Below are 115,343 nucleotides of genomic sequence, written 5' to 3'. Positions count from 1 at the left end.
GATGATCAGCTATACGGTCGGGGCTCTGGTCAGCATTCTGATGTTCTTCAGCATGGCCGAGCGCTTGCAGGCCTTCCTAAACTGGTCCTTCGGTGACTACGGCAACGTCAGTTGGTCGCAGATGCAGATATTTGCGCCCGTCATCCTCGCAGGCCTCGGGCTCTGCGCGATTCTGGTCAAACCACTGGACGCCCTCCTACTCGGAGAGCACTATGCCGCCAGCGTCGGCACGCGCACCAAGGAAGCCCGTTTTGCCATACTACTCGGCGCCTCGATTCTGGCTGGATCCGTCACCGGATTCTGCGGGCCGATCGGCTTTCTCGGGATTGCGGCACCGCACCTCAGCCGCTACCTCTTCCGCACCAGCAGCCACCGCGTGCTCATTCCCGCCTCGATCCTGATCGGGGCCCTCCTCTCCCTCGCTTCCGACTTTATCGCCAACGGCCCCGGACTGGACACGGTCTTGCCTCTCAATGCCATCACCGCACTGGTCGGGGCGCCGGTCATCATCGCGGCACTGATGCGACAACGTAACCTGAAACGACTTTTCGGCTAGATGCAGGAATCCACGGCACAACTCGTAGCGGAGGCACTGCAGATCGGCTACCACCACAAGGGAGAGGACCGCTGTGTCGCGAGGAATCTGCAGCTCTCGCTTCATGCCGGGGAATTTGTCTGCCTGCTGGGCCCGAACGGTGCCGGTAAGTCCACGCTCATCCGTACTCTCTCCGGCATGCAGGGTCCGCTCTCCGGCGACATCCGCTTGCAAGGGCAAAGCTACCGCAAAATCAGCCCGCGCGAGCGCGCGCGCCTGGTCAGCGTGGTGCTCACCGAAACGATTCCGGCCGGCCTCATGGATGCCTATTCGTTGGTCTCCCTTGGCCGGCACCCTTACTCCGGCTGGCTCGGCGGCCTCAATGCCGGCGACCGGGACAGTATCGACCGCGCCTTTGCCGCCGTCGGGGCTCAAGCTCTGGCGGGGCGCCAAGTCGCCGAACTCAGTGACGGCGAACGCCAGAAAATCTCGATCGCACGGGCACTCGCCCAAGAGGCCAAGGTCATGCTGTTGGATGAGCCCACCGCCTTTCTCGATCTACCACGCCGGGTCGAGCTGATGACCTTGCTTCGCGATCTGGCACACGCCCGTAAAATGGCACTCTTGCTTTCCACCCACGACCTTGAACTGGCCTTGCGCTTTGCCGACAAACTCTGGGTCCTCACTCCCGAAGGCGAATTGATTCAGGGCTATCCGGAAAGTATCGCCTTGAGTAAGGATTTTGCCCGTGTCTTTGCCAGTGAGCGTCTTGATTGGGACGCCGCCAGCGGCAGCTTTCGCGCACATCCGGTCCCCTGCCTGTTCGCGTCAGTCAACGGCGAGGGAATCGAAGCCAACTGGACCCGCCGGGCATTGGAACGACTGGGCTTCGGAATGACCGGGAAAGATACAAATGCCGCATTTTCAGTCCGGATCGAATGCGGAACAAACCAAGTGTGGAAGGTACGGCGAAACGGATCCGAACAAAGCTTTGAGCGTATCGACCGCTTCATCGACTGGGTCCGCAGCGAAAACTGGACCTAAGTCCGCTTCGAATAAAACCAAGCCGGTCTCAGGTACTATCCTTTCCGGACCTTGCCTTCGCAATCGGGGCAGGTCCCCGAATAAATCACTTCGCCACCGCTGATATGAAATCCTTTGGGTGCCCGGATTTGGGGAAGACGCATGCTGATCGGCAAGTCGTAGACCCGCTCGCAGACACGACAGATAAAGTGCGGGTGCTCCGACTCGGCCGGTAATTCATAACGGCGTGGCTGACCGGGAAAATGCACCCCGATCAGACGAAAATTATCGCCCAACTCACGAATGGTCCGGTCGACTGTGGCCGATCCCAGTCGGGGTAGCTTCAAGCGTCCCTCCGCGAGGATCTCTTCACGCGTCAAAGGCCGCCCCGCTTCGCGCAGGACGGCCAGAATGACATCACGTTGCTTGGTTTGAATCATTAAAACTGGAAGCGCGCGCCGACATAACCGGCCCGACCCAGCGCAGGATAACCGGCAGTGAGCTCATACTCCTTATCAAACAAATTTTCAGCGCGGGCAAAAAATGACACGGTTTCGTTGAGCTGCCAATTCGCAACCCAGTTCACCACGACAAAATCACTCAACTCTGCACCACCATAGCCGACTCGATCAAAGAAGCCGGTCGCATTGACGCCGGTTGATAAGGACTCGCTCAGCTGCAAGCGAGCGCCAAACTGAGCAGTATGACGGGGACGCTTCACCAGTCGTGTATCCTCACTTTGATCACGTGCATCAAGATAGGTGTAGGAAGCAGTCACGCTGAACTTCGGATTAAATTCATATTTCATGCCGAGTTCGACTCCTTGGGTGCGTGCCCGAGCCACGTTGTAAGTATCACCAGTCCATGCCCCCGGATAATCTTCAACCCACTCGATTAGATCTGTAATTTCGTTTCTGAATACGCTGGCGGTTAGCTCCAGCTTCTGTTCAAGCAAGAATTGACGTACCCCAACTTCATAGGAAGTACTCTCTTCAGGATTGATCTGGGTACCCGGATTGCTGTCGAATATGATATCCGTCATAGTCGGAGGAGCATAGGAAGTGGCGAGCTTGGCAAAGAGTGAGGTATCGCTCGGCTCAAACTTGTAGATCAACTCAAGACTCCCCGTAAACTTATTTTCGTAGTCCGAGAAGTCGTCAGTACGGACCCCTCCACGTAACTCCAACGCATCGGTAAGCTGCCAGAGACCTTGGGCATAGACCCCAATTTGATCAAATGATGGCTTAATTGAAGAGTCGTAGCTGCTATAGCCTTTGTCTCGGCGATATACCATACCTGTGGAGAGGAGTATGGTATCACTGATAGAATAGTCGACCTGCAGGCTGACTTCGTCGGAGTCGAACCAATAGTCATATTGAGTCAGATAAAGGTCTCCAAAATAAGCACTTAAACCATCTTCCTCATACTCACTACGGGCGTAGAATAAATGAATCGAGAGTTCATCGGTGGCATACCTTATCCCCGGAGAAAGCAACCAGCTCTCAACATCGCTAAATGCCAGTCGAGAAGGGTCACTCAAACTATTCGGAAGCTCTTTTTCAGAATCAGTACCAAGAGCCATCAATTCTAAAGTCCAGAGGTCCGAGAGCTTATAGTCGAAGCGAGCCGAACCTGAATTGCGCTCGTAGGCGTCATTTGCGCGCTCATTTTCGGTACTTAGCTTGGTGCCCGCGAAACTGATGGCCCAGTCCTCGCCAGATGCGACCCCCGAAAGAGTTCCGGAATAATAATTATTCGAGCCCATTTCTGCACTCAACTCCATTCGGTTCTCTAGCACATCAAAGCCTGAACGGACCTGTAGATCAACGACACCACCAATACCATTCGAGCCATAGTTGACTGACGAGGCCCCCTTCTGCAGTTGCACACTCGCCAAATTGTTCGTCGAGATGTGCTCCAGTCCATATTGGTTACTCAGTCCCGCATTCAAACGCCGACCATTCATAAAGAAGGAAGTATGGTCGCTATTGGTTCCACGAACGAACAGCGAGCCAAGAGAGCCAGTTCCACCGTTTGACGTGACGGTCACGCCTGCCTCCCGCGACAAGGCATCCACGAGACTGCGATCCTGCCAAAACGACATATCCGTGTCCGAAATGTAACTGACCGAGGGTGAGACCCGGTCCATGCCCAGGGGCGTGCGGGTCGAAACCACCACGTAGGGAACGAGCTCATTGGTGCTCGGCTCACCGATTTCTTCAGCCGCCAAAGGCAGCACGCCCGCCGTCAGCAGCACGCCTGCGGTCAAACTAGAGGTTAAGCGCGAATATTTTATATCCATGCAGCGAGGCTAAAGCCGCACTCAGATTAAAATTCAAGCCCAGTTGATCATTGCGAACTATTCTCAAGAGTTGAATCGTGCCTCCAAAGCCGTTATGACCTAGGCTGCGAGTAAGTTAAGTCACAGAATGACAAGGGCTTAAGCATTTCCACGCCCCACAACTGAGAACAGTTCTCAATAATCAAACAAAGCGAAGCCTAATGCGACACCGCAGGAATGATGATAATGACGCATACCGGGGCGCGATCGACGCGCCTCGGCTTAAGAATAGGTCTCTTCGGCCACGAGGACGTTATCCGCGCGCACCACCTTCGAATTGCGCTCCGCCAAAACGAGCACCTTCGGTTTCCATTCCTTGGCTTCCTCCGGAGTCAACTCGGCAAAGGACATGATAACCAACAAGTCACCCATTTCCCCCTTATGTGCCGCAGCACCGTTGAGCGAGATGGTGTGGGAACCGCGGGGAGCCTCGATCGCGTAGGTTTCAAAACGCTCGCCGTTGGCGATATTGGAAACCAAAATCTTCTCATATCGCATGAGACCGATTTGCTCCATCAAACCGGCATCGATTGCCAGGCTGCCTTCATAATGAAGGGCCCGGTCTGTCACTTCAGCCCGTAAGAGCTTGGATTTAAGCAGTGTTACTTGCACGATGTTAACCTATTCGAGAAAACCCAGAATTGTCAAAAAGCGGCGAAGGTTGGCGACTTCGGCCTGTTTTGACAAACGCAAAGTTTATACCATTCCGGGAGAAATTTATCCGGAAAAGAGGAAAAATCAGGACTCTTCCAAGCGCAAGCCGACCTCGAAGGCAAAAGTGCTCCCCCGGCCCACTTCACTGTCGACCATGATTTCGGCCCCCAATTGATCGGCGATCACCTTGCAGAGTGACAAGCCCAAGCCCAATCCGCCATGGCTGCGCTTGAGGGAGGAATCCGCCTGGGTAAAGGCATCAAAAATGCGGCCGTCCGCGAGATAATTCGGATTGATTCCCGGGCCGGTATCCTCCACCGAAAAACGGAACAGCAAATCGGTCGGATTGAGGAACTGGTGGGTCAGTCGCACCGTCACCTGGCCGGCAGCGGTAAATTTCAAGGCATTGCCCAGCAGTTTCCTCAAAATGATGCGTATCTCGTTCTCGGCCCCCGAGACAAAAGCCGGCAGGTCTTGCGGGATCACGGACTTCAGTTCGATGGAGGGCGGAACTTCGGCATCCGCGAGGAGGCGTAGGATAAGAGTCGCCGGATTGAAGGAACTCTCGACCGGCTTCGCGTCACTCATGCTCAGCTTGGCGAATGTCAGGATATCCTGGACATGTTCAAAATACTTCATGCTGCAGTCGCGAATGGTCGCCACACATTCCTGCTGCTCCTCGTCCAGCGGGCTGTCCTGCAGGAGGTCGATAAAGCCGATGATCCCGTTCATCGGCGTGTTCAGCTCGTGGCTGACGATTTCGAGAAAGTTGGTCTTGGCGGCATTCACGTCCTTCCGGACGACTTCGTCCTGAGAGGTCTGGAACAGGTAGTTGTCGTAGCAACGGTTGACCACCGTCTGGATATGGTCGAGGTCGAAGGGTTTCTTCAGGTATTCCGAAGCCCCCAAACTGATGGCCTGACGCGCCGTCTCCAGGGTTTCAAAAGCCGTCAGCACGATCACCTCGGTATATTTGTCGAGTTTCTTGACCTCGCGCAGCACATCAATGCCGCTCAATCCACGCATCCGGATATCGGTGATAACGAGATGGAAAGGCTCCTCGGAAGATAGGCGGACCGCTTCTTCCCCGGACGAAGCGACCGATACCTCGAAATCATCACTAAAGATCATGCTGAGGGACTGTCTCGGCCCGTCCTCGTCATCGACGACCAGCATGCGCTTCGGTTTTGTAGTCATTTCAGGCAATCTAGGATGTCAGTGGTTCAGGATAGAGCCCGTACGGCAGGATATATGGCCGACGGGGGGGGAATAGCTCAAGATAAATTAACGACAGGATGAAGGAGTCGCGCCAGACGCTCCGCTTCAAACGGCTTCTGCAGAATGCCAGGAGAAGGCGACAGACCCAATTCGCGGGACAACATGAGAGGCTGCCGGTAACTGAGGTAGACCTGCAAGGTCATGGTTCCGGAAGCGGACAGGGCTTGATGCATCGCGGCAAGCGTACCGGGGTCGACGGCATCGGCATCAAGGACACAGGCATCCACCCGCCCGGCATCCATCCAAGACTGGACCTCGTCAAGATCCGCAACCAACTCCACACGCGCGACGCCCGCAAGCAGCAGCTTGACCGACTCCACCACCCCCGTGTGCGGACAGAGCAGCAGGACGACAGGTTGAAGTGCAGTTTGTGCACGTCGCATGGTCGACTCGGCTTGGTCCAGCCAAGCCTTCCCCGGCGCCCCTCCATCGGGCTCAATCAGGGCAGGTTGTAGGCAGAGGCGGAGATCCGACAACAGATCGCCCTCCTCAAAAGACGCACGTAATTGCGTACGCAACACCTGTTCGCTCCGGTGCCGGAAGGCGCAAAGACAGGTATAGGCATCCACTGCCTGCAAATCCCGGGCCTCCAGCCCGAAGGCGTCCATCCGCGCTTTCATCCAACCGTAGATCAATCCCGGCTTTTTCGTGTGATTCAACAGCAGGAGCTTCAACTGTGTCCCCCTCGCTTCATCGAGGTAGAGTTCCCGCTCCAGACTGAGGTAAAGCCGTTCCCGCGAGCCCGTCAGATCATGCACCACAAATGCCATGACGAGCTCAACCTCCTCGATTCGGAGTTGGCGCCCTTCGGCATAGAGAAAATGACCATCTATTTCGAAATGCAGCTGGCAACGATCCGCCTCGGCAGGAAGATCCGACAAGTGCTCCGCCAGCGTCGCCCGCCCGGAATCGCCCAAGAGGCGTCCGGCCAGCTTGTTCTCGAGAATCAGCGAACCGTCCCTCTCGAAACAGAGCACCGCCAGCGGGAGTTGACCGATCAGGTAGCGCAAGACCTTGGCAGCTTGGCGGTTACGCTGATACTCACCGGCCTGAACCAATAAGGCCGACACGAAATCAGCCAGAGCCCCCATCAGATGGAGATCCTCCGCATCAAAGGCAGCGCCGTCCTGCCGGCCCCGATAGCTCAGGTAGCCCGCCTCGCCTTCCTTTCTGGAAACAGCCAGAATCGTCTCGCCCTCATCCAATGCCTCGTAATCAGGCTCGTGGAGCCGGCTCGGGGATTCCGACAAGTGTGCCAACCCCAGCAAATATCCGTCTTTCTCAATCAGGGCGGAAAGGCTTTGCACGAAGCCCTGGTATTCGCGAAACCCCTCCAAGGCCTGCTGGAAAGCACGCAGGTAATTGACGGCCAAGCTGGCCCGTCCACGCTCCAACGGCATCGCCTCACCGTTCAACTCAACTGTTCGGATGGTCCCCATTTTTTCCGCTAAAATTCATACATTTCAGTGAGAGCACAAACTCGGCCCCTCCGTCTTTTCGATTCGAAACGGCCAAGCCGCCACTGTGGTTTTCCACAATGCGTTTGGAAATCGCCAGCCCCAGCCCCATGCCTTTCTTATCTGAACGTAATCCCGTGTCTTTGGAGGTAATGAAGGGATCAAAGATCCGCTCCCGGATCGCCTCCGGCACCCCCGGACCGTTATCCGCAATCCGAACCTCCAGCCAGTTTTCCCGTGACCGCACCCGGATCTCGCGGACATCAATTTCAAGTCTGGGAGATTCCACGCCTTCGATCGCATGCAGGGCATTCTCCATCAGGTTGTTCAACACCTGTACCAGCTGGTCGAAATTGCCGTAAACATGCTGCCCCAGGTCGCCTTTCATCTCGACGGAGACACCCTTTGCCTGAATTCCTGCCTCGTTGATCTGAATGCTTTCGCGCAGGATCGCACCGATCTCAACCGGCTGCATCTGGCCGACCCTGTTTTCCGAGAACATGGCGACTCCCTCGACAATGCTCGAAATCCGCTTCACGTCGCGCAACACGACCGACTTGAAGGAATCGCCCATCTTTTCAAGCGGCCGCCCGCTGTCGAGCAGTCCGGCAAGCGTCTGTATCGAGACCAGCGGGTTACGGATTTCATGGGAAAGTCCGGCCGCCATGGTCCCCAGTGCCACCAACTTATCGACTTCGTTCGACTTGCGCTCCAGGTCACGCACACGAAAGTTCAATCCGAGCTGCGCACCAATCGAGTCGAGCAGAGCGAGATTCTCATCCGGCCATATAGCCGCCCCGGGCAGGGAGCCGAGCAGGATGGCACCGTAGACCGTGCTCCCGGAAAGAATCGGGATCAAGGCGGCCACATCAAAATGTTGTCGAAGGTGCACCATGGAAGACTCCACATCCTCCGGCACTTCTCCGTAGATCTGGTCAAAGACAAGACAGCCCTTCTGCCCCTCCAGAAAAGTAATCAGGGGGTCATCCAGACGAATCTCAATGGCATCCCCCACTTCAGCAAAGGTCCCGCAGCGGTAGCGGCAGCTGTAAAGGCTGTCAAAGCTTCCCCGGATGAGCACGACCGCGCCGGGCACCCCCAGCACACTGACCAGGGCATCCGCCGCCCGGCGGTACAGTTCTTCCTCATCCGTGATCTGGCTGAGCGAATGCGGCAGGTCCTTCAAACGGGAAACGGTCGAGAGGTGTTCCTTGCGCAGCAGGACATCCAGCATGTGCTCCGCCCAATTCCGGAATTTCGGGACCCCCCAGAGGAGCACCGCCGACACAAAGAAAGCAAGCAGGCCGTTGAGCCAGTAATTGCTGCCGCCGAAGCCAGACCCGGTGAACAAACCGTAAGCCACCATCAACAGCACATAGAACATGGCGAAGGATCCGGCCAGCAGGATGAACACCAGCGCCTTGAACACGTCGACACTGATCCCGGTGATACGCCGGTTATAAATTCCGTAGCCGACCATCAGGAGGTAGACGAAAACGACTACATTCCCGTAGGGCGGAATCTCGATCCCGTACCAAAGCGGAAAATTTGTCACCCCACCGATAAAACCGATACTGGCACTACCAAGGACGAAATTGATCTGCGAGGAGCGCATCCCCATGTGTTGCCGGGCCCCGTACAACAAGGTCATCGCACTGAGCGGCACATAGAGCCCGAAGCTGGCGATGACCAAAGACAAACCCAGGCCCGCTTGCGGCCAGTACCCGTAGCTCGGGAAATGCGCCACATTCTCAACCAGCCCATGAAACGGTGCCGTCGCGACGGAAGCCCCCGCCAGGCAATAGGACAAGGCGAGAAAGAAACCGGATTTCTTTTCCGCCAAGGTCAGCGCCAGGTGAAAGAAAGTCGCCGGAATAAACGCGGCAAAGCAGATCAGGATATTGGTGAATAACAGTGCCGATGCTTCCGTATTGGTGATCTGCCAGAGTGCATACCCCAGAGTCCAGCCAGTAATGGTCAGGAGAAACAGGATGAAGCGGTTGCGCACCGGTCCGCGGCCACTGGCCGAATAGACGAAAATCGTCAGAACCACCGCAGCGAAGAGGTTCAGGATAGAGGATATCAGCAGAAAGGCACTCACTTGAATAACCGGATGATATTCGCCTGCCCGCCCAGCGACCTGAAATGATCATACTGCTTGAAACCGGCGGCGAGAGCCAGTTCCGTGAGCTCGGCCTCGGAAAAGAAGCCGTAAATGCCCGATTGCTCCTTCAACTTGATCCGACCGGCAGCCCCCAGCAGCTCCTGGGCGGAATCCGCGTTGCCCTGCGAACCTTCGTCCAAGGTAATAAATTCGTGATACAGCACAGTCATATCACAATCCGGCTTCATGCTGGAGACCACGGCCACCCCCCCGGGAGCAAGCATTCGGTAAAACTCGCGAAGGAGCGTCACCGGGTCCTTGAGGTAGGAAATCACCAGACTACTGCATATCTTGGCCACACTCCCTGCGGCAAAGGGGAACCGCCCTCCCTCGCGTGCCGAAGCCGCCGCCCCATCCGTCAACTTGTCGAAATCCATCCGCTGATACGCCAGGGTAATCCCGGAATAAGCATCAAAGGACTGCCGGAGCGAGGCATGGCGCGAGCGTGACTGCCGGGTGTAGGCCATCTCGATGCCTCCGGGCGTCAAATCGATCCCGAAATAAGCGAAACATCGGGCAAAATCGCTTTTGCTTTCAATCGCCGACCGCACCGAATGCAGGAGGCACAGCCCGAAGAAACCGTTCCCGCAACCGGCGTCGAGCATCACATCGCCCTCGCGCACCGTCCCAAGCAAGGTCTGCACCTTCTCGAAATACTCGATATAGACGTTCGCCTGCTCGATCGTCCCAAACTTGCCGAGGTAACCGTCCCAAAATTCACCTTCCGTCTCCTTGACGACGTATATCTGGCGCAGGCGGTTCCGTTCCTTCTGATTCTGCTTCAGCAGGCGTCGCTTGCAGGGGATCCGCAGGGTTTGAGACTCCGCGGCCAGCCCCTGCAGGCAAAACCGGGTCACTTGCTCCATGGTAGTACGGGACGCTTCAGGATTTTCACCGATTTCGTGGTAGGCCCCGTCGACAAAAACCAATTCGCCTCCGGCAAGTGAAACGACCTGCTCCACCTCCACGAGGTCCACCCAGATATCCTTGGAAGCATGCAGGTGCAGGACCGGCTTTCCGATTCGGCGCGCATCCTCCAAAGTCCCTTCCAGATCGTGCATGTTTTCCTCGACCAACCGATTGATGAAGTTGGCTGAATCAATATCAAAGCCCAGAATATCAATCACCCCCCAGCGCTGGCCCTCGCAGTACGTCCCGATAATATCCTTCTGGTAGATATTCTGGATGGTCTTTCGCAGGTTCACCACCCCCACCACTGAAACGAGGCGGGAGATCCGGGCCTCCCTCGCCACCGCACGATAGCCGCAACGCGCCGACAGGCTGTTCGACACCAGGATGATCTCTTCCGGTTCGAAGTGGTTTTCCACATAATTCACCGCATCCACGATATCGTAGACCGCGCTGGGCAGTGAAAACAGGCTCATCTCCCCCTCGCTTTCCCCCACATGACGCGTATGGTCGAAACGCAGCACCTTGAAACCGTTGGCCACCAAAAAGTAGCTCAGCCGCAGATTGTTCTTCTTCGTTTCCCCGTACTTGGGCGTGAGTATGATAAAACGGCCATTCCAGACCGACTCCGCCCCCTCGTCGAGATATCCGACAATCAGGGCACCCTCACGGCCGGGAAATGACACGCGACGACTCTCTATATCTGAAACCTCCTTCTGTTCCGATTCGCGCAGCATCCGACTTCTTTGTGAAGAAAACACAGGCCATGGCAACTTAAACCTCGGCTTCTTTACACAAGGAATTGGCGAAAACGGTAAAATCGGCCCTGCCGACGGATTACAAACTTGATTGCATAGGTCTAAGGTGAATACTTGAGCAATACTAGGTGTGATTAACATTCTGCTCATCGTGCGCGACGATCAGATCCCGGAATGTCTCCGGGAGCCATTGGCGACCCCGGACATCAGGACAGTCACACGCCGTTCGCCCGACGAAGCCGCCACCGCCCTGGATCGCTCCGTATTCGATGCGGTGATCGTTTACGCCGACGCCGACTTGCCTGTATTGAAGGAGCAACTACAAGCGCTCCGTCAGTCAAGGGACATCTTCATACTTGTCGTGGCTCCGGAATATTCCCTGGAGATGGAGACTGCTGCCATCGAAACGGGCGCCGACCTGTATTTTGCCGAACCGCTTCCCCGCCACAGCGTTCAGCGTATCCTGCGGCAGAGCGGACAAAAGTCAGGTATGGAAATCACACCGGCCCGGCGGACTCCGGCTCCCCCACCGCAACAACAAGGCAGCCCCGCGGCCCACTCCACCCTGCAAATCCTGCGCGATTTCTCACACGTGCTGGGCTTCAGTCTGGACTACAAGGCCTTCACCCAGCATTTCATCCTCAAGCTGCGGGACCACATACGCTTCAGCCGTATCGGGATCTTCCTCGAGCCGATGTCCAAGCAGATGGTCGTACGCAAGGAATCCAGCCAGTATTTGGAGTGTGTGGCCTCCCTGGGTCTCCCCTCCGACCTCATCGACTGCTTCCAACTCAGCCGTGACATCGGGATTGGCCACACCTTGACCGAGCGCCCCCGGGTGCTCAATTTGTCGCGCATGGAACCGGAGCTCAGCGACTACGAGCACCGAACCATCACCAAGGAATTCAAAATCCTGGGGTGCGAACTCGCCATCCCCTTGAGCGACCGCGAAAAAGTGATCGGCGTGGCCCTGATCAATAAACCGGTCAGCAACCGCGACTATACGGAAGATGAAGTCGAGCTGCTCTACCTGCTCATGGAAGAGCTCGGGATTGCCATCCGCAACAGCCGGCTCCACCACGAACTGGCCAATCATGGACAGCTGATCGAGGATGTCCTGGGCTCCATGCTCAGCGGCGCCATCGTCGTCAGTGAGAACCTGCAGATCTTGTACGCCAACGCCGCGGCAGCTCAGTTCCTCGACCGGAGGCCCGGAGACGGCAGCCGGCATGCCCCGAATTTTGCCGACCTGCCCGCACGGCTTGCCGGCGCAGTACACAAGGCCGTGGAAAAAGGTGAAATCTGCGACCCCTTCTTTACGCAGGGCCCCTCGGAAGGCGAGGTCTACCGCGCCTCACTGGTCCCCTTTGCCCATAAAGGCGAACTCACCCTCCTGCCCCGGCCGATCATGGTCGTACTGGAGGACTTCACCAAAATCGAGGCGAACAAACAGTCCGCCCTGGCCGACTCGCGCAACGAGCTGATCAGCCTCATCGCCGAACGCTTTGCCCACGAGATCCGCAATTCGCTCGTGCCGCTGTCAACCCATGCCCAGTTGATCGATAAGCGCATTGAGGACCCCAAGTTCCAGAAGTCCCTCAAGTCCTCCCTGCTCAAGGAGAGTGCGCGAATCAAACGCTTCAGCGAGCAGATGCTCTATCTGGCACAGCATTCCGCCGGCGCCGACGCCGACCTCGACATTGCGGATCTGATCCAGTCGGCTTTCAAGAAGGCCAAACAACAGCTCGTCGCCCCCGGCGCCAAACTCGAGATCGACGAGAACGCGATGAATGGCCCGGTCCAGGGAAACCCGGAAGCCCTGGCCTACGCATTCGAGGAACTCTTTATCAATGCCATCCAGGCCCACCCGGAAAAACCGGTCGTGCATCTGGATATTCAGAAAAGCGAGGAAGGCATCTTCCGCATTCGAATGCGGGACGAAGGCACCGGCTTTTCCGACGAAACCCTCGACCATGCCACAGAGCCCTTCTTCACCACCCGCAATACCGGTGTCGGCCTCGGCCTCTCGGTCGCACAAAAGGTTTTCCGTGAACACCACGGCTTCCTCCGCCTCTTCAGACGCACGCCGGAACTGAATTGGGACCTGGAAATTGAACTACCTGAAATCCTATCAACCGCAAAGAATGAGACAAACGACCACTCTGATCTCCCTCGCATCTAGCTTCCTGGCTATCCAGGCAATGGAGGCCGCCGCCACCCGTATCGCATTTGTGGACTCCTTTGCCACCGCCCGTGGCAACGCCTTTACCGCCACCGCCGACAACCCATCCGCGGTCTTCTACAACGCGGCCGGCTTGACCCAGCTGGAAGGCACCGAACTCCAGGCACAGGCCTTTGCCATCTCGCTGGCCTACGAGTACGACGGCGCCTCCGGCAAAGAGAAGATGGATGACGAGTTTCAACCGGTCCCCAGTTTCTTTGTCGCCCATAAGTTTGAAGACCGCCCCTTGGCCATCGGCTTCGGCAGCTACGCGCCCTTTGCCCTCGGCTCTGACTGGGGCAGCGATGCCGCCTTTGCCAACCCGCTCCTCGGTGGCGGCGCGGTGCCCTACGAAGCCGAACTCACCTATGTCAAATACCACGCGGTCTTCGCCTGGCAGGTAAGCGACACACTCTCCGTCGCAGCCGGCGCCAGCTTTGATGACTCCGAGATTGATGTGAAGTCCTTCGGGCTGCGTTTCAACGGCGACGACCGTGCCGCAGGCTATTCCCTCTCGGTCCTGTGGAAGCCGAATGAACAGCATGCCTTCGGCCTAAACTACCAGGCCAAGACCGACATCAGCTACAGCGGCACGGCCAAGGTCTTCATCCAGAACGAACTCTTCGCCGGCTATGTGCCGGTCGACACGACCGCCGATCTGATTTTCCCCGAATCCATCGTATTCGGTTATGCCTACACGCCCAATGAGAAATGGAATTTCGAATTCAACCTCGATTGGACCAATTGGGACCGTGTCAACAAGCTCAAACTGGACGACATCCCCGGCGCGGCCTACAACCTCAACTGGGAGTCATCCTTCATCTGGGAATTGGGCGCCACCCGCTTCTTTGACAATGGCTGGCACCTGAGCGCGGGCTATACCTACGTGGAAAATGCCGTGCCCGACCAGGAGTTTCTCCCCATCGTGCCGGACTCCGACCGTCACTTCTTCGCCCTCGGTGTCGGAGGCGAGGTCGGCCAGTTCACCTGGCAACTGACTTATCAATATGCCATCGCCAGCGACCGCTCGGTGGACAACGCGGAAGTCCACCCCTTCGGAGCCGTGGATGGTGACTGGGACCTGGACAGCCAAGCCGTGGCCTTCTCGCTGAATTACAGCTTCTAGGACAGCGGGCAGACAGAAGACCTGAATGGCTACTGCGGCAGCCGTTCCCTCAACGCCGCCGGATCCAGCCCTTCGATTCGCAGGGTCTTGCTTTGGCTGGTCTGCCCACGAACCACCGACACCGAACGCTTGGGGAGCTTCAAGTGCTTCTCCAGCAGTGCGCAGATCGCCTTGTTGGCCTTGCCCGCTTCCGGCGGTGTCGCGGTCTTCAACTTCAAAGCCTCGCCGTACCAGCCCACGACTTCGTCACGGGAAGCATTCGGGATGACGCGGACATTCAGTTCGGCGAAACTAGACATACCGTCATTAGAGAAGCAACCGCCATTCTCCGTCAACCTTCCCCAGCCGGAAAGAGTTCAGGCTGAAACCGAGCTTCATTTCTCCATCGGGCACGCTTGAAGGTCCCGCCTCTTCACTCTCCGCAACCGTGAGCCATGCCTTGTTTGGGCCCGCTGCGGCAAGCAAGCGAATGGAAACTCAATGCTAATACCGCTTCATGCGTAGCTAAGGTGCACGAAAGCATGTGCCCGACAATACACAATTCGCCTAAAAACGAGGCCTACTCTTCGCGTGATACGTTCGGGTAACTGCCGAGCCACTTCACAAACGAGCAGTTCAACTCCAGCTCATTGAGGGCGTCCTGAACATGGGCATCCTCATAATGCCCGATAAAATCGATAAAGAAGAGGTAGTCCCATGCCTTTTTCCGGCTGGGCCGGGATTCGATCTTGCTCAAGTTGATTCCGCGATTGGCGAAAGCACGCAGCGCATTGACCAGCGCGCCCACCTCATCCTTGAGCGAGATCACCAAGCTGGTCTTGTCCAAACCATCACCCAGCGGCTTGGCCCGGGTCTTCCCCACCACCAGGAAACGGGTCACATTGTCATCACGGTCCTGTATACCATGGGCCTGCACCTTGACGCCGTAACGCTGGGCGGACAGCGCGCTCGCGATCGCGGCCACACCCTCGCAATCCCCGGCGGTACGCACCGCATCGGCCGTACTGACCACATCCACCTGCGGGACTCCATGCAAATGCTTCTGCAGCCACTCCCGGCACTGCCCCAAGGCCTGGTCTTTTGAGCGAACCTCTTTGATCTCATACAGGGGCGACTGCGAAATCAGGCAGTGCTCGATCGGCAAGTACACCTGCGAACAGATATGCAGGTCCGACTCCACCAGCATGTCCATGGAATGAAAAACCGCGCCTTCCGTGGAATTCTCGATCGGAATCACGCCATAGTCGGCCTTGCCATTCTCCACTTCGCTGAAAACGTCCGGGATGGTCTTCATCGCCCGGTAATCCAGGCTGACCCCGAAATTACGAATGGCAGCCTGATGGGTATAAGTGGCTTCCGGCCCCAAGTAGGCGATCACCAGTTTCTTTTCCAAGGCGATCGAACCGGAAATCACTTCTCGATAAACCGCCTTGAGCGTGGCATTCGCGATCGGCCCCCGGTTCAAGCCGGTCACTTTGGCCATGACCTGCGCTTCGCGGGTCGGATCGTAGTAATCGGCACCGTTGGCATGCTTGATCTTCCCGATCACACCCGCATGCGTCACCCGTTCGTTTAACAACTCGACAATCCGGCGATCCACCCCATCCACGTAGGCCGCATCCGTCGCTTTGGCGCCGGGGGCCAGACCCGCCAGCATCAGGGCCGAGTAAATCGCCTGCAGCGTCGCATCCGACAAGGGACCGGGATTGAAGGCCGCGACTTTCGCCAGGACCTGCGCCTCATCGTAGCCTCCGTCGATCTGCACGCGTTCGCTGAGCAACTCGACCACCTGGCGGTCGATGCGGTCGATCGCATCGCGGTTCAACTGGAGCTTGGTGTTGATGTTGTCGGCCATGAAAATCTACTTCTCCTCTTCCGGCGAAGCGTCGGCCAGGGCATCGCTTTCCACGTTTTCCTTTTGCCAATCCACCTCGCCAAACTCCTGGTCCAGCGGCAACTCGTCCGGATTCGGCTCTTTCGGCAAGCCCACATCCTCGTCCGAGACATCCTCTTCCGGCTCTTCGCTCCGGCGCATCCAGTCGTCGATCTGATGGTTGCTCAAGACGTCCGAAGCGGGCAACTCGTCGAGATCCTTGATCCCGGTGAATTCGAGGAATTTATCCGTCGTGCCATACTGAATGGGACGCCCCGGCAGCTCCGCCCGACCGGTCACCTGGATCAGTTCGAGCTCCAGCAGCTTGTTCAAGGCACTGTCCACCGAAACACCCCGGATCGCTTCCATCTCCGCCCGGGTCACCGGTTGGCGGTAGGCAATGATCGACATCGTTTCCATCGCCGCAGGGCTCAGCTTCATGGGACGCGGTTCCCCGCGCAGCAAACGGACGAATTCAGCGAATTGGGGCGCCGTCACGATCTGAAAGCCGTTCGGGCCTTCCACCACTCGGTAGACCTTGTTTTCCACCTCGGCCGCATCCATCAGCGCCGACAACGCATCACGGATCTGCGCCTGCGTGACCAGCCCGGGGCCTTCGATCACAGGCGTCTCCTCTTCGGACTCGCTCTCCCCCGCGGCGGCCGCTTCTTCGACCATCATTTCGTTGTAGCGGCTGAAGAGTTTCACGAGGTCCTTCAGCCCGATCGGCTCAGCGGTCGAAAGGAGCAGGGCTTCGAGGGTTTGTTTCAAATCAAATTCCATAGTGTCGATAAGCGGCTAGAAAATCGATGTTTGCGGGCTTGAACAGCAAAAAGGGTGTTGTCGTTGTTGCCCTAATGCATTGAATCCTGCGGTTTTCCGCAACGGAAAATCCATATCCTAGTCCTAAACTGCAGAAATTCCATGTCCGATAACAGCACACGCCCTTATTCTTCCGTGGTCGTCGACGGGAATGATCGCGCTGCTGCCCGCGCGATGCTTCGGGCCGTCGGCTTCCAAGACGAGGATTTTAAAAAGCCCCAGGTCGCCGTTGCCAGTTCCCCCAGCGACATGACCCCCTGCAACGTCCACCTTGGCGAGCTTGCCGAGCACGCCCGCACAGGGATTGACGGCGCCGGCGGCAAGCCTGTTTCCTTCAATACCATTACCGTGACCGACGGGATCAGCATGGGCACCAAAGGGATGCGCTACAGTCTGGTCTCCCGCGATGTCATCGCCGACTCCATCGAAACCGCCGTTGCCGCGGAAGGCTTCGACGGTCTGGTGGCCATCGGCGGCTGCGACAAAAACATGCCCGGTTGCATGATCGCCATCGCCCGCCTCAACCGCCCTGCCGTCTTCGTCTACGGCGGCACCATCCTGCCCGGCTTCCTGCCGCACGACGAGAAGGAGTGCAATCCGATGGACGTGGTCTCGGTCTTCGAAGCCATCGGCAAGCATGCGAAAGGCGAGCTGACCGACGAACAACTCAAGGAAGTCGAGAAATACGCCATTCCCGGCCCCGGCTCCTGCGGCGGCATGTACACGGCCAACACCATGGCCAGTGCCATCGAGGCCCTCGGCATGAGCCTGCCCGGCTCCAGTGCCCAAGTCGCGGTCGGGGAAGCCAAACGTAAAGACTGCGAAATGGCCGGTGCCGCAGTCGTCAAGATGCTCGAACTGGGTATCAAGCCCCGGGACATCATGACCCGGAAGGCATTTGAAAATGCGATTACCACCTGTCTGGCACTCGGAGGCTCCACCAATTTGATCCTTCACATGCTGGCCATCGCCCACTCCGCGGAGGTGGATCTCAGCATCGACGTCTTCAAGGAGATCGGCGATCGCATTCCCCTCCTGGCCGACATGAAGCCCTACGGCAAATACAACATGAGCCACCTCATCCGTATCGGCGGCATCCGCCCGATGATGAAAATGCTCCTGGATCGTGGCCTCCTGCACGGCGACTGCCTCACTGTCACCGGCGAGACCATCGCCGAGAGCCTGAAAGATGTGCAGCCCTATGGGGCCTACCCGGACGAGCAGGACATCATCCGTCCCTGGGACCAGCCGATGAAGGAGTCAACACACCTGCGAATCCTCCGCGGCAATCTCGCCCCGGAAGGTGCTGTCGGCAAGATCACCGGCAAGGAAGGCCTCTACTTCAAAGGCGTGGCCAAGGTCTACGAGGGCGAAGAAGAAGCCCTCGTCGGCATCCTTCGCGGCGATGTGGTCAGCGGCGACGTCGTCGTGATCCGCAATGAGGGTCCTGTCGGCGGCCCCGGCATGCGCGAAATGCTTTCCCCCACCTCAGCGGTGGCCGGTCGCGGCCTGATCAAGGAAGTGGCGCTCATTACCGACGGCCGCTTCTCCGGCGGCAGCCACGGCTTCGACGTGGGCCACATCACCCCGGAAGCCGCCTGCGGAGGTCCCATCGGGATCGTCCGGAACGGGGACGAAATCGAAATCGATGCGGTCAAGAACGTCATGAACCTGCTCATCGGCGAGGAAGAGTTCGACAAGCGTATGGCCGCATTCAAACCGAAAGGACCCGGCGCCACGCGCGGCGTCCTCGGCAAATACGCCAAACTCGTCGCCACCGCCTCCGAAGGTGCTGTCACCGACAAGCACCTGTAGCACCCCGCAGCACACTCTCATCCTTCATTCTAAATTCGAACACACACAATACCATGTCCTGGGACAAATTCCAAAAGCACTATCTCGCACTGAACGAACTCGATTTCGCCATCGATATCAGCCGTATCGACTTCGATGCCGATTTCCTCGACGGCATGGAGCCCCGCATCCAAGAAGCCTACAAGGCTATGGATGAACTGGAAGCCGGCGCCATCGCCAACCCGGACGAAGGTCGCATGGTCGGCCACTACTGGCTCCGCGCCCCCAAGCTGGCTCCGAACGCCGAACTCACGAGCGAGATCGAGCAATGCCTCGCCGCAATCAAGCAAATCGCGGCCGACGTGCATACAGGCAAGATGGCCGGCTCCAAGGGCCCCTTTAAGAACTGCCTCGTCATCGGCATCGGCGGTTCCGCCCTCGGCCCCCAGTTCGTAGCCGACGCCCTGGGCTGCCCCAAGGGTGACAAGATGAAGCTCTTCTTCTTCGACAACACCGACCCCGACGGCATCGACCGCACACTCTGCGCTCTCGACGGCCAACTCGGCGAAACCCTTTCCGTCGTCATTTCCAAGTCCGGCGGTACTCCCGAGACCCGCAACGGCATGCTCGAAGCCCAGGCAGCCTACCAGGCGGCCGGCCTTGAATTCGCCAAACACGCGATCGCCGTGACCGGTGCCGGTTCGAAGCTCGACGGCGTGGCCGAGGCCGAAGGCTGGCTGACACGTCTGCCCATGTGGGACTGGGTCGGCGGCCGTACCTCCGAGCTCGCCGCAGTCGGCCTCCTTCCCGCCGCCCTTCAAGGACTTGACATCGACGGCATGCTCGGCGGCGCCGCAGCCATGGACAGCGCCACCCGCTGCAAGGAAACCGCCAAGAACCCCGCCGCCCTGCTTGCCCTGATGTGGTACTACGCAACCGACGGCAAGGGCGCCAAGGACATGGTCGTCCTCCCCTACAAGGACCGCCTCATGCTCTTCTCCAAGTACCTGCAGCAACTCGTCATGGAGTCGCTGGGCAAGGAATTCGACTTGGACGGTAACACCGTAAACCAAGGCATTGCGGTCTATGGCAACAAGGGCTCGACCGACCAGCACGCCTACGTCCAACAACTGCGCGAAGGGGTCCACAATTTCTTCGCCACCTTTATCGAGGTCCTCAAGGACCGCGCCGGCAGCTCCATCGAGGTCGATTCCGGCATCACCACCGGCGACTTCCTCCAAGGCTTCTACCTCGGCACCCGCGATGCGCTCTATGAAAACGGCCGCCAGTCGGTAACCATCACCATCCATGAGGTAACCCCGGCCGCCGTCGGACAATTGATCGCCCTCTTCGAGCGGGCCGTCGGCTTCTATGCCACACTCGTCAATATCAACGCCTACCACCAACCGGGCGTCGAAGCCGGCAAGAAGGCAGCCGCCACCGTCCTGGAACTCGAAGCGAAGGCCATCGCAGGGCTCAAGCAGAGCGGGGAAGCCCTGACCGCGCCTCAACTGGCCGCTAAGTTACAGCTTGAAGACAAAACTGAAATCATCTTTAAATTACTCACTCGTCTCGCCGCAAACGACCGCGGCATCATTCAAACCATCAAAACTCCGGTGACGGAATCCGAGTTCGTAGCAGGCTAAGCACCTGTTCACTCATCATTCTTTACCCATAAAAATGAAAGCATTATCCCTGATACTCCGCATTCTTGCGATCCTGGGCGCCGCGGGCGCAGTTGCGCTCTTCTTCATGGTGCAAGGCAAGCTGGATGAAAAGCAAGCCGCCTTGGAAAAGGCCCATGCCGCCACCGCCGCGTCCCAGAGCGAGCTCGAAACCGCGAATTCCAAGATCGGCTCGCTGGAAAGCAGCCTGAGCACCGAACGCGACAGCTTGGCCAACTCCAAGCGCCAACTCGAAGCCGCCCGCTCCGAAATGTACACGGCAAAGAGTGAGGTCACCCGCTCCAAGCAGCAACTGAGTATCGCCCAGAACGAGATCGATTCGCTCAAGAACGCCACCAAGGATCTACGCGAAAAGCTCCTCGATGCCGAGCGCAAGGCTACGTCCACCAGCCGCGAAGGCGAAATCGCCCAGTTGAAGGAGCGTATCTCCGAACTGGAAAGCTCGAATGCCACCCTGAAAGAGGACCTGCAAGTCGCGGAAAACCTCCGCGCCAGTGCACGTCCGGCCGTCACAGAAGAGACCACCACCAGCACCGGCCTGTATAAGCCGAGCTATGAGTTCAGCACCGGACCGGCCGCTCAGGCTGGCAGCATCGGCCCCGAAATCCAGGTCGCCTCGGTCAGCAGCAGCGACGGGATCGTTGTTTTCAATGCCGACCCGGCATTGGGCATCACCGTGGGCTCGGAATTGAAGCTCGTGCGTGATTACAACACGATCGGTTCCGTCCGCGTAATTAAGGTGAGCAATGGCAATGTCCTTGCTAACATCCTGCCGGGAACAAAGACCCGCGCTCTGGATGTCGGCAGTTCCGTTAAGATTCTCCGCTAATTCACCTGCACCATCCAACAATGCTCAAGATATTCCTCCTTCTCGCGCTCACTCTGACGGCACTCGCCACATCCGGCTGCTTCGACAGCGATGTCGACGAACAATCCGTACCATGGAGCCGACCCGCCGACTGGGAGCGAAACGCACCGGGATTTGGTGGATAAGTATTTCGAACAAAGGCCGCGGACTCCGCGGCCTTTTTTTGGCTCATTGTCACGCTTCGGGAAGCACCCGCATGAATTCCGACCTGAACTGGTTTTGTGTGGCGTGCGAGCTGGCTCGCGCCGGGCAGAAAAGGCGTACACGGCCTCGGATCCTCGCGAGTGATTCCCTGTGGCCGGCAACGCTGCTTTTTGAGAACCGTTAATGTACGTTAATTTACGTGAATGGCTTACAACACCGCTGAAGGTCGAATGGTGCTTACAACGATGTTAGGGGAGGCAGAATGATTGCTTACAGCTCGCTAGGGTTGTGATGCTTGCAGGGCTGCATGCTTTTGGGGAGGTAGGGACGGACAATCCCTATCCGTCCCTACCTCTCTAAAAGTATGCGGAGTTGTAAGCATTCGTGTATATCCGTGTGCATGGTCCGGTCTTCCGCAAAGCGGAATCCGGTCATGTCGTCGCTATGCTCCTCGGAACGTGGTTTCACAACACAGCGCTTCGAGCCGTTCACCGTTCTTTTTGTCCATCCACCGTTCGCAGCAAATTGATGGGATCGGCGGCGTGCCTCCAGACCTCTCGACTGTCTATTTTAGCGGCTGATGAAGAGGCAGATCCGAGGATCAACACCGACGATGAACAGGGAGGCTTCAGCTACATGCCGTGCGCGATCCAACGAAACTACCGGCGCAACCGGTCATCCAGCAGCCGGCGTTAGCCGGATGACGAGCGGCCCCCGTTTAGAATCCTGGGGACGCATGCCTGAACCCCTGCCCTAAGCCGACACATCCTCAATCACACCGTCCACATAATGCCAGTCCCCACCGTGGCGGCGAAAACGGGACAACTCGTGATGAACGGCATGGCGCCCCTCTTGCACATAGCTGGCCTTGAACTCGACCTTTCCCGTCTTGTCCCGCACGCTCCCCTGGGCCGTTTTGACGACCTCAAGGCCGATCCAACGGATCGTATCGTGTGTCTGCTTATACTGGATCCATAAATCCGTGCGGCGCACGGCGGGATGCGTGGTCTTCACCAAATAGTCGATTTCGCCCAACACGTAAGCCGTATAGCGGGAACGCATGAGTGCCTCGGCGGTGGGCGCCTTGGCCTTGCCCCGGTGATAGGGCCGGCAACAAGCGCCATAACTGCTTCCACTTTGACAAGGACAGGGCTGATCATCCAATTCGGGCTTCATCCACTCTATTGGAGGTACCGGAACTGGAACTGGCGAGCCAGAAGCGGTATTACCAATCGAGCAGCAAAGTCGGCAATTCATGCATCGCTTCAAGGCGCCGGAAACGACCGGACTCCGTCAATTCCTCGGAGACCGCCTTCAACTCATGCACCCAGGTGATCGCGTACGGAATATGCACGGCCTTCCCCCCCAGGGTCAGGACCGGCTCGATGTCCGATTTCATGGAATTCCCAACCATCACCACCGACGCAGCCTCCACTCCGTGCCGCTCAAACAGTCTCGCATAGCTGTCCGCATCTTTCTCGGACACAACCTCCACAAAATCAAAATGCGACGCCAGGCCCGAACGCGCGACCTTCGCCTCTTGATTGAGCAGGTCGCCTTTCGTGATGACCGCCAGCGGGTAACGGCCAGCTAACGCCTCAACCGTCTCTTGAACTCCTGGAAGCAACTGCACCGGCGCCCCGAGCATCTCCTTGCCGAAGCCGATGATCCGCTTGATTTCCTCTCCGCCAACCCGGCCCCCGGTCACTTCCACGGCGGTCTCGATCATCGATAGCGTAAAGCCCTTCACCCCATAGCCGAAGTGCTCGATATTTCTGCGCTCGGTCGCCTCCAGTCGCTCAACCAGCTCGGCGGCATCCGAAAAGTAAGCGGATAACAACCGGGTGAAGCGCTCATGGGTATCGGCAAAGAGGTTCATGTTATGCCAGAGTGTATCATCGGCATCAAAGATAATGGTCGGAACAGTGGGCATACGCAGCAGCTAGCAAATCCATGGCCTGACACCCTGCAAAGACGAAATTTTCCGGACGGTCTTTCGCAAAGTGCTCGCATCGGGTGCACGGGTACACAAGCATGCCTTCATGCCCGTTAAACTGTCGCTCGACTGGAACCAAGCTCTCCTACCTGCCGTCGCAAAGCGCCTCCTCGAGCTGGCCAAAGGCGATATAGCCGACCTCAGCCACACCCTGGTCATCGTCCCAACCGTCCAGTCCGGACGGCGCCTACGGGAAGCCCTTGCCCTGCAGCTCGCCCCCCGGAACCGCGGCTGCCTGCCCCCCGAAATCCTCGCACCGGAAACCCTGCTGAGCCGAGAGTTGAAAGTCGGTACCGTCGCCGGTGACGAAGCCGTCCTCGCCGCATGGTCGCAGGCGCTCGAACAGATCAGGATTGAGGATTACGACACGCTTTTTCCCGTCGCTCCGGAGCGCAGCTCGGCATGGCAGCTCGGCATGGCACAGCGACTCATCCGTCTGCGCGGCGAGCTGGGCGAGGCCGGGCTTTGCTTTGAACAGGTCGCGGACCGCACGGCGGACAGCCCCCACGAACCCCGCCGTTGGCAACAACTGGCCCAACTGGAACGCCTCTACCTGCGCATGCTGAAGGACGCCGGTTTCCTGGACCCGCTATTCGAACGCCGGCGGATCGCTGGCGAGTTCACATTACCCGGCCATTTGGAACACGTGATTCTTGCCGCGACCCCATTTCCACAGACGCTGGTCACCGACGCCCTGCAACAGCTGGACAAGTCGATCGAGATTCAGGTTTGGACCTATGGCCCTGAAGATTGCTTCGACGCATGGGGACGCCCCCTCAACGAAGTCTGGCAAAACCGCCCCATGCTGCTCGAAGACTGGACTTGCCATCTGGCGACTCAAGCCGACCCCAAGAGCTGCGCTCAGGCCTTACGCAAACATCTGGACAAAGCCGAACCGGAGTCGGTCGCACTCGGAATCGCGGATCCGGAGTTGAATCCCTACGTCGGCGATGCGCTTGCGGCGGCCGGTATCGAGTCCTACGATCCGGGCGGAAAAGCGCTTCATCTGGGCGAGACCGGCCGCTTGGCCGAACTGGTCTGCCTCTTGGTGGAGGATGCCAGCACCACACAGATCCGCCACCTGCTCCAACATCCGGACATCTGGTTATGGCTGGAGCCCAAGTTGCACGGCCCCTGTACCCAGGGCAAGCTACTGGGACGCCTCGATCGGGTGTTCGAAAAACACCTCGCTCCCGATCTCGCCGCTCTCAGGAATTTCGCTTCCCGCTCCCCCGCCGATGCCGAACTAAAAACGGCACTGGACGCACTCGGAAAACAGCTCAACGAGATCCGGCAGGCACCCAGGTTCAGCGAAGGACTCGCCGAAGCACTCAAGACAATCTATGCCGTCAAGACACTGGACTCGGATCAGGAACCGGACAACGAGTGGCAGGAGGGCGCCAAAGCGCTCCGCGGGCTGATCGATCGTATTCGAGTGCTTGATACGGAATTCCCCACCATCACCAAAGGCTTCACCCAAGCCGTCTTCAGGCACCAACTCAAACAGGCCGTCATCCACCCCGACCGCCCCCACCATGCGCACGACCTGCTCGGCTGGCTTGAATTGCTCTGGCACGATGCGCCCCATCTGATCCTGGCCGGCTTCAACGAAGGTCTCGTCCCGAAATCGGTCAATGGCGACGCCTTCCTGCCCGAAACCTTGCGCGCCCATCTCGGAATCCGCACTAATATCGACCGCTTCACGGAAGACGCGTATCAGCTGGAAGCCATCTGCCGTCGGCGCGCAGGCGACAAGGGCCGCATCGACATACTCATCCCGCAAAACAAGGGCGACGGCACTCCCCTGAAACCCTCGCGCCTGCTATTCCAGGGTAGCCATGACACACTGCTGCCGCGCACCCGAGCCCTCTTCCGGACTCCGGAAAGCAAACACGAGCACAGCCCCCATTCCCAGCCTTGGAAACTCGCGGCCGTGGCCGGTTATACATGTCCGAAGGAACTCTCGGTCAGTCAGATCAAAAGCTACCTGCAATGCCCCTTCCGCTTCTTCCTGCAGAACATCATGGGCATGCGCAGCCAGGACACCGAATCGCGCGAACTCAGCCCCGCGGCATTTGGCACGCTCTTCCACGACACGGTCGACGAATTAAGAGGTTATAAGCTCGACCGAAGCATGACTGCCGGCGAGCTCATCAAGAAGCTGCACCGAATCGCCGAGGAAAAACTCCGTCACCGCTACGGCAGCGAGCTCTCCTTCGCGCTGCGCCTGCAGGAAGTGGCGCTGCTCAGCCGGATCGAGGCATTCTGCGAGCGCCAGGTCGAGGACATCCGAGAAAACGGAAGTATCGAGATCATGAATACGGAGAATAGCTTCGAATTCGGAATCGAGGGCGTGACGATCCGGGGACGGATCGACCGCGTCGACCAGAGGGCGAACGGCGACATCGAACTGATCGACTACAAGACAAGCGACAGCCCGGTCAGCCCGGACAAGGCGCACCTCGCAACACTCGGGCGGAAGGAACCCCCGGAACATCTGCCGGATGAGGCGTTTTTCGAGCACAACGGCAAGAGCTACCGCTGGACGGACCTGCAACTGCCACTCTACGCGCTCTCTCAAAAAAAACCGGCCGGGAGTCGCCCCAAGGTCGCCTATTTCAACCTCCCAAAGACACTCGACAAAAGCGGATTCGCCCGCTGGGAAGACTTCAGCGACAGCCATCTCACCTCCGCCGAAGCCTGCGCGCGTGCCGTCATACGGCAAATCAAGGCCGGCATCTTCTGGCCGCCGAACCCCGACGCCAGCACCACCTATGATGCCTTCGCCCCACTCTTCCCCGACGGCATCGAGCACACCATCGAAGCAAGCACCTTCCAGAACTACCAGTTCGCCGACGATACAGGGAAGGCAGAATCATTCTGTCCATAATCATTCTGTTCACAATCCTCACGACAACGCCAACAAATGGTCATTAGTCGCCGTCATACCTAAACACCAAACAATCACTTGGTACAGGTTCAGCCTTCAGCCCTCCCTTCAACTTAACATAATCATTCTGTTCTCCTCAAACCTGTGAACGAACTACAGCATATCGCGATCTCGGCCTCTGCCGGCTCAGGCAAGACCTACCAGCTGACCAACCGTTTCATCTACCTCTTGCACCTGGCCGAGGCGCCGGAACGGATCATCGCGCTGACCTTTACCCGGACCGCGGCGGGCGAGTTTTTCCATAAGATCGTAGAGAAGCTCTGCGAAGCCGCCTCGGACGCCGGGCACGCGGCTCAACTGTCAGAGGACCTGGGCATCACCGCGGACACGGGGCGCTACCACGAACTACTGAAGCTACTCATCCGTCGGATGCACAAGTTGAACCTGCAGACACTTGACAGCTTCTTCTTTCAGGTGGTCTCCGCCTTTGCCCTCGAACTCGGGCTCTCCGGCACCCTCAACCTATTGGACGAAACCTCCGAGCCACGTGCCCGCAATGAAGTGCGCGACAGCATCGTACACCGTTCCGGCGAAATGAACACAGAGCTGCAGGAATTCTGGCATGCCTTCAAGCAGGCAACCTATGGCCATGAGCAGCGAAGCGTCGAACGGATCGTCTCCAGCTTCATCGAAGCACTCTACAGCCTCTACCTCGAAGCACCCGAAGCGGAACGCTGGGGCGAGCCAGACACCATTTGGCCCACCGGCTGCCCCTGGAAGAGCAAGACGCACCCGGACTGGGATGCGCTTGCGGATCAGCTCCTCGCCGCCTTGCCCGACGGCATCAGCAAATCCCAACTCGGCGACTTCGAAACGGTTGCTCAAAAAGTCCGGTCTTACCCGGTTGAGGAGAAGTTAAACACCCTGCTCAGCCGTGCCTTTGCACAGGCCGACGAAATCCTCAGCGACCGTACCGTGCTTCAATGCGGACGCGGCAAGAACAATCAATTGCCCCTCTCCGGAAGCGCTTGTCAGGCGCTTGCCGACATACTGAAAGGCATTGTCTGGCACCACCTTCACCGTGCCCTACAGAACACCCAAGGCGTGTACCGCATCCTGAAAGCTTACCACGAGAACTACGACCGCTTGGTGCGTCGCTCGGGCAAGCTCGCATTCAGCGACCTGACCCACCTGCTTTCCCCCGCCAATAGCGGTTCCCCGCTCCAGAAAGTCGATCCGGAGAATCGCGAGCTCATGGACTTCCGGCTCGACGGTCACTACGACCACTGGCTCTTCGACGAATTCCAGGATACCAGCCGCACCCAGTGGGAAGCCGTGGAAAACCTGGTCTCGGAAATCGTGCAGGACCCGTCCGGCCAGCGTTCGCTTTTTTATGTGGGCGACACCAAGCAATGCCTCTACCTCTGGCGGAACAGCGACGACCGGCTTTTCCACGAGATCCTCAACGACTACAGGCCGACGATCCACGAGCAAAAGCTTTCCACCTCATGGCGCTCGGCCCCCGCAATCCTGGATGCGGTCAACGAGGTCTTCGACGATGGACCGCTGATCGAGGCAAGCTTCTCGCCGGCCGTTGCCACCCGCTGGGTACGCGCCTGGCAGCCGCACGAAGCTTCCCCGACGACACGAAATTTGAGCGGCTACGCTTGCTGGCTGCACAGCAACGAAAGCGAGGGCCCCAGCCGCAACGAACTCCTGCTGCAAATCCTGCAGGAACTTCAGCCTCTGGAAAAAGGGATGACCGTCGGCATTCTGGTCCGCAAGAACGCGGCGGCCAATGAGATCGCCGACTACCTGCGCGAACACTCCAACCTGCCGGTGCACACCGGCTCGGCGGTACAGCCCGCGAGCGACAACGCAGCGGGCGTCACACTCCTGGCCATGCTACGGCTCGCAGCCCATCCGGGAGATGCCCATCCCCGCGGCCTGCTCAAACTCATCGATCAATCGACTCCCGGCGCGCCCCTGGAAAGCGCCGCCCCCGAACTGAGACGACGCCTCCTCACTGAAAGTAGCGCCGAAGCACTTGCCTGGGCTGCCGATCAAATTAAGGCACACCTGCCGAAGAACGACAGACGCCACGACCAACGCCTCTCACTGCTGGTGGAAGCCGCCCGCAAGTTTGACAACGAGGAACGCCGCGACCTCGACAGCCTCCACCAATATTTGGCCGGTAGCTCGACCGGGGAAACCGAAACCGGTGACTCCATCATCATTGAAACGGTCCATAAATCAAAGGGGCTGGAATATGATGTCGTTCTCCTCGTCGAAGAGGAGACCCGCAGCAGTATGCAGCTCGATCGGAACATCAGCGCTTTCCGCAATGAGGCAGGAAAACCCGAATGGCTACTTGAGCCACTCAAGAAGGACCTGATGGAAACCGATACGGAACTGCGAAAGCTCAAGGAACAAGCGGAAAGCCAAGGTGGCTTCGGAGCGCTTTGCGGCCTCTACGTAGCCATGACCCGGGCCCGTCGCGGCCTGTACATAATATCGGATCCCAAAGGCGCGAATAAAGGCAGTCTGGTCAAATTCCTGGGTGAAAGCCTGGGCGACACCGCCGAGCCCAAAGCACTCTTTGAGCAGGCATGCTACCCATTGGCCTGGGAATGCGGCGACATGCACTGGCATCGGTCTTTTCAAGTACGCAGTAGGGAAACCGGCGAAGCCTCCCCCCCCGAGCCCAGCCGACCGTACAGACCCAGTCACCCCCGCCTGCAACTGGCCCGCCCGTCCTCGGGAAAGTCTCGACAATTCAAGGCCGGCAATTACTTCGACCTGAACGAGACATCCGCCAACTTTGGAACCGAAGTCCATGCGGTTTTCGAGCAAGTCGAATGGCTGGAGGGCGATGCCCCCGATTTCCACGCCTCAAGCGAGGCAGTTGCGGCGGTCGAAGCCTGCTTCGGACAGGCCGACATCCGTAAGCTGTTCCGGCAACCGGACGGCGGCTGCGAGCTCTGGCGGGAGCGTGCATTCAGTCTGGTTCAGGGAACCCGGTTCTACAACGGCGTCTTTGACCGCGTTCACCTGCACAAGGACTCCACCGGGCGCATCACCCACGCGGCAATCATCGACTTCAAGACCGACCGTATCAATGAGCCCAATACAGTCTCCAACGCGGCAGAGCAACACCGCCACCAACTGGAGGACTACCGGAACGCGCTTTCCAGAATCACTGGAGTGGATCCCAAGGCCATCCGGCTCGTCTTGGTTTTCACGGACATCCCCGCGCTTAAGGAATTGAACTAATGCCTGCGCGAGTTGACCTTTCAGTCGAATCGCATATCCGCGTAAAGATACGATGCATATCCTCTGCTTGAAACATGTGCCTTTCGAAGGGCCCGCCTCGATTGCCGAATGGGCGCTTCAACGAGGACACACATTATCGGAATGCCCGGTTTATGAAGGCAACTCATTGCCCCCGCTTGAAGAATTCGACCTCCTGCTCGTCATGGGCGGCCCGATGAACATCTACGAGGAAGAGACCTATCCTTGGCTCAACACGGAGAAGGCTTTCATCCGCGAGGCCATCGACTCGGGTAAGTACGTGATCGGCATTTGCCTCGGAGGGCAGCTTATCGCGGATATCCTGGGGGCCGCGGTCACAAAGGGAAAGGAAGTTGAAATCGGCTGGCTTCCGGTCCAACGGGCGGAAAGCTGTCCCAATGCCTTCAAGTTCCCTGAAGAACTCCGGGTCTTTCACTGGCATGGAGATACCTTCGGGATCCCCGAAGGTGCCGTACGACTGGCCGGCAGTCCGGGTTGTCGCAATCAGGGCTTCCTTTACGGCAACCGTGTGCTGGCATGGCAGTGCCATCTGGAGACCACTCCGGCCAGCCTCGCCTCACTCACGACCCACTGCGGGCACGAGATACGGCCCGGAAAGTACACCATGCCGGTTTCCATGATGCAGGCCGAGCCTGCCAGTACTTACAAACGAATGCAGTCGGTACTCTTCAATCTTCTGGACGAGCTCAGCCAAAGGAAGTCCGCACTCTAGCCTACCGCAGGCTGATGCTGGCTCAAGCAGTGCACGGCGCCACCCTCGTGGATGATCTGCCGGCAATCGAAACCGACAATTTCACGCCCGGGGAAACAATCCCCGATGATCTCCATGGCCGCGGCGTCGTTTTCCGGCTGGCCGTAGGTGGGCACGATCACACCGCCATTGAGAACCAGAAAATTCATGTAACTGGCGGCGACCCGTTCCCCATCGACCAGAACGGGATCCGGCAACGGCAACTGGATGGAAGCAAAAGGCCGCCCCTCGCTCGTCCTGAAACTTTGGATACGCCGGATATTCTCCTGCAAGACTTCGTAGTTCGCATCCTGGGGATCGTCCATATCCGCGATCAGGATTCCGTCCGACTTGAAAAAGCGGGCGAGATTGTCGATATGACCGTCCGTATCATCGCCGGCAAGGCCGTCGTTGAGCCAAAGCAACTCATCGGCACCGAGTCCGGCCGTCAGGCGCGAGGCGATTTCTTCCTTGCTGATCTCCCCGTTGCGGTTCGGATTCAGCAGTACCACCTCGGTGGACAGGATGAGCCCCCTGCCATTGCTCTCGATCGCTCCGCCTTCGACCGTCGTGTCGAAGACAAAACGCCGGATCCCCAGCTTCTCGGCAATCCAACCGGGTGCCCCGTTATCCTTGGACTGCAAGGGAAACTTGTCGCCCCAGGCGTTAAACTTCCAGTCCGTCAGACAGCATTCGGTACCATCTTCATTCAATAGAAAGATCGGCCCGAAATCCCGGCACCAGATGTCATCCGTCTCGTAGTCGAACAATTCGACCGTCCCGCGATCCGGCTGCCGGTCCAGCAGCGCCAGCAAGGTCGGCTGGGCGTGAGCCGGACAAAGGACGCGCACCGTTTCGAAACGTGAAGCCAGCGTATACAGCGATGCCAGTTGCTCACGCACCTGCGTCAAGACGCCCGGCCACAGGTCCTCCCGGGTCGGCCATGCAAACCAGACCGCTTCCTGCGGTTCCCATTCAGCTGGAAAGCGATAACCGAGTTCTTTGGGTTTGCGAATGCGTGTCATGCGGGCAGATAAAACGATACGGATCGGTCAGGACTCGTCAATCATGCGGAGCGTCAGGCCGCCGAAGCTGTCAATACGGCGATCGCGGAAAAAGGGCCAGATACGCCGGGTGTCCTCCAGGGCTTTCAAGTCGCAATCGGCAAAGATAATGACCTCTTCGCTCACCGGCCCTCGGGCCACCACCTGCCCATAGAAGTCCGAAACAAAAGACTGCCCCCAAAACTCCGTCTGCGCCTCCGTGCCGACACGGTTGACCGCGGCCAGGTAGCAACCGTTCGCCACCGCGTGCCCGCGTTGCACCGTCTCCCACGCCGTGTGCTGCGCCTCGCCCAACTCGGCCTTCTCTTCCGGCAACCAACCGATGGCGGTCGGATAAAAGAGGATTTCCGCTCCGGCCAGCGCAGCCAGCCGCGCGGCTTCGGGGTACCATTGATCCCAGCAAATCAGGACACTAATTTTGCCATAGGCGGTGTCCCAGACCCTGTAGCCAAGGTCTCCCGGAGTAAAATAGAACTTCTCCTCGAACCCCGGATCCTGCGGAATGTGCATCTTGCGGTATTTCCCGAGATACGTGCCATCCGCATCGATCACCGCAGCCGTGTTGTGATAGACCCCCGGCCCGCGGCGCTCAAACAGCGAGGCCAGTATGACCACCTTCAATTCCGCCGCCAGCTCGCAGAGCACCTCCGTCGTCGGACCCGGGACCGGCTCCGCCAGGTCAAACAGCTCCGTGTCCTGCGTGATACAGAAGTACGGGGTGTTGAACAGCTCCTGCGTGCAGACGATCCGGGCTCCCCCGGCGGCCGCCTCGCGGATTTTCGACACGGTATAGTCGAGATCCGCCTGTTTAGACCCCTGTTCCTTGCCCTGGATCAGGGCGATACGTACCTTGCGTGCGTCAGTGGAACTCATGGTGGCAGAGGGTAGCGGCGCGAGTCCCGCCGCGCCGGAAAAAAGAGAAGTTGAACTGAATTGACGGACGTCGGGACCTCCGCCCGCAAGTTGGCCTAATAGACCACCTTGTTCAAAGGATATTCAATGATACCCTCGGCACCGCGCGCCTTCAAGGCCGGGATGATTTCGCGCACGACTTTCTCGTCGATCACGGTATCAATCGCCACCCAGGCATCGTCAGTCAGCTGGTTCACCGTCGGATTACGCAGGGCCGGCAGGTCCGCCAGCACCGCATCCAGCTTGGAGCGCTCGATATTCAGCTTCAGCCCAACCTTGGAATGCGCTTCCAGGGCGGACTTCAGCAGCATCGCGATCGTCTCGATCTTCTCGCGCTTCCACTTGTCTTCCCAGGCCCTCTTGTTGGCGATGAGTACGGTATTCGTGTAAAGGATGCTATCGACGATACGTAACTTGTTGGCGCGCAGCGAATTCCCGGTCTCGGTCAAGTCGCAGATCGCATCCACCAGATCCGGCACCTTCACCTCGGTCGCACCCCAGGAAAACTCAACTTCGGCATTCACCCCGTTTTCTTTGAGGTAATTGCGGGTCGTGTTGACCACCTCGGTAGCGATACGCTTGCCTTCCAGATCCTTCACCGTGTGGATATCGGAGGCTTCCGGCACCGCGATCACCCAGCGGGATCGACGGTTGGAGGCGCGGCTGTAGACCAGGTCACAGACTTCGACCACATCCGAACCGTTTTCATGCACCCAGTCCTGTCCCGTCAAACCGCAGTCGAAGTATCCATGTTCAACATAGCGGCTCACTTCCTGGGCGCGCACAAAGCGCCCGTCCAGCTCAGCATCGTCAAAGGAAGGACGATACGAGCGGGAGCTCTTGGAGATTTCAAAGCCCGCCTTGGCGAATAGCTTGATGGTCGCCTCTTCGAGGCTTCCCTTGGGCAGGCCGAGCATCAGTATGGGTGTCTTGTCCATTCGCGGTACGCTGTGCGTGTCCGGCACGGGCACAAGATTAAATTTCGGGAGTTATTGACAGTCAGGACAATTATCGCCCCCAAAAGAAATGTTAATCCACGGTCCCGCCACCCGCGTATATCTCAAATTATGATTTGTAAAAAAAGAATGATGGCCTATGAATAACGGCCTTCTCGAGACAGAATGACATGGCACGTCCACAACCCCTAGAACCCGGCCGGAAAACACCCGACTTCACCTACGAAAAAGACGGAGAAACCATCTCCAGCGACCAACTCGGCGCCCCCCACTTGATTTATTTCTATCCTAAGGATGACACTCCGGGGTGCACCCGGGAGGCTTGCGCGATCCGGGACATCTGGTCTGAATTCGAAGCCGCCGGCCTGCAGGTTGTCGGGGTGAGCAAGGACAGTATGGCATCCCATACAAAATTCCAAACGAAGCATAGACTACCATTTCCCCTAATTTCGGATGAAGATTTCACCCTAGCTAAAGCCTTTGGCGTCTTCGGAGAGAAGAAATTTATGGGGAAAATCTACGATGGAGTGCATCGGATGTCTTTCCTAGTTGCAGCCGACGGCACCATCCTCAAGACCTACCCGAAAGTCAAACCTGACGCACACGCTAAAGAAGTCATCGAAGACCTGTCATTGTTAAACACCTAACATGAGTCATTCACCCAAACCGCTCATCGTCATAGCCGAAGACGATAAGGATCTCGCCACATTAATTGCCACGCAACTGGAAGTTGCCGGTATGGACAACCAAATCTGCAACGATGCGAGCCATGCCATGCGCTTCCTCAAGAATAATTTCGCCAATCTGCTCTTGCTGGATGTGCATCTGCCGGATTCCACGGGCTTCAGCCTGATGGATGAGCTGCGTCAGAGCAACATTGAGCTGCCGGTGATTTTCCTCACAGGTGAAAACGCAGAGGTCCAAAAGGTCAAAGCACTCGAAATGGGTGGGGATGACTACATTACCAAGCCATTCGGTTTCCCCGAGTTGATTGCACGCATCAACGCGGTGCTTCGCCGGGCTGAAACGTCGGGCGATGCCAACATCACCCGCAATGCCACCACAACCGACCAGCCTTTCGACTTCTGTGGAGCCAAGGTGAATCCACAACGTCTGGAAATCACCTTTCCCGACGACGAAACCGAAAGTATCGGCCGCAAGGAGCTCGGCATCTTCTCCTACCTCGCCTCGCATCCGAATTCCGTGCTGACGCGTAAAAACCTGATCCATTCCGTTTGGGGCATCCATGCCGATGTGCGCAGCCGCTCGCTGGACCAGTATATCGTCAAGATCCGCGACCTCTACAAACGGCACGACCTGAGCCTCGACGCCTTCCGTACCGTCCACGGCGTCGGTTACATCTACGACGTCAAGGAACCGGAATAAGACCTACTCGACCGGGGTCACCCAGTCAAAGGAGGCATGCGCCTCAAGCTCCTCGATGGTGGTAAAGCCGAGAAGCACCTTCTTCAAACCGTCATAGCGCAAAGGACGGTAGCCGACGCGGGCCGCTTCGGCCGCTAATTTCTGGTCGCCGGCCCCTTGGGCGATCAAGGTGCGCAACGCCTCGGTGATGAGAACCAATTCATGGAAGGCAATCCGGCCATGGTAGCCAGTCTCACGGCAGTGGGGACAGCCGCGCCCATGATAGAACACAGGACTCTCCACTTGATCCGCATCGTAGAAATAGTTAGCCAGAACTTCAGGGTCCGGCGTATAAGCTTTCTTGCAAGTCTCGCAGATACGCGCAGCCAGGCGCTGGGACATGACTGCCAGAATCGAGGGTGCGACCATGTAGGGCTCAATCCCGATTTCAATGAGGCGTACCACCGCCTGAATCGCATTGTTCGTATGCAGGGTCGAGAAGACCAAGTGACCGGTCAAGGCAGCCTCCGTGGCGATCTTGGCCGTCTCCAGGTCGCGAATTTCCCCGACAAGAATAATATCCGGATCCTGACGCAGAAGAGAACGGAGCAAGGTGGAAAACTTAAGATCGATGGAGGCGTTCACCTGCGACTGGATGATGCCTTCCATCCGCGTTTCGACCGGATCCTCAATCGTACAAATATTATTTTCCGGCGTGTTCAGCTCGTGTAAGGCCGCGTAAAGCGTCGTGGACTTGCCGGAACCGGTCGGCCCCGTGACAAAGATCATACCGTTCGGGCTCTTGATCACCCGCTTGAACGGCTCCAGCACCGCTGGGGAAATGAACATCTGGTCCAGCGTCTTGAAATCCTTCTTGCCGGTCAGGGCCAGAATACGAAGCACCAGCTTCTCCCCGTTGATCGTAGGGATACAAGACACCCGGAAATTCACCTGTTCGGTGCCCAGCGGAAGAGAGAAGCGGCCGTCCTGCGGAAAGCGCACCTCCGCAATGTTGAGGTTGCAGAGAATCTTGATCCGGGACTTCAGCGGAGCATACAGCGCGCTGGCAATTTTGAAAATATCCTGCAAGCGACCGTCGATACGAAAGCGGATATTGGTGTAATCCTGACGAGGCTCGATGTGGATGTCCGAAGCCCGCTCCTTGATCGCCAGGTACAGAAGGGAATTGCAGAGATTGATAATCGACTGGGATTCACTCATGCCCGCGAGCTCTTCGGGCTTGAGTTGCGCCAGGATCGTACCTTGGCTCGACTCCAGCTGGTCGATCAATTCATGCACGCTCTTCTCCGAACCGTAATGCAGCTCGATGGCGTGGTGCACCTCGGCATTGAGGCAAAACACCGGACTGATCTGCTTGTTCGTTATCGCAGCGAGTCGATCCACCAGAGGCTTGTTATTCGGATCCGGCATCGCTACAGTGAGCGCCCCCTCGATCTCGTAGAGCGGCATCACATTCCCCTTGCGTGCGATCTCAAGCGGGATACTGGCAACCGCCGAATCGCTGATGATGGTCGAGAGCGGATCCACATAGGCAAACCCGATACGTGTGCTCCATATCTTGCAGGCCACGTCCTTGGCCACCAATTCCTCGTCGATCAGGTATTCGATCAGGTCCAAAGTGCCCTCCTCCGCCGACTGCAGGGCCAAATCATAAACCTGATTGGAGAGAATGATATGCTGTTTTTCCAGTTCTTCTCGAATCGTCAGGCTCATGACTTCTTCTTTATGCGTTTGCGGTTGCTGAACATCTTTTCGATTTCAGTATGGTCGATGAGCTCGCGTCCCAGCGCTGAAGACTTTCGCTCATTGCGGACCTCATCCAACATGGACCGCAGCGAATAACGGACCTCCTGCAATTTAACTGGTTTGGGATCGGTAGTAGTCGGATCGCTCATGGTTTAAGAGTTAAGAGTTGGTAGTTTACTTTGCCTAGTCTTCCTCCCAGATCTCCCGGATAAGTTTATCCAGCAACTCGATGATCTGTTCCTTCGGTGTATCCTTGCGGATGTAATGGGACGCACCTAGTTCCACGCTCTGCTCCACGGCCTGCCGAGAAGCCACCGATGTGGTCATCACAACGACCGCTTCCTCGTCATGCTGCATAATGAGCTCAAGCGCCTCGAGTCCCTCCATGACAGGCATGTTCACATCCATCAGCACGAGGTCGGGAGTCTGTTCCTTGTAGAGGTCGACCCCGACTTGCCCGTTCTCGGCTTCGAGAAAATCAGTGAAGCCAATCTGCTTCAAAATAAGCTTTAAATACATCCGCAAATGCGGCTCGTCATCAACAATCAGGGCGCGGGTCGGGCGACTCATAGGCGGTATTTTATTCCCTTATCAACGATTGCTGTCGAGAAGAAAGACACGCAGGGGACAAGAAGGCTAACGCAGGTGTATCTACATCGCGATTGTGCCACTTGCGATAGGTGACGAATCGAAGAGACGCACCCGTCATCATCGGTGTTCCCGTAGCATCGCCGGTCACGTCGATGCCCCACATCTGCATCCCGGATCAACACAGCGCCGCGGCCTGCGAGGACCTAGCCTGCCTTCATGAATCGCAGGCATCATGGAGGGACGCGCTTCCGCGCGTCCTCTGCGGTGCAGTCAGTCTGGCCTCGGGCGTCCGCAAGACTGAGCCGCTTCAGGTTTCAGGTCTCAAGTCTCAGCCTTCAAAGCACCCTTCTCCACCACGGTTGTAAGAAAATGATTCTGCCTACCATCATTCTGCCTACCCATCAACAGCACCCGGCGGATAGTCGAAATCAGCCGGCCTATCCCCAGGCCTCTCGGATGGATAGGGTTACCCATGTCTTCGGCCTTTACAAGGGATATCCGTCCCTACCTCCCCAAACAGAATGCGGAGTTGTAAGCATTCGTGCACATCCGTGTCCATGGTCCGGTCTTCCGCAAAGCGGAATCCGGTCATGTCGTCGCTATGCTCCTCGGAACGTGGTTTCAAAACACAGCGCTGCGAGCAGTTCACCGGTGTTGTAAGCATCATTCGACCTTCATCACGTACACGCTAGTCCCGCGTAGTGTACGAAGCGGGATTAACGGTCCTCAAAAAGCAGAATCATGTGTGGCAGAATCACATGTGCACTCCGGGTAGGGTCAGGACATGGGTAACACTTCAGGTCTCAGGCCTCCGCCCTCAGCCTTCCCAACATCCCTCTGTTCTCCCCCAAAAAAGCCCCGCAGGCGAACCGGCGGGGCTTGGAAACTAAGAGCAAATTACTTAGGACGCCTTGATCGGGCAGCAAGCGGCCTTGACCGGCTTGTCGGAGCTCATGCCTTCGGCTTTTTCCTTGTTCGCGCAGCAGGGCTTCTCGCATCCTGCAGGGCAGACCTTCTTCTCGGCTTCAACTGCGTCTTTTTTCACACAGCAAGGCTTCTCGCACCCTTCCGGGCAGGCCTTCTTTTCCATCTTGGCTTCTGCCTTGTGCTCGGCGTCGCCGGTGCCGCACATGCCGCAGTGGGCATTGGCCGTCAGCGCCGCAATTGTCATCAGGAATGGAATCAGTAGTAGCTTCATAATCTGTCAGGTATATGGTTGGTATTGATCTCACACAAGGCTTGGGCTAGCTCCATGTCCTCGCGTAACAATCAGAACGCTAAACCCTCCAAAAAATTTCATAAATTTCAAATTTTCTTAATTTTTCATGCTCGATTGGTTTAAAGACGGCAAGTTCCCGCTCTACCTGGCGCCGATGGCCCGGTTTACCGACATTATGTTCCGGGAATTCTGCAAGGAGCAGGGCGCGGACGTCATGGTCACCGAATTCGTCCAGGCCGATGCGATCATCCGTGACGACCCGCGACTATGGGAAACCGTCGATTTCACCGAAGAGCAACGACCGATGGGCATCCAGATATTCGGCTCAAACCCCGTCACCATGGGACAGGCGGCCCGACTCCTGGTCGACCGCCTCAAGCCCGACTTCATCGACATCAATTTCGGCTGCCCCGCCGACCGCGTCATTTGCATGGACGCCGGCTCCTCCATGCTGCGCAACCCCGACAAACTGGGACAAGTGACTGCCGCCGTGGTCAAGGCCGTCCCCGAGACACCGGTAACGGTAAAAATCCGCACCGGCTGGGACGACGATACCATTGTGGCCCTGCAGGTCGGTAAAATTGTCGAGAACGAAGGCGCACAGGCCCTGGCCATCCACGGCCGGACCAAGGTCCAGGGCTACAGCGGGGAGGCGAACTGGCCAATTATCGCCGAAGTGGCCGAAGCGCTCGTCATCCCGGTCATCGGCAACGGTAACATCCGCTCCGCCGAAGACGTCATCCGTATCCGCGAAACCACCACATGTGCCGGGCTCATGATCGGCCGCGCGGCCCTGGGCTACCCCTGGATTTTCCGCGATATCAAGCACTATCTGAAACACGGCACCATCCCGCCCCCGCCCGGCATCGAAGAACGCTGGGAAACCATTATCAACTACACCCGCGGCATCATGGCACGCCCCTTCCGCCAACAGCGCCACAGCGGCGACCTGGGCTGGATGCGGCCCAAGTTCATCGCCCTGACCAAAGGCATGGAAGGCTCGCGACGCATCCGGGGCGATTTGACCAAGGTCAATCAGATCGAAGACTTGGAACGCATCGCCCGAGCGCACATCGCGAAGTACGGAGAAGGCCTTGCCCGCTAACCACACATTTGCATCAACCTGAAACCCGCCACGCGCACATGACCCGCATCCTTTTTCTCTGCATGGGCAATATCTGCCGCTCCCCGGCCGCCCATTGCGTCTTCCAGCATCTGGTCAACGAAGCCGGCCTGACCGACCGCTTTGAAATCGAATCGGCCGGCACCATCGGCTTTCACGTCGGCGAACCGCCGGATGGACGCATGCAGGCGGTCATGCGCCAACGGTCCATACCGATCATCGGCCGCTCCCGCCTGCTGCAAGCCGAGGACCTCGACTACTACGACTTGATCCTGGCCATGGATAAGGACAACCTCAGGGATGCCCAAGGTCTGGTGGTGGATGAGGCCCGCAAAGCGAAGGTCCGGCTCTTTTGCGAGTACTGCAGGAACAGCCGGAGGCAGGAAGTCCCGGACCCCTACTATGGGGGCGCACGCGGCTTCGAAGATGTGCTGGACCTGATCGAAGACGGTTGCGCCGGACTCTTGGATGCCTTGAAGTAAGCCCATGGCAAACGAACTGGAGCAGGCCATCTGCGCCGCCATCTCCGAGGCCACCGGCGAAACCTTCAAGTGCTCCAGCAGCCGGCACGCCGGCGGCGGATGCATCAACGACGCCCGGATCCTGAGCGACGGCACCCGCCGCTATTTCGTCAAGCTCAACACCGCGGCCAACTACCCCATGTTCGAAGCGGAAGCTGAAGGCCTCAAAGCCATCCTTGCCAGTCGGAGCATTTGCGCGCCCCGACCGGTCACATTGGGCAGCGCCCAAGGCCGCGCCTTTATCGCCATGGAAGCGCTTGAGCTCACGGGCAGCGCCTCGGGCGACTGGTCCGCGATGGGCACACAACTCGCCGCCATGCACCGCCAGACGGCGGATCGCTTCGGCTGGCACCGCGACAACACCATCGGCAGCACCCCGCAGTCCAACCGACGGCACGACACCTGGTCCGCCTTCTTCCGCGAAGAACGGCTGCGCCCCCAACTGGAGCTGGCGCACCGCAACGGCTTCCACTTCGACCGCGCCCAGGCCCTGCTGGAGGCGGTCGACGCCCTCCTCACCGGACACACACCGCCCCCTTCACTACTCCATGGCGACCTCTGGTCCGGCAACGCCGGATTTACCCGCGACGGCAGCCCCGTCATCTTCGACCCTGCCACATATTACGGAGACCGTGAAACCGACCTCGCCTTTACCGAGTTTTTTGGTGGCTTTCCGCCGGAATTTTACCGTGCTTATAGACAAGCCTGGCCGCTCGACCCCGGCTACGAGATTCGTAAAGAGCTTTATAACCTCTATCATGTCCTCAATCACGCGAACTTGTTCGGCTCCAGCTACGCCGGCCAGGCCGGCCAAATGATCCGCTTCCTGCTCGGATAAACCTTTCCATCTTTCACCTTACAATTGTCAGTCACAGATCATGCCCCAACACGATGATATCCGTATCGCCGGGATGCGCCCGCTGCTGCCGCCCGCCATCCTGATCGAAGAAATCCCGCTATCCGAGGAAGCGCTGGCCGTCATCGAGCGCGGCCGCGCCGAGAGCGAGGCCATCCTGCGTGGCGACGACGACCGACTCATGGTCGTGGTCGGCCCCTGCTCGATCCACGACCCAAAGGCCGCCATCGAATATGCCCATACCCTGCTCCCCCTCATGGAGCGCTACAAGGAGGACCTCCAGATCATCATGCGGGTCTACTTCGAAAAGCCGCGCACCGTGGTCGGCTGGAAGGGCCTGATCAACGACCCCGGCATTAATGGCAGCTTCGAAATCAACACCGGCCTGCGCATCGGCCGGCAGTTGCTCGCCGACATCTGCGAGCTCGGCCTGCCCACCGGTGCCGAATTTCTCGATACCATCATCCCGCAGTTCATCGCCGACGCCATCGCCTGGTCCGCCATCGGGGCACGCACCACCGAAAGCCAGGTCCACCGGGAACTCGCTTCCGGACTCTCCATGCCCGTTGGTTTCAAGAACGGCACCAGCGGCAACGTCCAGATCGCGATCGACGCCGTCCGCTCCGCCCGTCAGGGACACTGGTTCCCCTCCGTCACCAAACAGGGCGTGACCGCGATTTTCCAAACCACCGGCAACCCCTCCGCACACGTCATCCTGCGCGGCGGCAACCGAACCGGGCCCAACTACGAGGCCAAGGAAATCGAGCCGATCCTCGAACAGCTGCGCAAAGTCAATTTGCCCCCCTATCTCGTGGTCGACTGCAGCCATGGCAACAGCAACAAGGACTACCGGCGCCAAAGCGAAGTCGCTCGGGTCCTCGCCGAGCAGATTGCCGACGGCCAGACCGGCATTGCCGGCGTCATGCTCGAAAGCCACCTCGTCGAGGGACGCCAGGACTACGACCCCAACAAGGAAAATGTCTACGGCCAAAGTATCACCGATGCCTGCATCGACATGAACGCCACCGATAAAATCCTCGAAGACCTCGCCTCCGCCGTGCGCGAGCGCCGCAAGTAGCCCCGCATCGTCGAGACCTGAGCTGCTTGCGTGGCGTGTCCCGCCTTCGTCCCGACGGCGTGGCGTGCCCGCTTGGAAACTGTCTCAAAAAAAGTTGTCTAGAGCATGCTTGTGTTCAGAGAGTGGTCTGATGGCCGAAGCGCTCGAAGCAGATTGGAATCAGGTTCACTTACTCCCCGCCCAGATCGAGGATTGGATCAGCAGCGATCACGAGGCGCGATATATCCGTAGCTTCGTTGAGGAGCTGGATATGGTCTCATTGGGCTTTGCACAATACTACGGTGGCGGTCGGGGCAGGCCTCCCTACGCGACGCGATTATTACTGCGGGCATGGCTCTACGGTTATTTGCGAAAAGTGCGTTCGACCCGCAAACTGGAGCGGGCCTGTCAGGAAGAGATGGGGTTCATTTGGTTGTGCGGGACGCTCAAGCCCGACCAGAACTCCTTGTGGCGTTTCTGGCGTGCACACCGCAAGCAGATCAAGGAAGTGTTTTTACAGACGCTTAAAATGGCCGTGTCTTTGGATATGATCGGTTTTGTCACCCAGGCTGTAGACGGGACAAAGATCCAGGCGGTGTGCAGTTCACACCGGTTACAGTTCTGAAGGTTATCTGCACGTGATGGAGGATGTGTCGCAGGAAAAAGCCAGTCCGCTGGAGACGCTCTAGCCGCTCGCCGACACCGACTTCCCCCTGAATAAACTCAAAAGTGCATGTTCTCTAAAAACGAAGATTTGACGTTTTAACGCTAAAGCGCTAAAAATGCCTCATGAAACGCGCAACTGTCTACTTCGAAGATGACCTGCACAAGGCATTGAAACTGAAAGCCGCCGAAGCTTCCTCTTCGGTATCCAATCTTGTCAATCAAGCGATACGAGAGGCTTTATCCGAAGATCTTGATGATCTCCAAGCGTTTAGGGATCGAGAAAACGAGCCAACCATGAATTTCGAGACTTTCCTGAAGAGCTTGAAGAGCGATGGCAGACTATAAGATCGAGATCAAGAGGTCGGCCGCAAAGGAACTAGAAAAGATCCAAAAAAGGGACAGAGACAGGATCATTGAAAAGATCCAGGCCTTGGCCGAAGAACCAAGACCTCCTCAGTCCAAGAAACTCTCCGGAGAAGAAAAGTACAGAATCCGACAAGGGGACTATCGAGTCCTCTACCAAATCTACGATGAAGTGATCACTGTTGTGGTGATAAGGATAGCGCACCGGAAAGAAGTATATAATAAATAGAGCACCCGTCAGCCCATACAACTCCAGCCAGCGCTCCGCGTATGGCTTTCAAGATCAAGATCAGGACAAAGCGGCCTTACCCCACCCGTTTCTTGGCCGCCAGTTTGCGGCGCTTGCGCTGGGTCAGGAGCGGCAGGTAGTCCTGTAGCGTGGTCTTCGGCCCATAGCAGAGCAGCTTGTCTCCGTGGTGCAGCTCGTCGTCGCCGGTGGGTGCGGGAAAGTGCTGCCCGTTGCGGTTGATGCTCATGACGATAATACCGCGCTCCTTCAGGCCCGACTGGGTCAGGGGAATGCCATCCAGCTTGGAATTGGCGGTCACGGTGAATTCACTGACGGCATAGCCACGGGCAAAGGAGAGGCGTTGCCGCAGGTCGAGGTCCCCGAAGCGGATATGTTCGGCCAGGTAGCGGATAATCTCACCGGCGATATCCATTTCGCAGGCCGCTTCGATGCCTTCCAGTCCGGGTGAGGAGTTCACCTCCATGATCACCGGGCCATCCTTGCCCTCCAGCATGTCGACGCCGGCGACCCGCAAGCCCATGATCTGGGCTGCGCGGACCGCGGTACGCTCGTAGGCTTCGTCCAGTCGGACAGCCTCGGTCGTGCCCCCGCGGTGAACATTACTCCGAAATTCCTGCCCCTGGGCCCGACGCCGCATGGCGGCCACCACCCGGTCCCCCACCACGAAGGCGCGGATATCACGCCCCCGGCTCTCGGCCACAAACTTCTGGATCAAAACGTTCTGCTTGGTGCTCTGGAGGGTCTCGACAATGGCCTCCGCGATCTTGTTGGAATCGGCCAGGATCACCCCCACGCCCTGGGTGCCCTCGATCAGCTTGATGATGACGGGCGCCCCGCCGACCTGCTCGATCGCGGGCAGAACATCTTCCTTGCGCGAGACAAATGCGGTCTGGGCGATGCCGATGTCGTGGCGGCTCAGGACCTGCATGGAGCGGAGCTTGTCGCGGGAAATACCGATCGCGGCGGAGGAATTGAGACAAAAGACCCCCATCTGCTCGAACTGGCGGACCACGGCGGTGCCGTAGAAGGTCACGGAGGTGCCGATGCGGGGAATGATCGCGTCGTACTCGCTCAGGTTCTTGCCCCGGAAAGTCAGGTGGGGTGACTTCGGCTCGACGAAGATGCCGAACTTAAGCGTATCCAGGACCTTGACCTGGTGGCCGTTGGCCAGCGCCGCCTCGCGCAGCCGCCGGGTGCTGTAGCAACGGGGATTCCGTGAGAGGATGCCGATCTTGAGTGATTCCAAAGACATAAGAAAGAAAGGTTGCCAGTGTCGGGAGCGGACGACTGAGGTTCAGGTCGCGCGGGGCTTTCGCCGGGGCCCATGCACATATTTGTCACTGGAGTCGACCAGGTAGCGGCCGGCCAGGGCGTGGCGGCCGAGCAAGGCCCGGCAGATCATGCGCTGGCGGTTCACCAGGCTGAACTCGACCGGGTGCTTGCGTGTGCCGATCTGCACGGAGGTCCGCACCACAAAGCGCTCCTGCACCACCCCGTTGCTGGAACGGATACGGGAGCTGCGGACGATATCGGCCACCACGGTCGGACCGGCGCCACGATTCTTACGGTCGAGCACGATGGTAAACTCCACCTTGTTGCCGGGCACCCGCCGCATCGAGCTAACGTCCAGCGCCGAGCCGCGCGCACCGGTATCAGCTTTGGCCAGAAGCGAGCGCACCCCCCATTCAGGCAGATGGATGACTTCTTTCCAACCGATCGTTTGCAAGGCGGAGCCGGCGCGGTGTTTCAGGGAGGGCGTACTCACGTGAGGTTAATATGAGGGAAATGCGAGCCAGTGCAAATGACGCGCGCTTCATAATGCGCCAGTCAAAAATGCCCCGCCGCGGAAATTTCCCCACGGGCGAACGGTCCCGCTCAAGATGCGCCCCCCTCATCCGGCTCACGCCGGATGCTACGATTTCAAGTCGATGACCGATTCTCTTAATCTTAATCCCAAAAGCGTAGCTCAAAGAGTACGAGTAAGACAAAAACTACCCCCCTCGAAACACCCGATTCCCGCCGCGCGGAAGGGTACAAGAAGCGCCGGTGTCGAGACCGCTTTCTAGCTGCTAAACTGGGGCAGGCGGGTCTTTGTGTTGATCGAAATGCTGCCCTCGCCGCGCAGGAGCGCCAGCAATTGCTTGCCGCAAAACTCGGCCCGCCAGCCGCGTAGGATGTGATGCTCGGCCGGATCGGCATCTTCCGCATCCAGCACCAACGCGGTGATGTCAGCCCGGTTCCCGATCAGGGCGGGATCGATCTGGGCGGCCATGCAGGTGCCCTTTGTGAAGGCCAGGGCAAAATCAACCCGGGCCTCATAGCCGTCGTCCGGTTGCGGCCCCTTGGGACGGGCGTTGGGCAAGTCCGGCAGCTCGCCGTTGCGCCCCCGCTCAATGGCGGCCCAAAGCGCGTCGCGGTTGTGTTTGAGTGACTTTTCACTCAGCCCCTTCAAAGGCTTGAGGTCGTCGATTGTGGCGGGCGGCTGCTTGGTCAACGAAATGATGGCATCGTCGGACAGCACGAAACTGCGGGGCAGGTTGCGCTTGCGAGCCTTGTGCTCACGCCAGGCGCCCAGGGCGCGCAGGACCTCGCGCTGTTGATGCGTCAGGGAACCGCTCTTGCGCACTCGCGGCATTTCCAGGTCGGGATCCCGCTCTTCGTACAGCGTCGGCTCCTCGTACTCGCTCATCTCGTCGAGTATCCACTTCTTGCGCCCCAACTTTTCCGCCTTTTCCATGATTCGCAGCATCAACTGGGTGGAGTAACGGACATCCTCCTCCGCATATTGGACCTGACGGTCGGTCAGGGGGCGGGCCAGCCAGTTCGACTGCGTCTCAGACTTGGCCAAGCGCACCTTCAACAGCGTCTTGAGCAGCTCACTCAAGGAGATCGTCGAAGCCAGTCCGACAAATCCGGCCGAACGCTGGGTGTCGAAGATATTTTTCGGATAGGCCCCGCAGGCACGCTTCAGGATCGTCAGGTCCTGCTGCGCATCATGGAGGATCTTTACCGTATCGGGATCGGACATCAGCTTGGCAAAAGGCGACCAGTCCTCGATTTTCGGTGCATCAATCAGTTCCGCATGCTCGTCCGGATAGCCGATCTGCACCACGCCCAGGGTGGGATAATAGGTGCGGTCCCATACAAACTCCGTATCTATCCCTACGGCTCCCGCTTTCAATGCGCGCTGCACTGCTTCTTCCAGAGCTTCTGTCGTCGTAATCATTCGCCCTAAGTCAGTTGGAAGCGGAGGTTTTTGAAAAGGAGATTCTTTAAAGAAATCGCCCATCCCCACACAAAACCCGTCCGCAGAGTTTCCCGCGGACAGGCCTTTGCGCATTGACCTCCCCCCCGTCGACTGGCGAGCATGTCCCGCGATGAAACGGCTATTTCCACTATTGGCGGGGGCCTGCGCCCTGCTCTACCACACCGGCTGCCAGACTTCACCCAACCTGAACGCAGTCACATGGATGCAGGACGCAGGGGAATACCGTGCGCTCTGCCTGCAGGCCTTCAACCTCGCCACGGCTGCCTACGACCAGGCGGCGAAAGCGAACGAGGGCCCACTCGCCGTCATGGTCGACCTCGATGAAACCATGCTGGACAACAGCCCCTATGCGGCCTGGCAGGTGCTGGGCGACCACGATTACGAGCCCGCGACCTGGGACCAGTGGGTCCGCGAGGAACAGACGCCCGCCCTCCCCGGCGCCCTCGAGTTCGCCCAATACGTCACCCGCAAGGGCGGCACCATGTTTTACGTTTCCAACCGCTCGGATGCGACCTACGAGGCCACCTTCAACAATCTGGTACGACTGGGATTCCCCGGAGTCAACGACCAGACCCTGCTCCTGAAAACCGACAGCTCGAACAAGGCCCCCCGCCTCGCATCCATCGAAGCCGCCGGCTACAAGATCGTGCTTCTGCTCGGGGACAACCTCAACGATTTCCCCGAACTCGGGACCTACCATCAACTCAACGACGCCCGCCAGGCCGCGGTCGACGCCCGGCGCGGGGATTTCGGGAAACGCTTCATCCTCCTCCCCAACCCGTCCTACGGCGACTGGGAGCCCGGGCTCGCCGGGGATTTCTACCAGCAGGACGCCGCCGGACAAAACCGGCTCCGCCGGGAAAGCCTGCGCCCGTGGGCCGGTCCGCGTTAGACAAGCCACGATTCATGGAACTTCGCTGCAGGCCTAGGGATCCAAACCCAGTCCCGCATCTACGGTATTTCTGCTTCGCTTAAGGATTGTTATCCCCCTTTGTATCATAATGCTATCCTTCATTTGATGGACTCCGATACCAGTATTTCAGTCAAGAACCTCACCCGTCACTACGGGGCCCTCACTGCGATCCAGAATGTCAGCTTCTCGGTGAAGCGCGGTGAAGTGGTCGGCTTCCTCGGCCCGAACGGCGCCGGCAAGAGCACCACCATGCGTATTTTAAGCGGGATCATGAGCGCCAGCTCGGGCAGCGCCTATGTGGCCGGCCTCTCCGTTTCCCAGAATCCGCACGAGGTGAAGCGCAAGATCGGCTACATGCCGGAAAACAACCCGCTGCCCAATGACATGCGGGTGGTCGAGTACCTGCGCTTCCGCGCACGCCTCAAGGAAGTGCCCGGCCGCAAGCTCCGCAGCACCGTCCAGGAGGTCATGGAAATCTGCGACCTCGCCCGCACCGCCCGCCGCAAGATCATCGGCACCCTCTCCAAAGGCTTCCGCCAGCGCGTCGGGATCGCCGACGCCCTCCTCGGCAATCCGGAAGTCATCATCATGGACGAGCCCACGATCGGCCTCGACCCCCACCAGATCCAGGGCATCCGCCGCCTCATCGACAGCCTGCGCGGCAAGCTCACCGTCGTGCTGTCCTCGCACATCCTTCCGGAAATCGAACGCTCCTGCGACCGCGTCATCATCATCAACCGCGGCCGCGTCGTGGCCTGTGGCAGCAGTGCCGACCTGCGGGACGAGTTCCTCCCCGGCACCCGCTACCAGATCGATCTGGAGGGCGACGTCCAGACCGCCCTGCAACACTTGAAGCAGGACGGGATCGCGTACGAACTGAAGGAGGAACAAAAGCTCAGCGACACACTCAGCCGCCTCATCCTCAGCACGGAGGGCAATGGCGAAACCGGCCCGCGCCTGATCCAGTCCTTCGGCCGCTCGGCCAACTGCACCCTCCACAGCCTCGCGCTCAAAGAGCCCAACCTGGAGGAGATCTTCCTCGCCGCCACCCGCCGCTCCTGGGAGGAAACAATCGATAACAAGCCCACCGCCAAGATGATCCAGGCGGAAACCGCCGAAAGCACCGGCACCAAGACCGAGTCTTAACCATGCGTTCCTATTTTATACTGCTAAAGCACGAGCTCAGGATGCTGCTGATCAATCCCGCGACCTACATCGCGGCCGTCCTCTTCCTCTGCCTCATGGGCGTGATCTACTGGACCATCCTCCGCGGCATGGTCAACGCCCCCGAGGAGGAACTGCCCGCAATCCAGTTCTTCAAAAGCTTCTGGCTGCCGGTCTTCTTCGTCGTTCCGCTCCTGACCATGCACAGCTTGGCAGGCGAACGGAATGCCGGCACCCTCGACAGCCTGATGACGACCCCGACCTCACGCTCGGCCATCATTCTCAGCAAATTCACCGGAGCCTACCTCTTCTATATGCTGCTTTGGTGCGCCACCCTGGGCTTTCCTTTCCTCACCAGCACCTTTTTCCCGAACTCCGTAGAGCGTGAAGTGCTCCTCGACCCCGCCCCCATCATCGGCAGCCTGCTCTTCATCGCAACCAGCGGCATCCTCTTCATCGCCATCGGCATCTTCGCCAGCAGCATCACCCGTAGCCAGCTGGTCGCCGGCATGTTGAGCTTTACCTCGCTCTTCATGGTCATCGTCGGGGGACAACTCCTCTTCTATTTCTATGGCAGCGGCGAACAACTCGCAGACTGGTTGGAAACGATCCTGAACTACCTGCAGACCTTCAAGCACCTCGATGACTTCGCCAGCGGCGTCGTCGACACCCGTCCCTTTTTCTATTACACCAGCCTCGGATGCCTCCTGCTCGGCCTCTCCACGCTCGTAATCGAAGCTAAAGCCTAATGTCGAACAGCCGCTTCAACGATTTTCGCACCGCACGCCAGTTCCGGGCCCTCAACCGGATCCTGCAAATCATGCTGAGTATCAGCCTGATTATCGCACTCAATTACCTGGCCGCGCGCTATTTCACACGCTTCGACCTCACCCAGTCGGGCAATTACAGCCTCGCACCGGAATCCAAGGCCTACATCCGGGCCCTCAGCCAGCCGGTGGAGATCATCATCACGATCCCGCAAGATCCGGATGTCCAGGAACTGAGGCAAATCCACCGCCACCTCGACAAGTTACTCAGGGCCTACGATGCGGAAGGCCGCATACAGGGCAGGCAAATGGTACGGGTCGAGTACGTCGACATCTACAAACAGCGCCAACGGGCCCAGGAACTCTCCAATCAGTATAACCTGACCCAGGAAAACATTATCCTGATCGCCAACGGCACCCGCAGCCGCGAAATCCGGCAGGCCGACCTCTACAAAGTCGTCGACGGCGAAATCGCCGGCTTCCAGGGAGAAAAGGCCATCACCTCCGCCATACTCGAAGTGGATACGGAAAAGACCGACAAGCTCTACTTCCTCGTCGGCCACGGCGAGATGCGACTGGACGATGTGGACCCGCTCCGCGGCCTCTCCCAACTCGAAAGCTTCCTGCGTGAGCGCAATTATACCCTCGCCACTCTTGACCTTTCGGTCGACGAGAAAGTCCCGGAAGATGCCGACCTAATTGTCATCCCTTCCCCGCAAGCCAGCCTCCTGCCGGAAGAAGTCGAAAAGCTGCGCCGCTACATGACCGAGCGCAACGGCCGCATGATTGTCCTGATCGATCCGGGCCGCCGCCATGGCATGGACGAGCTCTTCTATGACTGGGGGGTGCTGGCGGACGACATGGCCGTCGTCGACACGGGCCCCGACTTCAGGGCCCAGGGGGGTGACATTATCATCCGCCGTTTTGCCGAACACCCGATCACCGAACTGCTGGTCAGCTACCAGATCACCGCGCTGTTCGGCCTGCCCCGCCCGGTCCGGACCGATCCGCTCTCCGTGAATGACCAGCGCCTGGAAGTCACACAGCTGATCGGGACCTCCGAAGCAAGCTGGGCCGAACGCGACTACCGCAGCCAGAACCCGGTCGTGTATGATGCCGGACGCGACCTGCGCGGGCCCATCAGTATCGCCACGGTGTCCACCCGCAGCACCGGTTCCGGCCTCGGGATCAATATTCCCGGTGGCCGTCTTGCGGTCTTCGGCAATTCCGACTTCATTGCCAACAACCGCCTGCGCACCTTCGGCAACCGCACCCTCTTTTTCAACACCTTGAACTGGACACTCGACCGGATCAACCTCCTCAACATCCAGACACGGCCACTGGAAAGCTATCAGATCGTGATGAGCAAGAACGACCAGAAGAACCTGCTCCTCTACTTTGCCATCCTCCCGGTTGCCACCGGTATCTTCGGGCTCTTTATTTACCTCCTCCGCCGCCGCTAAGCCGATGCGTTTCAAATTCACCATCTTTCTCCTCGCCCTGAATCTGATCACCTTCGGGCTGATCTATTACCTGAGCCACCAGAGCAGGCAAATCGACGCCCGCATGGGAGGCCTGTCCGGACAAATCGGGCGCGAGATCGTCGATGCGGACCGGATCGAGCTGCGAGGGAAGGAGTTGGGCAACCCGCGGGTCCTCGAACGGGATGGTGCCAACTGGACCATTACGCAACCGCTCCAATGGCCGGCCAACTACTTCGCCATCAACCGGATCCTGAACCAGCTGCAATTCATCGAGGAGGAAGCCTCTTTTTCGGTCGAGGAGATCCGCAATGCCGGACAAAGTCTCGGCGACTATGGACTGGATAACCCGGCCCTGCACCTGATCATCGCCGAGGGAGAGGAATCCATCGACCTGGCCATCGGCACCACCACCGAAATCGGCAACAACGTCTATCTGCTCGGCCCCAAAAAAGAAAACATCTTCGTCGTCAGTCGTGCCATCATTGACAGCCTGATCATCGACCTGTCCGACCTGCGCACCCGTCAAATCTTCAGTATCCCGGTCTTCGAAGTGGATGCCCTCAGCCTGCAGATGAACGCCTCGGGCGCATCCGGCAACGGCGAACTGAAAGTCCGTCTAGCACGGACCAACAACGGATGGCTGTTCGAGTCCCCCTTGACAGCCGAAGCCGACCCGACCCTGGTGACCAACACCATCAACCAACTGACCGCCGCAAAAGTGGTCCGCTTCCCCGAAGGACGCGACCCTGTCCTGCAAGGTCTCGAAACCCCGGCCATGCGTGTGACGCTCAACGGGAACAAACGCCGGCAAACCCTGCTGATCGGCAACCTGGATCCCAATGCCACGGGCGAGCCCAGCTACTTTGCTAAGCTGGAGGACAACCCCACCGTCTTTACCGTCGAGGCCAAGGCCTTCGACGAACTACGCGAGGCCCAGGAAGCCCTGCGCGAACGCAACTTCATGAATTTCGATCCGGACGCCCTGAACGCGATCAACATCACCGAGAGCGGCCGGGAGATCCGCCTGCAGCGCCTGGAAACCGGAGAAGACTGGCAGGTCATCCAAAGCAGCGAAGGCGGCAATATCCAACCCTACCGCGCCGACCCCGAAGTCGTCGATTCCCTGATCGACAACTTGAAAAACCTCCGCGCCAGCAGCTTCATCGCGGACGCGCCGGCTCCGGCCGACCTCGCACGATACGGCTTCAACAACCCGCGACGTATCGTGAAACTCTCCCTCGACAACGCCCCGCCGATCACGCTGCAACTCTCGCATCCGGACGATGAGAATGAGCTCCTCTATGCCCGCAACACGCAGGCCGACTTCATCTATGCCGTCGAACGCCGGCCCACCTGGCGCATGCTCCCGCTCAACGCGCTCGACTACCGCAGCCGCACCCTCGAGACCCTCCCGGAAGCCGCCCGCATCCGCAACCTGAAGCTGGAGCGCATCAGCGACGGCGAGGTCCTCTTCGACCTCCAGTTACCGGAGGGTAGCATTTGGGGCACGCTCTTGGCCGAACAAGACGAAAAGGAAGCGGAAGCCATCCAAACACTGCTCAATGCCGTCCGCAAGATGGTGGTCAAGGCCTACCTCAAGGAGAATTATGCCGATAGCTATGTGCTCGACCCCGACACCTCGCTGCCCTGGCTCTACCGTTTGAGCGCGGAAATCGTGCTGCCGGGCGACGGGACCGACCGGATCGACACCCGCACCTATGTCTTTACCAAGCGGCAGTCGGGCACGCAGCAGGTCTGCGGTTCCAAGCAACTCGACAGCATCTTCCAACTGCCGCAGCCATTGATCGACGCACTCTATGTCTTCATCGAGGACATGCCGCTCCCGCCGGAAGCGAAGGAAACCGACGTCCCCACACCTTCAGTACTGGAACCAGTCCCCGAACCGGCCAAAGCCGACGAGATCCCAGCGGAGGCGGAGACGAAGGAAGCCCCCGAAGCCTAAGCCAATCGAGCCATGTCGAAACGCCGGAAACTCAAATGGGCAGGCCTGCTTGAGCTGCTCTTTGACTCCGGCCTGCTTGTGCTGTTCGTGGCTCAGGCGTTTATCGCGGGCTGCCTCCTTACCTACGGCTACATCCCGCTACCCAAGGAAAAGCTGAACCGGGAAGTCTCGGGCAAATTGCCGCCCGGCCTGCGGGTCGAGGCCGACAGCTACCGGCTGAACATGAGCGGCAAGATCGAACTGGCCGGCTTGAAGATACTCTCCGAAGACAGTTCGCTACCCTTATTCGAAAGCGATGGCATCGTGGTCGATATCGCGCTCGGCGAAGGCCATATGCTAAAGCCGGAGTTGGTGGATATATCGATCGCAAACGGCACCTTGTACCTGCCGGCAGTCTACTCGCCAGACGGAAAACGCATCACCGCGCTGGAGCGGATCTCCATGCGTATCAGCAGATCTGATACAAACTACGTGATTGAGAACATCGCCGCCATGCATGAGAATGTGCGGCTGCGCGGTTCCATCGAATGGCCCAGCGACCGAATCCCCCAAAAGGCCGTAACCGGGCCCGGTCAACCGAAAGGCCACGCGCTCCGCAGCTTTTACAAATTCATCGCCCGCGCCGCGCTCGCGAAAGACCAGTTGGACTTCCTCACACGACCGACGGTGGCCTTTCAGTTGCGCCCCGGCGAGGACGGTGCGGTCCAGGCACTCGTCAACGTATCCAGCCGGAAGCTGGAGCACGCCCGCACCGTCGGCGAGGACCTTCGCATTCGCACCGAGCTCAGCATCAGCGAGGACAACATCCTCAGCCAGACCCAGATCAAGGTCTTTGCCCGCACCCTGCAGCTGCCGGACTACCAAACGGAAATCCACGGCCTGACCGCATACCTGAGGCAGGAGGCATGGGAATCTTTCCGGCAGGGCCTCATCCCGGAATTCTCCCTCGCGGCGGAAGACTTGGTCGCCTACGGCATCCCCATTGAATCGCCTGTCGTCTCGGTCGACCTCAAGGCCTTCCCCTTGGTGAAACTCGAAGGCACGACACGCGGACTCAAGGGCGCGGCCAAAGTGCGGGCCGACATCAACCTGCTGGAGCAGAGCGGAACGATCCAAGCCGATGGCAGTCTCGACCTGCTGCCTCTCCTGCCCGACAAGATACGTACCGCCTTGCCCTCCATCCGGATCGACCGGAAACCGGACTACCAGCTCCGGGTCAACCTGGCCTCCGGCTGGAGTCTGGAGCGCGCACAATTGAAGGCCCGGGTCAACGCGATCCGGGTCGCCGAGCTCGCCTTCGATTACATCGGAGCCGAGCTCTCACTCGAGGACGGCCAGATCCAACTCGACCACACCTACCTTAGGCGAGGACGGCAATGGCTCGACCTCGGCGTCGGGTTCAACCTCGACAGCAAGGACTATGGCATCTCGCTCGTCGGCTTCGGCAACCCAAAGGATTACAGCCCGATCCTGCCCCGATGGTGGAAAGCCATCTTCCGGGACTTCGAATTCAGCCGGCAAAGCGCCGGGATCGGCGATTTTATCATTTACGGCAACGGACAGAATAAGGTCGCCGATTTGTACTATGGATCCGCGGTGGCGAGTTCGGTCACTTTTCGCGATGTCTTGCTGGAGGAAGGCAGCCTGGTCGTCCGCGGACGGGGCCGCTATGCCGAAGTACACGACCTGGATGTGCGCAACAAGGGGGGCTGGATCAAAGGGGATGTCACCTTTACCTCCAGGGCCGATGCGATACGCGCCCCCGTTTCAGTCCGGCTGGACTTAGATGCCAAAATCGCACTGGAAGATGCGGCCAAGCTATTCGGGGGGAACATCTCGGGCTTGATCCGGGAATTTGAAAGCGAGACCTCGCCACGGGCCACGCTGAATGCCGCCATCTTCAACACCTCCGCCTATCCGGCCTACGCCGGACGCAGCTATTTCGACCTGGCGGTCTCTAGCCCCCAACCGATCCGCTTCAAGGACGTACCGTTCGACCGTCTGGCCCTCGACGTCCACGGTCGCGACGACATGGTTCACCTGCGCAATGTCGAGTTCGGCTATGCCGATGGCAACGGAACCGCCGAGGCGGACATTCTGCTCGCCGATAAAGCGAAACCGGAGCTTCGCTTTGTCTTCAATCTGGAAGATGCCGACGAAACGCAGGCCATCCGGGACCTCCCCCAACTCAAAGGTGTCGAAAGCTCGCTGGATACGATGAAAGGCGAGAACATCGACCGGAATCAGCGCGAAAAAACCCGCCTCAACCTCGATCTGCATGCCAGGGGCCCGCTCGATGACTTGTACCAATACGACGGATTCGGCTCCTTCACCATACAGGGCGACCGCATCGGCAACATCGACCTGCTGGGCCCGCTGTCAAGGGCCTTGAACAAGGTGCATCTCAGCTTCACATCCTTCACGCTGGACCGTATGGCCGGCGACTTCCGCTTGAGAAACAATCGCATACGGTTCAATCCCCTGCTGGTGACAGGACCCCGTACCCGGGTCGAAGGCAAAGGTACGGTCCTACTCCCCAAGCAGGAACTGGACATGGAGTTAAGCGTATCCCTGTTCAGCAATTTCGGGCGCCCCGACACCACGATCGGTAAGATTAGCGACCGACTCAACCCTCTCCCCACACTGCTCAAGTTTGAACTGACCGGCACGATTCAGGACCAGCAACTTCGTTCCGTCTACGACCCCCGGAATCTCATCCCCGGGCTCTGATCCCGGTCTTGTATCCCGTTTTCCACGGAGGCTTCAACGTGACTTCCTGACCAGCATCCGTCCGGCCTCAATGCCCGACTTGGCCGCACCGCCAATCGAACCGGGCCCGAAACCATCGCCGGCCACAGTCAGCCCGTTCAAGGCATCCCGGAAGAACGGCCCCTCGGCCGGATTCAGGGGATAGGCATAGCCCCAGCGGTGGCAGGCAAAGTCCACCACGGAAGCTTTCAGCAATGCCCGGGCTGCCTCAACCAGTAGCGAACCGCACAACTCATCCGGGGAGTCCCAGTGCAAGTCGGCAAAGCGGGTGTCGGCATGGACCGTCACACTGGGCACCTCCGGCGAGATCCCCTTGACTTGGTTGTCTGAAATCCATGCAAGCGGGAATTGCTCAACCTTACGGGCACCGGGTGCCGGCAGCTCGCTGGGCCCGTCCAGAATCAACAGCGCGGAAAGCCCCCGCGCATAGCGGACCTCCTGCAGCGCCTTCCACTCCGCACCGGTCATTTTGAGACCAGATCCCTTCAACAAAGCCAATGTTTGAGGCAGCGGTGCGGTCAGGACCAGTTCAGCGGCCTGGTACGCATTGCCACTTTCCGTCTGTGCCCGCCATACACCCGCTTCATGCTTCAAGCCGGTCACATTTTCAGAGCAATGCACCTCCAGCCCCTCGGCCAAGGCCTTCGGAACATCCGTCATGCCATGCACACCACAATAGCGCGGATGCCCGTCTTTCAACTTGCCGTCCGCTGAATTCCGGAACCACTCCTTGATCAGTCCGGCTTCCAGCCAGGCATCCACATACTTCTGGATGGCCGACTCCCGGAGCGTCAAAAACTGGGCCCCATAGTCCAGTCGCGCACCGGACATGCGCCGGGTCGCCATTCGGCCGCCCACGCCACGCCCTTTGTCCAGGACGCAAACGCTGCGCCCTGCCTGCTTCAATTCCGTGGCGCAAAGCAAGCCGGAGATGCCCGCCCCCACAACCAAAACATCCGATGTTTTCATATGCTATCTGTCAGTGTCATTCAGTTCAGCCTCTAGTGCAGACTGAAGTGAGGGACTTTTCCACTCAAAACCGACAGATTGAAGTTTTGCGGGTTTGAGCCGGAGATCCGCAAGCACCGTCTCCGCCGCCATTTCCCCAAACAGGGCTTTGACCATGAAGCCCGGTACAGGCAAAGCGCTGGGACGCCCCAAGACCCCCGCCAACACTTCCGCAAAGCGTTGATTGCTCACCGGCTCCGGGGAAACCGCATTCAGCGGCCCACTTAGGCTGCAGTCTTCGATGGCGAGCAGGTAGATCCGGACCAGGTCCGGCAATCCAATCCAGCTCACCTGCTGCCGCCCCGATCCGACCCGCCCCCCGAGACCGGCCTTGAAGGCTGGCAGCATCTTCGCCAAGGCGCCCCCTTTGGCGCTCAAAACCATCCCGGTCCGGACCTGTACCGTCCTCACCCCGGCATCCGCCAGCCCTTGAGACGCACCCTCCCACTGCCGGCACACCTCGGCCAGAAATCCGTCGCCGGACGCAGCCGACTCATCTAATTCCCCTTGGCGTACCGCCCCGTAGTAGTTGGAGCCCGACGCCTGGACCAGGGCCGGTCGTCCCTCCGACTCCAGTATGGCGTCCACCAACAATTGGGTACTCTTCACCCGGCTCTCCAGGATCCGGCCCTTGACCACACGGGTCCACCGTTGGGCCACCGCTTCACCCGCCAGATGTACCACCACATCCACGCCGTCCAGCGCCCCGGCTTCCAATTGCCCCGCTTCCACATCCCAGAGCACATCCCCCTTCGAACGCGACAGTGTCCGCACCCGGTGCCCGCGGGCACGCAAGGCCTCACAAAGGGCGGAGCCCACCAGGCCACTCGCCCCCGAAACCAGTATTGTTTGCACCGAGTCCTTCATCCGGAATGACACCTCTGCCTAATACATCCCCCAAAGGCCCGAAAAGCTTACAGCATCCGCTTCGCGTATCCCGCCCCAACACCCACAAGCGTTGTACAGGTTCAGGTGATAGGTAACACTTCAGGTCTCAGGTTTCCCAACAGGCCTTCGTGGACGCGCGGAAGCGCATCCCTCCAGTTTTTCACGCAAGCTAATCATTGATGCCTCACCTCAATGGAGGGACGCGCTTCTGCGCGTCCGCCGCAGGGTTGTAAGCCTCATATTGCAGCTTCACTCAACGGGAGATGGAGGAGAGTCGATATCAGCCCCCCATCCTTAGGCCTCTCGGACGGATAAGGATTGTCCGTCCCTACCTCCCCAACAGCATGCAGCCCTGCAAGCATCACAACCCTAGCGAGTTGTAAGCAATCATTCTGCCACAAATCATTCTGCCGCCCCCATCACCATTGTAAGCATCATTCGACCTTCACCGGCGTGGTAACCCATTCACGTACATTCACGTACATTCACGTACATTAACGGTTCTCAAAAAGCAGCGTTGCCAGCCCCTCAAACCCCACACCGTTGTAAGCATCATTCTGCCCCTTCATCTACCGCCTCAGCAGACAGTCGATAGCAGCCACCAATCCTTAGCCCTCTCGGACGGATAGGGATATCCGTCCCTACCTACCCAAAAGTATGCGGTGTTGTAAGCATTCGTGCACATCCGTGTGCATTCGTGGTTTCACAACACAGCGCTGCGAGCAGTTCAACGGCGTTGTAAGCCATTCACGTACATTAACGTACACGCTAGTCCCGCGTAGTGTACGAAGCGGGATTAACGGTTCTCAAAAAGCAGCGTTGCCAGCCACTCATGCCTTGAACTGCTCGAAGGCTTTGAGCGCCTGATCGCGGCCCGCGCTGTGCTCGATCACAGGCAGCGGGTAGTTCTCCCCCAGCTCGAGTCCCGCATGCTCCAGAATGCCCTCAGGCGCTTCCCAGGGCGCATGGATGTATTTGGCTGGCAACTTTTTCAATTCCGGCACGAAACGTTTCACATAATCGCCGTCGGGATCGAATTTCCGCCCCTGGAGAACCGGATTGAAGACCCGGAAATAAGGGGCGGCATCCGCACCGCAGCCGCCGCTCCATTGCCAACCAAGGGTATTGCTGGCCAGATCCGCATCCACCAGGGTGTCCCAGAACCATCGGGCACCGGTCCGCCAGTCCTGCAAAAGGTGCTTCACCAGCAGGGACGCGACAATCATACGCACACGGTTGTGCATCCAGCCCGTCTTCCAGAGCTGCCGCATGCCGGCATCCACGATCGGATAGCCAGTCCGGCCTTTCTGCCAGGCCTGCATCAGCCCCGCGTCCTTCTGCCAGGGAAAGTCCTCGTACTGGGCCTGCAAGGGATGATCCGGTGTATCCGGAAAATGATACAAAACGTAGTAGGCAAATTCACGCCAGTAGAGTTCTTTCAGGTAGACCTGCGGCCCCTCCGCCTTCAGGTCGGCGGATTGCCGCAAGTGATGCGCGATCTGCCGCGGACCGATCAGGCCCCATGCGAGATAAGGGGAAAGGCAGGAAGTCCCGTCGTGGTCCGGCCGGTCGCGGTCCTCGCTGTACTGTGCGACCGTCGTACCGAGGAACCGCGTCAGCCGGCGCATCGCCGCCGCATCGCTCACCTCCCAGTGCGGTTCGAAGCTGCGGTACCATCGTACCTTCGGCAAAAGTTCAAAGCGATCCAGGGCCACCGTCTGCGGCCATTGTTCGGGAAAATGCAACGCTTCCAGCGCCGGCTCGACCGGCGGCTCCGGCTTGCGGTCCTTCACCGATTTCCAGAAGGGAGTGTAGACCTTGTAGGGGCGCCCCTCTTTCGTACTCACCGTGTGCGGCTCCACCAAAAGACTGCTGTTGAAACGCTTCACCTCGACCCCGCCGGCGTGCAGGGCGCGCTGGATCGCGGCATCCACCTCCCGAAGCGGTGCTTCATAACGCCGGTTCCAGTAGACACGCACCGCTCCCGTCTTCCGGATCAACCCCTGCAAGCACTCCAGGGAGTCTCCCGCCAGAAGGATCAACTTGCCCCCCCGTGCCTTCAAGTCCTCCCCCAGGTGCTTCAAGGCCTGATGCAGCCACCATTTCGAAGCGCCTCCCGGCGCCCAGGCCCCGGCTTCCTCCGGCGCCCAGATAAAGACAGGAATCACCGGACCACCGGCCTCGATCGCCTGTGCCAGAGCGGCGTTGTCGCTCAGGCGCAGGTCCTTGCGAAACCAGACAAGGGTAGGTGCTTCAGGCATATCTATGAGATCAGTCCTGCACCCCTTTCCTTACAAAGCAGCGATGACTTTCTTACGGAATAAGGAATGATCCGGATGCGACAAGGTCGGCTGGCTCCATAGCATCGGACGTCACGCCGATGACCGCTCCAATCAACATCGCACGGTGGCGTGTGAGGACACACGCCCCTACCCAATAGAAAACGCCTCCTCCCTGGCCCGGCGAAGTCTGAGACGAAGACGGGTGCATGCAGGGAAGGCCTGTCACGGCGTATCGGAGAGAAGCCGGATGGCTGCCCTTGACGCAGACGGAGAGGTCCAAACTTTCAGGTCTCAGCCCTCAGCCCCCCAGCGTTGTAAGAAAAATCATTCTGCCTAACATCATTCTGCCTACCCAACACGGTTCTAAGCACCATTCTGCCCCTGTATCTACCGCCTAAACAGACAGTCAAGATCAGCCACCCATCCTTAGACCTCTCGGACGGATAGGGATATCCGTCCCCACGTCCCCAAAAGTATGCGGTGTTGTAAGCCATTCACGTACATTAACGTACATTAACGGTCCTCAAAAGGCAGCGTTGCCAGCCCTTCAAACGTCCCTACCTCCCCAATCAGAATGCGGTGTTGTAAGCATTCGTGCACATCCGTGTCCATGGTCCGGTCTTCCGCAAAGCGGAATCCGGTCATGTCGTCGCTATGCTCCCCGGAACGTGGTTTCACAACACAGCGCTGCGAGCAGTTCACCGGTGTTATAAGCTATTCACATACACGCTAGTCCCGCGTAGTGTACGAAGCGGGATTCACGGTCCTCAAAAAGCAGCGTTGTGAGCCCCTCAAACCACTACGCCGATGACCAAGCCAACAACGGCACCCCGGAATCCCCGTCCCCCCCGCTCCAAGCCAGTTGATTTCACGCTTCACCTTTAGGTCTTCTACCGGCACTCTGGCCAAATGGCTCTCCTCTCTGAAATTGTCGCCTATTGTGATACGCGCGTGCGTCGTACTGAAGTGAAGGACTTCGACGGCGCCTACAACGGCCTCCAGGTCGAGAACAACGGAACCGTCACCAAGATCGGCGCGTCGGTCGACGCCGGGCAGCGGCCCTTTGAGAAAGCGGTCGCAGCCGGGGTCGATTTCCTGATCTGCCACCATGGGCTCTTCTGGACGAAGCCAATCCCGCTCACCGGCACCGACTACGCCAAAGTCAAAACCTGCTTCGACGGCAACCTTGCGGTCTACGGATCCCACCTGCCATTGGACTGCCATCCGGAAATCGGCAACAACGCCCTCCTCGCGAAAGCCCTCGGCCTGAAGCAATGCGGGAGCTTCCTGCCCTACGAAGGCAATGATATCGCGGTCATCGCCGAGGGCCCTTTCGGCGGACGCAACGAACTTTCAGCCGGCCTGCAGGCACTCTTTCCCAAAACCTACGGCGCCATCGAATATGGCAGCGAGCAACCCGGCAAGGTCGCGATCCTGACCGGCAGCGGACAAAGCGCGGTTCCCTACCTGAAGGCCATGGGCATCGACACCCTGATCACCGGCGAGCTGCGCCAACACCATTTCAACATGGCCCAGGAACTCGGGCTGAACCTCTACCCATGCGGGCACTACGCAACCGAGGTATTCGGGGTCAAGGCCCTCGCCGCCGAAGTCGCAGCCGAGTTCGGTCTGGAGTGGACCTTTATCGAGGAACCGTGCCTGCTCTAATTGTTTGCCAGCCGGCACGAAATCCTATCTCTTAAGCCGCAACTTTCTTAGCCATGAAACGCATCGTCATCATCAACGGCCCGAACCTTGACCGCTTGGGACTCAGGGAGCCCGGCATTTACGGGGACCAGACCCTGACCGATCTGGAGAACCTGCTGACCGAGGAAGCCGAGGCGCTGGGCGTACAGGTCGACTTCTACCAGTCGAACCACGAAGGCTTCATCATCGATGAGATCAATAATGTCTATGCGGACGGCGAGGTCTTCGGTCTGATCATCAACCCCGGTGCGCTGACCCACACCAGCTTGGCCCTGCGCGACTGCATCGCCGGCAGCGACCTCCCGGTCGTCGAGGTGCACATCAGCAATATCTACAAGCGGGAAAAGATCCGCCAGCACTCCATGACCGCGGAAGTCTGCATCGGCGTGATTTCCGGCCTGGGCTTTGACGGCTATCTGGCGGCCCTCCGCTACCTGGCCAAAATCGACTAGGTCCGCTTCGGGTTAAACTTCGTCGAGCTTGGACAAGTCGCGAACGGCTCCCTGGTCCGCACTGGTCGCGAGCATGGCGTAGCTCTTCAAGGCGTAGGACACCTCGCGCTCGCGCTGCGCCGGCTTCCAACCCTGCGCCTCACGCACGGCACGGCGTTGCGCCATGGTATCCGCGTCGACCTTGATCTCGATACTGCGTGCCGGGATATCGATGTGGATCAAATCGCCATCCTCAATCAGCCCGATATTCCCGCCACTGGCAGCTTCGGGTGATACGTGACCGATCGACAAGCCGGACGTCCCGCCGGAGAAGCGGCCGTCGGTGATGAGCGCGCATTGCTTGCCCAGCCCCTTTGACTTGAGGTAAGAAGTCGGGTAGAGCATCTCCTGCATGCCCGGGCCGCCCTTCGGACCTTCATAGCGGATGATCACGACGTCACCGGCCTGCACCTGGTCCTTGAGGATACCCGTTACGGCATCATCCTGGCTCTCAAACACACGGGCCGGACCTTCGAATGTAAGAATCTCCTTGTCGACGCCGGCGGTCTTCACGATGCAGCCGTTCTCAGCCAAATTGCCAAAGAGCACGGCAAGGCCGCCGTCCAGGCTGTAAGCATGTTCCAAGTCACGGATGCAGCCTTCCGCACGGTCGGTATCCGCGTCCGGCCAACGGCAATCCTGGCTGAAAGCTTCGGTCGTGCGAATTCCTGCCGGACCCGCACGGTAAAACTCGATCGCCGCAGCATTCGCAGGGTTCGTCACGTCCCATTCCGCCAGCACTTCAGCCAAGGTGCCACCAGCCACATGATTTACGTCCGCATGGATCAGACCCGCCTTATTCAGTTCGCCCAGAATACCCAGTACGCCACCGGCACGATGCACGTCTTCCATGTGGTACTTGTTGGTCGAAGGCGCCACCTTGCAAAGATGCGGCACCTTGCGGGACAAGCGATCGATGTCCGCCATGGTGAAATCGACACCGCCTTCGCGCGCGATCGCCAGCAGGTGCAAAACCGTGTTGGTTGAGCCTCCCATTGCAATATCCAGCGTCATGGCGTTTTCAAAGGCCGGGAAGTTGGCGATGCTCCGCGGCAGGGCCGAGGCATCGTCCTGCTTGTAGAAGCGGTGGCAGAGCTCGACGATGCGCTTCCCTGCATTTTCAAAGAGCACCTTGCGATCGGTATGTGTCGCCAGCATCGAGCCGTTGCCGGGCTGGGCCAGGCCGAGGGCCTCCGCCAGGCAGTTCATCGAGTTGGCCGTGAACATTCCGGAACAGGAACCGCAAGTCGGGCATGCGGAACGCTCCACCTGCTCCGTCTGCTCGTCCGAGACATTGGGATCGGCCGCCTGCACCATCGCATCCACCAGGTCCAGTTTGACCTCCCCCCCCGCCAACTTGGTCTTGCCGGCCTCCATTGGGCCACCGGATACGAAGATCACGGGAATGTTCAGACGCATCGCCGCCATCATCATGCCGGGCGTGATTTTGTCGCAATTGGAAATGCAGACCATAGCATCCGCACAGTGCGCGTTGACCATGTACTCGACCGAGTCGGCGATCAGTTCGCGGGAGGGCAGCGAATACAGCATCCCGCCGTGGCCCATGGCGATGCCGTCGTCCACCGCGATGGTGTTGAACTCCTTGGCCACACCACCGGCAGCTTCGATGCTGGACGCGACCAGCTGCCCGAGATCCTTCAGGTGTACGTGTCCGGGCACGAATTGGGTGAAGGAATTCACCACCGCGATGATCGGTTTCCCGAAATCGCCGTCTTTCATACCGGTGGCGCGCCAAAGCGCACGCGCACCGGCCATGTTTCTACCTGCTGTGGTTGTTGCGGAACGTAGTCTAGCCATTGTCTGTCTCTCTCAAAATTAATTTATCTGGTCGGAAATCCCACCAAGACCCGAAGCAGAAAACCGGAAACGGGGGACCCTTTCTTCAATACCTCTGAGCTTTCAGGCGAAAGAACAAACTCAAAAATTTACGGGATCATGGTCAATTTGCGGGAAGGTTGGTATTCGACATCGATTATCGTGCGCCTGAACCCCTCCACCGCTTCGACAAGGCTCAGTGCAGGCCGCATTGCGGTCCCCCTCCCCTGCACGCAGGGGAGGAGCTGGGATGAGCTCGATCGACACAATGGTCTTATAAAGTAAAAGCTCCTCCTCTCAACGAGGGGAGGCCTGTCACGGCGTATCGGAGAGAAGCCGGATGGCTCCGCACCGCGAAGACGGAGGGGTTTCGGAACCTAAGGTACCGGCGGCCTACTTCACTTCCTTGGAAAAATGCTCGATCGCCTGTTCCTCACCGAAGAGGATCAGCCGGTCGTCTTTGTGGAAGACGGTGTCCGGAGTCGGCACCCCCTGCGTGACCAGGTTGTCATCCCCCTCCTTCGCCTCGCCCACATCCTCCGTCCGCGGGCGCTTGTAGGTGATGAGATTCAGCTCGTAACGCCCGCGCAGCTCGAGCTCGGCCAGGTTTTTGCCGATAAAGGACTCCGGCAGGGGAAATTCGACCAGGGCATGATGGTCACCCAGGCTGAAATGGCGCACCGCACGGGCGATTCCCATCCGCTTCGCCAGTTGCCGGGCCGCCACCGCTTCCGGACGGATCTTCTCCTGCACCTGCATCAGGTCCAACAGGCGCTCATGCACGTCATTGATCACCCGGCACAAAATCGATTTCACCTTCGCCTTCTGCAGGTGCGCCACGATCATCAGGGACGCTTCGAAACCTTCCCCGATCGCCACCACCACGGTATCGAGATCCTTCAACCCGAGCTTTTGCAGCACGCGCAGGTCGGTCGCGTCCGCCTCAAGGGCGTAGTCGACCTTGTCCTTGATCGCCTCGACCGGCTCGGGGCTGTTGTCGATGGCGATCACCTCGTGGCCCTCGCGTTGGAGCTCCACGGCGAGCGTGCTGCCGAATTGGCCGAGTCCGATAATACAGAATTTCATAGCTATCCGATGATAACGCGATCCGGGGGGAGTCGCATAGGTGTATAGGAACGCGAGCGGAAAATCGCCAGCGTAAAGGTCATGATGCCGATCCGGCCGACAAACATGGTCAAAATGATCAGCCACTTGCTGGGCTCGGACAGGCTGGAAGTGATGCCTCGTGAAAGCCCCACCGTACCGAAGGCACTGAAGACCTCGAAGAAGGTATCCATCACGTCCAGTTGCGGCTCGATCCAGAGGATCAGGAACCAGACGATGAAGGCCCAGAAGAGCCCGAGGATCAGCGCTGCGTAGGCATGGTCCAGCAGTTCCTGAGGCAGGCGGCGACGAAACACCTCCAAGTCACGGCGGTTCCGCATCAGGCGGCTCACATTCAGCCAGGCCACCGCAAAAGTCGTGGTCTTGATCCCGCCGGCCATCCCCCCGGGACTGCCCCCGATAAACATGAGAAAGACCATCACAAGGACGGCCGCAGGAGCCAAATGCCCGAGATCGGTGATATTGAAACCCGCGGTCCGGGCGGTAACCGAGTTAAAAATCGCCACGTCCAGACGGCGCCAGAAGCCCTCTCCGGCCATGCTCTGATCGGTCAGGTACATCGCGAGGCTGCCCCCCGCCAGCAGGAGGCCGGTCGTCACCAGAACCAGTCGGGTGTGCGTGGTCAAGCCCCGCGCCGACACGCGCGGACGCCGGAGGACCCGGCGCCCCCCGTGCAGAGCCAGGTCTCTCAGCACGGGGAAGCCCAGACCGCCCATAATGATCAGGACGATGATGACCCAATGCGTGGAGGTGGATTGAGCGGTCAGCGGATCGGCAAGATTTGACGAAAAGGTGGAAAATCCGGCATTACAAAATGCCGAGACGGAGTGGAACAGCGCGTCAAACCAGAGCAGGCTGTCCTGCCCCCAGCACAGGTACAGCAGGCCGGCTCCGACCGCCTCCACCGCAAATGTGGTAACCAGGATGATGCCGAGCAAGGAACCCAGACTGGAAATCCGGTCCTCGCTCATGAGCTCGCTCAGCTGCACCCGGTTCCGCACGCTTAAGCCCTCCCCCGCCAGCACCGCGAGGAAATAGGTCAAGGTCATGATTCCCAAGCCGCCGACCTGAAACAAGACCAGCAGAATCGCCTGTCCCGTCCGGGTAAATTCGGTCGCCGTATCGACCACGATTAAGCCCGTCACACAGACCGCACTGGTAGAAGTGAAGAGCGCATCCAGCCAGGACAACTCACGCCCCGGCTGCGTCGCATTCGGCAACTGCAGCAGGCACATCCCGACGAGGATGAGCAGAAGGAAGGTCACGATCAGTAGCATCCCCGGGCTCATCCGCACAAAGACCCTTCGCTCCAGCATGGGCAAGGCATGCAGGAGCACGCCGGCGAGAATGAAGATCTGCGAGAAGCTGGCAAAGACCAGCACGATCCGGGAGATCAGCTGCGGGGGAAAATCCTCCTCGAACCAGCCGGGCAGGTAGGGCTCGAGAAAAAGCGCGGCCAGTGCGAGCAGCACCATGACCAAGGACGCCCGGTGCTTCAGGAAATACTGCTTGCGGTAGGGCCCCAGCGCCCACTGCCCCAGCACGCAACAGGCAAAGGCCGCCAGGAGGCCGCGCATCGCTTGCACCAGCCACTCGTTCTGATCCGGCGATAAGGGCCAGCCGATTTCCCAGACCAACAGGGCCAAGCCGCAGACCCCCACAACGAAGAGCAAGAGATCGGCTAATTTCTGGGCGAATCGACGCATGTATCCGTGAGCCTGTGACATTAAGAACCGGGCAACAATTCAGAAATTTCAGACTTTGTAAACGAGCGAAGCCGTAGCGCAGGCATCCTAAGCATCCAGAAGTTTGGCCAATTCCTCGATGTCTCCGAAGTGCTCCAACAGGTCGCTGGCACCGCCGAGACTGCCCAGTGTATTTTCGAACAGTTCACGCTTCTCCTTCTTCAAATGCTGAATCCGTTCCTCAATCGTCCCCTGTGTAATCATCCGGTAGACAAAGACACGGTGTCGCTGCCCGATCCGGTGCACCCGGTCGACCGCCTGGTTCTCCACCGCCGGATTCCACCAGGGATCCAAGAGGAAGACATAGTCCGCCGCGTGCAGGGTAATCCCGGTGCCGCCGGCCCGCAGACTGACAAGGATCACCGCAGGCCCTTCGTTCTCTTGGAATTCGCGCACCGGCTTCGCCCGGTCCTTCGTCTCCCCCGTCAGTTCCATCACCGACAGTTTGGGGAATTCCCGACGGATTAGGGGCTTCAGGCGCTTCAGTAGCTTCACGAATTGGCTGAAGATCACGACCTTGCGCGTCCCCTTGCCTTCCAGTGCTTCCTCCAGGTGGGTCAGCAAGGCCTGGATCTTGCCGCTCTGATCAAGCTCGGCATCGACATCGGGAATCAATCCGGGGTCGCAGCATACCTGCCGCAAACGGGTCAGCAGCGAGAAGAAATGCATGCTCTGGTGCTTCATGGCGGCCTGCAGATCCTGCCCCAGCTCTTCCTTCCCCCTCGCCAGCAAGGATTCATAGGCTTGCCGCTGGATATCCGTAATCGGGCAAATCAGGTCCATTTCGACCTTGTCCGGGAGGTCCGTGCCGACGCTATCCTTTTCCCGACGCAGGACGAAGGGCGCGATCTGGCTGCGGAGCCGCTCCTCGAAAGCCCCCCGCAGCTCCGCGTCGCGGTGCTCGGCCATGTCTTCGAAACGACGGCGCGAACCCAGCAATCCGGGCATGAGGAAGCGGAAGATCGTCCACAGGTCCAGCATACGGTTTTCCAGGGGCGTCCCCGTCAGGGCGATCCGGCATTGCGCACGGATCGCGCAACAAGCATGCGTCACCTTGGCATCCGGATTTTTGATCTGCTGGGCCTCATCCAGCACGGCGTAGCCAAATTCGGCGTCATCCAGCAGATGCTTGTGCCGCCGCAACTGCGTGTAGCTGGCGATCCAAAGCTTCGGCTTGCGAAAGAGATCCGGCTGTTCGAAGGATTCGCGGCTGCTTAGGACCGCGGTCTCCAAATCCGGATACCAGTGGGCGGCTTCACTCTGCCAGACCGGCACCACACTGGCGGGACACACGATCAGGCTGTTCTGCCCCGTCACCGGGAAACGCGAGAGCAGGGTCAGGACCTGCAAGGTCTTGCCCAACCCCATCTCGTCCGCCAGCAAACCATGGCAATCGTGCTCCCGCAGGTTGGCCATCCAACGCACCCCGTGCGCCTGGTAGGGCCTCAAAAAGTCCGGCAACCGCTTCTGCTCCGGCGCATCCTCGGCCCGCTGCCCCAGCGAATCACGCCACTCCTTCAGTTCGCCCTTCAGGTCGAGTTCGGCCCCGCGGTCGCCAAAGAGTGAAAAGACCATGTAACGCGGCCAGGTCTGCGCTTCGACCGAACCATTGGCCGCCGCCACCCGCCAGTCCGCCAAAGCGCCCGACTGCTCCTCCGCGATCCGTACCAGGCCCAGCCCCCGGATCACATGCGTGCCCCGCCCCGCACGGGCCAGACGCTCGGCGTCTTCCGGGTCCAACCAGCGGTCCCCCAGACGGAAACGCCAGTTCAGCCGCATATTGGCGCCACCCGCCGACTGCGCTTCTCCGATGATCGAGACCGCACGCACGCCTTCCGCCATATGACGGGCCTCAAGGTCCAACTCAACCGGGCCAAAGCGCTGCTCCCAGCGCGGGCGTGCATGGCTAAAAAAGGGAGGGATCCGCTCGACATCCGACAGCAGGAAATCATGCGATCCGGGCCGGAAAACAAATCCGGACTCCTTGGCCATCCCCGTCAGCCGGACCAGCAGCTCCCGCTCCGCACTGGGCAGACGGCCCGCGTCCTCCCGGAAGGCAGTCTCCCGCGTGCCGTCCAAATGCAACCACTGGGCCGTCAATCGCAGCCCCGCACGCACGCCCTCCACCTTGAGACGGAACTTCCGGGCCGGGCGCTCCGGCGCCGGCTTCGGCTCCTTCCGCTGCGGCCGGGACTCCGCCTCCGGTCGCGGCTTCTTTTTCGGCTCATAGGGCAGCGGCTCGATTTCGTCGGCAATCAGTTCCTCGATTTCGTACAGACCTGCCACCGCGACCGCACGTCCGGTCGCCTGGTCGTCCGTCGATGCCCGCACCTGCGGTCGCCCGTCCACCCACTCGATCACCGAGTAGCAGGTATCCTTCCGGGCGAAAGTACAGTGTACAATCGCATCCTTTTCCGACAATTCGAGACCGGAAATCTTGCCCTCCCGGTACAATTCACGTCCCAGGTCCAGATCCGCTTCCGCGAAGTAGGACTCCCAACCAGCCATGACATTCGAGAACCAAATCTCGAGTGCGAACGGGTTGTAGACACGACTGGAAGCACGGGTTGCCATGAGACACTAAGAACCTGATATGCTAGCTTTTCTGAAAAGCCCTCCGCAAGGACATTCGGCAGCATTTCATTCAACGACATCCGATTGACTCGCACGTGCCGACACGCCATGCATGGTGCAATGACTGACATCTCGATCCAAACCATCGGTAAATTCGTATCAATATGGGGCGAAGGCCCGATTTGGTGGGGCGATTCCTTGCTCTACGTCGACATCAACGGGCACAAACTCGTGAAGCTGAACCCGGACAGCGGCGAGGAACAGGTCTGGGACATGGGCGAACGTATCGGTACCGTCGTCCCAACCGAAGGTGAAGATTTCATGTATGCGGGCGACACCGGGTTCGTGCGCTTCAATCCGGCCACGGGTGCCAAGCAAAACCTGGGCGATCCGGAAGCGGCCCTCCGCGAAAGCAATCGCTTCAATGACGGCAAGTGCGATCCCGCCGGTCGCTTCTGGGCGGGCACGATCAGCCTCGTCAGGGAGACCGGCACGGCCAATCTCTACTGCCTCGATACCGACGGCAGCCTTGAGCTGAAAGTCCCGGATGTGACCAACTCCAACGGTATCTGCTGGAGCGCGGACAGCAAGACGATGTACTATATCGACACCCCCACCCTCCAGGTGCGGGCCTACGACTTTGACCAGGAAAGCGGTGCTATCTCCAATGCGCGGGTGGCCGTCGACACTCAGGCCGCCGGATATGAAAGTGTCCCCGACGGCATGACGATCGATGCCGAAGACAAGCTCTGGATCGCCTTCTGCCACGGCGCCTGCGTCGTACGCTTCGACCCCGATTCCGGCGAAATTCTCCGGCACATCGACCTGCCCTGCCTCGAAACCACCGCCTGCGCCTTCGGTGGCCCGGAGCTGGATCGTCTCTTCGTCACGACCGGCATCCATAAGACCATCGAAGAAGCGGATGCCGGCAAGGTCTTTGTCATCGACGGCCTAGGCGTGAAAGGCGTGCCGGCCTTTGCCTACAAGGGCTGATGTTCGCATCCGCTTTCGAATCACATGCGCATACTTGTAGTTGAGGATTCCGAAAACCTGAGGAACGACTTGGCTAAGGCCATGCGGCACAGCGGGCATGCGGTCGATCTGGCTGAAGACGGCGAGACCGGACTCTGGATGGCGCGGGAAGCGGTCCATGACGTGATCGTCCTCGACATCATGCTCCCCGGCATGGACGGCCTCACGGTGCTTTCGACAATCCGGCAGGAAGGGATTGCCACCCCGGTGCTGCTGCTGACTGCGCGCAATACGGTCGACGACCGCGTCAGCGGCCTGCGCAGCGGGGCGGACGACTACCTGGGCAAACCCTTCGCGCTGGAGGAATTCCTGGCGCGAACCGAAGCCCTCGGACGACGGGCACGCGGTCGGAGCGAAACCGTGCTGACCGCCGGCGACCTCGTGCTCGACACCAATGCGAAGACCGCCTCCCGGAACGCCTGCGATTTGGAACTGACCGCCCGCGAATACGCACTCCTCGAGCTACTGATGATGGCTGCGGGCAAGGTCTTTTCGCGCGCCGGGATCGAAGAGCACCTCTACGACGAGAGCGGCATGCGCATGAGCAATGTCGTCGACTCCACTGTCTACCACCTGCGGCGCAAACTCGGAACCGACGGCAGCCGGATTATCGTGACCCGGCGGGGCGAAGGCTATCAGTTCTGTGAGCCAACAATCTCATGAAATCCATTCGCCGCACGATCATGCTCTGGGCCCTTCCGGGGCTCGCCTGCCTCTGGATCGGTGGCGGGATTGCGGTCGTCGTCACCACGCGCGCGGCGATGCTGGCAGAAATTGATCGCGACAATATCGCGCTCAGCCGTGAAGTGCGAATGCTCAGCCGCGGACGTGGTGCTGGTATGGGATACGAAAGTACCAAAACATCCAACGAACTGCCCCAAAATCCACAGGTTTACTATCAGGTCTGGAACCGAGAGGGTGTCGTGACTCTGAAGTCCCCTTCACTCGGGGCACTCGACTTACCATTACTGGAAGTCGCCAACCACTCGCCCGTGACGGTCACCACGAAAATCGATGACACAATCGAGGTCCGGCTTTCTCTCATGCGTTTCGCAGCGGGCCCAAACGCCAACCATCGCCAAGTGGCAGCAGGCGGCCAGTCGGCCGTGATTGCAGTCGGGCGTAACTTGACCGAGTTCCGTAGCCGGTTGATGCGTGTCAGCGCTATCGTAGTCGCAACCGGCCTGGCAGGGATCGGACTGACCGCACTCCTTTTGGCCATCGCCCTGCGCAGGGGGCTCCATCCCTTGAAAGCACTCGGAGCAAAGGCCGCCGGTATCGATGCGGGTTCATTGAACGCACGCTTCAGCAGCGACCAGCCGGTACCGAAAGAACTCGAACCCATTGTGGACCGGCTCGACTCGCTGATGGAGCGGCTGGAGGCCGGCTTCGCACATGAACGCCGCTTCAGTGCGGATCTCGCACATGAACTTCGCTCCCCCCTCGCAGAACTCCGCCTGAAAACGGACTTGGCGATCCGCTGGCCGGAAGAACGCACGGAGGCGATGTTCGGACAGATCGGCGAAGTCGTGGGACGCCTGGAACGGGTGGTCGAGACCCTGCTTCAACTCGCCCGAGTCGAAAATGGCCGCAACCGCTTCGAAAGTGAACCGATCGCTCTGGCACCGCTCATCGAAGACAGTTGGCAGAAGCTGGGCGGCATTGTCTCCCAACGCGGCTTGACGAGCACATTCACATGGCCGTCCGGACAAACCATCGAAGGCGATGCCTCTCTCTGGCGTCACATCATCGACAACCTCCTCACCAATGCCGCGCTCTATGCACAAGCGGCCGGTGAGGTGCGCGTGGAATGTATGCAAGATGGCCTGCGGATCAGCAATCCGGTCGAGAACGTTGATCCCACATCAGTCGTCAATCTCTTCGAGCGTTTCTGGCGGGCCGAAGGGGCCCGCAGCGATACCCGCCACTGCGGACTGGGCCTTTCGCTGGTCCGTGCCTGCGCCGAAGCGATGGGCTACAGCGCGACCGCCGAGATGGACCGGGACGCAAGCGGACGCGACTGGCTGCATATTTCGATCCGGCACGACGCGAAGCCGGAGGTTGAGGCAACAAAATGAAAAAAGAGACCGCAACGCCGCGCGGTCATCATTGTGTCATCTTCAATTTGGTAAGTTTACGACGCCAAAAAGGAAAAGGCACAAACGATCAACCAAGGAGAATGACCATGAAAACCATCAAAACACTTGCACTAATCGCTTCCTTATTCGCACTGAGCTCAGCCGGTGTCTTCGCCGGCCAGGGCCAAGGCAACGGAGACTGCACACGCGACAGGCAGCAGAAGCAACTGCGTGACGGCAGCGGTCCAAACTGCACCAACGGCGGCCAATGTAATAAACAAGGCCAAAGTCAGAAGAAAGGCCAGGGCAACGGCCAACAGCAAGGACAAGGCAACGGCTCGAAGAAGGCCCAGTAATACCCCGTCTGGTGGATGCCGCCCTGACAGCCTGGACCAGCCTGCTGATCCGGGCTTTTTCATGTCCCGGATACCGGCTAGAAGCGCTCCGCACGAGTACGCAAAGCTAGCTGAATTCCGAATGTCCACTATCATCGTGTAACACGGGCAGCTACAAAATGCTAAACCAGCCGACGACGAATCCGGCATTGACTCAAAAGCTCAAGGGGTCTGACTCCTTCCCTTTAATTTTCTGCAATCATGAAAGACATGTCTCCACTTGAGGAACTCCGACACTCCTGCTCGCACGTGCTGGCCACTGCGGTTCTCCGTCTGCACCCGGAAACCCAGCTCGATATCGGACCTCCCACCGAGAATGGCTTCTACTACGACATCGATCTGGACAAGAAACTCGATGCCTCCGACCTCGAGGCCCTCGAGGCCGAGATGAAGAAGGTCATCAAGGAAAACCAGAAATTCGAGCGTATCGAATGCTCCCGCGAGGAAGCGGTCGAAAAGATCAAGGCGATCGGACAGGAGCGCTATAAGCTCGGCCGTCTGGACGACATTCCGGCGGGCGAAGCCATCAGTTTCTACCAGAACGGTGAGTTCATCGACCTCTGCGCCGGGACACACGTCAACTACACCAAGAAGATCAAGGCCTTCAAGCTGCTCAACATCGCCGGGGCCTATCACCGCGGGGACGAGAACAACAAGCAGCTCCAACGCATCTACGGCACCGCCTTCGCCAGCAAGGAGGAACTCGAGCAGTATCTGGAACGCCTCGAGCAAGCCAAGGCCCGTGACCACCGCAAGCTCGGCAAGGAGCTGAAGCTCTTCCATATCGATGACGCGGTCGGTTCCGGCATGATCCTCTGGACTCCGAACGGAGCGGTCATCCGTACCGAACTGCAGAATTTCATCGCCGAAGAACTGCGCAAGACCGGCTACGACCAGGTCTTCACGCCGCACATCGGCAAGCTCGGACTCTACCGCACCTCCGGACACTTCCCCTACTACAAGGAGTCGCAGTTCCCTCCCATCGTCGAGCCCGGCACGGTCGAGGAACTCGCACACCAGGGCTGCTCCTGCGCGGACCTGTCCAACAAGCTCGATTCGGGTGAGATCGACGGCTACCTGCTCAAGCCGATGAACTGCCCGATGCACATCAAGATCTTCGCCAGCCAGCCCCACTCCTACCGCGACCTTCCGGTCCGCCTCGCGGAGTTCGGCACGGTCTACCGCTGGGAGCAATCCGGCGAGCTGAACGGCATGACCCGTGTACGCGGCTTCACCCAGGACGACGCCCACCTCTTCTGCACCGAAGATCAAATCGGAGCCGAAATCGCCGGCTGCCTTGACCTGGTCAAGCTGGTCTTCAACACACTCGGCATGAGTGACTACCGTGTGCGCATCGGTCTCCGCGACCCCGACTCCTCCAAGTATGTCGGCGAGGCCGAAAAGTGGGACCGCGCGGAAAACGCCCTGCGCGAAGCCGCCAAGACCCTCGGCGTGAACTTTGTCGAAGAGCCCGGCGAGGCCGCTTTCTACGGTCCGAAGATCGACTTCGTGGTCAAGGACGTCATCGGCCGCGAATGGCAACTCGGTACCGTGCAGGTCGACTACAACCTGCCCGAGCGCTTCGATCTCCACTATATCGGAGCCGACAATGAGAAGCACCGCCCGGTCATGATCCACCGCGCCCCCTTCGGCTCGATGGAACGCTTCTGCGGCGTCCTCATTGAGCACTTCGCCGGCAACTTCCCGACCTGGCTCGCTCCGGAACAGGTGCGCATCCTGCCGATGAACGATGACCTGGTGCCTCAGGCACGCGAAATCGAAGCCCTGCTCAAGGCCGCCAAGATCCGCGTGACCGTCGATGCCGTGGCCGACAAACTCGGCGCCAAGATCCGCAAGTGCCACGTCGACAAGGTCCCGCACTTCCTCGTCCTGGGTAAGCGCGAGGCCGAAGAAGGCAAGGTTGCAGTCAACTCACGCGCCAACAAGGCACTGGAAGGCACCAAGCCGGTCGGCGAGTTCCTCACTGAGCTGCTCGAAAACATCGCGTCCAAGACCCTCCCGGATCCCAAGGATTAAGCACACGTCCAAGTTCCCTTTCCCAAAGCCCCGCATCCGCGGGGCTTTTTTGTGGTTCATAGTGAATGGCACGGACTAAAGGAGGTTGGTCGAAGACTTTGAGGGGAACACCAAGGGACAGACTATAAGAACGGTGTGCACGAATCATTCTGCCTTCCATCATTCTGCCTACCTCACACCGTAGTAAGCATCATCCTGTCCATAATCATTCTGTTCTCCCCGACCTCCACGATGCACAGACATGATGCAGGGACGCGCTTCGTCAGGTTTCAGGTTTCAAGTCTCAGCCTTCCCAACATCCCTCAGCCTTCCCAACATCCCGTCTAACGCTTTCGCATTGCCTAAATGGAATACACTAGCTTATATGCGGTTAGTTCTACCCGGAAATGCAGTCATTCGCCCATCGCTTGCTCGGAAAAATACGAAAGCGTTCCACTGCGCCGGAACCCAAGCGTACCTCTGTTCGGACGACCGAAGAAGGCTTCATGCCACTGGCGCCGGAGCTTAAAGCCCGGATCCCCAGGCAGGCGCATTTGATCATCAGCTATCCGCGGAGCGGTTCGCGCTGGCTGCTTTGCCCGCTCCTCCCCGCACTCGTCACCCCCTCGGAGCGCAGTCAGCAGTATTTTGATATCACCCTGCAGTCCCAGATCTCCGAAGCTCAACAGATCCCCGACATTCCCGCTACCGGATCCCATGCCTTTTACCGGGCTAACGCACTGCCCGACATCCTTCCGGCCGACTGCACCCCGGTCATTCGCACCCATCATGACCGGGCCTTCTATCAGCCCGCCGGCCCGCGTATCGTCTACCCGGTGAGACGCTTCCCCGCCGTGCTCGCCTCCTACTGGATCTTCCAGAAAGGCGCCAAAGCCCCGCTCACAGGTAAAGCCTTCCGGCAATTTGCGGCACAATGCGAGCGCGAATGGCGTGCCCACGTGGAGGCCGCCCTGCACTATCAGGCGAAACAGCCGGACCGGATACTGATCGTCATCTACGGGGAGACACGCCCGTTCTCGGCTGAGCAGTTAAAAACCATCGCCGCATGGGTCAACATTGACTGCTCGGATCGAAGGATCGCCACGGTCCTCGAACGCTTCGACCACATGCTCCACGGATTGAACCGCGTAACTGCCGGCCCTCTGCGCCGTGGCACCAATCAAAATGCGAGGACTTGCCTCCCCCGTGACCTCTATGAAGCTTATGCCGAAGCCAACGAAGCGCTTTTCCTTCAGGCAGCCGCAACCTCGACCAGTCAAAGCGGCCCTGTCGTGGTGTCGGTGGCCTGACAAGACGGCCGACGGTACATCGTAGTGCAGGAACTTGCGCCCCCAAACAAGGTTGAGTTTGCTCTAGACATCCGACGGTCTCTGCCACAAACCACAGAAAACAAAGTACGCTCCCTCCACTTCCAAGACCTTCCCGTGATGAATCCAACGCCCCTCACCAGTGCCGAAAAGAAAGAACTCCGTGGCCTCGCCCAGCGCTTGAAGCCGCATGTACATATCGGGCAGAAGGGCTTGAGTGAGAGTGTACTGAAGGAAATCGATACCGCACTGGCCAAGAACGGCTTGATCAAGATCCGCTTCGAGGGCGACCGGAACATCATCAAGGAATACTGTCAGGCCATTCCCGAAAAGCTCGGCTGTGAATATGCCGGCGGCGTGGGTAAAACCGGTGTCTTCTTCCGGGAGATGCCGGAAGAGAGCTGAGGTATCAGAGGTAGCGCTTCAAGGTACGCACATCCGAGAAACCCACGGCTGCGGCAACCGACTCCAAGTCCTGCACCCCCGATTGAAGAATCAAGCGTGCTTCACGCATCCGTAGCTCGCGCAGCATACGTGAAGGCGACTGCCCGAACCGCGCTTGGAAACTCCGGGCCAGATGCTCCCGCGACAGCCCGGCATCCAACGCGATCTCGTTGATATTCGCCTGCTCCCGGTAGCGGCTTTGGATCCGCTGGTAGCATGCAGCCACCGAATCCCCGCGCGTCACCGCTTGGTTCGCCTCACGATACAACGAGCTCAGGAACTGATAGAGTAGAGAGGATTCTTCATAGCGGTCACGAAATCCGTTGTGCTTGAACTTCTGCATGATCTGACGAAAAAAAGCCAAGCTCTCCGGACGCCGGGACAGCTCGAACACCGGTCCGTAGAATGCCCTTAAATCACGTACAAACCGGATCGCCAGCTCCCCAAACATGGCAATGAAATCCAATTCATAGGGATCGGTATCTCCCGGCACATAGCCGTAAGCCGTCTCACTTGGCACCTCGACAATAAAGGCCGAACCGGCAGGCACATAGTGGCGGCCCTGTGAGTCGTCGATGAAGCAGCGCCCCTTTCGAGTGAGCTGGATGATCGCATGCGCCCCCTCCCGGCCCTCATTCTGCCAGTGGTAATCCGGCCCCTTCCAGCTCTCTGAACCAACATAGGCCATGCGCAGGTCATGAAATCCGCCCCGCTCAAACGAGATCACATTTTTGTCAGACATATCTTAAACTTAAACCTCTGATAAAGGCCTGTCGAGCCAGCGTCAAAGCAACAACATCACATTTACACCCCATTCCGTAGATACGGCAACATCTACAACCGGGTGAAAGATGGCGGAAGAGCTCTTCGAAGCCGAAAGCGAATTTCTCCCCGGCTTCCACGAATGCCGCTCGACTTTACGCTTCATCGCCCCGGCACGAGGGGAATTTCCAGACTCGCCAAGACTCCGGACCCGTCCTCACGGTTACGGATCTCCATCCGGCCTCCGTGCAGTGCGACCGATTCACGTACAAAACAGAGCCCCAGGCCAGAACTTTTCCGTTCCGTCCCGGGGCGAGGCAGCGAGTAAAACCGGTCATGGATCCGGGACAGTGCATATTCGGGAATGCCTGTACCCTCGTCTTGGATACGTAAACGAACCTGCCCCGCATGCCGGTCCAGGCCAACCTCGATCTGGCCGCCCTCGGGGGAGAAATCGACCGCATTCTGCAACAAATTACTGACCGCCGTCTCCAACAGGAATTCCTCCCCCAATACTTTCAGCCCTGACTCCAGCCGGAGTACGAAGGCCAACCCGCGCCCTTGCGCATTCGACTCATAGTGATTCACCACTCGAGCGACGACCGAGGCCATATCGATCTGAGTCGGGCTGCCCAAGCCCTTCCGGTTTTCCAACGAGGACAAGGCCAGCAGTTGATCGATCAAAGCCTGCAGGCGCTCCGACTCGGCCCGGACATTCCCGAGGAAACGATCCCGCTGAGCCGGCGGCAGATCCTCCTCCAACAGCTCCGACGCACTCCGGATGCCTGCCAGCGGCGATTTCATCTCATGAGTCAGGGACTGTACATAAGACTCCACATACTTCCTGTCTTCGAGAGCCTCACGCATCGCTTCGGTGGTCTCGCCAAGGACCCGCAAATGATAGCCCGGCAAGGCCGGCAGGCTCGAGCGCTCGCCACGGGAAACCGCGTCCGCATAATCCGTCAGCCGGCGAAGCGGGGAGGTCACCCACCGCGACAACAAAATCCCCAACAACATGAACAGCACAGTCGCCAGGATTCCGAGGTACAGGAGGTGGCGCTTTGTCTCCTCGATAAAGAGCAACATGCTCTTTTGCGGCTTGTAGACACTGAGGACACCGGCGATCGCATCACCGTGAAGTATGGGTGCGGCGACATACATGACCGAAGAGGTCGACACCGACTCGTCCGTCCGGGTGGAGCGGGCCCCGTAACGCCCGTCCAGGGTCAGACGGACATCCCGATGCACCTTCATGTCGAGACCGGATTCGTATTGCCCGCCGGAATCATAGACGAGTCGCCCGTCCGCATCGGTGACATAGAAGTCCATCAGGATCTCCTCCTTCATCAGGTTGTAGATCTGGGCGTGGATCAGCCGCTCCTTTACTTGGCTCATCCCCAGGCGGAACGGTTCCGGAACAATGACCGCATCCGCGTCCGGCACAGAAAGCATGGACGCAAGGATATTCGCCGCGTCGACCATCGGCTCCTCCGCGGCTTCCAAGTACTGGCGCTCCACCCGGTCCACCACGGGATTCAGCAAGAGGTAGTAGGCCGCCAAGGCGATCAGTGCAAAACTGATCAATATGCGAAAGGTCAAGCTCACCAGTCTTCCTTCAGGGAGTACCCGATACCGCGGTGCGTCCGGATGGGATCGAATTCGGGCCGCACCTGCTTCAGCTTCGCCCGCAGGCTTTTAATATGCGTATCCACCGTGCGCTCCATCGAGGCCTCCGGCTCTTCCCAGGCCACATCCATCAACTGCGCCCGCGTATACACCCGGCCCGGCTTTTCCACCAGCGCGGCAAGCAAACGGAACTCGTAGCGGGCCAAAGACAGTACCTCGCCGAAATAACGCAACTCCCATCGGTCCACATCAATGACGAAGGGGGAATCCGTCGCGCCCCCCTCGGTACCGGACACGGCGACCGGAACGCTCAGCTGCGCACGCCGAATGTTCGCACGGACACGCGCCGTCAGCTCACGCGGGCTGAAGGGCTTGGTCACATAGTCATCCGCGCCGATCTCAAGCCCCACCACCCGGTCGATCTCCGAGGCCCTGGCTGTCAGGAAGATCACCGGCACTTGACTGAACCCCCGCAAGTCACGGCAGACATCAAAGCCGTTGCGGTCCGGCAGGCCGACATCCAGCACGACCAGCGCATAGCCATCCGCTTCCGCCAACTCGAGCGCCTCGACGCCGGATGCCGTCCAGTCCACCGCATAGCCTTCGGACTCCAGCGCATAGACGATACTGTCCCGGATCGAGGGTTCGTCCTCCACCACCAGAATACGGGATACCTGCTTCGCCGAAGCTTCCGGCATACATTTCGGATTCATTGTTTCCATACTTGGGATCAGGGCACTGACTGCGACACAAAACTCATCAAAAGCAAGTGGCTTGCCCCAGCGCCACGCCGGAGCAAGCCACGGATGACACCGGCCTATACTTCCGGCATCGGGGGCGGGAAGCCGACCTTTCTGGCCCGGCGGAAAACAAAGACCTCCGACCAGTCCACCTTCGCCGTCGCAATCATCAGGACGGCCAGCGTACCGATGGCCCCCACCGTAATCGTCAGCCCGCTCAGCCCGTCAAAGAAGAAGCTGTAGCTGAACAGGATCATGTAGATCAGCTGCGCCGGAAGCGCGATGCGTGTCAAGCGCTTGCCCGCCACCGCATGCAGGTAGCCGCAGACCAGTGCGATCGAAACCGCAGCCGAAAGCAGGAAGCAGAAATGCAGGGGAAAGATATCCACAGTGTAGGCGAAGAGGAGCTGGAAAGCGAAACAACCGGCGGCGAGGAAGAAGTAGTTCATCGGATGTAGGTTTATTCCGGATACAGATCCAAGAATCAGGAGCACGGCAAAAAAGAAGAGCAGCGACACCGGGGCGAAGAAACTGATCCGGCTGGCCACCGGCCCCGCATTCAGGACTTTGGGCATGTCCATCGCTATGGGCTGTGCACCGATCACATCCGGATAGTCCCAGGCCAGGGCCCATCCCTTGCCCTGCCGCTGACGGCTGGTGGGCGAGGCGGTGCCGACGGGAAAGTCGATCTTAGCGAAATCCGTCGTCATCGACAGCTTGAAATCACGCACCCGCGGCGCGTTGCCGAGAGAATAGTCCCAGCGGTTCAGGCCGCGCGTTTCATAGGCCACGACTAGCGGGACCGAGCTCTCCGCAGGAATGACCACCACCTGCGTGATCAGGCCCTGCTTCGGAATCACATCGTCGCTCTCCGAGCCTTCCAGGTCGAAACGGAAGCCATTGTAGCTGGCATCCGCCGAGGGAAGCCGAAAGGACACATAGACCGTTTGCGCGATGGGCGTGGGATTCGGGATGCGGTAGTTCGCTTGGAACTGCATCGCATAGCTGCGGTACCAGAGCAGGCCCTTACGGACGGGCTCGAATTGGAACTTCACGTCGATATCGCTCGACTCGATCCGTACGGCTTGCCCGCCCTCTTGACCCGATGGGGCCTGGTACCAGGCCTCCGGGTGCATCTGCCGCAGCTCCGGCCCCCATGACTGAACGACTTCGCGGGCCAGAGGACCGGAACGGTCACTGGTCCGGAAGCTGATGGCCCCGCCGAGGAGGAACCAAGCCACCCCCACACAGAGGTAGATCAGGCCGATGGCGAGCAGTGATGTGAATGTCAGTTTTTTGTATTTCATGCGTTCGTTCGGTTGATGTTCGTAGTGAAAGTAAAAATCAGTCTCTCAGGTCACTGCGGGTGTAGTAGATCGCCGCATGGGGCACTTCGCCGAGACAGAGTTGCTTGCTCAGCCGTACCGCTTGTCCGCGGCCCCCGCCAGCCTCCACCCGGATATTGCCTTCCACCGCCGTGGCGTCGTATTCGGAGGGCAGTTGCACACTCCAGTCCACCCGCCGAGTGAACAGCGAGGTCATGGGTAAAACCACCTCCACCTTCCCTTCGACCGGATTCATCTTTTCGCCGCTGGTCGTGTAGCTGTAGGTCACCTCGCTCGCCCCCGCCCCGCCGGATAGGATCAGCTGCAGCGATCCGTCGGGAAGCAATTGAGGGTCGGCCTTCCGGCCACCCACCGAACAGGCGATCAGGCGGCTACCTTCGGGCAACTTGAAATCATAGGCGTCACGCCCTGCATGCTCGACCCGCACATTGGCCTCGTGCAGCATCCCGCCCTCCGCCACAAGTTCCGAACGGTAGATTGCTTTTTGTATCCGGGTTTCCGATACTTTAAGTTTTGGCAGCCCCGTAGCGGACACACGCAACTCGCCGCCGCCCCGCAGCTCCACGTAGTGAAGGCCCGCACCCCTCGTTTCGACCGGCAACCATTGCGGCAGCCTTTCCAAGATCGACCATTCACCCGAAACGGGTGACAGTGCGTACCCATCCAGGGCCGAGAGATAGTAGGCCTCATTCAGGGCAGAGGCGGCCTCCACCTGCACCGCAGGCAACAGCCAGGATTCGGCACCGAGATCGAGCGGCAATTCGTAGGCGACCGCGATACGGCGTGTCGTAGCCGAGTCTTCCTCCCAGTCGAGCTGCAGATCCTGCCCGGACTTCGTCGTCTCCACCCGCTTCCATTGTGTCAGGGCTTCGCTGTCCAGCGAACGGATTTCCGCTGATACGGGCAGACGGAGCCTGAGCCCGGAGCTACGCCCATTGTTCGCCAAGGTCAGCCGCAACCGGCAGTCCACGAGCAAGGCATCGCCTTCGATCCGTGCCCAGTAGGCGGCCTGGCCTTGCCACGCGGCTGGCACCAGTGCCTCAGGCTCAAAAAGGCGCAGCTCGACGCGACCTCCCGCGGAAGGAAGACCGTATTCCGTCCCATCGGCATTGCCGGCCACCGCCCCGCTCACACGAAGCAGTCCTTCCGTACCGGACCGTTCGATGCTCAAGCGGCTCTGTGCCGCGGGAATAGCATCAAAGCCAATAAGCGCCTCCTCCTGACTGCTACCGGCGTTCCCCAGCATCTCCAAACTCACACTCAGGCGACTGCCCGGTTCAAGCAGCAGGGCCAGTTGCCCCTGTGTCTCGACCAACCGAATCGTATCGGGCTCCACTGCCCTCACCGAGGATCCGGACGGAACCAAGGGCAGCAGTTGCCAGTCTTCCGACAAGTTCGAGACATCAAATGCCGCTTCGAGTAAGCCGGTGCCATCGGTATCCTCGTGAAAACGGTAATTGGCCGAATGGACAATCAGTGCGACCGGTGGCTTCGGCGCTTCCTCAAGCACAGGCTCGGCCGGCGCGTAGGCCTGTTCCAACAAGCGAGAGAGTTCGCTGTAGGGCAAGGTCACACGGGCGGAATTCAGCTGTGGATTCGCCCGTACCACACTGCAGGCGAGTACCGCGACAATGAGAGTAAGGATCTTATTCATGTAACCAGACTAACGTCCCTCTTTGAGAAGATTATGAACCCTGTGTGAAATCGTAATGAGAAGTCCGGCTCATCGCGCTATTTCCCGCTCCCAAAGTGCCTACGCCAGGCTCGCCGCATGCCACGAACCTCCATGAATAGAAACAGGCTCCCCACGCTCAGGTATCCCGCCAGCATCAACCAGACAATTCCCGGTATATCGCCCTCATAGGAGGCTCGGGATTCAACCATGGCAGGCCGGGTCATGCAGAAGAGCAGCGCCACCTCCCCCAGGCTCCGGCTGTCAACCGCCATCCAGCCCATGGCTTGCGGAACGGCAAACCCGAATGGTGTCGGCCAGGAACAGGCGATTGCCTCGTAGGTAAGCGGAACCGAGTGATCCAGCCGCCCAAGTGTATTGGCCACACCAATACCGAAAGCCGAGGCAACGGAGCCGAACTCAAGGAGTACCGGCCCTGAGTCGACATCCGAGAGCTGCTCGGACGAGCCGCGCCGCAGCTCGGTAAATCCAGCAAACCAGCCGTTGTCCTTCCAAAAATCAGCCTCATACTGCCCGTACCATTGCCGGGCGATACCGATGTCCAGTTCGGCGGCAAGCATGAGTATTCCAGAGTTGGCACAACCACGGGGATCCTGGTTGGCGAACCCGAGCCGGCTGTTCATCTGGGCGGCAGGCAGCCCCTGCACCAGTACCGGTTCCCGATTGAAGGTAGCCATCAGGCTCTCGACCAGCCCATCGTAGTTCGCCCCGGTCAAATATCCGGCCCGTTGGATCGCAGCCACTGCCCAGAGAATGTCGTTAGGGTAGCATTCACCCGGATAGTCGTCGACCAGATGATACCGCGCCGCCATGATCTCACCTGCCAGGCTTTCACTTTGTTCAGCCATCAGTTGGTGATACTGCCGGTCCCCCGTTACCGACTCGTAGGAGGACAAGCCCATGATCAGCAGCATCCGGTAGAAAAGGTTCTCGCGCTCCAAATAATCAGCGCCCCACTTCTTCCGAACCCAGGTGGCGGTTTCAGGCGATGCGATAATCTCTGCAGAGAGCACCAGCGTCTCCGCAATCACGGGGTCTTCGGGATCGAGCCGTCCTTCGGAGACAAGCTGCTCCGCGGTAAGCAAATAGAAGACGGAGCCAAACATCGGCCATTCCGTCTCCGCCACTTCAAAGGCCGCAACCTTTCCGGCCCGGCCGGTATCGAGATACTTGCGCGCCCAGTCACGTTGTCGGCCGGACACGTCCCGGAACCAGCCTGTCACCGACTCGCTATACCCGGTCTCGCGCAAGCTATCGTCCTGCAAGGTCCGCACAATCACTGCGGCCGGATAGATGCAAAACGCCAGGGCGGCACAAATGATAACAGAAGCGAAAACAAGACTGCAGACAAAGCGAACAAGGGGCCAGTTTGGAGATTTCATGCCACAGGCTATCGCTCCTATGTGTTGGCAATGTGAAGCTTCGATGAATTCAAAATGAAATCCACACCGTACTGTGGCGTGTGAGACTCACGCCGCTACCCAATAGAAACGCCTCCTCTCTGGTTCGGCGTAGTCTTAGACGAAGACGGGACACGCAGGAGAGGAGTTTGAGTGTGTGGTTTGGTCCTGATGGCAACGCGTTTAGTAAGGGTGCCTCACGATTCACTCCAGGTGGAGGATCCCAAAAAAGCTCCTCCTCTTTTCAAGGGGAGGCGGCTGCGCTTGTCGCAGACGGAGGGGTCCTCCAACTTCAGCTCTCAGGCCTCTCGGACGTATAGGGATATCCGTCCCTACCACTCAAAATAGAATGCGGAGTTGTAAGCATTCGTGCCCATTCGTGTGCATTCGTGGTTTCAAAACACACAACTGCTCGAATCATTCTGTCACAAATCTTTCTGTTCTCCCCTACCTTCACGATGCGCAGACATAGTGAAGGGACGCGCTTCGTCAGGCCTCAGCCTTAATCTCAGCCCTAATCCTTCCCCCAGCCCAGCACGTCGCGTACAACCGACCAGCGGGGCGCCCGGTCTTCCCGGGGATTTCCCAGGATCCAATAGTTATAGCTCTGCTCCGCCGCTTTCGACTGCCGCTCCAGCGCAAGCCATTGGTTCAGGAAGACGAGGAAATCCGGATCGTTCGGATTCACGGCATAGGCCAAGTTATAGCCGGAATGCTGTGGATACACATTCAACTTGTAGCCCGGATGCAGGAGCGAAAGTAACGATGCTGCTTCCGCCGAAGTATAGAGTACCTCGACGCTCGCATCCTCCTGCGTCTCCACATCCGTGAAGTAATCGGAATAACTATCGTATTCGATCAGTTCCGCGGTCGGCAGGAGGGCCCGAATATTGGGAATGAACGGACTGGGCGGCACATAGCCCACCGAAAGCCCGGAAAAGGCCTTCAACTTTTCAATGCTGGAAAAGCGATCTTTCGATTCCGGATCATCGGGAAAGAGTAGCGCGAGATGCAGACGCAGGTAATCGTCGGAGAAGGTATACTTCCGGATATCGTAAGCCGTGATCGGCACACCCGACATCAGCAGGTCAATTTCGCCGGCATCCAGATAAAGATGCGCGTCCTTAGGGGAGAGTGGATAAAAAAGGATGGCACAGCCCAGATGATGCGCGAGTCGGTGCGCCGCTTCGACATCATAGCCCACCAGATTGCTTTCTTCATTAAAATAGGACCAGGGCTGGTTGTCAGAAAAGAAACCGACCCGCAGGATACGTTGATCCCGTGTGAGCTTTTTCGGGCTCGGATCCGTCGGAGCAGCGTCCCCATAATCAGGCTCATCCACACCGAATAAACGCGCAAACAAGCCCGGCTTGTCATGCCCCGGCTCCAACTCAAGGGCCGTGTCAACCGGCGGCTTTGCCAAATCCGGCGGGCTTTCAAAGACCCGGTCCGGCATCAGTTTGATGACCGACATATTGGCCGCGAACTCAGCCTGCTGGTTCGCCGAGGGAACCACCTTGTCGAGAAAGAGGCTGATCGAGAGCACCATGGTACCAGCGGCAACCGACATCGCACCGAGGCCGAGGAGCATACGGCGCGGCTGTATGCGCAATTGCCCGACCAGGGACGAGACCGAGATCAAGGTGATGCAGAGCAGTTCCATGCAGGCCAGCAGTGTGGCGAAACGCCCGTTGATGATTCCGGAGAGGACGTACAGTGAAAACAGATCTGTGGGTAAGCCTTCGATCTGCAGCATGTAGGGCACGGCGATATCGATTCCCCCGAAAAACACCGGCAGCGCGGTCGCCACCGTCTGTGGGTAATGGCTGTAAGGCAGGGGATCGCCGATAAACCAGGCACCGAAGAAAATAAAGAGGAGCGCGGTCAGCTTCCCCATGTTGGGAAAGTTAAAGGTCACCGGGACCAGAATATCGATGTAGTATTTGGCGTTCTCGGCCTCCGGACAGGTCTCCTTGAACATTTTCTGGCAATCCGTGATCAGGATAGGCAGCACGACAAATAGATTTCCGGTCGTGAATGCCGTGATCAGCGCATTCTTCGAAACCCGCAAAACCTGCCGGTAGCTAAAGGCAGTGACCATCGACATCAGTACCGGGAACGCGGCGAAGGAAAGGAAGAGGCAGCAGCTAATGTAGGTGACGAAGTAAGCCTGCAGGCGGATGATGTCATCCCCGTCGAGCGTGCCCGCGGCCGATGCGGTGAGACCAAACACCCCGAGAGGCGTGGTCTTCACCACGAACCCGGTGACCCGCTGCAGCGTGCCCGCAATCACGCCGAAAACATCCAGTACGGCTTCCTTCTTGGGCACGGCGATAAGGGCCAAGCCGAAGAGGATACTGAAAAGGACCACTGCGGGGATCGCACTCGTGGCCAGCGCCTCAAAGGGGTTTGAAGGCACGAACATCTGGACCAGGGAGACCGGCTCCGCCGGACTGACCATGCCCGGATTGAAGAAGGTCGCGGACTGCCGGTCGGGAAAGGTCGTCGCCATCAGCACCACCACCGACAGGCCAACCAGCCAGAAAGCAAGCAATACCACCCCCGCCCGCTTGGCGAGGAGCCAGGCCCGATCGTAACTGAGCGAACCGAAGCCCACGATCAACGAGAACATGATGTACGGCAGGATCGTCATCTGCAGCAGCCGCACGTACACGGTGCCGATCACTTCCAGACCCGCCGCCATCTCCCCAAAGAAAAGCCCCACCAGGATCCCGGCGATGAGGCCAGTGACGATCTGCGTCGTCAGGCTTGGCATCCGGATTTTCATAAGGGCTAACGTAGCAGATTTAATGCTAAGAACCAGATTGTTTTCCGTCGCCTGCGTAGGCAAAAGTCAGCCGTCGAATACAGATACAGATTGCGATCCGCTCACTTCGATGCAGACTCAGTACCGTGAAACAGCCCCTCGATTCAGCCAAGGAAGTCGCCCAAGCCACCTCGGGTGCGATTTTCAAAACCGCAGGTTTTCTGACCTCGACCATCAAAGGGATCGGCAAGGGCGTCTTCCAGCCGATTGCCTCCAGCCTCACCCCGACCAAAACTCCGGAACCCGGCACAGCCCCCGGCATCGAGCATTACCTCAAGCACGAGGCGGACCACGAGGTCCCGGTGCGGATCACCATCCTCGACTATGGTCCGGAAAAGTTGGAAAGCCGCGAATTTGACTCGGTAGAGGAGGCCCTCGCCTGCCCCCGCCATGAACCGCATCATGTGCGCTGGATCAATGTGGACGGCCTCAAGCCCAGCGTCGTGGACAAGCTGTGCAAGCATTACGGCATCCATACCCTCTCCGCCGAAGACGTGCTCAACACCTACCAGCGACCCAAGTTCGAAGCCTTCGAGGACCACTTGCTCGTCGTGGCCCGCCAGATCCAACTGGTCGGTGACCAGTTGAAGAACGAGCAAATCAGTTTCTTTCTCTTTGAGGATGTGCTGATTTCCTTCCAGGAGGAAGTCGGCGATGTCTTCGGTCCGGTCCGCAAGCGCTTGGAAAATCCCGCCGGACGTTTTCGCACCTACAAGGCGGACTACCTCTTTTATGCCCTGCTCGACTCCATCGTCGACCACTTGTTCCCGCTGCTCGAGGGCTACGGAATCGCCATGGAAGACCTCGAAATGGAAATCCTCAAGGAGCCCAGCACCAAGAGCCAGCAACGCCTCTTCGCGATGAAGCGCGACCTTTCGCTCCAGCGGCGCGCCCTCTGGCCCATCCGCGAAGTGGTCGACCAACTCTACCGGGACGAATCCGGCCTGATCCACCCCGACCTGCGCACCTTCTACCGCGACGTGCAGGACCATACCATGCAGGTCATCGACCTGCTCGAAACCTACCGGGATACCGCTTCGGGACTCAGTGACCTCTACCAGTCTTCCGTCGGCAACAAGATGAACGAAATCATGAAGGTCCTCACCATCATGGCCTCCTTCTTCATCCCCATCACTTTCGTCGCCGGGGTCTATGGCATGAACTTCGAATACATCCCCGAACTCGCCTGGCACTACTCCTACTTCGTCTTCTGGGGCATCTGCCTGAGCATGACCGGCGGCCTCGCCTTCTACTTCTGGCGCAAGGGCTGGATCGGCAAAGACAAGTAGCCCCCTCCAGGAATTTCCGAGCCCAAATCGCGAACCAACCAAATGGAGGGACACGCAAGTCTGCATCTTTCGCCTACGATATGGAGGGGCATGCTTCCGCATGTCCGCGGCGAGTCGAAGGGCATCCCGCCCTCAATGTTCCCCTCCTTGGCAGGAGGGGTGGATGCCGCCTAAGCGGCAGACGGGGTGGTTCGCCACCCGTAGCATCGGCGGTCACGTCGATGACTAAACAACTGCACCCCGAATCAACACAGCACTGTGGCGTGTGGGGACACACGCCGCTACCCAATAAAAACTCCTCCCCTGCACGCGGGGGAGGTGGCTGCGTCTGACGCAGACGGAGGGGTACGCACCGTTCAGATTTCAGGACTGTTCCTTCAGCCTTCCTCGACAGACCATCGACATCAGCCTGCGATCCAGAGTCCTCCCGGACGGATAGCGATATCCGTCCCGCCCCCTCGAAATAGGAAGCCCTACAAACATCACATCCCCACGGTTGTAAGAATCATTCTGCCTACCTAACACCGTTGTAAGCATCATTCTGTTCACAATCCCCGCACACCACCAAACCTCCCTCTTCAGCCCTCAGCCTTCCCCTTCAGCCTTCCCCTGCGGATTATCGGCAAAGATGGCGGCAACCAGAACCAGCGGAGAGACCGCGATGCAAATCCAGCAGGCCGGACCGAAGCTACCGGTCTTCTCTGCCAGCAAGCCGAAGAGATAGGGGCCCAGTGCGCTCGTCGCGACCGTGGCCCCCGTCACCCAGCCATTGATCGAGCCCAGATGAAGTCGGCCGAAGAAGCGCGGCCAGGGCACATTGATCAGTATCCCGAAACTCCCCCAGGCCACACCGTTCCCCGCGATATAGACCCAGCGCCAAAAGGCGTCGGATAGATTCAGCACCCCGATCAAGGAAGCCGCCTGCGCACCGACCATGAGCATGAGTAAATACTTCATCGGGAAACGCGAGCTGAGTGCGCCCATTATCAGAGTCGTGCTGATGTGGAAGATCGCGATGTAGAGAAACAGGTTGACCGCAGTCTGGCGCCCCAATCCCTCGAGCTCGGCAATCGCAATAAAGTGGAAAGACACCCCCGTTCCGATCAGCGCGTTCAAAGCCAACCCGGAGGTAAAGATCCAAAATGCAGCGGTCCGGAGCGCTTCCGAACCCCGAAAATCCCGCACCACCGGGATGCGCGTGCGGGAGCCTTTCGACTTTACCTGCTCGACCTCGACACCGCATGACTCGGGGCTGTCACGAAAAAACAAATACGCCCAGATCGTCATTGCGACGGCGAAAAATACCCCCGTATACATCCAGGCAAGCTGCCAGCCAACCGCCAGCACAACTCCGTTCAGAAAGACCGGGGCGGAGGAAAAACTCAGTGAGAGCACCACCCCATTGATGGCCGCCGCCCAGCCACGCCGCCCTTCAAACCATTTGAAAATCATCGAGCGACAAGCCGTCATGCACAGCCCTACGCCGATCAAACGGATCCCTGCAAACGCGATGAAGACCAGGCCAAAACTCAGGATAGCATGCAAGCTCCCGGCAGGCAGAACTGACGTAATATGCTGCAGCAAGCCGGTGTAAACCAGCACACAGCCCAGCAGAGCAAAGCCGAGACAGGCGACTTTACGGGCTCCGTAGCGATCGACACAGTGTCCAGCCAGAGGCGCCGAAAGCCCGGCAAACACGGTGCCGAATGTGTAGGCCAGCGAAAATTGCGAACGGTCCATCGAGAGCGCCTCCATCATCTGGTCGATGAAGACCCCCATCCCCGGTGGACTGCCGGGGATCGCCGCAGCCATTCCGGCGGTGCCGGCGATCAAGACCATCCAACCATAATAGCCCGGCCACTTTTGGACAGGAAAAGGTTTGTTGGATCGAAAGAGGCCGAATTGCACGAATGCGAGTTAGCTAGTTAAGCTCCGGCCACTGCGTCAACAGGTAATAGGTCAACTTCTGCGCGGAAAGCGCCGCGATCGGGCCATAGACCAAATAGTCATTATTCGGCTTAGGCTGCGATAGGTTACTCCCCGCACGCACGATCAAGTATGGCGTCTCCATCTGTAAGCAGACCATAGCAAAGGGAGCCGACTCCATTTCCATCAGATCAACCTTCTCCGCCCTTAGCTTATCGATGCGTGCCTGTCGCACGCCAAAGGCATCGGACGACGCGACAATCGTATCCATATCAATCGTAACGGAGTAGCTTTCGCCATCAACGGTGACTTCGTGCGGCTCGTATGACTGGATCAATTCCGCAGCCGTCGTGCGCATCCCGGCGTCGACTGCCATCATGAAGGGCAACTTTTCCCGCGTTCCCGGTTTATAGAATTGGCCCCAATCGATATCCGTCTCCGTTAGGCTGCCGTAGTCATGAATAAATACCTCTTTGGGTAAGACGACATCGCCCGTCCGTTTCGCGTGATTGATGCGCGAGGCGGTTCCGGTCATAAAGGCAACCGACGGCTTGAAATGCTGGATGAAGAGCGCGGTGCACATGCCGGTCTGGGTCTTGCCGACACTTGTCAACGAGATCACCACCTCGTTCGCGCCGATCCGGCCCTGCCAGTAAGGAAAGCCGTAGAGCTCGCCCGACGACGCATCCTCCAAGCGCTCGACCAGAAAAGGGACCTCCTGCGGCACGGCACCCAGCACAAGAATCGGCCCGGTCGACGAGGCCTCAGTTTCAGCCCGAGCGCTTTGCAGCAACCCGATGCAGATAAGCGGCAGTAAATAGAAAAGACGAAAGAGTCGTGAGCGTTTCATTATTCGATGGGGTCTCCGAGGTTGACGGCCGAAGTTAAGCCGAAGTTTTCCTTACCGTAGTTGGACACTGTCACATCCACGTCCTGGACTGCATCACGCCAGTCTTCGGTCAGGTAGGTACTTTCAAATTCCAGAACCGCGGCATCGTAGTCCGCCATCAGTTCGGCTTTCTTGGACGGCTCCAGAAAGGAGTAAACGAGACTGTCCCGTCCCACTTTAACCAGCTCCTCCCAGCTCAGGTTGTAGTAACGCACAGCCGAGTAATACTCGTCAGTAAAGGTGGAGTCCCACATGCCGCGGTCATCCGTATTGAGCGAGACGGGGATGCCCGTGCGCAGCAAAACCGGAAAGGGATGCTGCATCGGGTCCGGCACATACTCGAGCAGCTTGTTGCTCACCAGGTTCACTTCCACCATGTACTGGTTCTGTCGCATGAGCAGGTAGGTGTCGGTATCCTTCAGCAAGTTGAGGCCATGCCCGATACGGTCGGCCCCCAGCGCCAAGGTGTCGCGGATGTTGGAATTCCCCTCGTCCGCCTCCCCGGCATGAATCGCCAAGGGGATCTTGGGATACAGACGCTGCATTTCGCGGTAGACTTCGGTAAAGCGTGCGGCCTGTCCCTTGCCCTCGTCTTCGCGCCCCGCCATGTTGATGCCGACGAATAGGTCGCGATGCTTGTCGATAAATTCAAAAGCGCGGCGCACGTGATCCTCCGCTTCGGGCAGAAAGCGGATGATCACCACCTGGAAGCGCATCGTCACACCGGTCGCAAGCGCATCAGGTTGGGCCAGCCGCTTCTTGTAGGTTTCATACCAAAGTTCCGCGCTGACCGGATTGCCTTCCGCGTCGGTGTGCGACCAGGGAATCACCTGCATCTCGATATAACGCAGCCCCTCCTTGCCCATCGCTTTCATATTTTCAACCAGCAGGTCCGGCCCGACCGACAGGTCGTTGAACACCGGCCCCATCCGCCACCAGATCTTTTCAAAAAATTCGTCACGCCCTTCGCCTTCCTGATCGATCTTCAGGTCTGAAAGCCAGGCCGCCTGCTCCGCCTCCGTCAATTCCGTCACCAGTTTGAACTGCTTCTGGAGACAGGGATCGAGCGCCTTCCAGTCCCACTCCCCAAGCACATGATACATCACCTCCGGACGCAGCCGATGCTCCGGACAGGCCTCGATCCGCGTGCGAATGTAAAACTGGCGCCCGCCATTGCGCTCCGCATCCAGATAGTAATCCAAAGCATACTCCATCGGCATACTGCCGCCACCATGGTGGTGCAGGTCTCCGCCCTTGGGTACCGCATACAGCAAGGCGTACAATTCGTCGGGACTGGCCGCCTGCTTGATCTGGTCAAACACCTTCGACGGCTCGCCGTACAGGACGGACGCACACAGCCCCGCCAAGGCGAGCCCCATGGACAATAATGATTTTTTCATGGATCGCCCCTAGCAGGGCCAGTGCCAAGCTCCCTCCATCGCCCAGCCCAATCTCACCGATGATTCTTCTTCTTTAGCCTGTCCCCTATTATATCCGCCGTTCACACAACCCGGTTTCTGCCAGATTTTGCAGACTGTCCCTAATAGCATATCTATAACAGAAGCGCCGGTCCCCAAAAGGAACCGGCGCCGATGCTCATAGTACGGCCCACTTGGGCGTATGATTATTGCAGATCGAATCGGTCCGCGTTCATGACCTTCGTCCAGGCCGCAACAAAGTCCTCGACGAACTTCGCCTGGTTGTCGTCCTGCGCATACACCTCGGCATAGGAACGCAGGATCGAGTTTGAGCCGAAAACGAGGTCGACACGGGTGGCCGTCCATTTGACTTCACCGGTCTTTCGGTCGCGGATCTTGTATTCGTTGCTCCCCGACGGCTCCCAGATGTAGCCCATATCGGTCAGGTTGACGAAGAAGTCGTTGCTCAGCACACCTTCGCGGTCGGTAAACACGCCGTGTCGGCTGCCTCCGTAATTCGTGCCAAGCACACGCATACCGCCCACGAGCACCGTCATCTCCGGCGCGGTCAGCCCCATGAGCTGTGTGCGGTCGAGCATCAGCTCCTCCGGCTTTACGATGTAGTCCTGCTTCACCCAATTGCGGTATCCGTCGTGGATCGGCTCCAGCGGCGCGAAGGACTCGGCGTCGGTCATTTCCGCGGTCGCATCCCCGCGACCGGGTGCAAAGGGAACCACGATCGAATGCCCCGCCGCCGCAGCAGCTTGCTCGACCCCCACATTGCCGGCGAGGACGATCACATCGGCCAGGCTCGCACCGGCCCCGGCTGCGATTGGATCCAGCACGGACAGCACCTTGGCCAGACGGTCAGGCTCATTGCCCGGCCAATCCTTGAATGGCGCCAAACGGATACGCGCCCCGTTGGCCCCGCCACGCATATCGGAGCCCCGGAAGGTCCGGGCACTGTCCCATGCCGTGGCAACCATCTCGCTGATTCCGAGCCCGCTCGCGGCGATTTTCGCTTTCACCGCATCGACATCGTAGGAGGTGGCCCCCGCTGGCACCGGATCCTGCCAGATCAGGTCTTCCGCCGGCACATCCGGCCCGAGGTAGCGCACCTTCGGCCCCATGTCGCGGTGCGTCAGCTTGAACCACGCGCGGGCGAAGGTCTCGGCAAAGTAGTCGGGGTCCCGGTAAAAACGCTCTGCGATCTCTCGGTACACCGGGTCCATCTTCATCGCCATGTCCGCATCTGTCATCATCGGATTATGGCGAATGGACGGGTCTTCCACATCAACCGGCTTGTCTTCCTCCTTGATGTCCACCGGCTCCCACTGAGAGGCCCCGGCCGGACTTTTGGTCAAGGCCCACTCATAATTCAGCAGCAGATAAAAGTAGCCGTTGTCCCACTGCGTCGGATGCGTCGTCCAAGCCCCTTCAAGACCGCTGGTTACCGCATCGCGCCCGATGCCACGCTTGGTCTTGTTGAGCCAGCCGAGCCCCTGGTCTTCCGGGCCCGCCGCTTCCGGATCCGGCCCGAGCAGGCTCGCGTCGCCGTTGCCGTGACACTTGCCCACCGTGTGTCCACCCGCGGTCAGGGCCACAGTTTCCTCGTCGTTCATCGCCATACGGGCAAAAGTCTCACGGACCTGTGCCGCCGTCTTCAGGGGATCCGGCTTCCCGTTCACCCCCTCTGGATTGACATAGATCAGTCCCATCTGCACGGCAGCCAGCGGGTTCTCCATCGTAGAGGGATCCTCCACATTCTCGTAGCGCTCGTCACTCGGCGCCAGCCATTCCTTCTCCGCCCCCCAGTAGGTGTCTTTCTCGGGGTGCCAAATGTCCGCACGGCCGAACCCGAAGCCGAAAGTCTTCAGCCCCATGGACTCATAGGCAATGGTCCCCGCCAGAATGATCAGGTCCGCCCAACTAAGCCGGTTGCCGTACTTCTTCTTGATCGGCCAGAGTAGACGACGGGCCTTGTCCAAATTTGCATTATCCGGCCAGGAGTTCAGCGGCGCAAACCGCTGGTTGCCCGTACCGCCCCCGCCACGACCGTCGGAAATCCGGTATGATCCGGCCGCGTGCCAGGCCATCCGTATCATCAGGCCGCCGTAGTGCCCCCAGTCCGCGGGCCACCAGTCCTGGCTGTCCGTCATCAATGCGTGCATGTCTTTTTTCAGGGCCTCATAATCCAGCGCCTGCACCGCGCTGCGGTAGTCGAAGCCCGCCCCCATGGGGTCGGTCTTACAGTCGTGCTGGTGCAGGATGTCGAGGTTCAGGGCATTCGGCCACCAGTGCATGGGCTCCTGCCCTTCGGAGGTGTTGCCGCCATGCATCACCGGGCATTTGCCGGCAGATGCGCTCGCCCCATGCGGTACGGGGCACTTCGATTCGGGATCGTTCATGATGCGTCGGGTTGAGGTTATAGACAGTAGTGTTTCGGAGGGGCACGGCATCCATGCGCCCGTAAAGGTCATCGCAAGACAACTGCCGGTGCGGCTGCGGTGCATACGATTCAGGGTCAAGAGGGATAAACCCGGACACTAACGCATTTACTCACAGACGAAAACATTATTCCGAAAAATATCCGTATCAAGATTCCCCGCAAAAAACAGATAGGACAGTTGCAGAAATATAAAATACAGAGCGACAGCTCAAAAATACCCTGATCACTTAAACATCCAGCCTGTCCCTACTTATAACGGCTTGTGGTAGGGATGCAAAATTTGAGTACAGGAACAAAACCGAAACCATGACACAATCAACAAAAGGCCCAGAACGGGTCAATTATCAAGAACTTACGCAACACCCGGACAAAAGAAAACGACTTAGGAAAATCTCCTAAGTCGTTGACTATAAAGTGGTGCCAAGGGGCAGATTTGAACTGCCGACCAAAGGCTTATGAGTCCTCTGCTCTACCACTGAGCTACCCTGGCATTTCGCCGAAAACGGCCTCCTTAAAAAAGGAAGCAGCAGAAAAAGCCGACTACCCCGCCCCCTGTCAAGCGCTCAATTTGCGGAAAAATGGTGCGTCCGCATAAAAACTACCCAAATATCTGTCGTCTCAGTCCGCGAATGACCGCCAAATCGCCCCAGTCAGCCCCCTGCAAGTCGCAAGGTTTGGGCGGCCGCTGGCGTCCCCGCTCCATCTGCCAAGCGTCCACATAGCCCTTTACAAACGCTTTGGACCCCAGAATCGCACCGTCGGAGAAATACCTCACCCGGCAGCGCAGAATTGCTGCCTTTGGCAAGACGGCACCCTCTTTTTCCAAGACCTTCAAGGCTTTCTTCCGGTCGATCGATTGTTTTCCCTCCGCCGGCGCAGAGCCCTTGCCAAAAATCAAAGCCCGATGCGACCGGAGTGCTTCCGGAATACCAGCGACACGGTCCGACCAGATCCGGCTCAAGCCCTTGCGGGCCCCGCCCGAACCCGCCACCGCCTCCGCATAGCCACAGAAACGGTAATCCTTCGGATCGTCCACCAATCCGGCTCTCACAGGATTCAAGTCAATGTAAGCCGCCATGGTCTGCAGAGGGTTGCCCCGCCCTTCAACCAGCACGCTCTTGAAACGCTCCGACCACAGTGTGCCATAACGCTCATGCGTTCGGTTATACCAGACGGAAAAGCGCTGCTTTACCGCCTTCATGAACTCGGAAACATCCCCCATCCGCGCCTGTAGCCTAATGCGAATCGCATCCGCCTCCTTGCCCCCTTCCTGCAATTGCCGCTCCATCACCTTTGCCGACTCGGCTTGGTATTTCGTAGGCTTCGGATACAACACCCGGTAACGACGCATCAGCTCGCCATCTGTAATTCTTATCAAATCGGGAACCCGGACCAACACATGAAAGTGATTCGACATCACGCAATAGGTCAGAACCTCAACACCGCAAAAATCCGCCACCTGCCACAACATCTTACGCAACACCTCCTTCTCCCGATCCTTGAAAAGCGGTTCCCCATTCACCGTACGCGTCATGCAGTGATACACTGCCGGGCGTCCATGTACCTTCAGTCGTCGCGTCCGCATAAGAAAACTCAATCACAGACTAACGCTATTTTCAAATGTTTTTTCAAGACTGTCCCTTAGATTATATTAGATTATAACATAACTGGGCGAATGGCTCGCACACGTCTCGAATCAGGCAGTTCTTCCACAAAGTAATTGCGTATTTTAACACAGGGACTTTAAACGTTTCTTCAATTATTCTAAGAACATGAAGCGCCTGGTTATCACAATCTTTTGCATCTACGCAGGCTTGAGTGTACTTAAAATCTTTAAGGGAGAGCCGCTTCTAAAACTTCCCGTAAACAAACCATCAGTTTCAAACCAATCCAGTTTGAAACAACAGCTGGACTCACTCATTCAAGAACGTGAGTCACTTTATGTCAGAACGATCCCTCCGAATGGACCGCAATGCAACGGGAAGCCAATGGTACGTGTGGAACTCCCGGAACATAATTACCAGCGTCACGCGGAATTATCCCAGCAAATTGAGACTTTAAAGCGACAGGTTCGATAGAGCATAAACAAATCCGTCACCTGGCACAGGATCTTATATATTAATAATACCACGCAACGCAGCAGGACGAGGGTCCCAGTGTACTAGTCCGGGCGTTTAAAACGGCGTTTGGAAGTCGCTGCCTCCTTTGCCTGTTTGGCGGGCTTCTTCTTCGGGGTGCCGACAAATTCAGACTTCGGCTTGAAGGGTTTGCCGGCTTTCTTGTCGGCCTTCGGCTTAAAAGGCTTGGGCTTGTCGGCGAACTTGTCGCGTTTCGGACGGTCCCATGTTTTCTTGCCGAACTTGCCCTTCTTCTTACCGCCCTTCTTGGGAAGTTCCTCGAGGAAGGGTTCGTGGTCCTCCTCGATGGACTCGGTACCACGACCGTCTTGACGGCGAAGCAGATCAAAGAGCGCGCTGGCGATATCGGTGGGCATGTGGCCGGCGTCGAGCAGGCGGTCCACCAGATGCTCGTAATTCGTGAACTTGCCGGACTCGAGGAGGTCGCGCACCTGGTTGAAGACCATATCGGCGCGGCGGCCCTCGACTTCCTCCTGGGAGGGAATCCGGGTACGGCGAATGATCTGCCGGGTATAGCGTTCGATTTCCTGGAGACGGTAGATCTCCCGGCCGTAAACAAAGGTGATGGACTTACCATGGCGTCCGGCGCGGCCGGTCCGGCCGATGCGGTGCACATAGTCCTCGGGGTCATAAGGCAGGTCGTAGTTGAAGACAATGCTCACATCGTCGATATCCAGGCCGCGAGCGGCGACATCGGTGGCGACAAGCAGCTCGACCGAGCCATCGCGAAACTTCTTGATTACACGCTCGCGGTTGCCCTGCGTAATGTCACCGTGGATACGGTCGACGACATAGCCGCGGAGGGCCAGCGCTTCGCAGACCTCCTCGACCAGCTGCTTGGTATTGCAGAAAACAATCCCGCGGGGGTCGGTTTCCATATCGAGCAAACGGCTCAGCACCTCCAGCTTGGAACGGCTACGCACCTCGTAGTAGCTTTGCTCGATGGTTTCGACGGTGAGGGCCTTGCGCTCGATCGAGATCTCAACCGGGTCCTGGCTAAAGGCACGGATCAGTTGCGTGACGCCCTTGTTCATGGTGGCGGAAAAGAAGAGCGTCTGCCGTTCCTCCGGAAGGGCACCCAGAATGACCTCCATGTCCTCGCGGAAGCCCATGTCGAGCATACGGTCGGCCTCGTCGAGGATGCACAGTTGGACTGCATCGGTGCGGAAGGTCTTGCGCTTCAGATGGTCCATCACGCGACCGGGGGTGCCAACCACAATTTGCGCCCCCTTCTTCAAGGCGCGGATCTGGCGGTCGATCGGAGCGCCGCCATAGACGGCGACGGCCTCCAGGCCCTTGAGTGCGGAAGCCAGGCGGTGAATTTCCTCACAGACCTGTACGGCTAGTTCGCGGGTCGGGCAGAGAATGAGAACCTGCGCGGCCTTCATGTCGAGGTCGATGGACTCAAGCGCCGGCAGGCCGAAGGCGGCGGTCTTGCCGGAGCCGGTCTGCGACAGGCCGACGATATCGTGGCCCTCGAGGGCGACGGGGATGGTTTGCGCCTGGATAGGAGACGGGGACTCGAAGCCAAGTCGTTGGATCCCCTCAAGAAGTTCGGGCTTCAGGCCCAGATCGGAAAATGTCGTTTGCATAGCGGTCTTTGTAGCTGCCCAAGAACCCGGCACGCGACATTGCCTGCACATCCTCCGGAGCGGTCGTTACGAAAAAAGTGGCGTGACAGTGCATGCTTTTCAAGAAAGCACAAGCAGTGTTTTCAAGGGGCTCCGCACAGTAAAGCGCCCCCATCAGCGCGTGGCAATGCCAGGATCTACCAAAGCCCGAGGGCTTCCATTTGCTTGGTTGCCTGCTCGGCCCAGCCACGATTGGCCACCGGGCTGGCGGGACTGGGATGGAGAATACGGCCGATCTTGGTCCCGGTTCCCTCCAGCGCCTCCTTGGCGCGGCCTTCGGCAAAGGCGCCGACACCGATAACCCATTCCGCCTGCATGGCTTGGACAATGGCACGGAGGTGCTCGTCGCAGGCGGCATAGAGGGGCGCCACCTCGGAAGCCGGCATTTTGTCGGGGGTGCGGTTCTTACCGGAGGCCTCCATGAAGACCAGCGGGCAGTAATTGGCGACGTAGTGGTCCTTAAAAAAGGCGGCGGCACTGCCATAGCGCTCCTTGAATGTACCCCAGAGCCGACGCCCGCTGACCTCGCTTCGGGTGCAGTCGAAGCCGTCGATCGGGCGCTTGGGGTGCTCGTGCAGCGGCTTGCCGATGGGAGTATCCACACCGACCCAATTGCGGACCAAGTCGATCTCGCCGAAGGGCACCCCGCACTGCGCCATGCCGAAAGGACCGGGATTCATGCCCAGAAAGACGACTTTCTTGACCGAACCGGCATGTTGCTCGATGTAGCTGCGATGGCCCGACCAGGCATAGCGGAGCGGATTATAGACAAAAGCGGTGGGCTCGGCAAAGCTCAGGGCATCGACATCGTCGGCCAGTTTTTCGGCGGCAACCAGGACCTGTTGGGTAATCGCGTTGGTCATGAATGAATCGCCGCAAAAAGGCACCGAAAACGCAAACCGATTTGTAATACCCCTTCTCATAATTCTTGCGTAAATGGTGTAGCTTATTGCGCAATTATTATGAGAAGAGGTATTAGCGTCTCCCGAATCCGTAGGCTTCAAGAAGAGATCGTACAGCAGGTTTTCACGACACCGGCGCGAGCAAGCTCGCACACTACTTTCTTCGTTGAGCCCCCATCGAGAGGACTCTCGGCATAGCTCAGGGGCTGCCTGAATCTTCCACATTCTCCCAAACGCCCGTAGATCAGCGTGGCGTGCGAGCTTGCTCGCGCTTGGAGATATTGTTTCGGCGACAATCCTCGAAATCAGACATCCACTATTATTTAGTATCGCTGTGCCCCAGGTCGCGGTCGGGTGCGATCCGATCGCGAATGCGCTGCTTGAGTTCCTTCATTTCGGGAAAGCGCCCCTCGGCCTTGCGGTCCCAGACCGCCTGCCCGTCCAGGGTGACCAGAAAGCGTCCGCCGACCTCGGAGGGCTTAAGGGTGACCGCTCCGAGTTCCTTTTCAAAGGTGGTCAAGAGCTCCTGCGCCGTCCATCCGGCCCGCAGGAGCCAGCGGCAACCGGGGCAGTATTCGATTTCAACAGAGGGTTTCATCGGCCCAAAACTGTAAAGCGGTAGTGCAAGTTGTCATCCCCCGATTCGACCTCGGCTTCGGTTCGCTTGAAATCACAGGCATAGTCGGGGAAATAGGTATCACCCACGACATCCATACCGATGGAAGTGAGGTGAAATTTCCCGGAGAGCGGGATGGCCTCCCTGTAGATTTGCTCGCCCCCGCAGATCCAGACCGGCCGGCCGTCGTCACGGGCGATGTGGAGCGCGTCCTCGACCGAGGCAGCGGTTCGTACCCCGTATTCGGCCACAGCCTCCGGCTGGCTGGTCACCACGACATAACAGCGGTCCTCCCGCCAGCTGGGCTCACGAAGCATGCCGAGAAAACTAATCCGCCCCATGACAAGGGTCCCACCCAATGTCTTTTTCAGGAAAATATCCCAGTCCTCCGGCAAATCCCAAGGCAGGTCTCCATTGATGCCGATCACCCGATTCCGCGCCACCGCAGCGATCATATTGACAGAGGCAAAGGGCCAGAGATGAAGGTCCCGGACCGTCAGGTCGACCTCGTTCAAATTCTCGAGCCATGCGGCAGCCGTACGCCCACGGATGACGAGGGCCGGATCAACATCCACGATCGGCTGAAGCACGAAATCGCGCTGCTCAATCCGGGGATGCGGAAGCTGCAGTCGCTCGGTGTCGCGCTCCGTCTCGCCATAGGCCAGCACGTCCAGATCGATCGTACGCGGTGCCCACACACCCGTGCGGACGCGTCCCAGGCGGTTCTCCGTCTCCAGGCAGGCATCCAACAGCGCCTCTGGATCCAGCGAAGTGCGCACTTCCGCCACGGCATTGAGAAAAGGATCCGCCTCTCCCATGCCGACCGCCCGATTTTCGTAGATACGGCTGACACGGCTGATCAGGATCGAGCCACGGGCCTCGAGCAAACGGAGCGCTTCGCGCATCTGTGCAAGACGGTCTCCAAGATTACTCCCCAAGGCCAAATAGGCCTTGCTCAGCGGCATCGGGTCACCTCCGCCGCAAAGTAATCACAGATACAATCCACCGGCACCGAAGGCTTCTTGACCTTGACCGTGACCTCAAGTGCCTTTTCGAAGCGTTCAAGGATCTTGCGTGCGATGGTATCGGCACAGCTCTCGATGAAATTAAACCGCGTGCCTTCGAAGGTCTGCTTCACGGTCTCGTAGAGATCGACGTAGTTAATGGTTTCCGCCTCGCTGTCGGACTGCAGGTCGAGGGCGGGGTCGAGCTTTACCTGAACATCCACACGGAAACGCTGGCCGAGCTTGGCCTCCTCCTTCATCAGCCCGTGCCGGGCAAAGAACGCTAGGTTACGAAGTTCAATCTTGGCTGAGTTCATAAGACGTGCGGTGAATCAAAAGACGCGGAGCCTACTCCTCACCCTCGTAGTAGTCGACCTCTTTGTATCGGACCAGCTTGAATTCAGGCACGAGCAAGCGCTTGCCCGTGTCGGGGTAGGTGACGACATCGGCCACATGGTGGTCCGCGATCAAATAGTAAACCAGAGGCACCTCGCCGTCGTTCTCCAGCTGGTGGGCCGTGCCCGGCGGACAGACGGCATGATCGCCGGCCCGGACCGCGCGCCGCTCGCCGGCGGCCCCGATCAATTGGCCGCTGCCCGAAAGGAAAATATAGTGCTCCCACTGGGCGGCATGCGCATGCAGCGGGTAGTTCTTCTTTCCCGGAGGCAGGGCCGCACGCTCCACGTCGAAGGGATGCCCGCCGCCCCAGAGCCCGACATCGCGGATGCCGCCCAAGGCGACCGACATATGCCGGCGTTCCAGGCTGTAAGCGCCCTTCGGGGATGTCTCGGACGCCACCGGCACCGAATCTTCACTGACGATTTTAATCTCTTTGGTCATAACGAAGGCAATGATCCATTACTTTGGCACATTGGCTGTTCTCCAGCACATCGTGGACCCGAATGAAATCAACCCCCGCTTGGATGCCGAGCGCGGTCGTCGCCAAGGTACCGCTCAACCGGTCAGCCGGATCCGGCAGGTCGAGCAGCTTTGCGATCATGGACTTGCGGGAGGCACCCAGCAGGACCGGATAGCCCAGGGCTTTCAGCTCAGGCAGGCGGCGGATGACCTCCCAGTTCTCCTCGTAGGTCTTGCCGAAGCCCAGCCCCGGATCCAGGCAGATGGCATCCTTCCGGAGCCCCGCCTCACAGACCAGAGCCACCGATTTCTTGAGGAAGCGAATAATGGACTCCATGACGTCACCGGTGCCTGCTTCTTCGGCCGGGCGGTTGTGCATGAGGATGCAGGGCGCCTCGTTCCGGGCAATCACATCGACCATGTCGGGGTCTTTCTGCGCGCCCCAAACATCGTTGACGATATCCGCCCCGGCAGCGAGGGCCGCATCCGCCACCTCCGCTTTCGAGGTATCGACTGAAATGAGCACATCCGTCTGGGACCGCACCGCCTCGATCAAGGGGACCACGCGGGCCATTTCCTCGTCAGCCGTGACCGGCACATAGCCCGGGCGGGTGGATTCGCCGCCCACATCAATCATCGTCGCCCCGGCTTTAACCATGGCATGAAAATGCTGCACGGCCAGATCGTCGGAGGCATATTGTCCGCCATCCGAAAAGGAATCCGGGGTCAGGTTCAGGATCCCTACGATATAGGTCCGCCGACCAAGGGGAAGCGTGCGTCGCGGGGTCCAATAAGTCTGTTTCGGCATACGTATATATTTCATCCAGCCCGTCGTTTTTTGCAAGCTAGCCCTCGATCCGGAGCCGGAACATATTCGCGGGCAAGACGCCGGCGCGAGCAAGCTCGCACGCCACTGCTCTTTGATTGAGCCACGATTGAGAATACAGACCGGATGATTTCCGGATCTTCACAAACGATCCACACAGGACCCATGCGGGTGTAGCGTGCGAGCCAGTCTCGCGCCCGAATACTACTTCGACAAAATTCTGGTATTTTTGCAGAGACCGAGGTGACCTTCCCGCCCTTTTGCATGAGTGCAAATTAATACCCTGATGAATGAACAAAGCCCCTCTGGAAAGGTCATGAGTATTCGATGAAAACTACCAAAGTTGTCGTGCCTTGGGAAGAAGGCCTGCACCTGCGCCCCGCAGCCGAGCTGGTCAAAGTCGCCCGGCGCTCAAAATCGACCCTCAAACTCCGCCTTGGCCAAAGGCGTGCCGATCTACGTAATATACTTAGCATCATAGCGCTCTGCGCCACGATGGGCACCGCGCTCTACTTGGAATGCGACGGTGAAGACGAACTATCCGCGACCCAGGAAGTCGAACGTATCTTCAGTCCCGCTGAAAAAACCTAGGCGTAGGCCTTGCTGCCCAGACCGTCCATCAGAGACTGGATTTTCAAGGCTTCGCCCCAGACCGCCGGATCGGGCTCCAGCTCCAGGCCGAAGCAACGGGCCAAATCCACCCCCATGACCTTGTTCCCACGCTCGTTCACATGCAACGGATCGGTCATCAGCGGACGATAAATTTCGGGATGCAGGAGTCTCAGGGGGGTCCAGCGGTGCAGATGGTCCACCAGAGCCGCGCCGGTATCCTCGCAGACCCAGCGCACCGCTTCGGCAAAAGCCTCGTACTTGAGAAAGCGCTCACTGCCATCCGTATCGAGCGCATAGTAGGTCTGAAAGCAGACCTGGGTACCGATGGCATCGAAACGCCGCCAGAGCTCGCGCAAGTTGGCTTCGAACTCCTCCAGATCCATATTTTGATCCGGATTGCTGTCGTTGCCACCGATGGTAATGAAGACCGCGTGCGGCAGGTAAAAGGCCGCATCCGCAGGGAAGCGCTCCAACAAGTCACGCGAAGTCTCCCCCCCGACCCCGGAATTAATGCAGCGATGTGAACGCCCGTAGCGCTGTTGAATCGCCAAATCCAGACAATCAAACCAGTGCATCCCCGGCAGCCGGCGCTCCGTGTTGGAAGAACCGTATGCCAGGATCCGCGTCAAGGTCTGTGACTCGAAACGCTCCAGCAAGTTTGTGAAAAACGTGTGGTTCACAATTAAGATGGTAAACAAAGCATGGGTCGGAAAAACAAGCTGAAAGCCGGCGCCCGAGCGAGTATTCAGAGGAATAATACCTCTTCTCATAATTCTTGCGCATATGGCAGAGGGCGAACTCATTGCTGGCAAGGCGGGTGCCTCCAGTTGGGTCGAGACCCTGCTGGCGGCGACCAACGCCGCCAGCGATGAGCTCGCCCCTGTCCCTGCGGGATGCGCTGATATGCTTCTCCCGCGGCGTTAGCCGGACAGTCATGCACCTAGGTGCATTCCTGACCGGCCGCCTTGCGAGGTGAAGCAAATCAGCTGCACCATATACTCAATAATTATGAGAAGAGGTATAATACCAGTGCCCGATAAAATTGATCGGCTTTCAGGCGGTCAGGCGAGCTGGATGCCAGTGCGTTGTTCGTGCGCCTCGAACGCGCTGCGCAGCGCCTCGAAGCTTCCGGAGACCTCCGGTCCCCATGGAAGCGTCCGCCCACCGAGCGCCCGGACCGGGCGCAAACCAATCGCCGAGTTTGTGAGAAAGGCAGCCTCCGCCTCCATGAGTGCTTCGGGCAGAAAGATCCCCTCGTTCACCTCGGCCAGTTGCATGACTTCCGCGCGGACCACGCCAGGCAGCAAGCCACATTCGAGCGAAGGCGTGCAGAGCCGTCCACCGTGGTAAAAGAAAAGGTTGGCCATCGTCGCCTCGGCCAGCGCACCCGCCGAATTCAGGCGGACGGCCTCGTCATAACCGGCGGCGCGGACCTGCTGGAAGAGCAGGAGCGTCTCCATGTAGTTGTGGGTCTTATGCCCTGCGAGCAGGGAGCGTTCGTTGACCGGCACATCCTCGCGCAGCTGAACCTGGAGGGACTCCGGCCATGGGTGGGCCTGACGCGCGTAGAGGAAGAGACGCGCTCCGTCCGGGGCACGCACAAGGGACAGCTTCAAGATACCATCGCGCAGACAGGTCATCTCGATAAAACGGCGCCACTGTACCAGCACATCATCGCTGGAGAACGGGCAATCCAGCCCCAAGCGGCAGGCCGATCCGCTGAGTCGCGTCCAGTGCGCGGACCAAAAGCACAACTTCCCCCCCTCGAGCTTCATCGTCTCGAACAAACCGAGGCCATGGGCAAAGACCGGATCCTCTGGCTTCAATTCAAAGGACTCTCCCGGCGGGACTAGGATGATTTCCGACATAATTGCTCGATAGTTTCGTGGATCGCCCGGCCCTTATCGACCGTTTCCTGGAATTCACTCTCCGGGCGGGAATCCCAGACAATACCGCCACCGACCTGATAGTCGAGCCATCCGTTCTTCAGGTGCAGGCTGCGGATCGCGATATTGAATTCCGCATCCCCGTCAAAACCGATATAGCCGACCGACCCGCAGTAGACACCACGGCGGGTGGGCTCCAGTTCCTCGATGATCTCCATGGCGCGGATCTTCGGTGCCCCCGTAATAGAACCTCCGGGAAACAGGGCCTCAATCGCATCGTAGACATCCTTGTCCGCATGCAAGCGGGCCTTGACCTGGGCGGTCTGGTGGATCACACGGGCGTAACGCTCCAGTTGATACAAGCCCTCCACGCAGACAGAGCCGAACTCCGCCACCCGGCCTAGATCATTCCGCTCCAGGTCCACAATCATGAGCAGCTCCGCCCGGTCCTTTTCGGAGCCGCGCAGGTCGGCTTCCCACCGGGCTTCCTCCACCGGGGTCGTGCCACGCGGGCGCGTGCCCTTGATCGGGCGGGTGACCAGATCCCGGCCACGCTTGGCCAGGAATTGCTCCGGCGAGGTCGAGAGCACGGTAAAGTCCGGACAATCGAGGTAGGCTCCATAGGGCGCCGGATTGCCGGTGCGCAGAGCGCAATAAAGAGCTAGTGGCTCTCCTTGGAAAGTACAGCGCCCCCGTCGTGACAGGTTGACTTGATACACATCGCCACTGGCGATATAGCTACGAACGGTCTCTACCGCTGCGCCAAAACCGGCCTCGGAGAGGTTCCACTCCCACGGCCCGCATTCACAGGGCTGTGCACTGGCTCCGGCATCCGGACCTGGCTGCAGGGCAATCGTCTTAAGCTCCTGAAGGACCTCCGCTTCCGGTGCGCGGATCCCCAAAGCCACCAGGTAAAGCCGCCCCGTCGCATGATGATAAGCTGCGATTCCATCGTAGAGCCCGAAGTGCATATCCGGCAGTTGGCGGTCATCACGCGCGATTTCCGGGATCCGCTCGAGGCGCCGCCCGTAGTCATAGGCCAGGTAGCCCACCGCCCCACCCAGGAAGGGCGGCCGCTGACCGTCGTCTGCAGGCACAAACTCGCGCATCCCGTAGGCCTGCATCCGGCGACGCAGTGCATCAAGCCCCTCACCGGAAGCGCCCAGCTGCTCGAACGGGTCCGCCCCGAAAAAACTCCAAGCGCCCAGACCGTCGTTGGCTTGCGCACTGTCGAGGACAAAGGCCCCAGGCCGGCGGCCAAAGCGTTCAATCAAAACAGCCACCGGGGGCGGGTTCTGAATGCAAACAAGTTTCACCTAGTGACGATTCGCCCGTTGGAAGAGATACAAGGCAATCCCCTGGAAAATAATATTGGGCAGCCAGACCAGCAGGTCCGGCCGCATCCCACGGTAGTTTTCCAGCCAACTGACCATGATCATGAGGAAGTAGTAGGACAGTGCGATCACCAGCGCGATCGCGAGGTTGGCATAAGTTTCCTTGCGCCCGACCTGAATAGCCAGAGGAACCCCGAAAATGGAGAGCGAAAACACGGAAAAGGCCATGGCCAGGTTTTCCTGCAGGTGCATCTGCACCTTCATCCGCTGCTTGGACATACTCTCGCCCGTCTCCGCTTCCTCCTGCAGGGCTACATCCCGCGCCTGCATCAACTGGGAAAAAGTCATCTCGCTGACCCGTGTGCGGCGCTTCTTGGACTCACCGAAGAGCTGATCCAGCGGCAAGGCGATAGAAGTCTGCTCGAAGAAGACCGAATCCGGGGGCTCGGAACCGAAATCCTCGGGATTCTTACTGGAGCGCTGCTCGGCGGTACCGTTCTTGAGCACCAGCACCAGCGAGCTGTCCCCCGGATTATACTGGAGCTCGCCCTCGGCCGCACGCACGAACAAATGCACCCGCTGCTGTTCGTCCAGCTCCCAGATCCAGAAGTCTTTCATGACCTTGCCGTCACGCCCGCCCAGATAGATGATATAGCCGGGAAACTCGCTGATGAAGCGCTTCTCCTCGATGAATCCGACCGGATTGTCACTGACCGCACTCGCCATGATCTGCTTACGCAGGACCACGGCCCGGGGTGCAAACTGCAGGTTGATCAGGACAGCCGCAACCATACCGATAAAGGCAATGAGAAAGACGGGCGAGGCCAGACGGTAGAGGCTGACCCCGACGGATTTCATGGCCGTGATCTCCCGCTGAGAGGAGAGGCGCCCGAGGGCCATAAGGGTCCCGGTGAGCATGCCCAGGGGCAGCGCATAGGAGGCGACATAGGGGATGAGCAAGCCGACCAGCTTGAGAAAGACCATGAACCCGAGCTTACCGGCGGCCACGAGGCCCGCGATTTCACGAATCACATTGCCCAGCAGGAGCACAAAGACAAAGAGGAACATCGCCAATCCCGTGGAAACGAGGATCTCTTTAAGTACGTGGCGATGGAGGAGTTTTAGCATTCGGAACAGCTATTTCCTATGTTTCCTGAGGGAAAGACAATGCCGTTTTCAGCGGATTCGCCTCTAAACCAGCATCGCCTCCAATTGCGCCGCCCGTGCATCCGCATCTGCGGGATCGCGCCCCAGTACGATGCCAGTGACGATGTGCTTCGCCTCAGCACCCGGCCGTTCAGCAGGGGCCGGCCATGGGGATACCCAGGAACCCGCGTCGGCTCGACGAAGGGCGAGTCGAAATGAGATGTATGGTAGTCGCAATGGGACCAGAGAAAGCAGAATCGAGGTCAGCGCTAGCATAAAAACGTCGCACTCCACGGTTCGGTTTTGGATGAAATTCACACTTCACAGATCACGAATCCGCCTCCAGTCTCCCAGCCCATGAGTTCACAACACGACGAGGTAATCCAGATCTTCAAAGACAGCGGCGCTCTGCTCGAGGGCCATTTCCTGCTTCGCTCCGGCCTGCACAGTGCACATTTCTTTCAATGCGCCCAAGTCTGCCAGTACATGGACAAAGTCACCCGTCTGGCTGAACTCATGGTGGAAAAGCTCAAGGACTTCGGTGCCACCACAGTCGTCGGCCCAGCCATGGGCGGACTCGTGATCGGCCAGGAAGTCGCACGTCAACTGGGCCTGCGTTTCCTCTTCCTTGAAAAGGTGGACGACAAACTCGCCCTGCGCCGCAACTTTAAATTCGAGCCCGGCGAAAAGGTACTGATCGTGGAAGACGTCATCACCCGCGGCGGCCGTGTGGTCGAAGCACTCGAACAATGCCGTAAGCATGGCGCGGAGCCCGTCGCAGTTGGCGTCATCGTGGACCGCAGCCAAGGCCAAACCCAGTTCGACATCCCACACTTCAGCCTCGCCGAGCTCAGCTTCCCGACCTACGAAGCCGACAAGCTCCCACCGGAACTGCAAGGCACCGAGGCGGTCAAGCCCGGTAGCTAAGCCGCTCCGCCACAGGCAGCGCCTGCGCGTCATATCATGTTGAGCTACCGCCACAGCTTTCATGCCGGCAACTTTGCCGATGTGCTCAAGCACCTGATTCTGGCGGAATGTCTCGAATACCTGAAACGGAAGGACAAGCCCTTCGCCTACTACGACACACATGCGGGACCCGGCCGCTATGTCCTGGACTCCGGGTTCGCCCAGAAGAACAAGGAATATGAAACCGGAATCGGCTGCCTGTGGGAGCGTGAAGACCTGCCGGAATGCCTGCGGCGTTACCGTGAGCTCGTACGCGCCTTCAATCCGGACAGCACGCTCAGGCACTATCCGGGCTCGCCCGCCATCGCGCAGGCAGTGCTCCGTCCGGCCGACCGACTCCGGCTCTGTGAGCTGCACCCCGCCGACCATGCTCTCTTAGCCGAGGAATTCGGGTGCGACCGCCGGGTCGGCGTCGAGAAAGCCGATGGCTTCGAACGCGTGCTCAAACAGCTGCCTCCGTCGGAACGTCGCGGCCTGATCCTGATCGACCCGCCTTATGAACTGAAGGAAGACTACCAGCGCGTGCTGAGCTTCCTCGAAACGGCACACCGGAAATTCGCCCAGGGCCTCTACCTGCTATGGTACCCCGTGGTGGAGCGAGCCCGGATCGAGCAGCTGCAGCAGTCACTGGCACAGAGCGGTATCCGCAATATCCAATGCTACGAACTCGGCATCCGTCCGGACACGGAAGGACGGGGCATGACCTCCAGCGGCATGATCGTGATCAATCCGCCATGGACCCTGATGGAGACGATGGCCCCGGCGCTGCCATATTTGTCGGAACTCTTGGGCAGTAACGGGGACGGAACCTGCTACAGCCGACAACTGGTCCCCGAATGAGACCAACCGTACCCTCACGATCTACCATGTTCAAATTCGACAGCACACTCCACCGGCTTCGCGCCGTAGGCATATTGGAAGCCATTTCCTTTCTTCTCCTGCTCGGCATCGCGATGCCCATGAAATACGTCTGGGGCCACCCGGAAGCGGTTCGCGCGGTCGGCATGGCGCACGGCCTTCTATGGATCGCCTATGTAGGGCTCGCGGGGCTCGGACAGCTGGACTACAAGTGGTCGGTCAAAACGACGGCATGGCTGGTCGTTGCAAGCCTGCTGCCCCTGGGCCCGCTGGTGGCCGATGCGAAAATCCTGCGCGGATTCGAAGCCCCCAGCCGTTCCTAGGGCGTGCGCAGCCACCGATGTCTGCAGCTTTTACCATTTGACGCCTGAGGGACGCTGCGCCTACTAGCACACGGTCATGCTCAAACTATTCGGCAAGCTCCACCGCTCGGAAAGCGACAAGGCAACCTTTCTCCGGTTTGCACTCGTGGGGCTGACGATCTCGGTGATTGACGCCGGCCTGCTCTACCTCTCTCTCGGCCTCGGCGTGAATGCGTACATCGGCCGGATCTTCTCACTCGCAGCGGCGATCGGTGCCGGCTACGTACTGAACCGGTATTTCACTTTTCATCATGTCGAAGTGAACCGCGCACTCTGGCAGTCGGTACTGCGGCACTACAGTGTGCAGTCGACCGGTGGCGCTTTGAACATCGGGATCTACGCGCTGGTCCTGCTCATCGGACAGCAGATGGGAGCCGAAGTCTCGATGGCCACCACCCTCCCGCTTCTGGCCGTCTGGATCGGCGGCATGGCCGGCATGTGCTTCAATTTTTTCTTTTCCAAGAAACTGGTCTTTGACGCCTGAGCGATGTGGCGAATCTTCTGCAGAAGCCTGGGGCTGCATCTGACATGGTTCGTCCAGTCCCTCATCCCCGGACGGCACAAGGGCGCCCCCCTCGGATTGCGCAGACTGGTCTTCCTGTTACTCCTGTTCCCGCTCCTCGTCGCAGTCCAGCTGGTCCACTGGTGCTGCTTCCTGCTGGATGAGGTCTTCTTTCCCGGCTATCGCCGCACCCCGGTGAAATCGCCGGTCTTCGTAACAGGCATTCCCCGCAGCGGCACGACATTTGTCCACCGCACCTTGGCGGCCCATCCGGAGTTCACAAGTTTCAGCACATGGGAAGCGGTGCTGGCCCCCACGATCCTGCAGCGCAAAATCATCCGGGGACTGGCCGCGTGCGACCGGCGCATCGGTAGTCCGGCCCGGAAACTGGTCGATGTGATGATCCTTGCCTGCAGTGGTGATTTCAATGCCATCCACGAGGTCGCACTGGACGCGCCCGAGGAAGACTACCTTGCGCTCCTCCCCGCCGGCAGTTGCTTCATCCTGCTGCTCGCATTCCCCTTTTCCCCCTGGCTGAAACAAACCGGCATGCTGGACACGATGCCGCCCGAGCCACGCGCAGCACTCTGCCGATTCTACAAGCGGCTGCTGCAAAAGCACCTGTACTGCGCGGGGCCCGAAAAGCGCCTCTTGTCAAAGAACGCCGCTTTCGGCAGCTGGTGCGGCAGCCTGCTGGCATGCTTTCCGGATGCAAAGTTCCTGCTCTCCGTGCGCGAGCCCCGATCCGCCCTCAGTTCACAGCTCAGCTCGCTGGAAAGCGCGCGCCGCCTTTTCGCTACCGATCCGGACGGCAGCCAAACCGCGGCGCTTTTCACTGAAATTTTCAGCCATAACTACAAGGCACTGGCCGAGTTCTTCCAGACCCATCCGGAGCATGCCGGCATCGTGGAACAAGCGGAGCTTCGTCGCGCACCGGGCGAATGCCTCGAAGCGGCACTCCGGCAAGTGGAAGTCCCAGTCGAAGGATCCCTGCTTACTGCCCTGCGCACACTGACTCCCGGAGCCCCCAGCCAGCACCGGCACACCCCCGACGATTACCCGCTCGATGTAGAGGCAATCGAGGTTTGCATAAAGCCGAGCTATGACCTGATTCTTAAAGCCCGAGACCGCTCAATCTCCGCGAAATCAAGCTAATGGATACACCCCCGGGAACCACCGAAGCGCTCCACATGGAAGCGAATTCGGATACGAATGACCGCTTGCCGGCGGCTCATGTCCGGGTCGCGTTTTTCTCGGACTCCCTGCCCGAGCGCAACGGCACCGGTGCGTACTACCACGACCTGGCCAGCCAACTCACGCCCCAGGTTGAGGCACTTGAAGTCTTTCAACCTTTACAGGAGGTACGCTATCCACGGCTGTCCTTACCGATGCCGGGCGACCCCATGCAGCGCTTGATCGCCCCCAATGTCTTCCGGATCGCCCGCGGCTATAAGGCACTCAAGCCGAAGGTCGTCATCGCCGTCACCCCCGGCCCTTTCGGCCTGCTCGGTCTCTACCATGCCCGACGCAGCGGAGCCCGTTTCATCACCGCCTTCCACACCGACTTCGAGCACCTCGCCCGGATTTACTGGAGCAAATATTCACGGTGGTTCGTGAACGGCTACCTGCGCAACGCCAACAAGTTCCTCTGCCACCGCAGTGCCACCGTACTGATCAACAATTCGAACCTGCGTCCGGATGTGGAGAAGCTCGGGGCACCCTCCGTCGAGGTCATGGGCACACCCCTGCAACGCAGCTTTCTCGCACGCCCCATCAAGCCGCCCCCCGCAAAGATACACCGTATCTGTTTCGCCGGACGCCTCGCGCCGGAGAAAAACATCGACCGGATCGTGCAAGCCGCGCGGGAATTGCCCCAAGTGGAATTCATTATCGGGGGCGACGGACCGCTCCGCCGGGAACTGGAGGACTCCGCCAAGGGGCTGCATAACCTGCGTTTCAGCGGCTGGATGAACCGCGAGGAACTGATCGATATGATCGACAGCTCCAGCCTGCTCCTGCTCCCGTCCAAGGTCGAAACCTTCGGCTCCGTCGCACTCGAAGCCATGGCCCGCGGACGCCCCGCCGTGGTCTCCTCCAACGCCGGCATCCACGACTGGCCCGGCCTGCGGGAGGGCCTCATCGCATACGACCAAAGCACGTCTTTGACCGATACACTCCGCCCCCTACTGGACCTGCCTTCCGAACACTGGCAACAGAAAGCCTTTGCCGCCCGTTGCGCCGCCGAGCAACTCAATCGAAACACCATCGGGCAATGGGCGGAGGTTCTGGCAAAGTACGCCAGCCCGCCGGAGGCGGGACACACTCGATATCCGCAATGAAAGCCCTGGTCAGCATCCACGACCTCATGCCGGAAACCATGGACCGGGTGGAGCAACTCCTGAAATGGCTCAACGCGCGTGGTGTCCCGCCAGTCACCCTGCTCGTGGTTCCAGGCAAACCTTGGTCCTCCCGACAGCTGGCCCGCCTGCGCGAACTCTCTGCCGGGGGGCATCCGTTGGCAGCCCATGGCTGGCAACACCAGACCCGCCCCCGAAGGATGTACCACCGCTTGCATGCCGCACTCCTCTCACGCAATGTCGCCGAACATCTCGACTTGGACTCCCGCGGAATCCTCGACCTGTTGCTTCGCGCACAGCAGTGGTTCCCGGACAACGGCCTGCCCGAACCGGATTTCTACGTGCCACCGGCCTGGGCACTCGGCCCCATCCAAAAAGCCGACCTGGCCGCCGTACCCTTTCGTATCATTGAAACCACTACAGGCATCCGCTTTCCATCCGGCTCACAGAAACAGCGAACCCTGCGTCTACCCTTGACCGGATATGAAGCGGATACCGCGGTACGGGAAAAATTCCTGCGCGTCTGGAACCGCCGACAAATGAAAAGGGCACAACGAAGCGGCCGCCCCCTGCGCATCTCCATCCACCCGGACGACCTGCAGTTACGCGTAGCCGACCAACTCCAATCCCAGATCGAAGCGGTCGACAGTTTCATCGACTATGCGGCACTGCAACCGCCTCAAGCCTAGTGATCGCAGTGTTGCGCGATCGTCATGGTAAAAGTCGTCGCGGTCTTCTCCGCTTTGCCGCGGGAAACGATGAAATCCAGCGCTTCGTCGAAGTTCATCCCCGAAGCACCACTGCAACTTTCAAAACGGGCATCTTGCCCGAATGCCTGATACACCTGACGACGTAAATCCTCGATCGCCATACTGCCACCGTCCTGCAGAACGATATCCATGAGTGAATGCACATGAGTCATGCCCACAAAGATGCATTTAAAATACCAAAATTCACGAAGGTACCGATTCTATACAGCAGCTTTCAGCTGTTTTAATCGAAAGGATTAGCTTGCATAAGAGCTGAAGCCGAAACACATCTACCATTGGACACCGTAGGGCGAGCGGTTAGTTTATGCAATCGTGGCCAAGACTCCCATCATCTCCCGGATAAGCCGTAGCCTCCAGCGGAAGACTCGCATGCTGAAGGGGATCAAAGTCTATGCCCTGGTCGGAAAGGCTGGCACGGGGAAAAGTTTCCGGGCCCGCCTGATCGCGGACCGCCACGGGATCGAAGCGATCATCGACGACGGTCTGGTGATCCACCGTGGCAAGATCGTGGCGGGCCGGTCGGCCAAGCATGACGAGTATTACTTAACCGCGATCAAGACCTCGCTCTTCAACGACCTGAACCATCGCAACGAAGTGATCGCGGCACTGAATAAAGCCAAGTTCCAGAAGATCCTGCTGCTCGGCACAAGCGACCGTATGATCCACCGGAACTGCCTGACGCTGGGCCTGCCTGCACCGGAAGAAATTTTCCGGATCGAAGATGTCGCGACTGAAGCGGAAATCGCCGCGGCCCGGGAAGACCGAAAGGTCCGGGGCAAACATGTCATTCCGCTCCCCATCATCGAGGTCAAGCAAGCCTATCCAAAACTGATCGCACGGGCCATCAAAGTCTGGCTGGCACTGCACATCCACCCCGGGAAGAACGAAGCCGCTTACGAGAAAACCGTGGTGCGCCCCGCCTACCATACCATCGGTGAGATCACGATCTCCGAAAACGCCCTCGTGCAAATGATCCTGCACTGCCTGCGGGAGCAGGAACCGGACTTAAGTGCGGAAAGGATCCGGGTACGCAAAGGCAAGGAAGGCTATGAAGTGAAAATCAACATCTCCCTGCCTTATGGAAAGGAGGCCGCCGATACCTGCCACCGCTTGCGGGGCTACATCATGGACAAGATCCAGAACTACGCCGGCATCCAGATTTCAAAACTGGCCTTGAACATCGATTCCATTCAGCCGAAAGCCTGAGGGCAAAGTGAAGTATCAAGCCAGGTGGTAGGGGCGTTCGTCCCGAACGCCATTGCGGTGTGGCACGCAAGCATCAGCCCTCGACGCAACAACGCGGATGGCGGCTGGGGACAGCCGCCGCTACCATTCATCTGCAATGTCGATATCCAAGACAACTGCATCTTACGAGGCAGACAACAAAACAGACGGAATCCGATTCATTTAAAGGCCGAACAGGTAGGGGCGTTCGTCCCGAACGCCATTGCGGTGTTACACGCAAGCATCAGCCCTCGACGCAACAACGCGGATGGCGGCTGGGGACAGCCGCCATCTACCATTCATCTGCAATGTCGATATCCAAGACAACTGCATCTTACGAGGCAGACAACAAAACAGACGGAATCCGATTCATTTAAAGGCCGAACAGGTAGGGGCGTTCGTCCCGAACGCCATTGCGG

At 58.9% G+C, this 115,343-nt stretch carries 100 protein-coding genes and 1 tRNA gene (1 of these 101 running past the window's edge); 45 read left to right on the top strand and 56 right to left on the bottom strand.

The window, feature by feature from the left end:
• Window positions 1–556 carry the 3' portion of a FecCD family ABC transporter permease gene (locus tag O2597_RS13970; protein WP_269525865.1) on the top strand. Its footprint begins 503 nt before the window's first position, so the window shows 556 of its 1,059 coding nt (coding positions 504–1,059); the start codon falls outside the window, past its left edge; the stop codon is at window positions 554–556.
• The gene (locus tag O2597_RS13965) at window positions 557–1,579 is read left to right on the top strand and encodes an ABC transporter ATP-binding protein (RefSeq protein WP_269525864.1); all 1,023 of its coding nucleotides are present in this window, start codon (window positions 557–559) and stop codon (window positions 1,577–1,579) included.
• A gap of 35 nt (window positions 1,580–1,614) precedes the next feature.
• Here O2597_RS13965 and O2597_RS13960 read toward each other — a convergent pair whose 3' ends face one another.
• From O2597_RS13960 to O2597_RS13930, 7 genes are all read right to left on the bottom strand, one after another.
• Complete coding sequence (locus tag O2597_RS13960) at window positions 1,615–1,998, bottom strand: Fur family transcriptional regulator (RefSeq protein WP_269525863.1); 384 nt, start codon at window positions 1,996–1,998, stop codon at window positions 1,615–1,617.
• A complete protein-coding gene (locus O2597_RS13955; RefSeq protein ID WP_269525862.1) occupies window positions 1,998–3,860 on the bottom strand; it encodes a TonB-dependent receptor plug domain-containing protein in 1,863 nt (620 codons plus the stop codon). The genes O2597_RS13960 and O2597_RS13955 overlap by 1 nt, the downstream gene beginning before the upstream one ends.
• Before the next feature lie 261 nt (window positions 3,861–4,121).
• Complete coding sequence (panD, locus tag O2597_RS13950) at window positions 4,122–4,511, bottom strand: aspartate 1-decarboxylase (RefSeq protein ID WP_269525861.1); 390 nt, start codon at window positions 4,509–4,511, stop codon at window positions 4,122–4,124.
• Between the two features lie 126 nt (window positions 4,512–4,637).
• On the bottom strand, window positions 4,638–5,750 hold the full coding sequence (locus O2597_RS13945) for an ATP-binding response regulator (protein ID WP_269525860.1): 1,113 nt from the start codon (window positions 5,748–5,750) through the stop codon (window positions 4,638–4,640).
• 77 nt (window positions 5,751–5,827) lie between these two features.
• A complete protein-coding gene (locus tag O2597_RS13940; RefSeq protein WP_269525859.1) occupies window positions 5,828–7,270 on the bottom strand; it encodes a hypothetical protein in 1,443 nt (480 codons plus the stop codon).
• Entirely contained in the window at window positions 7,248–9,389 is a 2,142-nt protein-coding gene (locus tag O2597_RS13935) for a sensor histidine kinase (RefSeq protein WP_269525858.1), read from the bottom strand. The genes O2597_RS13940 and O2597_RS13935 overlap by 23 nt, the downstream gene beginning before the upstream one ends.
• Window positions 9,386–11,098, bottom strand: a complete 1,713-nt coding sequence (locus O2597_RS13930; RefSeq protein WP_269525857.1) for a methyltransferase domain-containing protein — start codon at window positions 11,096–11,098, stop codon at window positions 9,386–9,388. Before O2597_RS13930 ends, O2597_RS13935 begins: the two co-directional genes overlap by 4 nt.
• A gap of 151 nt (window positions 11,099–11,249) precedes the next feature.
• Here O2597_RS13930 and O2597_RS13925 point away from each other — a divergent pair, with 151 nt between their 5' ends.
• Together O2597_RS13925 and O2597_RS13920 are read left to right on the top strand one after the other, a co-directional pair.
• A complete protein-coding gene (locus O2597_RS13925) occupies window positions 11,250–13,301 on the top strand; it encodes an ATP-binding protein (protein ID WP_269525856.1) in 2,052 nt (683 codons plus the stop codon).
• Window positions 13,264–14,466 carry an OmpP1/FadL family transporter gene (locus tag O2597_RS13920; RefSeq protein WP_269525855.1) on the top strand — a complete coding sequence of 401 codons (1,203 nt, stop codon included), beginning with the start codon at window positions 13,264–13,266 and terminating at the stop codon, window positions 14,464–14,466. The genes O2597_RS13925 and O2597_RS13920 overlap by 38 nt, the downstream gene beginning before the upstream one ends.
• Before the next feature lie 29 nt (window positions 14,467–14,495).
• Here O2597_RS13920 and O2597_RS13915 read toward each other — a convergent pair whose 3' ends face one another.
• The 3 genes from O2597_RS13915 to scpB form a co-directional block, all read right to left on the bottom strand.
• Entirely contained in the window at window positions 14,496–14,765 is a 270-nt protein-coding gene (locus tag O2597_RS13915; protein ID WP_269525854.1) for a DUF167 domain-containing protein, read from the bottom strand.
• A gap of 260 nt (window positions 14,766–15,025) precedes the next feature.
• A complete protein-coding gene (gene pheA / locus O2597_RS13910; protein WP_269525853.1) occupies window positions 15,026–16,321 on the bottom strand; it encodes a prephenate dehydratase in 1,296 nt (431 codons plus the stop codon).
• 6 nt (window positions 16,322–16,327) lie between these two features.
• Window positions 16,328–17,122 carry an SMC-Scp complex subunit ScpB gene (scpB, locus tag O2597_RS13905; RefSeq protein WP_269525852.1) on the bottom strand — a complete coding sequence of 265 codons (795 nt, stop codon included), beginning with the start codon at window positions 17,120–17,122 and terminating at the stop codon, window positions 16,328–16,330.
• Between the two features lie 141 nt (window positions 17,123–17,263).
• Here scpB and ilvD (O2597_RS13900) point away from each other — a divergent pair, with 141 nt between their 5' ends.
• The 4 genes from ilvD (O2597_RS13900) to O2597_RS13885 are packed head-to-tail and all read left to right on the top strand — an operon-like array spanning window position 17,264 to window position 21,633.
• Window positions 17,264–18,976 (top strand): dihydroxy-acid dehydratase, encoded by a 1,713-nt coding sequence (gene ilvD, locus O2597_RS13900; protein WP_269525851.1) that lies wholly within the window; start codon window positions 17,264–17,266, stop codon window positions 18,974–18,976.
• 53 nt (window positions 18,977–19,029) lie between these two features.
• Window positions 19,030–20,601, top strand: a complete 1,572-nt coding sequence (locus tag O2597_RS13895) for a glucose-6-phosphate isomerase (RefSeq protein ID WP_269525850.1) — start codon at window positions 19,030–19,032, stop codon at window positions 20,599–20,601.
• A 34-nt stretch (window positions 20,602–20,635) separates the two neighbouring features.
• Window positions 20,636–21,469 (top strand): hypothetical protein, encoded by an 834-nt coding sequence (locus tag O2597_RS13890; protein ID WP_269525849.1) that lies wholly within the window; start codon window positions 20,636–20,638, stop codon window positions 21,467–21,469.
• A 20-nt stretch (window positions 21,470–21,489) separates the two neighbouring features.
• The gene (locus tag O2597_RS13885) at window positions 21,490–21,633 is read left to right on the top strand and encodes a hypothetical protein (protein ID WP_269525847.1); all 144 of its coding nucleotides are present in this window, start codon (window positions 21,490–21,492) and stop codon (window positions 21,631–21,633) included.
• Between the two features lie 772 nt (window positions 21,634–22,405).
• Here the strand turns inward: O2597_RS13885 and O2597_RS13880 are convergent.
• Complete coding sequence (locus O2597_RS13880; protein WP_269525845.1) at window positions 22,406–22,828, bottom strand: YchJ family protein; 423 nt, start codon at window positions 22,826–22,828, stop codon at window positions 22,406–22,408.
• A gap of 49 nt (window positions 22,829–22,877) precedes the next feature.
• On the bottom strand, window positions 22,878–23,585 hold the full coding sequence (locus O2597_RS13875) for an HAD family hydrolase (RefSeq protein ID WP_269525843.1): 708 nt from the start codon (window positions 23,583–23,585) through the stop codon (window positions 22,878–22,880).
• A 109-nt stretch (window positions 23,586–23,694) separates the two neighbouring features.
• Here O2597_RS13875 and O2597_RS13870 point away from each other — a divergent pair, with 109 nt between their 5' ends.
• The 3 genes from O2597_RS13870 to O2597_RS13860 all read left to right on the top strand — a co-directional run bounded on the left by O2597_RS13870 (window position 23,695) and on the right by O2597_RS13860 (window position 30,562).
• Window positions 23,695–26,538 carry a PD-(D/E)XK nuclease family protein gene (locus O2597_RS13870; RefSeq protein WP_269525841.1) on the top strand — a complete coding sequence of 948 codons (2,844 nt, stop codon included), beginning with the start codon at window positions 23,695–23,697 and terminating at the stop codon, window positions 26,536–26,538.
• A 144-nt stretch (window positions 26,539–26,682) separates the two neighbouring features.
• A complete protein-coding gene (locus tag O2597_RS13865) occupies window positions 26,683–29,811 on the top strand; it encodes a UvrD-helicase domain-containing protein (RefSeq protein ID WP_269525839.1) in 3,129 nt (1,042 codons plus the stop codon).
• A gap of 52 nt (window positions 29,812–29,863) precedes the next feature.
• A complete protein-coding gene (locus O2597_RS13860; protein WP_269525837.1) occupies window positions 29,864–30,562 on the top strand; it encodes a type 1 glutamine amidotransferase in 699 nt (232 codons plus the stop codon).
• On the opposite strand, the gene O2597_RS13855 is transcribed toward O2597_RS13860, so the two are convergent.
• The 3 genes from O2597_RS13855 to hisG form a co-directional block, all read right to left on the bottom strand.
• A complete protein-coding gene (locus tag O2597_RS13855) occupies window positions 30,559–31,605 on the bottom strand; it encodes an agmatine deiminase family protein (protein WP_269525835.1) in 1,047 nt (348 codons plus the stop codon). The genes O2597_RS13860 and O2597_RS13855 overlap by 4 nt on opposite strands.
• Window positions 31,606–31,632: 27 nt before the next feature.
• Window positions 31,633–32,517 (bottom strand): carbon-nitrogen hydrolase, encoded by an 885-nt coding sequence (locus tag O2597_RS13850; RefSeq protein WP_269525833.1) that lies wholly within the window; start codon window positions 32,515–32,517, stop codon window positions 31,633–31,635.
• A 95-nt stretch (window positions 32,518–32,612) separates the two neighbouring features.
• Window positions 32,613–33,494, bottom strand: coding sequence for an ATP phosphoribosyltransferase (gene hisG / locus O2597_RS13845; RefSeq protein ID WP_269525831.1), 882 nt, complete (start codon window positions 33,492–33,494; stop codon window positions 32,613–32,615).
• 188 nt (window positions 33,495–33,682) lie between these two features.
• Between hisG and bcp the strand changes: the two genes are divergently transcribed.
• Window positions 33,683–34,159: a thioredoxin-dependent thiol peroxidase gene (gene bcp / locus O2597_RS13840; protein WP_269525829.1), complete on the top strand. Its 477-nt coding sequence runs from the start codon at window positions 33,683–33,685 to the stop codon at window positions 34,157–34,159.
• A gap of 1 nt (window position 34,160) precedes the next feature.
• Entirely contained in the window at window positions 34,161–34,898 is a 738-nt protein-coding gene (locus tag O2597_RS13835; RefSeq protein WP_269525827.1) for a response regulator transcription factor, read from the top strand.
• Window positions 34,899–34,901: 3 nt separating this feature from the next.
• Here the strand turns inward: O2597_RS13835 and O2597_RS13830 are convergent, their stop codons facing one another.
• The 4 genes from O2597_RS13830 to O2597_RS13815 form a co-directional block, all read right to left on the bottom strand.
• A complete protein-coding gene (locus tag O2597_RS13830; protein WP_269525825.1) occupies window positions 34,902–36,611 on the bottom strand; it encodes a GspE/PulE family protein in 1,710 nt (569 codons plus the stop codon).
• On the bottom strand, window positions 36,608–36,793 hold the full coding sequence (locus tag O2597_RS13825) for a hypothetical protein (protein WP_269525823.1): 186 nt from the start codon (window positions 36,791–36,793) through the stop codon (window positions 36,608–36,610). Before O2597_RS13825 ends, O2597_RS13830 begins: the two co-directional genes overlap by 4 nt.
• A 34-nt stretch (window positions 36,794–36,827) precedes the next feature.
• Complete coding sequence (locus tag O2597_RS13820; protein ID WP_269525821.1) at window positions 36,828–37,214, bottom strand: response regulator transcription factor; 387 nt, start codon at window positions 37,212–37,214, stop codon at window positions 36,828–36,830.
• Window positions 37,215–38,136: 922 nt separating this feature from the next.
• Window positions 38,137–38,433 (bottom strand): hypothetical protein, encoded by a 297-nt coding sequence (locus O2597_RS13815; protein ID WP_269525819.1) that lies wholly within the window; start codon window positions 38,431–38,433, stop codon window positions 38,137–38,139.
• A gap of 127 nt (window positions 38,434–38,560) precedes the next feature.
• Here O2597_RS13815 and dusB point away from each other — a divergent pair, with 127 nt between their 5' ends.
• From dusB to O2597_RS13780, 7 genes are all read left to right on the top strand, one after another.
• Entirely contained in the window at window positions 38,561–39,559 is a 999-nt protein-coding gene (gene dusB, locus O2597_RS13810) for a tRNA dihydrouridine synthase DusB (protein WP_269525817.1), read from the top strand.
• A 38-nt stretch (window positions 39,560–39,597) separates the two neighbouring features.
• Entirely contained in the window at window positions 39,598–40,059 is a 462-nt protein-coding gene (locus O2597_RS13805; RefSeq protein ID WP_269525815.1) for a low molecular weight protein-tyrosine-phosphatase, read from the top strand.
• Window positions 40,060–40,063: 4 nt separating this feature from the next.
• Window positions 40,064–40,936: a fructosamine kinase family protein gene (locus O2597_RS13800; RefSeq protein WP_269525813.1), complete on the top strand. Its 873-nt coding sequence runs from the start codon at window positions 40,064–40,066 to the stop codon at window positions 40,934–40,936.
• A gap of 40 nt (window positions 40,937–40,976) precedes the next feature.
• Window positions 40,977–42,032, top strand: coding sequence for a 3-deoxy-7-phosphoheptulonate synthase (locus O2597_RS13795; protein ID WP_269525811.1), 1,056 nt, complete (start codon window positions 40,977–40,979; stop codon window positions 42,030–42,032).
• A gap of 130 nt (window positions 42,033–42,162) precedes the next feature.
• Complete coding sequence (locus O2597_RS13790; RefSeq protein ID WP_269525809.1) at window positions 42,163–42,636, top strand: transposase; 474 nt, start codon at window positions 42,163–42,165, stop codon at window positions 42,634–42,636.
• 164 nt (window positions 42,637–42,800) lie between these two features.
• Entirely contained in the window at window positions 42,801–43,022 is a 222-nt protein-coding gene (locus O2597_RS13785; RefSeq protein ID WP_269525807.1) for a ribbon-helix-helix domain-containing protein, read from the top strand.
• The gene (locus O2597_RS13780) at window positions 43,009–43,269 is read left to right on the top strand and encodes a type II toxin-antitoxin system RelE family toxin (protein ID WP_269525805.1); all 261 of its coding nucleotides are present in this window, start codon (window positions 43,009–43,011) and stop codon (window positions 43,267–43,269) included. The genes O2597_RS13785 and O2597_RS13780 overlap by 14 nt, the downstream gene beginning before the upstream one ends.
• Window positions 43,270–43,345: 76 nt before the next feature.
• On the opposite strand, the gene rimK is transcribed toward O2597_RS13780, so the two are convergent.
• The 3 genes from rimK to O2597_RS13765 all read right to left on the bottom strand — a co-directional run bounded on the left by rimK (window position 43,346) and on the right by O2597_RS13765 (window position 46,516).
• A complete protein-coding gene (rimK, locus tag O2597_RS13775; RefSeq protein ID WP_269525803.1) occupies window positions 43,346–44,542 on the bottom strand; it encodes a 30S ribosomal protein S6--L-glutamate ligase in 1,197 nt (398 codons plus the stop codon).
• Between the two features lie 42 nt (window positions 44,543–44,584).
• A complete protein-coding gene (locus O2597_RS13770) occupies window positions 44,585–45,055 on the bottom strand; it encodes an ATP-dependent zinc protease family protein (protein ID WP_269525801.1) in 471 nt (156 codons plus the stop codon).
• Between the two features lie 297 nt (window positions 45,056–45,352).
• Window positions 45,353–46,516 carry a ribonuclease D gene (locus tag O2597_RS13765; RefSeq protein WP_269525799.1) on the bottom strand — a complete coding sequence of 388 codons (1,164 nt, stop codon included), beginning with the start codon at window positions 46,514–46,516 and terminating at the stop codon, window positions 45,353–45,355.
• A 151-nt stretch (window positions 46,517–46,667) separates the two neighbouring features.
• Between O2597_RS13765 and O2597_RS13760 the strand changes: the two genes are divergently transcribed.
• From O2597_RS13760 to O2597_RS13735, 6 genes are all read left to right on the top strand, one after another.
• Window positions 46,668–47,450, top strand: coding sequence for a 5'-nucleotidase, lipoprotein e(P4) family (locus O2597_RS13760; protein WP_269525797.1), 783 nt, complete (start codon window positions 46,668–46,670; stop codon window positions 47,448–47,450).
• 126 nt (window positions 47,451–47,576) lie between these two features.
• Entirely contained in the window at window positions 47,577–48,617 is a 1,041-nt protein-coding gene (locus O2597_RS13755; RefSeq protein WP_269525795.1) for an ABC transporter ATP-binding protein, read from the top strand.
• Window positions 48,618–48,619: 2 nt separating this feature from the next.
• Window positions 48,620–49,384 carry an ABC transporter permease gene (locus tag O2597_RS13750; RefSeq protein ID WP_269525793.1) on the top strand — a complete coding sequence of 255 codons (765 nt, stop codon included), beginning with the start codon at window positions 48,620–48,622 and terminating at the stop codon, window positions 49,382–49,384.
• Complete coding sequence (locus O2597_RS13745; protein WP_269525791.1) at window positions 49,384–50,865, top strand: GldG family protein; 1,482 nt, start codon at window positions 49,384–49,386, stop codon at window positions 50,863–50,865. The genes O2597_RS13750 and O2597_RS13745 overlap by 1 nt, the downstream gene beginning before the upstream one ends.
• Before the next feature lie 4 nt (window positions 50,866–50,869).
• Complete coding sequence (locus O2597_RS13740) at window positions 50,870–52,849, top strand: DUF4340 domain-containing protein (protein ID WP_269525789.1); 1,980 nt, start codon at window positions 50,870–50,872, stop codon at window positions 52,847–52,849.
• A gap of 12 nt (window positions 52,850–52,861) precedes the next feature.
• Window positions 52,862–55,579 carry an AsmA-like C-terminal region-containing protein gene (locus tag O2597_RS13735; RefSeq protein WP_269525787.1) on the top strand — a complete coding sequence of 906 codons (2,718 nt, stop codon included), beginning with the start codon at window positions 52,862–52,864 and terminating at the stop codon, window positions 55,577–55,579.
• A gap of 33 nt (window positions 55,580–55,612) precedes the next feature.
• Here O2597_RS13735 and O2597_RS13730 read toward each other — a convergent pair whose 3' ends face one another.
• From O2597_RS13730 to O2597_RS13715, 4 genes are all read right to left on the bottom strand, one after another.
• On the bottom strand, window positions 55,613–56,587 hold the full coding sequence (locus O2597_RS13730) for an NAD(P)/FAD-dependent oxidoreductase (protein ID WP_269525786.1): 975 nt from the start codon (window positions 56,585–56,587) through the stop codon (window positions 55,613–55,615).
• A gap of 3 nt (window positions 56,588–56,590) precedes the next feature.
• Window positions 56,591–57,481 (bottom strand): TIGR01777 family oxidoreductase, encoded by an 891-nt coding sequence (locus O2597_RS13725; RefSeq protein WP_269525784.1) that lies wholly within the window; start codon window positions 57,479–57,481, stop codon window positions 56,591–56,593.
• A gap of 863 nt (window positions 57,482–58,344) precedes the next feature.
• Window positions 58,345–59,775 carry a cryptochrome/photolyase family protein gene (locus tag O2597_RS13720; RefSeq protein WP_269525782.1) on the bottom strand — a complete coding sequence of 477 codons (1,431 nt, stop codon included), beginning with the start codon at window positions 59,773–59,775 and terminating at the stop codon, window positions 58,345–58,347.
• A 534-nt stretch (window positions 59,776–60,309) separates the two neighbouring features.
• A complete protein-coding gene (locus O2597_RS13715; RefSeq protein ID WP_269525780.1) occupies window positions 60,310–60,474 on the bottom strand; it encodes a hypothetical protein in 165 nt (54 codons plus the stop codon).
• A gap of 231 nt (window positions 60,475–60,705) precedes the next feature.
• Between O2597_RS13715 and O2597_RS13710 the strand changes: the two genes are divergently transcribed.
• The gene (locus O2597_RS13710; RefSeq protein WP_269525778.1) at window positions 60,706–61,464 is read left to right on the top strand and encodes a Nif3-like dinuclear metal center hexameric protein; all 759 of its coding nucleotides are present in this window, start codon (window positions 60,706–60,708) and stop codon (window positions 61,462–61,464) included.
• 53 nt (window positions 61,465–61,517) lie between these two features.
• Window positions 61,518–61,955, top strand: coding sequence for a type II 3-dehydroquinate dehydratase (gene aroQ / locus O2597_RS13705; RefSeq protein ID WP_269525776.1), 438 nt, complete (start codon window positions 61,518–61,520; stop codon window positions 61,953–61,955).
• A 12-nt stretch (window positions 61,956–61,967) separates the two neighbouring features.
• On the opposite strand, the gene ilvD (O2597_RS13700) is transcribed toward aroQ, so the two are convergent.
• From ilvD (O2597_RS13700) to O2597_RS13685, 4 genes are all read right to left on the bottom strand, one after another.
• Window positions 61,968–63,812 carry a dihydroxy-acid dehydratase gene (ilvD, locus tag O2597_RS13700; RefSeq protein WP_269525774.1) on the bottom strand — a complete coding sequence of 615 codons (1,845 nt, stop codon included), beginning with the start codon at window positions 63,810–63,812 and terminating at the stop codon, window positions 61,968–61,970.
• Window positions 63,813–64,223: 411 nt separating this feature from the next.
• Window positions 64,224–64,916 carry a potassium channel family protein gene (locus O2597_RS13695; RefSeq protein ID WP_269525773.1) on the bottom strand — a complete coding sequence of 231 codons (693 nt, stop codon included), beginning with the start codon at window positions 64,914–64,916 and terminating at the stop codon, window positions 64,224–64,226.
• Between the two features lie 2 nt (window positions 64,917–64,918).
• Complete coding sequence (locus O2597_RS13690) at window positions 64,919–66,661, bottom strand: TrkH family potassium uptake protein (protein WP_269525771.1); 1,743 nt, start codon at window positions 66,659–66,661, stop codon at window positions 64,919–64,921.
• Between the two features lie 87 nt (window positions 66,662–66,748).
• A complete protein-coding gene (locus O2597_RS13685) occupies window positions 66,749–69,274 on the bottom strand; it encodes a DEAD/DEAH box helicase (protein WP_269525769.1) in 2,526 nt (841 codons plus the stop codon).
• 120 nt (window positions 69,275–69,394) lie between these two features.
• Between O2597_RS13685 and O2597_RS13680 the strand changes: the two genes are divergently transcribed.
• The 7 genes from O2597_RS13680 (at window position 69,395) to O2597_RS13650 (ending at window position 76,528) form a co-directional block, all read left to right on the top strand.
• The gene (locus tag O2597_RS13680) at window positions 69,395–70,267 is read left to right on the top strand and encodes an SMP-30/gluconolactonase/LRE family protein (RefSeq protein WP_269525767.1); all 873 of its coding nucleotides are present in this window, start codon (window positions 69,395–69,397) and stop codon (window positions 70,265–70,267) included.
• Window positions 70,268–70,291: 24 nt separating this feature from the next.
• Window positions 70,292–70,969: a response regulator transcription factor gene (locus tag O2597_RS13675; RefSeq protein WP_269525765.1), complete on the top strand. Its 678-nt coding sequence runs from the start codon at window positions 70,292–70,294 to the stop codon at window positions 70,967–70,969.
• Window positions 70,966–72,384, top strand: a complete 1,419-nt coding sequence (locus tag O2597_RS13670) for an ATP-binding protein (RefSeq protein ID WP_269525763.1) — start codon at window positions 70,966–70,968, stop codon at window positions 72,382–72,384. The genes O2597_RS13675 and O2597_RS13670 overlap by 4 nt, the downstream gene beginning before the upstream one ends.
• Entirely contained in the window at window positions 72,381–72,740 is a 360-nt protein-coding gene (locus O2597_RS13665; RefSeq protein WP_269525761.1) for a hypothetical protein, read from the top strand. Before O2597_RS13670 ends, O2597_RS13665 begins: the two co-directional genes overlap by 4 nt.
• 240 nt (window positions 72,741–72,980) lie before the next feature.
• Window positions 72,981–74,816, top strand: coding sequence for a threonine--tRNA ligase (thrS, locus tag O2597_RS13660; RefSeq protein WP_269525759.1), 1,836 nt, complete (start codon window positions 72,981–72,983; stop codon window positions 74,814–74,816).
• A 386-nt stretch (window positions 74,817–75,202) separates the two neighbouring features.
• On the top strand, window positions 75,203–76,105 hold the full coding sequence (locus O2597_RS13655; protein WP_269525757.1) for a sulfotransferase domain-containing protein: 903 nt from the start codon (window positions 75,203–75,205) through the stop codon (window positions 76,103–76,105).
• A 138-nt stretch (window positions 76,106–76,243) separates the two neighbouring features.
• Window positions 76,244–76,528, top strand: a complete 285-nt coding sequence (locus tag O2597_RS13650; protein WP_269525755.1) for a YhbY family RNA-binding protein — start codon at window positions 76,244–76,246, stop codon at window positions 76,526–76,528.
• 4 nt (window positions 76,529–76,532) lie between these two features.
• Here the strand turns inward: O2597_RS13650 and O2597_RS13645 are convergent, their stop codons facing one another.
• The 7 genes from O2597_RS13645 to O2597_RS13615 all read right to left on the bottom strand — a co-directional run bounded on the left by O2597_RS13645 (window position 76,533) and on the right by O2597_RS13615 (window position 86,922).
• Window positions 76,533–77,309, bottom strand: a complete 777-nt coding sequence (locus tag O2597_RS13645) for a helix-turn-helix domain-containing protein (protein ID WP_269525753.1) — start codon at window positions 77,307–77,309, stop codon at window positions 76,533–76,535.
• A 182-nt stretch (window positions 77,310–77,491) separates the two neighbouring features.
• Window positions 77,492–78,934 (bottom strand): two-component system sensor histidine kinase CreC, encoded by a 1,443-nt coding sequence (creC, locus tag O2597_RS13640; RefSeq protein ID WP_269525751.1) that lies wholly within the window; start codon window positions 78,932–78,934, stop codon window positions 77,492–77,494.
• Window positions 78,931–79,668, bottom strand: coding sequence for a two-component system response regulator CreB (creB, locus tag O2597_RS13635; RefSeq protein WP_269525749.1), 738 nt, complete (start codon window positions 79,666–79,668; stop codon window positions 78,931–78,933). The genes creC and creB overlap by 4 nt, the downstream gene beginning before the upstream one ends.
• A gap of 104 nt (window positions 79,669–79,772) precedes the next feature.
• Entirely contained in the window at window positions 79,773–81,002 is a 1,230-nt protein-coding gene (locus tag O2597_RS13630; protein WP_269525747.1) for an inner membrane CreD family protein, read from the bottom strand.
• Window positions 81,003–81,039: 37 nt separating this feature from the next.
• Window positions 81,040–82,695, bottom strand: a complete 1,656-nt coding sequence (locus O2597_RS13625; protein WP_269525745.1) for a hypothetical protein — start codon at window positions 82,693–82,695, stop codon at window positions 81,040–81,042.
• Window positions 82,696–82,772: 77 nt separating this feature from the next.
• Window positions 82,773–84,116 (bottom strand): hypothetical protein, encoded by a 1,344-nt coding sequence (locus tag O2597_RS13620; protein WP_269525743.1) that lies wholly within the window; start codon window positions 84,114–84,116, stop codon window positions 82,773–82,775.
• A 532-nt stretch (window positions 84,117–84,648) separates the two neighbouring features.
• On the bottom strand, window positions 84,649–86,922 hold the full coding sequence (locus tag O2597_RS13615; protein WP_269525741.1) for a cation:dicarboxylate symporter family transporter: 2,274 nt from the start codon (window positions 86,920–86,922) through the stop codon (window positions 84,649–84,651).
• Window positions 86,923–87,047: 125 nt separating this feature from the next.
• On the opposite strand from O2597_RS13615, the gene corA reads away from it, so the two are divergent.
• A complete protein-coding gene (gene corA, locus O2597_RS13610) occupies window positions 87,048–88,250 on the top strand; it encodes a magnesium/cobalt transporter CorA (protein WP_269525739.1) in 1,203 nt (400 codons plus the stop codon).
• Between the two features lie 585 nt (window positions 88,251–88,835).
• On the opposite strand, the gene O2597_RS13605 is transcribed toward corA, so the two are convergent.
• The 13 genes from O2597_RS13605 to folP form a co-directional block, all read right to left on the bottom strand.
• Entirely contained in the window at window positions 88,836–90,158 is a 1,323-nt protein-coding gene (locus O2597_RS13605; RefSeq protein WP_269525737.1) for an MFS transporter, read from the bottom strand.
• Window positions 90,159–90,171: 13 nt separating this feature from the next.
• Window positions 90,172–91,026: a 5'-methylthioadenosine/S-adenosylhomocysteine nucleosidase gene (mtnN, locus tag O2597_RS13600; RefSeq protein WP_269525735.1), complete on the bottom strand. Its 855-nt coding sequence runs from the start codon at window positions 91,024–91,026 to the stop codon at window positions 90,172–90,174.
• Window positions 91,026–92,465, bottom strand: a complete 1,440-nt coding sequence (locus O2597_RS13595) for an adenosine deaminase family protein (protein ID WP_269525733.1) — start codon at window positions 92,463–92,465, stop codon at window positions 91,026–91,028. The genes mtnN and O2597_RS13595 overlap by 1 nt, the downstream gene beginning before the upstream one ends.
• Before the next feature lie 224 nt (window positions 92,466–92,689).
• Complete coding sequence (gene katG, locus O2597_RS13590) at window positions 92,690–94,891, bottom strand: catalase/peroxidase HPI (RefSeq protein ID WP_269525731.1); 2,202 nt, start codon at window positions 94,889–94,891, stop codon at window positions 92,690–92,692.
• A 456-nt stretch (window positions 94,892–95,347) separates the two neighbouring features.
• Window positions 95,348–95,422: transfer RNA gene (locus tag O2597_RS13585), tRNA-Met, on the bottom strand.
• A 108-nt stretch (window positions 95,423–95,530) separates the two neighbouring features.
• Window positions 95,531–96,517: a transposase gene (locus O2597_RS13580; RefSeq protein WP_269525729.1), complete on the bottom strand. Its 987-nt coding sequence runs from the start codon at window positions 96,515–96,517 to the stop codon at window positions 95,531–95,533.
• A gap of 576 nt (window positions 96,518–97,093) precedes the next feature.
• On the bottom strand, window positions 97,094–98,662 hold the full coding sequence (locus O2597_RS13575; protein ID WP_269525727.1) for a DEAD/DEAH box helicase: 1,569 nt from the start codon (window positions 98,660–98,662) through the stop codon (window positions 97,094–97,096).
• Window positions 98,663–98,838: 176 nt separating this feature from the next.
• Window positions 98,839–99,564, bottom strand: coding sequence for a uracil-DNA glycosylase family protein (locus O2597_RS13570; protein ID WP_269525725.1), 726 nt, complete (start codon window positions 99,562–99,564; stop codon window positions 98,839–98,841).
• A gap of 358 nt (window positions 99,565–99,922) precedes the next feature.
• Window positions 99,923–100,201 carry an Rdx family protein gene (locus tag O2597_RS13565; RefSeq protein ID WP_269525723.1) on the bottom strand — a complete coding sequence of 93 codons (279 nt, stop codon included), beginning with the start codon at window positions 100,199–100,201 and terminating at the stop codon, window positions 99,923–99,925.
• Window positions 100,198–101,184: a 2-amino-4-hydroxy-6-hydroxymethyldihydropteridine diphosphokinase gene (gene folK, locus O2597_RS13560; RefSeq protein WP_269525721.1), complete on the bottom strand. Its 987-nt coding sequence runs from the start codon at window positions 101,182–101,184 to the stop codon at window positions 100,198–100,200. Before folK ends, O2597_RS13565 begins: the two co-directional genes overlap by 4 nt.
• The gene (gene folB, locus O2597_RS13555; RefSeq protein WP_269525719.1) at window positions 101,175–101,540 is read right to left on the bottom strand and encodes a dihydroneopterin aldolase; all 366 of its coding nucleotides are present in this window, start codon (window positions 101,538–101,540) and stop codon (window positions 101,175–101,177) included. Before folB ends, folK begins: the two co-directional genes overlap by 10 nt.
• A 31-nt stretch (window positions 101,541–101,571) precedes the next feature.
• Window positions 101,572–102,063, bottom strand: coding sequence for a cupin domain-containing protein (locus tag O2597_RS13550; protein WP_269525717.1), 492 nt, complete (start codon window positions 102,061–102,063; stop codon window positions 101,572–101,574).
• Window positions 102,047–102,889: a dihydropteroate synthase gene (gene folP / locus O2597_RS13545; protein ID WP_269525715.1), complete on the bottom strand. Its 843-nt coding sequence runs from the start codon at window positions 102,887–102,889 to the stop codon at window positions 102,047–102,049. The genes O2597_RS13550 and folP overlap by 17 nt, the downstream gene beginning before the upstream one ends.
• Before the next feature lie 345 nt (window positions 102,890–103,234).
• Here folP and O2597_RS13540 point away from each other — a divergent pair, with 345 nt between their 5' ends.
• Window positions 103,235–103,498 carry an HPr family phosphocarrier protein gene (locus O2597_RS13540; protein WP_269525713.1) on the top strand — a complete coding sequence of 88 codons (264 nt, stop codon included), beginning with the start codon at window positions 103,235–103,237 and terminating at the stop codon, window positions 103,496–103,498.
• Here the strand turns inward: O2597_RS13540 and O2597_RS13535 are convergent.
• From O2597_RS13535 to O2597_RS13515, 5 genes are all read right to left on the bottom strand, one after another.
• Entirely contained in the window at window positions 103,495–104,199 is a 705-nt protein-coding gene (locus tag O2597_RS13535) for an SGNH/GDSL hydrolase family protein (RefSeq protein ID WP_269525711.1), read from the bottom strand. The two genes, O2597_RS13540 and O2597_RS13535, sit on opposite strands and share 4 nt — an antisense overlap.
• Window positions 104,200–104,580: 381 nt before the next feature.
• Window positions 104,581–105,387, bottom strand: coding sequence for an aminotransferase class IV (locus O2597_RS13530; protein ID WP_269525709.1), 807 nt, complete (start codon window positions 105,385–105,387; stop codon window positions 104,581–104,583).
• The gene (gene pabB / locus O2597_RS13525) at window positions 105,369–106,688 is read right to left on the bottom strand and encodes an aminodeoxychorismate synthase component I (protein WP_269525707.1); all 1,320 of its coding nucleotides are present in this window, start codon (window positions 106,686–106,688) and stop codon (window positions 105,369–105,371) included. The genes O2597_RS13530 and pabB overlap by 19 nt, the downstream gene beginning before the upstream one ends.
• A 33-nt stretch (window positions 106,689–106,721) precedes the next feature.
• The gene (locus O2597_RS13520) at window positions 106,722–107,867 is read right to left on the bottom strand and encodes an LptF/LptG family permease (RefSeq protein WP_269525705.1); all 1,146 of its coding nucleotides are present in this window, start codon (window positions 107,865–107,867) and stop codon (window positions 106,722–106,724) included.
• Between the two features lie 63 nt (window positions 107,868–107,930).
• Window positions 107,931–108,122 carry a hypothetical protein gene (locus O2597_RS13515; RefSeq protein WP_269525704.1) on the bottom strand — a complete coding sequence of 64 codons (192 nt, stop codon included), beginning with the start codon at window positions 108,120–108,122 and terminating at the stop codon, window positions 107,931–107,933.
• A 120-nt stretch (window positions 108,123–108,242) separates the two neighbouring features.
• Here O2597_RS13515 and pyrE point away from each other — a divergent pair, with 120 nt between their 5' ends.
• From pyrE to O2597_RS13480, 7 genes are all read left to right on the top strand, one after another.
• A complete protein-coding gene (gene pyrE / locus O2597_RS13510) occupies window positions 108,243–108,812 on the top strand; it encodes an orotate phosphoribosyltransferase (RefSeq protein WP_269525702.1) in 570 nt (189 codons plus the stop codon).
• Window positions 108,813–108,848: 36 nt separating this feature from the next.
• A complete protein-coding gene (locus tag O2597_RS13505) occupies window positions 108,849–109,691 on the top strand; it encodes a 23S rRNA (adenine(2030)-N(6))-methyltransferase RlmJ (protein ID WP_269525700.1) in 843 nt (280 codons plus the stop codon).
• Between the two features lie 26 nt (window positions 109,692–109,717).
• Entirely contained in the window at window positions 109,718–110,032 is a 315-nt protein-coding gene (locus O2597_RS13500) for a DUF3817 domain-containing protein (RefSeq protein WP_269525699.1), read from the top strand.
• Window positions 110,033–110,108: 76 nt separating this feature from the next.
• Window positions 110,109–110,555, top strand: coding sequence for a GtrA family protein (locus O2597_RS13495; RefSeq protein ID WP_269525697.1), 447 nt, complete (start codon window positions 110,109–110,111; stop codon window positions 110,553–110,555).
• 3 nt (window positions 110,556–110,558) lie between these two features.
• Complete coding sequence (locus tag O2597_RS13490; RefSeq protein WP_269525695.1) at window positions 110,559–111,728, top strand: sulfotransferase; 1,170 nt, start codon at window positions 110,559–110,561, stop codon at window positions 111,726–111,728.
• On the top strand, window positions 111,728–112,912 hold the full coding sequence (locus tag O2597_RS13485) for a glycosyltransferase (RefSeq protein ID WP_269525693.1): 1,185 nt from the start codon (window positions 111,728–111,730) through the stop codon (window positions 112,910–112,912). The genes O2597_RS13490 and O2597_RS13485 overlap by 1 nt, the downstream gene beginning before the upstream one ends.
• Window positions 112,909–113,619 (top strand): polysaccharide deacetylase family protein, encoded by a 711-nt coding sequence (locus O2597_RS13480; RefSeq protein WP_269525692.1) that lies wholly within the window; start codon window positions 112,909–112,911, stop codon window positions 113,617–113,619. The genes O2597_RS13485 and O2597_RS13480 overlap by 4 nt, the downstream gene beginning before the upstream one ends.
• Here O2597_RS13480 and O2597_RS13475 read toward each other — a convergent pair.
• Window positions 113,616–113,852, bottom strand: a complete 237-nt coding sequence (locus tag O2597_RS13475) for a DUF2492 family protein (protein ID WP_269525690.1) — start codon at window positions 113,850–113,852, stop codon at window positions 113,616–113,618. The genes O2597_RS13480 and O2597_RS13475 overlap by 4 nt on opposite strands.
• A 160-nt stretch (window positions 113,853–114,012) precedes the next feature.
• Between O2597_RS13475 and O2597_RS13470 the strand changes: the two genes are divergently transcribed.
• On the top strand, window positions 114,013–114,906 hold the full coding sequence (locus O2597_RS13470) for a hypothetical protein (RefSeq protein WP_269525688.1): 894 nt from the start codon (window positions 114,013–114,015) through the stop codon (window positions 114,904–114,906).
• Window positions 114,907–115,343 lie beyond the last annotated feature (437 nt).

The sequence above is a fragment of the Coraliomargarita parva genome, from assembly GCF_027257905.1.
Taxonomy (GTDB): domain Bacteria; phylum Verrucomicrobiota; class Verrucomicrobiia; order Opitutales; family Coraliomargaritaceae; genus Coraliomargarita_A; species Coraliomargarita_A parva.
This window is presented reverse-complemented; position numbering and strand designations above follow the sequence as displayed.

Excerpts from the sequence above, each read along its gene's own strand:
- O2597_RS13930 (WP_269525857.1), bottom strand. The coding sequence starts at position 11,098 with ATGCTGCGCGAATCGGAACAGAAGGAGGTTTCAGATATAGAGAGTCGT.
- O2597_RS13655 (WP_269525757.1), top strand. The coding sequence starts at position 75,203 with ATGCAGTCATTCGCCCATCGCTTGCTCGGAAAAATACGAAAGCGTTCC.
- pheA (WP_269525853.1), bottom strand. The coding sequence starts at position 16,321 with ATGGCCGACAACATCAACACCAAGCTCCAGTTGAACCGCGATGCGATC.
- bcp (WP_269525829.1), top strand. The coding sequence starts at position 33,683 with ATGGCACGTCCACAACCCCTAGAACCCGGCCGGAAAACACCCGACTTC.
- O2597_RS13630 (WP_269525747.1), bottom strand. The coding sequence starts at position 81,002 with ATGAAATACAAAAAACTGACATTCACATCACTGCTCGCCATCGGCCTG.
- O2597_RS13690 (WP_269525771.1), bottom strand. The coding sequence starts at position 66,661 with ATGCGTCGATTCGCCCAGAAATTAGCCGATCTCTTGCTCTTCGTTGTG.
- O2597_RS13740 (WP_269525789.1), top strand. The coding sequence starts at position 50,870 with ATGCGTTTCAAATTCACCATCTTTCTCCTCGCCCTGAATCTGATCACC.
- O2597_RS13785 (WP_269525807.1), top strand. The coding sequence starts at position 42,801 with ATGAAACGCGCAACTGTCTACTTCGAAGATGACCTGCACAAGGCATTG.
- O2597_RS13620 (WP_269525743.1), bottom strand. The coding sequence starts at position 84,116 with ATGAAATCTCCAAACTGGCCCCTTGTTCGCTTTGTCTGCAGTCTTGTT.
- O2597_RS13815 (WP_269525819.1), bottom strand. The coding sequence starts at position 38,433 with ATGAAGCTACTACTGATTCCATTCCTGATGACAATTGCGGCGCTGACG.
- O2597_RS13875 (WP_269525843.1), bottom strand. The coding sequence starts at position 23,585 with ATGCCCACTGTTCCGACCATTATCTTTGATGCCGATGATACACTCTGG.
- O2597_RS13960 (WP_269525863.1), bottom strand. The coding sequence starts at position 1,998 with ATGATTCAAACCAAGCAACGTGATGTCATTCTGGCCGTCCTGCGCGAA.
- O2597_RS13575 (WP_269525727.1), bottom strand. The coding sequence starts at position 98,662 with ATGCAAACGACATTTTCCGATCTGGGCCTGAAGCCCGAACTTCTTGAG.
- dusB (WP_269525817.1), top strand. The coding sequence starts at position 38,561 with ATGCTCGATTGGTTTAAAGACGGCAAGTTCCCGCTCTACCTGGCGCCG.
- O2597_RS13830 (WP_269525825.1), bottom strand. The coding sequence starts at position 36,611 with ATGAGCCTGACGATTCGAGAAGAACTGGAAAAACAGCATATCATTCTC.
- O2597_RS13820 (WP_269525821.1), bottom strand. The coding sequence starts at position 37,214 with ATGAGTCGCCCGACCCGCGCCCTGATTGTTGATGACGAGCCGCATTTG.
- O2597_RS13645 (WP_269525753.1), bottom strand. The coding sequence starts at position 77,309 with ATGTCTGACAAAAATGTGATCTCGTTTGAGCGGGGCGGATTTCATGAC.
- O2597_RS13750 (WP_269525793.1), top strand. The coding sequence starts at position 48,620 with ATGCGTTCCTATTTTATACTGCTAAAGCACGAGCTCAGGATGCTGCTG.
- O2597_RS13760 (WP_269525797.1), top strand. The coding sequence starts at position 46,668 with ATGAAACGGCTATTTCCACTATTGGCGGGGGCCTGCGCCCTGCTCTAC.
- O2597_RS13890 (WP_269525849.1), top strand. The coding sequence starts at position 20,636 with ATGAAAGCATTATCCCTGATACTCCGCATTCTTGCGATCCTGGGCGCC.
- O2597_RS13745 (WP_269525791.1), top strand. The coding sequence starts at position 49,384 with ATGTCGAACAGCCGCTTCAACGATTTTCGCACCGCACGCCAGTTCCGG.
- O2597_RS13615 (WP_269525741.1), bottom strand. The coding sequence starts at position 86,922 with ATGAAAATCCGGATGCCAAGCCTGACGACGCAGATCGTCACTGGCCTC.
- O2597_RS13520 (WP_269525705.1), bottom strand. The coding sequence starts at position 107,867 with ATGCTAAAACTCCTCCATCGCCACGTACTTAAAGAGATCCTCGTTTCC.
- ilvD (WP_269525851.1), top strand. The coding sequence starts at position 17,264 with ATGTCCGATAACAGCACACGCCCTTATTCTTCCGTGGTCGTCGACGGG.
- O2597_RS13695 (WP_269525773.1), bottom strand. The coding sequence starts at position 64,916 with ATGAAATTCTGTATTATCGGACTCGGCCAATTCGGCAGCACGCTCGCC.
- O2597_RS13540 (WP_269525713.1), top strand. The coding sequence starts at position 103,235 with ATGAAAACTACCAAAGTTGTCGTGCCTTGGGAAGAAGGCCTGCACCTG.
- O2597_RS13805 (WP_269525815.1), top strand. The coding sequence starts at position 39,598 with ATGACCCGCATCCTTTTTCTCTGCATGGGCAATATCTGCCGCTCCCCG.
- O2597_RS13940 (WP_269525859.1), bottom strand. The coding sequence starts at position 7,270 with ATGGGGACCATCCGAACAGTTGAGTTGAACGGTGAGGCGATGCCGTTG.
- O2597_RS13685 (WP_269525769.1), bottom strand. The coding sequence starts at position 69,274 with ATGGCAACCCGTGCTTCCAGTCGTGTCTACAACCCGTTCGCACTCGAG.
- O2597_RS13505 (WP_269525700.1), top strand. The coding sequence starts at position 108,849 with ATGTTGAGCTACCGCCACAGCTTTCATGCCGGCAACTTTGCCGATGTG.
- O2597_RS13835 (WP_269525827.1), top strand. The coding sequence starts at position 34,161 with ATGAGTCATTCACCCAAACCGCTCATCGTCATAGCCGAAGACGATAAG.
- creB (WP_269525749.1), bottom strand. The coding sequence starts at position 79,668 with ATGAATCCGAAATGTATGCCGGAAGCTTCGGCGAAGCAGGTATCCCGT.
- O2597_RS13895 (WP_269525850.1), top strand. The coding sequence starts at position 19,030 with ATGTCCTGGGACAAATTCCAAAAGCACTATCTCGCACTGAACGAACTC.
- O2597_RS13670 (WP_269525763.1), top strand. The coding sequence starts at position 70,966 with ATGAAATCCATTCGCCGCACGATCATGCTCTGGGCCCTTCCGGGGCTC.
- pyrE (WP_269525702.1), top strand. The coding sequence starts at position 108,243 with ATGAGTTCACAACACGACGAGGTAATCCAGATCTTCAAAGACAGCGGC.
- O2597_RS13675 (WP_269525765.1), top strand. The coding sequence starts at position 70,292 with ATGCGCATACTTGTAGTTGAGGATTCCGAAAACCTGAGGAACGACTTG.
- O2597_RS13795 (WP_269525811.1), top strand. The coding sequence starts at position 40,977 with ATGCCCCAACACGATGATATCCGTATCGCCGGGATGCGCCCGCTGCTG.
- O2597_RS13825 (WP_269525823.1), bottom strand. The coding sequence starts at position 36,793 with ATGAGCGATCCGACTACTACCGATCCCAAACCAGTTAAATTGCAGGAG.
- O2597_RS13490 (WP_269525695.1), top strand. The coding sequence starts at position 110,559 with ATGTGGCGAATCTTCTGCAGAAGCCTGGGGCTGCATCTGACATGGTTC.
- O2597_RS13480 (WP_269525692.1), top strand. The coding sequence starts at position 112,909 with ATGAAAGCCCTGGTCAGCATCCACGACCTCATGCCGGAAACCATGGAC.
- folP (WP_269525715.1), bottom strand. The coding sequence starts at position 102,889 with ATGCCGAAACAGACTTATTGGACCCCGCGACGCACGCTTCCCCTTGGT.
- O2597_RS13870 (WP_269525841.1), top strand. The coding sequence starts at position 23,695 with ATGCCCGTTAAACTGTCGCTCGACTGGAACCAAGCTCTCCTACCTGCC.
- O2597_RS13955 (WP_269525862.1), bottom strand. The coding sequence starts at position 3,860 with ATGGATATAAAATATTCGCGCTTAACCTCTAGTTTGACCGCAGGCGTG.
- folK (WP_269525721.1), bottom strand. The coding sequence starts at position 101,184 with ATGCCGCTGAGCAAGGCCTATTTGGCCTTGGGGAGTAATCTTGGAGAC.
- O2597_RS13680 (WP_269525767.1), top strand. The coding sequence starts at position 69,395 with ATGACTGACATCTCGATCCAAACCATCGGTAAATTCGTATCAATATGG.
- aroQ (WP_269525776.1), top strand. The coding sequence starts at position 61,518 with ATGAAACGCATCGTCATCATCAACGGCCCGAACCTTGACCGCTTGGGA.
- O2597_RS13580 (WP_269525729.1), bottom strand. The coding sequence starts at position 96,517 with ATGCGGACGCGACGACTGAAGGTACATGGACGCCCGGCAGTGTATCAC.
- O2597_RS13945 (WP_269525860.1), bottom strand. The coding sequence starts at position 5,750 with ATGACTACAAAACCGAAGCGCATGCTGGTCGTCGATGACGAGGACGGG.
- O2597_RS13730 (WP_269525786.1), bottom strand. The coding sequence starts at position 56,587 with ATGAAAACATCGGATGTTTTGGTTGTGGGGGCGGGCATCTCCGGCTTG.
- thrS (WP_269525759.1), top strand. The coding sequence starts at position 72,981 with ATGAAAGACATGTCTCCACTTGAGGAACTCCGACACTCCTGCTCGCAC.
- O2597_RS13800 (WP_269525813.1), top strand. The coding sequence starts at position 40,064 with ATGGCAAACGAACTGGAGCAGGCCATCTGCGCCGCCATCTCCGAGGCC.
- O2597_RS13735 (WP_269525787.1), top strand. The coding sequence starts at position 52,862 with ATGTCGAAACGCCGGAAACTCAAATGGGCAGGCCTGCTTGAGCTGCTC.
- O2597_RS13920 (WP_269525855.1), top strand. The coding sequence starts at position 13,264 with ATGAGACAAACGACCACTCTGATCTCCCTCGCATCTAGCTTCCTGGCT.
- O2597_RS13650 (WP_269525755.1), top strand. The coding sequence starts at position 76,244 with ATGAATCCAACGCCCCTCACCAGTGCCGAAAAGAAAGAACTCCGTGGC.
- folB (WP_269525719.1), bottom strand. The coding sequence starts at position 101,540 with ATGAACTCAGCCAAGATTGAACTTCGTAACCTAGCGTTCTTTGCCCGG.
- O2597_RS13500 (WP_269525699.1), top strand. The coding sequence starts at position 109,718 with ATGTTCAAATTCGACAGCACACTCCACCGGCTTCGCGCCGTAGGCATA.
- O2597_RS13495 (WP_269525697.1), top strand. The coding sequence starts at position 110,109 with ATGCTCAAACTATTCGGCAAGCTCCACCGCTCGGAAAGCGACAAGGCA.
- ilvD (WP_269525774.1), bottom strand. The coding sequence starts at position 63,812 with ATGGCTAGACTACGTTCCGCAACAACCACAGCAGGTAGAAACATGGCC.
- scpB (WP_269525852.1), bottom strand. The coding sequence starts at position 17,122 with ATGGAATTTGATTTGAAACAAACCCTCGAAGCCCTGCTCCTTTCGACC.
- O2597_RS13855 (WP_269525835.1), bottom strand. The coding sequence starts at position 31,605 with ATGACACGCATTCGCAAACCCAAAGAACTCGGTTATCGCTTTCCAGCT.
- mtnN (WP_269525735.1), bottom strand. The coding sequence starts at position 91,026 with ATGAAACGCTCACGACTCTTTCGTCTTTTCTATTTACTGCCGCTTATC.
- O2597_RS13885 (WP_269525847.1), top strand. The coding sequence starts at position 21,490 with ATGCTCAAGATATTCCTCCTTCTCGCGCTCACTCTGACGGCACTCGCC.
- O2597_RS13915 (WP_269525854.1), bottom strand. The coding sequence starts at position 14,765 with ATGTCTAGTTTCGCCGAACTGAATGTCCGCGTCATCCCGAATGCTTCC.
- O2597_RS13765 (WP_269525799.1), bottom strand. The coding sequence starts at position 46,516 with ATGATTACGACGACAGAAGCTCTGGAAGAAGCAGTGCAGCGCGCATTG.
- katG (WP_269525731.1), bottom strand. The coding sequence starts at position 94,891 with ATGAACGATCCCGAATCGAAGTGCCCCGTACCGCATGGGGCGAGCGCA.
- O2597_RS13565 (WP_269525723.1), bottom strand. The coding sequence starts at position 100,201 with ATGAAACCCTCTGTTGAAATCGAATACTGCCCCGGTTGCCGCTGGCTC.
- O2597_RS13625 (WP_269525745.1), bottom strand. The coding sequence starts at position 82,695 with ATGAATAAGATCCTTACTCTCATTGTCGCGGTACTCGCCTGCAGTGTG.
- O2597_RS13755 (WP_269525795.1), top strand. The coding sequence starts at position 47,577 with ATGGACTCCGATACCAGTATTTCAGTCAAGAACCTCACCCGTCACTAC.
- O2597_RS13475 (WP_269525690.1), bottom strand. The coding sequence starts at position 113,852 with ATGACTCATGTGCATTCACTCATGGATATCGTTCTGCAGGACGGTGGC.
- O2597_RS13595 (WP_269525733.1), bottom strand. The coding sequence starts at position 92,465 with ATGAAAAAATCATTATTGTCCATGGGGCTCGCCTTGGCGGGGCTGTGT.
- O2597_RS13880 (WP_269525845.1), bottom strand. The coding sequence starts at position 22,828 with ATGAAGCCCGAATTGGATGATCAGCCCTGTCCTTGTCAAAGTGGAAGC.
- O2597_RS13860 (WP_269525837.1), top strand. The coding sequence starts at position 29,864 with ATGCATATCCTCTGCTTGAAACATGTGCCTTTCGAAGGGCCCGCCTCG.
- O2597_RS13780 (WP_269525805.1), top strand. The coding sequence starts at position 43,009 with ATGGCAGACTATAAGATCGAGATCAAGAGGTCGGCCGCAAAGGAACTA.
- O2597_RS13790 (WP_269525809.1), top strand. The coding sequence starts at position 42,163 with ATGGCCGAAGCGCTCGAAGCAGATTGGAATCAGGTTCACTTACTCCCC.
- O2597_RS13530 (WP_269525709.1), bottom strand. The coding sequence starts at position 105,387 with ATGTCGGAAATCATCCTAGTCCCGCCGGGAGAGTCCTTTGAATTGAAG.
- O2597_RS13485 (WP_269525693.1), top strand. The coding sequence starts at position 111,728 with ATGGATACACCCCCGGGAACCACCGAAGCGCTCCACATGGAAGCGAAT.
- O2597_RS13550 (WP_269525717.1), bottom strand. The coding sequence starts at position 102,063 with ATGACCAAAGAGATTAAAATCGTCAGTGAAGATTCGGTGCCGGTGGCG.
- O2597_RS13965 (WP_269525864.1), top strand. The coding sequence starts at position 557 with ATGCAGGAATCCACGGCACAACTCGTAGCGGAGGCACTGCAGATCGGC.
- O2597_RS13570 (WP_269525725.1), bottom strand. The coding sequence starts at position 99,564 with ATGACCAACGCGATTACCCAACAGGTCCTGGTTGCCGCCGAAAAACTG.
- O2597_RS13850 (WP_269525833.1), bottom strand. The coding sequence starts at position 32,517 with ATGAGTTCCACTGACGCACGCAAGGTACGTATCGCCCTGATCCAGGGC.
- rimK (WP_269525803.1), bottom strand. The coding sequence starts at position 44,542 with ATGTCTTTGGAATCACTCAAGATCGGCATCCTCTCACGGAATCCCCGT.
- O2597_RS13710 (WP_269525778.1), top strand. The coding sequence starts at position 60,706 with ATGGCTCTCCTCTCTGAAATTGTCGCCTATTGTGATACGCGCGTGCGT.
- O2597_RS13665 (WP_269525761.1), top strand. The coding sequence starts at position 72,381 with ATGAAAAAAGAGACCGCAACGCCGCGCGGTCATCATTGTGTCATCTTC.
- O2597_RS13720 (WP_269525782.1), bottom strand. The coding sequence starts at position 59,775 with ATGCCTGAAGCACCTACCCTTGTCTGGTTTCGCAAGGACCTGCGCCTG.
- hisG (WP_269525831.1), bottom strand. The coding sequence starts at position 33,494 with ATGGACAAGACACCCATACTGATGCTCGGCCTGCCCAAGGGAAGCCTC.